The following is a 115343-nucleotide window of genomic DNA, read 5'->3' on the forward strand; positions in this document are numbered from 1 at the left end:
TCAGCCATCACCTGATGGAAGTCGGCCATCGTGGCGCGCTCGATCCGTATGCCCATGGCGACGATCCTGACATGCCCGGCGCCCCCGCCCTACCGTGGAACGACCATGATGGAGATGCTTTTCGACACCTCCGGGTTGCCCGCCCCCGACCGCGTCGACGCCTGGATGGAAACGGCCGCCACGGCGCTGGTGCCCACGCGGATCAGCCCTTTGACCCGGGACTCCTTCGCGGGGCGGATGCGGGCCCTGCACCTGGGGGCCGCGCAGGTGAATGCGATGGCGTATACGTCGCTCTGCTCCCGGAGGACACCCGCGCTGATCCGGCGGTCGGACCCCGAGCAGTATCAGATCGCGCTGATCCGCAGCGGATGTCAGGGGATCGAGCAGGCCGGATCCAACGCCCGGCTGCGGAAGGGAGATCTGGTTCTCTACGACAGTTCGCGTCCTTTCGAGGCCACCGCCGACGGCGGGCAGGGGACGGCGGACTCGGTGCTGTTGCAGTTCCCGAAGCGGCTCCTGGCGCTTCCCGGGGCGAAGGTGGCCGCCTTGCTCGCGGTGCCGTTGAAGGGGACGGAAGGCGTCGGGCGTTTGTTGGCGCAGTTCATGACCGCGCTCGCGGAAGAGGACGTACGGCACTCCCCCGGCGAGGCCGAACGGCTCGGTGTCGTGGCGCTCGACCTGGCCACCGCCGTGCTCGCGCATCATCTGGACGGCGGCGGGAGCGTCCCGCGACGGACTCCGCAGTACGTGCTGTTCCTGCGCGTCCAGCGTTTCGTGCGGCAGCACTTGGGGGATCCGGGGCTCTCCCCAGACGCGATCGCCGCCGCTCACGCGATCTCGACGCGCTATCTGCACCGGCTGTTCCAGCAGCAGCACCTCACCGTCGGTTCCTGGATCCGCGGCCAGCGCCTGGAGCAGTGCCGACGCGCCCTCGCGGATCCCGCGCAGCGGCACACCCCGGTGCATGAGATAGCGGCGCGTTGGGGTTTCGGCCACCCGGCTGCCTTCAGCCGGAACTTCCGTGCCGCGTACGGGATTTCGCCGACGGAATACCGCGAGGCGGCGACCGCGGCCCGCGTGAGTGAGTGAGTGAGTGCGCTCCGCGTCAACGAACTGTGCGCCCGCTGCCAACGACACGGCCCCAGCTGTCGGCACAGAATCAAATCCTGCACCATCGCGCAGTACCGATGGGCACCCGGCCCGGCCGCGCTCACGGGGGTGGCGCGGCCGGGCCCGGGATTCCTGTCGGAGGCAGTCGCGTTCAGTGGATCGCGGACGCCACCTTCCACGGAATGACGGTCTGCGGGCAGACGTACCCCGGGTTCGCGACGCAGCGCCGGTGCGCGGTGATCTCGGTCGTGCCCTTGCCGACCGCCCGGAAGCTCGCTTCGGCGTCGCCGGTCGGTGACGTGCTGCCGGAGGACTGGGACAGCACCTCGGGGGACGCGGCGGCCGGCACGTCCCACACCCAGGTCTCGTGCTCGCCCCGGATGGCGTCGAGGTGGACCCTGATCACGTCGTTGGTGTCGATGTTGACGGTCCGGTTGTCGTCCGCGTTGGTGAGCAGGAGGGTGCTGGAGACCGCGGGCCGGTGTTCGGGAGCGGCTGTGGCGGCGGGCGCCGGGGCCGTGGCCGCGCTCAGGGCCAGGCCGGCGGCGACGGGTACGGTCAGGATTCTCACGGTCTTCACGGGTGACTCCCGGAGTCGGACGGACGGTTGTCGGAGCTCTTGGCCCCGTCCCGTCTACACCTCCGCACCGTGCGGCAGCACCTCCCACTCGTCAATTCACGCCATTTCGTGAACCGTTGGGGCTTCCCGCACCGTGCGGCACGGCGGATTCACCGGTGTCACGTGAGGGTTCTACACCGGCTCCGGCAGCACCAGCAGCAGTGCCTCCAGCGCCGCCCCGAAGGCGTGCTCCGGCGGGGTGCAGGACTCTATCGGTTTGAGTGTGCATAAGTGCGCATGATCTTGCGGGAGTTGCGTTATGGTCTTCCCGTGAATCCGACTGAGTGGGCGCGAGCGCAGGGGATTTCTCCTCACACTGCGTATCGCTGGTTTCGTAACGGGACGCTTCGCGTGCCCGCTCAGCGTGTCGGCCCGCGCACGATCCTGGTGAACGTGGAGGCGAACGCCGCACCGGAAGCGGTCGGCGGACTGGGCCTGTATGCCCGTGTCTCCTCCCGCGATCAGAAAGCGGATCTTGAGCGCCAGGTTGCCCGCTTGTCTGCGTGGGCGGCGAAGGCAGGTCACCGGGTCGTACGCGTTGAGGCCGAGATCGGCTCGGGCATGAACGACTGCCGGTCCAAGGCCCGTCGCCTGCTGGCTGTTCCGGACGTGACCACGGTCGTGGCCGAGCACAAAGACCGCCTCGGGCGCATGAACACCGAACTTGTGGAAGCCCCCCTGCCCACGCACGGGCGGCGCCTGATCGTGCTCGATGACGGCGAAGCCGAAGGCGATTTGGTGCGCGATACGGTAGAGGTCCTGACGTCGTTCTGTGCCCGCCGGTACGAGCGCCGGTCGGCGAAGAACCGCGCCCGAAAGGCCCTTGAGGCGGCCGAGCATGGCTGAGAGCAAGAAGAAGCTGCGCACGATCGATGCGCCGTTCGTCGCCCTCGGGCCATCCGGTGTGGCGATCCGCACCAGCCTCAAGCACCTCACCGACGCGGACGACAAGGTGTTGCGCCAGGTCGGCGCCCACCTCGGCTCGCTGGCCTCGAAGGACCTCAAACGCAGGTGTGCTGACAGCCTGGAACACTCCACGGACACGTGGGCCGAACGCAAGCGTACGCTGACCGAGGAGTCATCCTCGCGCTGGGCCGGATCGATCACGAGGGCCAGCCACGACCAGTGGGCGCTCTCGCGACGAGCCCAGCTCGCCCACATCCAGACCCTTGAGACCGGTGTCAAGACGATCGCTCACCGGCTGTCCCTGCCGGTCGGCGAGAAGGGCACCAAACGCGCCCCGGGCGGATACCGCACCCGTCAGGAGTGGTTCGCCAAGACCCGCCGCCTGCACCTGCTGGAAGACCGTCTGGACGCCGAGCGAGCCGACCGTGAAGCCGGTGTCGTGCACGTCGTGCGCGGCGGCAGGAAACTGGCCCGCAACCGTCACAACCTTCACGCCGCGCAGCTCACCGAAGCCCAGTGGCGGCAGCGGTGGGAAGCAGAGCGCTGGTTCCTCGCCGCTGATGGCGAGTCCGGGAAGCGGTGGGGCAACGAGACGATCCGTGTCACCACCGACGGTGAGGTCTCGATCAAACTGCCCGCGCCGCTGGCGCACTTGGCGAACGCCAGGCACGGCCGGTACGTCCTCGCCGCGAAGGTGAACTTCCGGCACCGCGGGGACGAGTGGGCCGACCGCGTCAGCGCGAACCGGGCCGTGGCCTATCGCATCCACCAGGACGTGCAGCGGGACCGCTGGTACCTGACGGCATCGTGGACGATCCAGCCCGTCAGGACCGTGCCCCTGGCCCAGGCCCGTGCCGGCGGCCTGATCGGTGTCGACACGAACGCCGACCACCTTGCCGCCTGGCGCCTCGACCGGCACGGCAACCCGTGCGGCGAGCCACGCCGTTTCTCCTACGAACTGGACGGCCCCGCCGGATATCGCGACGCCCAAGTGCGGCATGCCCTCACCCGGCTCCTGCACTGGGCCCACCGGCGCGGCCTGTCGATCGCGATCGAAGACCTCGACTTCACCACCGAGAAGACCCGCGAGAAGCACGGACGGCGCAAGCGGTTCCGCAAGCTGATCTCCGGCATGCCCGTGGCCAGGCTGCGGGCACGGCTCGTCTCCATGGCTGCTGAGCTGGGCATCACCATCGTCGCCGTGGACCCGGCGTACACCTCGATGTGGGGGGCCGAGCACTGGCAGAAGCCCCTCACCAGCAAGAACCGTAAGACCACCCGTCACGACGCTGCGAGCGTCGCGATCGGGCGACGCGCCCTCGGGCACCCGATCCGGCGACGGACGGCACCGCCCCACGACGACCAGAGCGATCGTCGTGGGCATCGGACCGCCCAGGCCGGACCAGGTGCACGCGGGCGTGAGGGAACCCGCCCCCGCATTCCCGGACCACGGACACGATCCGTGCAGCCGGATGCGGAGCGAAAACGGGAACCCAGTGCATCCACAACCGTTCGGGATGCGCCAGATGTGCAGGTTTGGGTTTAAGACTCACCCCTGCTCACTGATGAGGAACGGTTGCCTCAGCCGTCACCGCACGTACCTCCTGCTCCTGTGCCCTGTCTTTCGCGGACTTGACGATCTCATACGTCCGTACGGCGCCGGCGGTGCCCTCCCCCGGCCGGGCCGGGGTCCCGCGCGGGCCGGCCCGTGACCCCGGCGGCCGTTCCCGGATGCACCATCGCTGTGCCGCCCCCACACTGGTCCCATGTCCCCCCGGGCGTCGTCGGACCGCTGCCGGGCAGCCCGGCTGCGTTCGTTCGCCGTGTCGTACTGGCCGGTGGTCGTGCCGGTGGTGGCGGCCGTGGCCCTGGCGTTGGTCTGGGGGCGGTCGTTGTCGGGGTGGCAAGTGGGGTTGGCGGGGTGTGCGCTGGCGGGGGCGGTGCTGGCGGCCGTGCATCACGCGGAGGTCATCGCGCACCGGGTCGGGGAGCCGTTCGGTTCGCTGGTGCTGGCGCTCGCGGTGACCGTCATCGAGGTGGCCCTGATCGTGACGCTCATGGCCGACGGCGGGGACAAGAGCGCCACGCTGGCCCGCGACACCGTCTTCGCCGCCCTGATGATCACCTGCAACGGGATCGTCGGCCTGTGTCTGCTGGTGGGCGCGCTGCGACGGCGGGTCGCGGTCTTCAACGCCGAGGGGACGGGTGCGGCGTTCGGGGCGGTGGCGACGCTGGCGGGCCTGAGTCTGGTCCTGCCGACGTTCACCACCACCGCCCCGGGGCCGCGCTTCTCCCCCGCGCAGTTGGTCTTCGCCGCGCTGGCCGCGCTGATCCTGTACGGGCTGTTCGTGGCGACGCAGACGGTCCGGCACCGGGACTACTTCCTGCCGGTGACGGCCGAGGGCGAGGTCATCGACACCGACGACCACGCGGAACCGCCCTCCGCACGGGCCGCCCTGAGCAGTCTGGGCCTGCTCTTCGTCGCGCTCGTCGCGGTGGTCGGCCTGGCCAAGAGCGTCTCACCGGCCATCGAGTCGGCGGTGGCGGCGGCGGGGCTGCCCGCGTCGGTCGTCGGTGTCGTCATCGCGCTGCTGGTACTGCTGCCCGAGTCGATCGCGGCGGTGCGCGCGGCGCGGGGCGACCGCGTGCAGACCAGCCTCAACCTGGGTCTGGGCTCGGCCATGGCCAGCATCGGGCTGACGATCCCGGCGGTGGCCGTGGCCTCACTGTGGCTGAACGGTCCGCTCGTCCTCGGCCTGGGCGCGACGCACATGGTGCTCCTGGCCCTGACGGTCGCCGTCGGCACCCTGACCGTGATCCCGGGCCGCGCGACCCCGCTGCAGGGCGGGGTGCACCTGTCGCTGCTGGCGGCCTACATCGTGCTCGCGGTCAGCCCATGAGGAGCGAAGCCGCCCGGAGTCACCACCAGGACGTGCCGTTGAACGTGATCAGTGTGTTGTGCCGTTCGATGACGTAGTGGTCGGTGCCGCTGACTCTGGTGACGTTGGACTGCGAGTGGCCGCCACTGTTGTTGGTCTGCACATAACTGTGGTCGTCGACGTCGTCAGCCTGCGCGGCGGCCGGCCCCGAGGCGGTCGGAACGGCGGCGGCGAGGGCGACGAGCAGGGTACGGAGGGATGTGTTCATGGCGTTCCTCCAGAAATCGGCGTTGTCCTTTTTGCCCAACGAGTCCGGCATTCAAGCGATACGCGGTGGCGTGCCGGATACGGAAAGCCGTAGCGCCGACGGCGCGTCATGGAGCTCCGTCTCGTCGGGGACTGATCCCGGGCAACTCAGCTGCTACACATGCCCCATGACCTCACGCCGCCGCTTCCTCCGCACCGCCGCCGTCACCGCGGCCGCCGCTCCCCTGCCGGTCTTGGCCGCTCCCGCCGTCGGCGCCGAGCGCTGGTCCGGTCACTGGCCGGACCGGCTGAAGGAGGCCGTCGTGCGGGCCGTGCCCGTGGCTGTCGAGTGGGCCCGGCCCGCGCGCTGGCCGTTCGGTGCTGTGCTGGTGGACGCCGACGGTGGGGAGGTCGTGGCCGGGGCCCGTAACACCTCCGAGCGGTCCGGGGATTCCACTGAGCACGCCGAACTCAACCTGCTGCGGCAGGCGGCCGCGGCCGGGTACGACCTCTCCGCGCACGTGGTGGTCTCCACGGCCGAGCCGTGCCCGATGTGCGCGGGAGCGCTGGTGTGGAGCGGGGTGCGGGGCGTCGCCTACGGGACGTCCGTGCGCGGGCTCATCGGATTCGGCGTCCCGCAGATCGATGTCTCCTGCGACCTGGTCGTGCGCCGCTCGCTGCTGCCGCACCCGCCGGCGCTGGGCCGCGGGATCCGTACGGACCTCACCGATCCCCTTTACCAGAACCTCGCGCGTCACACCCGATGAATTGCCGCACCCTGGTTGACGTGCGGAATCGCACCCCTGCCCGGCCGTCGCGCGGTTACTCTTCTGAGCTGTGGCTACAAGGGGAACTGAAGGCCAGCACGGGTTGGGGGAGGAGCTGGCCGAGTGCGCCCGTACCCAGGAACGGATGCGGGGGCTGCTCGGCTCGATACTCTCCATCAGCGGGGAGCTGGATCTGCCGGTGGTGCTGCGCCGTATCGTGACGACCGCCATGGAACTGGTGGGGGCGCGGTACGGGGCGCTGGGGGTGCTGGACGAAGAAGGGATCGAGCTCGCGGAGTTCATCCCGGTCGGGCTGAGTCAGGAGGAGCTGGGGGAGCTCGCGGCGGTGGAACTGCCGCGTGGCAAGGGGCTGCTGGGTCTGCTGATCAGCGATCCCCGGCCGCTGCGGGTCGACGCGATCGACACGCATCCGCGGGCCGCCGGTCTCCCGCCGGGGCATCCGGCGATGCGCTCGCTGCTGGGGGTGGCGATCACGGTGCGCGGCCGGGTGTACGGCAATCTGTATCTGACGGACCGTCAGGACGGGAAGTCCTTCGACGCGGACGACGAGGCGGTGGTGGTCGCGCTGGCCGGTGCGGCGGGCGTGGCCATCGACAACGCCCGGCTCTACGGCCAGGTCCGGGCGGGCGCCGAGCAGTTCCAGCGGCTGCTGCTGCCCCGGCTGCCGGATCTCGCGCCGTTCGCGTCGTGGGCGGTCTACCAGCCGGCGGCGGATCCGGCGCTGCTCGGCGGTGACTGGTACGACGCGATGGTGCTGCCGGACGGGGCGCGCGTGATGCTCGTGGGCGATGTGATCGGGCACGACGTGCGGGCGGCCGCGGCCATGGCGCAGGTGCGCAATATGCTGCGTGCCCTCGCCTACGACTCCTCCTCCCTGCCGAGCGAGCTGCTCAGCCGCCTCGACCGCACCCTGGAGGCCGTGGCCGAGCCGACGATGGCGACGGTGTCGCTGGCCCGGATCGAGCCGGACGGGGACGGCTGGTCGCTGCTGTGGAGCAGCGCGGGGCATCCGCCGCCGCTGGTGGTGACGGCCGACGGGCGGGCCGGTTACCTGGACGCCGCGTGCACCGGCGCCGAGTCGGATCTGCCGCTGGGGGTGGATCCGGCGGTGGCCCGCCGCGACCACCGGTGCGCGCTGCCCGCGGGGGCGACGGTGCTGATGTTCACGGACGGTCTCGTGGAGCATCCGCAGGGTGACCTGACGGAGGCGCTGCACACGGTCGCGGAGGTCGCGGCTGCGCATGCGCCCCGGCCGCTGGAGGAACTGGGCCGGGCGGTGGCCCGGGCCCGGCCCAGTGACGGCCACGACGACATGGCGGTGCTGGCGCTGCGGGCTCCGGGGGGTACGGGCGCCTGAGCGGGCCCGGCGGCGCGTGATCAGGCGCGTGATCAGGCGCGTGATCAGGCGCGTCCGGACCGTACCGCACACGGCCGCGGCGGCCGCCTCCCCTCCCCCGCGCCGCCCCGCCCGCGCGTGCGCACCCGCGTCGGGCGCATCATGGAAGGGTGCCGGCGCGGACGCGAAGAGGTGCGCTCCGCCCACCGCGCCGTACCACCGGCCCCACGGACCTCCGGCTTCTAGGAGCGACGATGCCGCACACAGTGGAGTGGAAGATCCGCCTCAAGCTCGTCGAGGGCGAGGGCGCAGGCGATGGAACGACCCGGGCCCAGGCGGTCCTCGATACCGGGACGGCCTCCTTCACCGGCCACGGCAGCGCCCGGCGTGCTCCCGGTGACCGGGAAATCACGGCGATCGGCGACGAGTTCGCGGCGGGCCGCGCCCTGCGCGACCTGGGGGACCAGCTGCTGCACACGGCCGAGAAGGACGTGGAGGCGGCGGGCGCGGCCCCCGAGCCGAGAACCTCGGCCAAGCACGCCTGGCCGCTGTAGACCGGCGGGCGGCCGATGCGGAAGGCGGAACGGCCGGGCCCCGTCGCGGGCGCCCCCGGCTGGCAGTTCTGGGTCGACCGGGGCGGTACGTTCACCGACGTCGTGGCCCGGCGTCCGGACGGCCGGCTGCTGACGCACAAGCTGCTGTCGCAGGACCCGGCACGCTACGAGGACGCGGCCGTCGCCGGCATCGAGGCGCTGCTCGCCACGGACGATGACATTCCAGAGCGGCGGATCGCCGCCGTCCGCATGGGGACGACCGTCGCCACCAACGCCCTGCTGGAGCGCACCGGCGAGCGCACCCTGCTCGTCATCACGCGTGGTTTCCGCGACGCCCTGCGCATCGGCTACCAGGACCGTCCGGAGATCTTCGCCCGTGAGATCGTGCTGCCGCAGGCGCTGTACGAGCGGGTCGTGGAGGTCGACGAGCGGATCACCGCCGACGGTACGGTGCTGCGTCCGCCCGATCTTGCCGCGCTGGAGGGCGAGTTGCGGCGCGCGTACGACGACGGTGTCCGGGCCGTGGCCGTGGTGTGTCTGCACAGCCATCTGCACCCCGGGCACGAGCGGGAGATCGGCGCGCTGGCCGAACGCGTCGGTTTTCCGCAGGTGTCGGTCTCCAGCGAGGTCAGTCCGCTGATGAAGCTGGTACCGCGCGGGGACACAGCGGCCGTCGACGCGTATCTCTCGCCGGGGCTGCGCCGTTACGTGCGGCACGTCGCCGAGCGGATGCGGGGCGTGCCGCTGATGTTCATGCAGTCGAACGGGGGGCTGGCCGAGGCGGGGCACTTCCGGGGGAAGGACGCGATTCTGTCCGGTCCGGCGGGCGGCATCGTCGGCATGGCCCGGATGTCGGGGCTCGCCGGTTTCGAGAGGGTCATCGGTTTCGACATGGGCGGAACGTCCACGGACGTCTCGCACTTCGCGGGCTCGTACGAGCGGGTGTCCAGTACGCGGATCGCGGGGGTGCGGTTGCAGGCGCCGATGCTGGACATCCGTACGGTGGCCGCCGGTGGCGGTTCGGTGCTGCACTTCGACGGCAGCCGCTACCGGGTCGGCCCGGACTCGGCGGGTGCCTGTCCGGGTCCGGCCTGTTACCGGGGCGGCGGCCCGCTGACGGTCACGGACGCGAACGTGATGCTGGGGCGCGTCCAGCCCGCGTACTTCCCGCACGTCTTCGGCCCGGACGGCGATCAGCCGCTCGACCGGGAGGTCGTCCGGCGGAAGTTCACCGAGCTGGCCGAGGAGGTGCACCGGGCGACCGGTGACCGGCGCTCCCCGGAGGAGGTCGCCGAGGGCTGTCTGCGGATCGCGGTCGCGAACATCGCGGCTGCGGTCAAGCGGATTTCGGTGCAGCAGGGCCACGACGTCACCCGGTACGTGCTGACGACGTTCGGGGGCGCGGGCGGGCAGCACGCGTGCGCGGTCGCGGACGCGCTGGGGATGCGGACGGTGCTCGTCCCGCCCATGGCCGGGGTGCTGTCCGCGCTCGGCATCGGGCTGGCCGACACGACCGCGATGCGCGAGCGGTCCGTCGAAGAGCCGCTGGAAGGAGGGGACTTCCCGCGTGTGCGGGCGGTCGCGGGCGAGCTCGCGGAGGAGGTCCGGACGGAGCTGCTGGACGAGGGAGTCCCCGGCGGGCGGATCGAGGTGGCGTGCCGGGCCCGGCTGCGCTACGACGGCACCGACACGGCCCTGACGGTGGAGCTGGCGGAACCCGCCGTGATGCGCGGGGCGTTCGAGGAGAGCCATCGCGGCGTGTACTCCTTCCTCCTGGACCGGCCGATCGTCATCGAGGCGCTGTCGGTCGAGGCGACGGGCCGCGCCGAGGACCTCGGGCCGCTCGGCCTCGGCGGGGCGGCGCGGGACGATCCTCCCGAAGTGCCGGGTGCCGCCGCGCTGTTCACGGGCGGGAACTGGCGCGAAGTGCCGCTGCACCGCCGCGATTGGCTGCGGCCCGGGGACACCGTGCCCGGCCCCGCGATCATCACCGAGGCGAACGCCACGACGGTCGTCGACCCCGGCTGGCGGGCCGCCATGAGGGCGGAGGGGCAGCTGCTGATGGAGCGGGTCGCGGACCGTACGGAGGAGGACGTGGGCACCCGGGCCGACCCGGTGCTGCTGGAGATCTTCAACAGCCTCTTCATGTCGATCGCCCAGCAGATGGGCGCGCGGCTGGAGTCGACCGCGCAGTCCGTCAACATCAAGGAGCGGCTGGACTTCTCGTGCGCCCTGTTCGACCCGGACGGGAACCTCGTCGCCAACGCCCCGCACATTCCGGTGCACCTGGGCTCGATGGGCACGACCGTCAAGGAGGTGATCCGCCGCCGGGCGGGCCGGATGCGGCCGGGCGACACGTACGCGGTCAACGACCCCTACCACGGCGGGACGCATCTGCCGGACATCACGGTCGTCACCCCGGTGCACGACGCCGACGGCGAGAACATCCTCTTCTTCGTCGCCTCACGAGGCCATCACGCGGAGATCGGCGGGCTCACGCCCGGTTCGATGCCGGCGAACAGCCGGCACATCGACGAGGAGGGCGTGCTCTTCGACAACTGGCTCCTGGTCGAGAACGGCCGCTTCCGCGAGGACGCGACGCGGGAGCTGCTGACCGGGGCGCCGTATCCGTCCCGCAACCCGGAGACGAACCTGGCCGATCTGCGCGCCCAGGTCGCCGCGAACCGCAAGGGCGTCGAGGAAGTCGGCCGGATGTTCGGCCACTTCGGGCTGGACGTGGTGCAGGCGTACATGCGGCACGTGCAGGACAACGCGGAGGAGGCCGTGCGGCGCGTGGTCGACGCGCTGGAGGACGGCGCCTACGACTACCCGACGGACTCCGGCGCCGTCATCCGCGTCAAGGTGACCGTCGACCGTGAACAGCGGTCCGCGACCGTGGACTTCACGGGGACGTCCCCGCAGCTGCCGACGAACCTCAACGCGCCGTCCTCCGTGGTGACGGCGGCCGTCCTGTACGTCTTCCGCACGCTCGTCGCCGACGACATCCCCCTCAACGACGGCTGTCTGCGCCCGCTGGACATCGTCGTGCCGGAGGGCTCCATGCTGGCGCCGCGCCATCCGGCGGCCGTCGTCGCCGGCAACGTCGAGACCTCGCAGGCGATCACGGGCGCGCTGTACGCGGCGATGGGCGTCCAGGCGGAGGGCTCGGGCACGATGAACAACGTCACCTTCGGCAACGCGCGCCACCAGTACTACGAGACCGTCGCCTCCGGCTCGGGCGCGGGCCCCGGCTTCGACGGCGCCTCCGTGGTGCAGACCCATATGACCAACTCGCGCCTCACCGACCCCGAGGTGCTGGAGTGGCGACTGCCCGTCCTGGTCGAGGAGTTCGCCGTCCGCCCCGGCAGCGGCGGCGCGGGCCGCCACCGGGGCGGCGACGGCGCGGTGCGCCGCATCCGCTTCCGCGAGCCGATGACCGTCAGCACCCTCGCGGGCCACCGCCGGGTGCCGCCGTACGGCATGGCGGGGGGCGCGCCGGGGGCGCTGGGCGCGGGGCGTGTGGAGCGCGCGGACGGCACGGTGGTGGAGCTGGCGGGGTGCGACTCGGTGGACGTGGGGGCGGGGGATGTGCTGGTGGTGGAGACGCCGGGGGGCGGGGGGTACGGGGAGCCGGCGTGACGGCGGGGGCGGGTCAGGTGGCGGGGAGGGCGATGAGGGACTTCTGCCTGTCCGCCGAGTCGCCGTCCCGCCGTTCGCCGACGAAGCCCGCCGAGAGGTAGAGCCTGCCGTGGTGGAGCAGGACGTAGGGGTCGGAGCCGATCCAGGCGTGCGCGCGGGCTGCCGACCGGTAGCGGCGGACGAGCGTGGTGTCGCCGCTGTCGGGGTCGAAGCGCACGAGCCGGGAGGGGTCGTGGACGTTCCCGGCCACGTAGGCCAGGACGTCGTCGGTGTCACTCGTGACGGCCCGGTAGCTCTGCAGATAGCCCGTGGACTTCCGTTCCCACAGCCGCTGTCCGGTGGTCAGTGACCAGGCGACCATCTTGTTGTGGTCGTCCTCGTCGGTCTTCTGGCCGGCCGCCACCACGAAGATCTTGTCGCCCTTGATCTGGACGTTGGCCGAGGGGCTGCCGTCGGCGGTCAGCAGGCCCCGGTCGGTCTCGGCTCCTTCGGCGAGCCGGGTACGGACCGTGCCGTTGTCGTCCAGGACCGTCAGCCGCATCCGCCTGTCGTCGCCGGTCGCGGGATCGTTGACGACGACGGGTGAGGTGGCCATCACCTTGGCCCAGCCGCCCTCCTTGCCGAGTTTGTGGGACCACTGGGCCCGCCCGGTGGCCGGGTCGACTCCGACGAGTTCGTTGACGGTCTTGAAGTCGGCGGTCCAGCAGGACTGGAGACGTACGAGCCGGTGGCCGCCGGTGTAGCCCTTGCTGACGTATTCCTTGTCGCAGCCCTTGCTCGCGAGGAGCTTGTCGGTCTCCTTCCACAGCCGGGTGCCGTCGCTGACGCGCAGGGCCTCGGTGGTGTGGCCGATGGCCGAGAGCACGACGGTGTCACCGGTGCGGGCGATGGCGTCTCCGGCGTCGGAGAAGTGTTTCTGGGTGTCGAGGGCGTGCTCCCACAGCGTCTTGCCGGAGTTCAGGTCGACGGCGGTGAAGGTCGAGCACTTGTCGCCGTCGCGCCGCACGGCCAGGACCGCGATGTCCCCGGTGGAGTCGGTGGACGCCTGGCACAGCGTGGCTCCGGCGGGGTGGGGCGTGGTCCACAACTCCTTGCCGTTGCCCGGGTCGTAGGCGTGAACGCCGTCCGGCAGGGCCTTGACCACGGCCTTGTCCGTGACCCACAGACCGCGGATCATCTTCGAGGGCCCGTCGCCGGCCGGCGTGTGGGGCACGCTCCAGGTGCCCTTGTCGGCCCGGCGGCCCGCCCCGTCACCGATCACCGGCCACAGCAGCCAGGTTCCCGTGCCCACGGCGGTGCCGAAGACGAGGACGGCGGTGCCGACGATGCCGACGAGCGTGCGCCGGGGCAGCTTCTTCCTGGGCTCCGGCCCGTAGCCGGGGTACGCGGGTGACTGGTGCGGCGGCCGGCCGGGTTGTTGCCAGGATCCGGGCTGCGGCCAGGGGCCCGGGTGGGGGCCGGACTCCGGCTGCGGGCCGGGAACGGGCACGGTGGCGCCGACGGACGCGGGCACGGTGCCCGACGGCCGCGTGGCCCGGTCGGCCGGGTGGGCCTCGGGGCCCGTAAGGTCATCGGGGGCCTGCGGCCGGCTGTCGTCGTGCGGCACGGCGTCGTTCACCGCGGGGTGCTCCTCATGTGGTCGGCCCACTCGGCCGCGAACGCCTTCCGGCACCCGGCGCGTGGTCGTCGGTCGGTCGTATTCCGACCGACATTTCTATCAAGAGCCGGTAAAGGCGCCGTGGGCGCCCCTCGCCCCCGGCCGGTGCGGGGCGTCCACGGCCACCGCTTCGGCTACTCCGCCGTGACCTCGACGATGCCCACCGGCGACGAGGTCCGGATCACCTTCGTCACGCGCAGCCCCGGCTGCGTGAGCAGCCGCCGGAACTCGGCCTCGCCGCGTTCCCTGCCGTTGAGCGAGGTGAGCATCAGCACGTCGAGGGTCTTGCCGGCCTGCGGCGCGTTGCCCTCCTCGATGACCGCGTCGAGGACGAGCAGCTTGCTGCCGGGTTTCATCGCGGTGCGGCACGCGCGCAGGATGCGGCGGCACTCCTCGTCGGTCCAGTCGTGGAAGATGCGCTTGAACATGTAGACGTCGGCGCCTTCGGGCACGGACGCGAAGAAGTCCCCGGACCGGGTCTCCCAACGTCCTTCGAGTTCCGGCCCGTCCAGGTGGTGGTCGCGGATCACCGACTCCTGGTCGTACAGCACGCCCGTGAGTCCCGGGTTGTGCAGCAGCACCTGGCGCAGCAGCCCGCCGCGGCCGCCGCCGACGTCGACGACCGTGCCGGTCGCGGGGAACGGGTAGGCGTCCGCGATGGTCGCGTTCTCGCCCTCGGAGAGGCTGGCCATGCCGACGTCGAAGGCGGCCCCGGCCTCCGGCTTCTGCCGGAAGTAGTCGAAGAACGCGCCGCCGAAGACGTCGTCGAAGACGGTACGCCCGTCGCGTACGGTCTCGTCCAGCCGCTCGGCCGGCTTCCAGAACAGCTCGCCGGTGACCATCAGGACGCCCTCGCGCATGGACGAGGGCACGTCGGAGCGCAGCAGTTCGGCCTTGGGCGTGAGGTGGAAGGAGCCGTTCCGGTCCTCGCGGAAGACGTCCCGGGTCGCCAACAGCCGCAGGACGCGCAGCAGATGGGGGGCGCTGACGCCGGTCGCGGTGGCTATCTCCTCGACGGTGCGGGGTCCGTCGGCGAGTTGGTCGGCCACGCGCAGCTGCGCGGCGGTGCGCAGGGCGGCGGAGTGCAGGAAGCTCATCGCGTGCTCGCTGATCTGGACGAAGGGCGATTCCTCGCGCGCTTCCTCACGGCTTCCCTCACGGCTTCCCTCGCGGCCTTCCCCGGCAGACGGATCGGTGGTGCTCATGGCGCCTCCTCGTGAACGGTTGGTCGGACCGTGTGTTGCGGTCTCAACCACCTTGACCCCGTGCCGGGTTCATTCGCCAGAGGGCGAAGTGACGGAAGTGGCCTTCTGTGGCCGGAATGTGTCAGGTACTCAGCCTCAAGAGGGAGGATCCGGAGGGTGGTTGACGCCCGGTTCGTATGCTTTCCCGTTAGCCGCTAAGGTCGTCGGTGACGACGCCCCAGCGCCTCCCGAGCGGCCCCGGAGCCAAGGCCGCAGCCGACGGAAGCGGAGCGCGAGGCGGCGTCGAGCCGGGCGAACGGCGTCCCGGAACCCTCCCGTCGGCTGGAGCGTTCCGGGTCGGTGCCCCGTTCGTCCGAGGGCCCCCACACCCGTCCCCATGGCCCGGCCGGGGTGGGGGCCACCCTGCGTCCGGCCCCGGCCGGGCATCGCGTACTCTCCCTGCTCAAGTGATCAATTGATCGATACCGAGGGGGAAGACACACGATGAAGCCGTCCCGTATCCGGCGCCGTCTCGCCGGGGCCGCCGCCGTCACGTGCCTGATCGGCGCCGGGGCCCTGGCCACCGCGCCGTCGGCGGCCGCGAAGGCCAATCTGCTGCACATAGAGAAGGTTTCGCTGCAGAACTCCGCGCTGCAGGTGAAGGTGACGTACTCCTGCGACACCGGCGTGAACCACCAGCTCGTCGCCAACGCGACCACGGTGCGCCCGGACGTCCACGGACAGGCCGTGGCCGCGGGCACGATCAAGGCCGAAAAGCTCTCCTGCGACTACAACGACCACACCGTGGTGCTGCCGCTGCGCACGGCCGTCGGCTCGGACTTCGCCAAGGGCGAGAAGGTGAAGGTCACCGTCTTCTACTTCGACAACGACGGCTTCAGCTACGCCCATGAGGAGGCCACGGCGGTCCTGTAACGCGGGTCCGGGGGCGGCCCGGGAAGCGGCCGCCCCCTCATTCCACCGTCGTCACCACCACGAACCGCAGGTCCGGGTGGTGTGCCGGCACCAGCACATGGCTGGTCACGAGCATCTCCGCGCCCCCGTGGCACGGCAGCCGCAGGCGCAGCCGGTGGCCGCCCGGGTGGTCGACGACGTCGTGCTGGTCGGCCCAGATGCGGCGGCAGATGCCGTCCTCGGCGGTGAGCACGTCCTGCACGATGGCGCGGATCTCGGTGTTGCGGGGCGCGCGGTGGCTCGCGACGCGGAGCATCGGCAGGAAGATACGGGCGCAGGCGTCCGTCCAGTCCGCGATCTGCTCGCGGGCCTCGGGGGCGGTCAGGGCCCAGCGCATGAGGTTGGGCCGGGGGCCGAGGGTGAAGGGGAACCACTCGGTCATGGGGGTGTTGGGGACGACGATGTTCCAGGCGGCGTCCGAGAGATAGGCCGGGTGCGGGGCCTGATGCTCCAGCAGGGCGGCGGTGCCCGGATCGACGACCACGGCCCGGTCGCGCTCGAACCGGTCCGAGCGGTCGACCGGGGGCCGGCGGCCGGAGACACCGAGGAAGAGCGTCAGGGTCTCCGTCTCGCTGAGCCGCAGCGCCGCCGCCACGCGCAGCAGGAACGCGTCGGAGAACTCGCGGTCCGCGCCCGTCTCCAGGGCGCGGTACCAGCCTTCGCTGACGCCCGTGAGGCGGGCGACGTCCGCCTGGGAGAGCCGTGCCGAGACACGGTGCCCCCGCATGCGCAACTCCGGTATGCGGCGCCGGTCGACGCGCTCGCGCCACGCGCGCAGCAGCCGGCTGACGGATTCACCGTCCCGTGACGGACGCTCCGGTATGTCCGTCACGAACTCGGGACTTTGGTCCTGTTTCCCCATGAGATCTGTGTCCCGCCGCTTTTCCGTCACTGCCATGCCAGTTTCTACCGGATCACGGCCGTGCTGACCAGCCCGGAGCAACTGGGCATTCTCGCGGCCGAGTTGAGAACCCGCGTATTCGGCTGCGGCATCCCGTCCCCGCGACTTGGTCCGTACCGATGCCGGAATCCGCGCACCGACACTGGAACTCACGACACTGCCAGTGATGGGTCTTCTGATGCACACTCTCCGATGAAGTCGACGCTGACTGCCGCTGTCCGGCGTGCTTCGCCATACCCGTACGGCATGCGTGCCGTACGGGCGGATAAGGAATCCTTGGGGGTGTTGGACAATGCGCTTTCACATTCTCGGGCCCTTGCGGCTGTCCGACGGCCCCGAAGTCGTCGTCCTACCGCCCGCCAAACCGACCGTCCTGCTGGCCGTATTACTTCTGCGCCCCGACTCCGTGGTGCCGACGGAATTCCTGCGGCGGGCGATCTGGGGGGACGAACAGCCCTCGTCCGCGAAGGCGGCACTGCACGCGTGCGTCCTGCGGCTGCGGAAGACGTTCGCGAAGTACGGCGTGGACAGCGCGCTCATCGAGTCGGTGCCCGGCGGCTACCGGATCTCTCTCGCGCCCGGCGCCCTGGACCTCGCCGACTTCCGGGAACTGCGCTCCCGTGCGACCCGGGAGACGGGCGCCGAGGACGAGTTGTGCGTCCTGAAGGAGGCACTGGCCCTGTGGCAGGGCCCGTTGCTGAGCAATGTCCCCTCGGACCTGCTGCGCCGTGACGAACTGCCGCGCCTGGTGGAGGAGCGGCTGCGCGTCGTGGAGCGCGCCTGCGACATCGAGCTCGCGCTGGGGCGGTGCGGGCAGGCCCTCGTGGAACTGTGGACGGCGGTACGGGCCCACCCCGGCCACGAACGCTTCCGGGAGCAGCTGATCGAGGCCCTGTACCGGACGGGCCGTCAGTCGGAGGCCCTGGCCGAGTACCGGGCGGTACGGACGTATCTGCGCGAGGAACTGGGCGTCGACCCCGGGCCGGGGCTGCGGCGGCTGGAGCTGGCGATCCTGCGCGGGGAGGAACTGGAAGGGCCGGTTCCGGCGGGGCGCGTGCCGTCCACGGGCGCCGCATCGGGGATCGCACCGGCACCTGCCACCGGACCGGCGGCTCCGGCAGACGCGGGGGTTCCGGTGGGGAGTGCGCTTCCCCCGGGTACGACGCGCGGTACGACGCCTGGTGCGGCGGCCGTGCTTGTCGGCGGGGCCGGTCCGGCCGACCTGGTCGGCGCGGGGGCTTCCGCGGGGACCGCGCTTCCCCCGGGCACAACGCCCGGCGAGACAGCAGTACTCGTCGGCAGCGCCGACACGGGCCCGGCCGACACGACCGGCGCGGGGACTTCCGCAGGGACCGTGCTTCCCTCGGGTACGACGCCTGGTGCGGCAACCGTGCTCGCCGACGGCGCCAACACGAGTCCGACCGACACGGCCGCCAGCGCGGGGGCTCCGGTGGGGACCGCGCTCCCCCCGGGTACAACGCACGGTACGGCAACCGTGCTCGCCGGCGGCGCCAACACGAGTCCGACCGACACGGCCGGGGCAGAGGCTCCCGCAGGGACCACGCTTCCCCCGGGTGCGACCCCCGGTGCGGCAGCCATGCCCGCCGGCCACGCCGACACAGGCCCGGCCGGCACGGCCCACGGTCCCGGAATCGTGCCCACCCCTCCCCCGCGTTCCGCTCTCCCCCTCGCGCCCGTCAACTGCTTCACCGGCCGCGACCACGAGACCGCCGAACTCACCGCCCGGCTCACCGGCGACACCCCCGCGCTCGTCGTCGTCTCCGGGGCGCCCGGCGTCGGCAAGAGCGCGCTCGCCCTGCACACCGCGCGAGCCGTCGCGGGCTCCTTCCCCCACGGGGTGTTCGTGGTGCGGCTGACGGACGCGGACGGCCGCCCCAGGCCCGTCGCCGAGGCCGTGGCCGAACTCCGCGCGCAGGCCGGGCCGTCGGGGCCCGGACCGGGGTCGCTGCTGGTGCTGGACGACGCGTACGGCGCACCGCAGGTACGGCCGCTGCTGGCCGCGAACGCCGGTGCGGCCGTGCTCGTCACCGCGCGTCCGGCCCTCTCCGGGCTGGTCGCGGCGCACGGCGGCTGGGCGCTGCGCCTGGAACCGCTCGGCGCCGACGCCTCGTGCAGGCTGCTGACGGCCGTGCTCGGCGAGGCCCGTACCGGGCCGGAGCCGGGGGCGCTGCGCGAACTGGCGGAAGCCTGCGGGCACTTCCCGCTCGCGCTGCGGATCGCCGTCGCGCGGCTGCTGACCCGGCCGCGGCTGAGCATGGCCGGTTACGTGGCGTGGCTCGGCGCGGCCCCGGTCACCCGCCTCGCGCTGCCGGACGATCCCCGGATGTCGGTGCCGCGCGTGTTCCAGGAGGCGCTGGACCGGATCGATCCGGTTTTGGCGGAAGCCTTTTCCCGTTTCGCGCTCTCCTCGCACGTACGCATTTCCCCGGCCGTGGCCGCGCGGTCGTGGGGAACGGTGCCGGCGGCCGCCGAGGAGATTCTGGAACGGCTGGCGGAGGCGGGGCTGCTCGACGAGGGTCCGGCGGGCGTGTATCAAGCGCCCGGATTACTCCGGGACTTCGTGCGCGCGACATCCGGGGCGCGGTTCCCGGATCGCGCTCCGGCGGTACCGGAACACCATTCCCCCGCCGCCCTGCCGTCCGGCTCCCGCTGACCTTTGCGGTTGGAGATCAGCAGCCTCTCCGCTGCATCCCCCCGCGTTTCCCCCCGTTCCCCGTACCCGACGTATCGACGTACCGCGCAATCAGGGTGTGTGAAAAGACATGACCGAAGCCTACGCAGCCGTCGCCGAGACCAGGCCCCGGATCCGCCGGGACGTACTCTTCACCGAGACCCCGGACGGTGTGCTGTTCCACAACGCGCACGGCGGATTCCATCTCCATTCCGCCTCGGCCTACCGTTTCGCGACCCTGATCGTCCCGCATCTCAACGGCGAGAACCGGGTCGCCGAGCTGTGCGAGGGGCTCGGGGACAAGCAGCGGTCGATGGTCGGCAGGCTCGTGCGGACGCTGTACGAGCGGGACTTCGCCCGTGACGTGCCGGAGCCCACCGGCGAGCGGACCGCACTGCCCCCGGAGGTGGCGCGGCGGTTCGCCCAGCAGCTCGCGTACGTCGACCACTACGCGGACGACGCCGAGGGCCGCTTCCACCGCTTCCGGCACACGAAGGTCGCCGTGGTCGGCGACGACGCGCTCGCCCGCTGGTGCGTGCTCGCTCTGGTGCGCAACGGAAGTGCGTCGGTGGGCTGTTGCCCGGATACGGATATACGGGCCGAGGCCGCGAGCCTGATCGCCGACGGCTGCCCGGTCACGCTCGCCCCGCTGCCCTCCCCCGGCCCCTCGGGGCTGCTGGGCTGGGCGGATCTGGAGGGGTACGAGGTCGTCGTGGTGACGGGCGGCCGGGCGGGGGCCCGGCAGCTGTTCCACCTGCTGTCGAGCGGCGTGCCGGAGGGCAGGGCGCTGCTGCCCGCGTCGATGTTCGGCTCGCAAGCGCTCGTCGGTCCCCTCATGGAGGGGAACGCTGCGGAGCGTACGGCCTGTTGGGCGTGCGCCGTGCTGCGGCTGGGCGCGCACGACAGCGCCGCCGCCGCTGACCTGTGGAGCGGGATCGCGCTGCCCGCCGGCGCGGAGCCGACGGAGGACGGGCCGGGGCGCGGCCTCGCCGCGATGATCGGGAACCTGCTCGGCTACGAGGTGTTCCGGCTGACCACGGGCGCGCTGCCGGCGGAGACCCGGGGACAGGTCATCGTCCAGGACACCGAGTCCTTCGACACGGCGGCGGAACCGCTGCTCGCCCACCCCCGCTGCCCGTACTGCGCCGGCGGCGGAGCGCACCCCGAGGCCGAGGAACCGCTCCCCCTGCCGGAGCCGGAGCCGAGGCCGCGCGCCGCCGGGACTCCGCAGCCGGACACGGACGCGCTGCTCGCGGAGCTCAACAGCCGTCAGCCGCTGGTGCGTCCGTACACGGGAGTCGTGCGACGGTTCACGGACGAGCCGTGGACACAGACCCCCCTCAAGGTGGGCTCCGTGGAACTGCCCGTCGGGCACGGCCGGGTGCGGCAGATCGCCGCGTTCGACGTCCACACGGTCGCCGGGGCGCGGCTCGCGGCGCTCGACGCGGCGGCCCGGGTGTACGCGGAGCGGGTCGTGCCCGCGTACGGGGTGCTCACCGGCGAGGAGTTGCGGGCGGCCCGCGCCCGTACCCGTACCGTCGCCCCGGACGCCCTGGTCGCGGCCAGTGGTCTTCCGGTGCCGTCCGGCGGGGTCGCGGCGTACGTGCCGGCCGTCTCGCTGCTCGACAAGGAACCGGTGCTGGTACCGGCGGGGGCGGTGCGGCCGTTCGGGCCGTACAACCGCGACCGCCTGTTCACGCCGACGAGCGCGGGCTCCGGCGCGGGCCGTACCGCCGCCTCGGCGGCGGGCCGCGGCCTGCTGTCGGCGCTGTGCCACGACGCGCTGGAGCGGGCCGTGCGCGGTACGGCGGGGACGACGCGGGTCGCGCTCGACGGCTCGGACGACCCCGAACTCGCCTTCCTGGTCGCCTCCGCGCGCAATCTCGGTGTCGCCTACGAACTGCTCGACCTCGGCGAGGCGGGGCGTTCCGGCGCGCACGTCCTGCTCGCGCGGGCCCAAGAGCCGGACGGGGACCGGGACGGCGTGCCGCTGTGGGCGGCGGCCGGCGAGTGCGACTGGCAGCGGGCGGGGGCGTCCGCCCTGCGCGACCTCCTCGGCCAGGTCCAGCTCGGCCGCGAACTCGCGAAGGCGGCCGGCGATCCGGGCCCGGTGGACCAGGGCGACCCCCTGCTGCCCGACCTGGATCCGGCGGCCGTCGCCGTGACCGTCGAGAGCGCGGCCCGGCCGGGCGAGGCGGCCGCGTCCGTGACGTATGCCGAACTCCTGGACCGGCTGCGCCAGTCGGGCCGCGACGCCCTGGCCGCGGGCACGGGCTCGGCCGACCTGCGGGCGGGCGGCATCAGCACGGTGCGGGTCCTGCTGACGCGGGAGGCGGGCGCGGATGCGTACTGATTTCTGGCGGGGGGTGCGCACCGAGCCGGCGGCACGGGCAGCCGGGGAACTTCACGTGCGGGAGGCGACGGCGCGGGACGAGTCGGCCCCGATGCCCGCGGAACTCCGGCCGGAAGCGCACGCGGAACCCACAGCGCTCCTGCGGGGACAGCCGTCGCAGACGCCGGTCACGAGCCCGGCCGTCCGCAACACTCCGACGCACAGCGAGCCGTCTGCGGCGCGGAAGGCGGGTACCCATGCGCACTGATATCTGGCACGAGGTGTGCGCGGAGCTCACCGCGCTGTTGCGGGAGCGATCGGTGGAGGCGCGGGTCGTGGCGCTGGGGGTGCGGGATCTGCTGGCGGACGGGGTCGGCTCATGTCCGGCCACTGCCGGGGCACTTGATCCCGGAACGCGGCCGCACGAGGGCCGCGTCCCCGACCGGCGCACGCGGCAGAGCCAGGGCCCGGATACCCGGGTGAAGGCGAAGCCGGAGTCCGGCGAACGGCCCGCGACGACCTCCGCTCCGGCCCACACGCCGATACCCCACGGGCCCCGCCCCACGCGACAGAGCCAAGGCCCGCAGGACACCCATACCCCCGACACCCCGGTGAAGCCGGGCCCCGACAGCCGGCCCGCAACGACGTCCGCCCTGGAACCCCACACGTCCCGACCTGGCCAAGGTCGCCTCCCCGGCCGACGCACCTGGCAGGGCCAGGGCCCGCAGAACACCCATACCCCGGACACCCCGGTGAAGCCGGACCCCGACAGCCGGCCCGCAGCGACCTCCGCCCCGGAACCCCACACACCGACACCCCACACACCCCGCCCCCTCCGGGCTCTCGTTCCCGGTCAGCGCACCGGGCCGGCCAGCACACCGTTCACACCCGCCTCCCACAGCCCGGCCCGGCGTACCCCCGTCCCCGTCCACCTCTACGGCCACCACGCCCTCGTCGGCCCCCTCCCCGACCCCGTCAACGGCCCCACCCCACAACGCCCCTGCCCCACCTGTCTCGCCCGGCGCTGGCAGTCCGTGCGGCGGCCCGCGCTGCGGGACGCGTTGGAGCTGGGGTCCGGGACGCGGGCGGCCGGGCGGGCGCCGTACGCGACGGCGTTCGCGGCCGATGCCGTCGCCGCGCTCGTCGCCGCGCACCGGGAGCGGGCAACTCCCGGCTCGGAGCGGCCGTTTCCCGCCGTCTACCTGCTCGATCTGGAGACGCTGCGAGTCAGCCGGCACCGGCTCGTCGCGGACCCCGGATGTCCGCGCTGCGGCGACCCGGTGCCCGACGGGCCGGAGGTGGCGGCGATCACGCTGGGGCCGGCGCCCAAGAAGGCGCCCGGATCGTTCCGGGTGCGGGACATCACCGCGTACCCGCTGCCCGCCGACGCGTTCGCGAACCCCGTGTGCGGGGCGCTCGGGCCGGAGGTGGTGCACGATGTGACGTCGCCGTCGACGGCGGCCACGGTGGGCGCGTTCACGTTGCGGTCGGGTGCGTACTTGCGGGAGACCTTCTGGGGCGGGCACGCGGACTCGTACGCGGACAGCGAGCGCATCGGCATCCTGGAAGGGCTGGAGCGCACGGCCGGACTGCGGCCGCACGGCAAGCGCACGACGGTCGTCGCCCCGCTCGACGAGCTCGGGGAGCAGGCCGTGGATCCGCGCCGATGCGGGCTGTACGGCGAGGAGTTCCACCGGGAGAACCCGGGCGTCCCGCCGTTCTCCCCGGACCGGCCGATCCCCTGGGTGTGGGGCTGGTCCCTGCGCGACCAGCGTCCGCTGCTCGTCCCGGAGGCCCTCGCCCACTACGGCACCCCGGCCCTGGCGAACCGTTTCGTCCAGGAGAGCTCCAACGGGTGCGCCTCCGGCGGTTCCCTCGAAGAGGCCGTCTACTTCGGTCTGATGGAGGCCGTCGAGCGCGACGCGTTCCTGCTCGCCTGGTACGGCCGCGCGGCCCTGCCGGAGATCGACCCCCGTACCAGTACGCACCCGCGCACGCGGCAGATGGTCGACCGGCTGGCGCTGTACGGCTACGAGGCCCGGTTCTTCGACACCCGGATCACCTTCCCGATCCCGGTGGTGACGGCGGTGGCCGTGCGCCGTGACGGCGGCCTGGGCGCGCTGTGCTTCGGCGCGGGCGCGAGCCTGGACCCGGAGGCCGCGCTGCGCGGCGGGCTGTGCGAGATCGCGACGGACGCCATGAACATCCGGGCCCGCACGCTGCGCGACGAGCGGCGACTGCGGGCGATGGCCGCCGACTTCGACAAGGTGCTGTCCCTGCACGACCACCCACTCGTCTACGGGCTGCCGGAGATGGCGCCGCACGCGGCCTTCCTGCTCGGACAGCGCGCGGAGAAACAGCCGTTGGACGCGCTCGCCGGGCCCCTGCCCGTCTCGGACGACCTCGGGGACGACGTGGAGGCGTGCGTGGCGGCCGTCACGGCGGCGGGCTTCGACGTGGTCGTCGTCGACCAGACGCTGCCCGAGCAGCGCGCGCTGGGCCTGTACACGGTGAGCGTGCTCGTACCGGGTCTGCTGCCCATCGACTTCGGGTGGCGGCGGCAGCGCGCCCTGCGCATGCCCCGGACGCGGACCGCGCTGCGCGAGGCGGGCCTGCGCGAACGCGACCTCGCACCGGGGGAGCTCAACCCGGCCCCGCATCCCTTCCCTTGACCCTGCCCGGCTTCCCCCGGACTTCCCCTGCTTCCCCCCTCACCTTCCCTGACTCCCGAAGGAGATCCTGTGGGTCACGCCCATGACTACGCTGCCGCGATCATGCGGCGCGGCCGGGTTCCCATGGAGCCCGTGGACTTCGTGCCCGACTGGCCGGACGGGCCGCGCAAGGGCAAGTTCTACCCGGGGGCGGAGTCCTTCCCGCTGCCGCCGGGGGACGTACCGCCGGACGCGACCGTCGAGGCGGCCCTGTCCGGCGGGCAACGGCCCGGCACCGCCGTCCCGTTCACGCTGCCGCTGCTCGGCGGCATGCTGCTGGACTCGTACGGGCGCACCGGCCGCCGGCTCGGCGTGCAGGCGAACTCGGACCTGGGGTCGCTGCCGTCGTACGCGGACGCGAACTGGTCGCGGGGCAGTGCCTCCGGCGGCGGGCTGTACCCGGTGAGCGTGTACTGGGTGTGCGGCCCGTCGGGTCCGCTCACCCCCGGGGTGTACCACTACGCGACCACGCACCACGCGATGCGGCGGCTGCTCGCGGGCGATGTCTCCGGCGAGGTGCGGGCGGCACTGGCCGGGCACGAACAGGCGGCGCGGACCGACCAGTTCCTCGTCCTGGGGGTGAAGTTCTGGCAGAACGCCTTCAAGTACAACAGCTTCTGCATGCACGCGGTGAGCATGGACGTGGGGGCCGCGCTGCAGACCTGGCGGTTGTGGGCACGGGCGCGGGGCGCGGTGGCCGAACCGGCGCTGTGGTTCGACGAGGAGCGGCTGGGGCGGCTGCTGGGCGTGGACATCCTGGAGGAGGGTGTCTTCGCGGTGGTCCCCCTGACATGGGAGGGCCCGACGTCGGCCGCCGGCGCGCCGGACGCACCTGTCCCGCCGGTCGCGGCCCCGGCGGGCCCGCCTTCCCGCCGGCCCCCGGCGCCTCGTGTCCGCCGCCGTGAACAAGAACGCTCCCGCCGCGTCATCGCCTTCGACGCCGTGCGCCGCGTCCAGGCCGCGATGGTCGCGGGGGCCGCGCAACGTCCCGGCCCCGGTGCCCTCGCGGAGGCCGCACCGCACCCCGCCCCCGACAGCGGCGGCGCCGTCCCCCTCCCCGCACCGCTGCCGCTCCCCATGACCGTCCGTGCCGCCCTGCGGCGCCGCCGCAGCAGCTTCGGCCGTTTCGACGCGCAACGTGCCATGACGGCCGCCCAGTTGGGCACCCTCCTCGCCGCGTCGGCGGACTGCCCGCTGGGGGAGCCGACCGTCGACGCCCCACCCCTGGCGAAGCTGTACGTCTTCGTCAACCACGTCGACGGCATCGCGCCGGGCGCGTACGCGTACATACCAGCAGCCCACGCGCTGCGCCCGGTGACGTCCGGCCCGCCCGGCCGCTTCCTCCAGGACAGCTACTTCCTGTCCAACTACAACCTGGAGCAGGCCGGGGCGGTCGTCGTCCCGGCGGTCCGTACCACGGCGGTGCTCGACGCGCTCGGCGACCGGGGCTACCGCGTGGTGAACGCGGGCGTGGGTGCCACGGCGCAGACCTTCTACACGACGGCGGCCGCGCTCGGCCTCGGCAGCGGTGTGGCGCTCGGCTTCGACAACGTCGTCTACGTCGAGGAGCTGGGCCTGGAGGGCAGTGACGAGGCCCCGCTGCTGATCATGCTGGTCGGCCACGAACGGCCGGATCCCGCCGACTTCCGCTACGAGCTCGTCTGAGATCTGAGAGGGGGACCGCCGTGACGGCGTCCTGGGTGCTCAACCCGCTGTTCATGCTCCGTGTCGCGGGGCTGCCCGTCGAGTCCGTGCGCGGGCTGCGCTGCCCGGCGACCAGCCAGTGGGCGCACCGTGTGCTGCGCGCGGAGTCCCGGTCGCGGGCGAAGGGCGCGGAACTGAGCGAACTGCTGCATCCGCTGGTGGCGGCGGCGGGCGACGAGGCCACGCGCCGCAGGCTGCTGCGGCTGCGCCGGCAGGTGTACAACGCCGTGCTGCCCGGGGACGAGGACGCCGAGGCGGTCCTCGGCGCGCTCGCGGGCACGGACGCGGCGGCCGCGCTGGCCGCGTGGCTCGCGGACCGCCGGCAGGTGGAGGAACTGCGGTCCGAGGGCGCCGGGTTGCTGGCCGTCGAGGCCGCCCGTACGCGCGCGGAGCTGCGCGGACTGCTGGGTGAGGAGCGGCTGCGGCAGGGGCTGCTGCTGGCGTCGCCGACGCTGGAGGGGCGACTGGAGGACTATCTGCGGGCGGGGGCGGGCGCGGCCCGTCCGGGCAGACGGCTGCGGAAGATCGAGCGGTCGGCGCTCGCGTATCTGTACCGGACGGCGTGCAAGACGAGTCCGTTCAGTACGTTCACGGCGGTGGCGCTGGGCCGTTTCCAGGCCTGCGGCGGCGGGCCGGTGACGCACGTGCCCGAGGCGTGGTCGAGCCATCCGCGGCTCAATGTGGTGGTGCTGGCCCGGCTCGCGGAGCTGATCCGCTCCGATCCGGGGCGGCGTGGCGATCTGCCGGTGGCGCCGGTCCCCGGCTGGGGGCGCGAGGGCGGCGGGGGCCGTCAGGGCGAGCGGATCCGCTTCGTGCGGCGTTCGGTCTCGGCGGGCGACGACTCGGCGGCGGTCACTTTCGACTCGGCCAGAGACCGGGTGTTCTTCCTGCGGCGCGGCGGCACGCTGGAGCGGCTGCTGGAGCTGTTCGCGCGCAGGCCCGCGATCCGGTACGCGGACCTGGCGCACTGGCTGGGCACGGAGCGCGACACCCGGCCCGAGGAGTGCGCCCGTTATCTGGACGCGCTGCTGGAGCTGGGCATGCTGCACTTCCCGTCACCGGCGACGGACGTGCACGCGGCCGATCCGCTGCGGGCGTTCCGCGACGCGCTCCTGGAGCTGCGCCGGCCGTGGGCGCGCAGCCTGGCGCGGTCGCTGGAGTGGCCGATCGCGTGCGTGGACCGCTACGCGGCGGCCGGTACGGCGCTGCGCCGGCAGCTGCTGGCCGAGCTGCGCACCGCACTGGCCGACATCCAGCGGGAGTTGGGGGCGGCCGAGCCGTCGCTGCCGCGGACGCTGCTGTACGAGGACGTGCGCGCGGGCGGGCCCGGGGAGCCGGCGGTGGAGTGCGATCTGCGCAGCTGGGCGGGGACGGAGGACGGCGGTCCGCTGGGGTCGCTGCGCTCCCTCGAACGGGTCCTTCCGGCCTTCGATGTGACGCTGCCGCAGCGGCTGACGCTCAAGGGCTTCTTCCTGGCCCGCTATGGGCGGGGCGGGCGCTGCGAGGACCTGCTGAAGCTGGTGCACGACTTCCACGAGGACTTCTACGACCAGTACGTGACGTTCGCGGCACGCCGCAAGCCCTTCGACGAGCAGGGCGCATACGTGCCGGAGACCGACTGGCTGGGGCTGGCGGAGCTGCGGGCGGTGGACGCGGCCCGTGTCGCGTGGGTGTCCGCGATGCGCCGGCTCACCGAGGCGGCCGGTCCGGGAGCGCAGGAGATATCCCTGCCCGACTGGGCCGTGGACGCGGTCGCGGACGAACTGGCGCCCGTGGTGCCGGACTTCGTGCCGCAGTCCCACTTCCTGCAGCTGGTGCGCCGCGAGGGGGCGGGCCCGCTGGCGGTGCTCAACCAGTCGTACGGCGGCCTGGCCTTCCCGTTCAGCCGCTTCACCCACTGCTGGGACGGCTCCGACGGTGAGAGTCTGAGCGAACGGCTGCGGCGGTCGCTGGCGGAGGCGCGGCCGCCGGGCACGGTGTTCGCCGAGCTGACCGGTGGCGCGGCCACCAGCAACCTCAATCTGCACGGCCGGCTGACCGGGCACGTGATCGTGTGCCCGGGCGAGACGAGCCCGCTGCCCGAGGAGCGGCAACTGCGCCTGGACGACCTGTCCGTGGAGCACGACGAGGCCGCCGACCGGCTGGTGCTGCGCTCGCGGCGGCTCGGCCGCGAGGTCGTGCCCGTCTACTTCGGCTATCTGGTGCCGCTCGCGCTGCCGGAGGTCCCGCGCACCCTGCTGCTGCTCTCCCCCACGTCGATGGCGCCGCTGGACGTGTGGGGCGGGGTGCCGGAGGGGCCGGCGCGGGACGGGGTGACGACGCGTCCCCGGGTCCGCCACCGCAGTCTCGTGATCAGCCGCCGCAGCTGGAGCGCCGACCCGGCCGTGCTGCCCGCGCAGCCGGCGCGGTCCACGCAGGACGGTGACGTGCGCTGGTTCCTCGCCTGGCAGGAGTGGCGGGAGCGGCACGGCGTACCGCGCCGGGTCTTCGCGACCGTCACGGCCGCCGATGGGTCCAACGGGCCCGCCCGGCCGGGTGGTTCGAAGCCGCAGTACGTCGACTTCGACAGCTTCCTGTCGCTGACCGCGCTCGACGGGCTGCTGCGGGACGCGAGCGGCCGGGTGGTGCTGCGGGAGGCACTGCCGGACGAGAACGAACTGCACGCGCTCTCCTCGCGCGGCGGCCACGTCGCCGAGCTGGCCGTCGAGACCTGGCGCGGCACCCCGCCCGCGACCGCGACCCCGACCCGTACCGGAAAGGACCTCGGTGCCCTGACATGACCCCGGCCACCGCTCCCGGCTCCTGGCAGGCCCTGCACATCCACTACGCCGCCAACCCTCGGCCGCTGATGAACGAGTGCGTCACACCGCTCGTCGAGCGGCTGACGGCCGACGGGCTGCTGGAGAACCACTTCTTCATCAACTACTGGCTGGAGGGCCCGCATGTGCGGCTGCGCCTGAAGCCGTCCTCCCAGCAGGCCGCGCCGGAGGTGCTGCACCGGGCCGAGACGGCGGTCGCGGCGTTCCTGCGGGAGCGTCCGGCGCTGTACGAGGTCGACTCCTCCGGCTTCCTCAACGACTTCTACAACACCCTCTTCGACCTGGAGTTCCCCGAGGAGGAGCGGGCCGCGTACCTCGGCCCGGACGGCCGGATGAAACTGCGGCCCAACAACAGCTTCTTCCGCATGCCGTACGAGCCGGAGTACGGCAAGTACGGCGGCCCCGCCGGGGTCGGGCTCGCCGAGTGGCACTTCCGTCACTCCAGCGAGCTCGTCATGGCGGCCGTGCGCGGCATGAACCTGCATCTGCGCACGGTGCGCCTGGGCACGGCGGCGCAGCTGATGATGGTGATGGCCGGCTGCTTCCTGCCGGACCGGGAGCGGCTCGCGCAGTACCTGGACCGCTATCACGCCTTCTGGCACCGGGCGTTCTCCGGCACCGGCCTGATCGGCACCGACGAGTACGAGCGCGCGTGTGCGAGCACGGGCACGGGCCCGGCCCTGTCCCGGCGCTTCGCGGCGGTGCTGGACGCCCTGGCGGCCGGCGAGCACGAGCGGCTGCCGGGGTTCCTGCGCGGCTGGGCCGGGCACTGCACACAGCTGCGGGAGCGGGCCGCCGGCCTGGCCGTGCGCGGTGAGCTGGTGTTCCGCTCGTGGGACGGCGCGCGCGACGAGACGGTGACGGATCCGGCCGAGGCCCTGCCGCTGCTGCTGTCGCCCTATATGCACATGACCAACAACCGGCTGCACGTGACGATCCGGGACGAGGCCTATCTGTCGTACGCCCTGGGGCGTGCCCTGCGCGCACCGGATGCCGCCGCGCCCGGGGACGAGCCGTGACGGCCGGGAAGAGCGTCCTGCTGGAGCAGCGTCCGGCCCTGCGTGCCGAGGTGCTGCTCAGTGCGGCGCTCCGGCGCGGAACGGCAATGGTTCACCTGGTGAAAGATCCAGGCAGTGGACAGTCCTTCGAGGTGGGGGTCAAGGAGCACTTCCTGATGTCCCGGCTCGACGGGAGCCGCACGCTGGCCGGGATCGGCGAGGAGTACGCGCGGCACTTCGGCCGCCGGCTCGGCGAGGCCAACTGGCGGCAGCTGCTCGGGCTGTTGGGGGAGCGCGGTCTGCTCGAAGGTGCCGATCCGCCGACCCGCGAGCCGGAACAGCGGCCGCGTGCCACGTTCGTCCGGGGCACGCTGCGGCTGTCGGCGGACCCCGCGCGGACCGTGGACCGGCTCCACCGTGCCGTGGGTTTCGTGTTCTCCGCGCCGTGCGCGGTGCCGCTCGTGCTGCTGACGCTGGCCATGGAGGCGACGGTCGCGCTGCGGCCGGCCGAGTTCGCCTCCGGTGCGGGCGAGTTGCTGCGGCAGCCGGTGCTGCTGCTGGGCGCGCTGACGCTGCTGTGGGTCAGTACGGCCCTGCACGAGCTGGCGCACGGGGTGGTCGCGCGCCGCTTCGGCGGGAGCGTCACGGAGATCGGGCTGCACTGGCGGCTGCCGGTGGTGTTCATGTACTGCAAGGTCGACAATTACCCGTATCTGCCGACGCGGTGGGCCAAGGTGGCGACGGCCGGTGCGGGCATGTTCGCGAACCTGGTGTTCCTGCTGCCGTTCGCGCTCGCCCGGTCGCTGCTGCCCGACGGCGCGCAGGCGCGCGGCCCGCTGGCCGGGCTGCTGCTCCTCGGCTCCGTCCTGGCGCTCACGAACCTGGTGCCGGTGCCGCCGCTGGACGGCTACAAGGCGCTCTCCCACGCCCTGGGCATGACCGACTACGCCGCCCAGAGCCGCCGTTTCCTGCGGCTGCTGTGCGCGCGGGCGGTGGGGCACGGCCCGGGAGCGGCCGGGTATCCGCGCGGGGCGCGGATCGCGTACGCGGCGTACGGGCTGGGCGTGACCGCGCTGGCCTGCGGTGCCGTGGTCGGACTCGCGGTTCTGGCCCACCACTTGCTCACCCGCGGCTGACCGCTGTCCGTCATCCGTCTGTCATCCACCGCCTATCGAGTTCACCACACGTCGAGTTCACCAGTTGTCGAGCAGAGTTGAGGAAGCATGACCGACACGACGCCACCCGCCCTCGTCCTGGAGGGGGTGCGCAAACGCTACGGCGACGTCCAGGCCGTGGCGGGGATCTCGCTCACGGTCGGGCGCGGCGAGTTCTTCGGGGTGCTCGGGCCGAACGGCGCGGGCAAGACCACGCTGATCGAGATCATGGAGGGGCTGCGGGAGGCGGACGCCGGCTCGGTGTCGGTCCTCGGGCAGTCGCCCTGGCCGCGCCGGATCTCCCTGCTGCCGCGCATCGGCGTGCAGACGCAGAGTTCCGCGTTCTTCACGCGGCTCACGGCACGCGAGCACCTGGAGACGGTCGCGGCGCTGTACGGGGCCGGACACGGCGGTGCGGCGCGCGCGTTGGCGCTCGTCGGTCTGGAGGGGCAGGGGGACGTCCGCGTGGACGTGCTCTCCGGCGGGCAGCGGCAGCGGCTGGCGATCGCCTCGGCGCTCGTCCACGGACCGGAGCTGATCTTCCTGGACGAGCCGACGGCGGCGCTCGACCCGCAGGCGCGGCGTGCCCTGTGGGAGGTGCTGCGCGCGCTCAAGGGCGAGGGCCGCACCATCGTGTACACCACGCACCACCTGGACGAGGCGGAGGCGCTGTGCGACCGGGTCGCGATCGTCGTCGCCGGTGAGGTCGTCGCCCTGGACAGCCCGGCCCGTCTGGTGGACGCGGCGGGGGCGCCCTCGCGGCTGATGGTGCCGGAGGAACGCATCTCCCCCGAGCGCGCGCGGGAGTTCGCGGGCGTGGACCGGGTCGTCGTGGAGGGCGGCGCGGTCGTGCTGGAGACCCGGGAGCCGGGCCCGGTGCTCGCGGCGGTCGGCGCGGCCGTCGGCCTGGACGGGGTGCGTACGCACTCCGCGACCCTGGAGGACGTCTACCTGGAACTCACGGAGGGCACCTGATGAGCTCCTTCTCCGCTCTGACGACGGCCGGTTACCGGGCCTCGGTCCGCGACCGGACCACGGTCTTCTTCACCTTCGCCTTCCCGCTGCTCTTCCTCGTCGTCTTCGGACTGATCTTCCGGGGCAAGACGGTGGAGGCCAGCGGCCGGGGCTACATCGACTACATCGCGCCGGGCGTGCTGTCCTGGGGGGTGGGCAACGCCGCCGTGTTCGGGGTGGCGTTCACGCTGATGCAGTGGCGCCGGGACGATCTGCTGCGGCTGATCCGGCTGACGCCGACGCCGCTGGTGTCCGTACTGGCCTCCCGGTACGTCATCGCGCTCGTGATCGGCGCGGTGCAGACGGCGCTGTTCCTGGGGGTGGCGCTGCTGCCGGTGTTCGGGCTGCGGATGGCCGGCACGTGGCCGCTGGCCGTGCCGGTGCTGGTGTGCGGCATCACCGCGTTCCTCGCGATCGGCCTGGTGATCGGCTCCCGCGCGGACACCCCGGAGGCGGTCGCGGCGGTCGCCAACTGCGTGATGGTGCCGATGGCGTTCCTGTCCGGCTCGTTCTATCCGATCGACGCGATGCCGTCGTGGCTCCAGGCCGTCTCGAAGGCGCTGCCGCTGCGCTATCTCAACGACGGGATCTCGCAGGCGGTCTCGGGCAGCGCGAGCCTGGCAGGCATCGGGATCGCGTGCGGCGGGCTCGCCGTGTTCGCCGCCGTCTTCGGCGTGCTGGCGCTGCGGACGTTCCGGTGGAGCAACACCTCATGAGCGGCCCGCTGATCACCCGTCCCATGGCGGCCGCCCGGGACACGCTGCAGCGGGCCCTCGACGAGCGTTTCCGCGCCGCCGGCCACGGCCCCGACGCCGTGGCACCGCTCGTGGTGCCGGTCGGCGCGGCCGACGCGTTCCGGCCCGGGCACGACCCGTACGCGGAGGACCGCCCGCGCGCGACCGTGCACCTGACCGCGCAGGCGGCCCTCGTCGGCCCCTGGGGTGCCACCGGGAACGCCCCTGCGGCGTGCGGGAGTTGTCTGGCGCGCCGCTGGCAGCGGCTGCGGTCGCGTTCCGAGCGCGACGCGCTGGAGGTCGGGGCGCGCGGGACGGGCGCGGGCGTGTGGCCCGTGGTGACGGACTTCACGGCTACGGCAGTGTGGGCCGTGTACGAGGCGGTACTGCTCTCGGGCCGCCCGGCGGGCGCGGGCCGGCCCGACGGCCGGTGGCACTCCCCGCACGACCTGCCGCTGCCGCAGGTGACCCGGGTGGATCTGGCCACGCTCGGGGTGAGCACGCTGCCGCTGCTGGCGGAGCCGCTGTGCCCGGGGTGCGGGACCCTGGCGCCGGGCGGCACACCGGAGGCGGTGCGGCTGGAGTCGCGGCCCAAGCCCGCCCCCGACGCCGGCCGTCTGCGCGACGCGCGCGACTACCCGCTGCCCCACGGTGCCCTCGCCAACCCGGTGTGCGGGGCGCTCGGCGAGGACACCTGGATCAACGTGGCCTCGCCGACGACCTCGCCCGTCGCGGGCAGCGTGTTCGTGCGCACCTACGCGGGCCTGTCGGACGTCACCTGGAGCGGGCAGGCCAACTCGTTCGCCGACAGCCGCACCCTGGCCTACCTGGAAGGGCTCGAACGCTACGCGGGCATCCACCGCCGCCGCGCCGACGGCCCCCTCGTGGAGTCCTACGACAGCCTCGTCGCGCGCGGCGCGGCGGCCGTCGACCCGCGCGCGTGCGGGACGTACGCCGCGCGGACCTACCGCGACGACCCGATGGTCGCCCCCTTCGACCCGGCCCGCCCCATTCCGTGGGTGCGCGGCCACTCGCTGCGCGACGACCGTACGGTCCTGGTGCCGGCGCGCATGGTGCACTACGGGGCGGGCCGGGACTGCGACAACTTCGTCTTCGAGAGCTCCAACGGCTGTGCCACCGGCAGCTGTCCGGAGGAGGCGGTGCTCTACGGTCTGCTGGAGCTGATCGAGCGGGACGCGTTCCTGCTCGGCTGGTACGGCCGCGCCCGGCTCACCGGCATCGACCTGGCGTCCTGCGCCTCGGGCGCGGTGCGGGCGATGGCCGACCGGGCGGCCCTGCAGGGCTATGACGTGCGTGCCTTCGACAACCGCGTCGATCTGGCCGTCCCCGTGGTCACCGCCGTCGCCGTGCGCCGCGACGGCGGTCCGGGCACCCTCTCCTTCGCGGCGGGGGCCCGGCTCGACCCGGAGGAGGCGGTGGAGGCGGCACTCGCGGAGGTCCTGACGTATCTGCCGCATCTGGACCGGCAGGTGCGCGAGCACCGCGAGGAACTGGAGGCCATGGCCGACGACTTCTCCCGGGTGCGCGAACTCACCCACCACGCCCGGCTGTACGGGCTGCCGCGCATGGCCGGGTACGCGCGCGAGTACCTGGAGCCGGAGTCGGTGCGCACGATGGACGAACTGTACGCGCAGTGGCAGCACCGCCGCCCGCGCACCGGCGATCTGCGCGACGACGTGCGATGGTGCGTGGCGGAGCTCACGGACGCCGGGTTCGATGTGATCGTGGTGGACCAGACGGCGCCGGAGCAGGAGCGCATGGGGCTGCGGACGGTCGCCACGCTCGTCCCCGGGCTGCTGCCGATCGACTTCGGCTGGGACCGGCAGCGGGCGCTGGGCATGCCCCGGCTGCGCACGGCGTTCCTGCGCGCGGGCCGGCGGACGACAGCTCTGCGGGAGGACGAACTGCGGCTGGTGCCGCACCCGTTCCCCTGAGAACGGGTGCGGCACAGGCCGGGTACACACTGACGGGCTCTGCCGGTGCGCGACGCCTCGCACCGGCAGAGCCCTGTCCTCCGGCGCTCCGGTCAGGCGGAGCAGCTGGTGGTGCTCGTGGTGCTGGAGCAGGTCGAGGTGGAGCTGGAGCTGGTGGAGCCGGCGAGCACGACCTCGCTGGCGTCCGAGTAGTCCGAGATCTCGAAGGTCTCCGACTCCAGCTCCAGGATCTCCTGGGCGAGGGAGGCGAGTTCGGTCTTCTGCGTCATCGCGCTTCTCCTTGGCGTGCGAGTGCGAGTGTTCGTTGCCGGGCCAGTCCACACCCGCCCGCTGACATGTCGCTCGCACCTCGCTGACAGCGGATGTCAGCGGGCCGGGACAGTCGGCCGTCCGGACGGCCCGGACCGTCCGGCGAACGGACGTTGATCGGCTGTTTAGCGGGCCTTCCTAGCCTCGTCGAAACCGATCGACCGGGCCGTTCGAGAGCCCGGGACTCCGAACCGAGAAGAAGGACGGGCGTCATGCAGAAGTCGCTGAAGAAGCCGGTGAAGAAGTCGCACATACTGGGCGCTTTCGCCCTGGCGGCGATAGCCGTCACCGCCGTGCCCGCGACGGCACAGGCGGCACAGCTCTCCGGCCAGGTGACCGGCCTCGGTGGCAAGTGCCTGGACGTGCGGAGCGGCAGTACGGGCAACGGGACGCCCGTGCAGCTGTACTCCTGCAACGGCACGGACTCCCAGAAGTGGACCTACACCGAGCAGCCCGGTGAGGTCGGCGCCACGGTGACCGCGTTCGGCAAGTGCCTGGACGTCGCCTCCAGCGGCACCACCGACGGCACCAAGGTCCAGCTGTGGGACTGCAACGGCTCCGGCGCCCAGAAGTGGGTGCGTTACCTGGGCGACACCCTGGTCAACCCGCAGTCGGGCAAGTGCCTCGACGTCCCCGGCGGCAACACCGTCGACGGCAACGCGCTCCAGATCTACACCTGCAACGGCACGGACTCCCAGAAGTGGACGTTCGGGGGCACCTCCACCCCGCAGCCGGGCGACCGCGTCGAGCAGTTCAAGCGCGAGGTCTTCGACCGCGTCAACGCCTACCGCCAGCAGAACGGCAAGCAGCCGCTGCAGTGGGACAACGTTCTCGCGCGCACCGCGCAGGACGAGGCCGACGAGCAGGCCCGCCGGCAGCGGCAGGGCCACTACACCTTCGAGAACATCTACGACCGGATGCGGCAGTACGGCTACTCGCACCCGCTCGGTGGCGTCTGGGAGAACGCGGCGGGCGCGCGCGGCTTCTGGAAGGACCCGCAGTCGGTGGTCCAGGCGTGGATCGACGAGCCGGGCCACCGCGCCAACATCCTCACCGACTCCAAGTGGAGCGGTGTCGGCCTGACCGTCGACGGCAACGGCAACTACTGGTGGGCGCAGGACTTCGCGGGCTGACGCCGGACCGTGTGAAGGGCCGGGCGGATGACGGGGCTGCCCGGCCCCGTCATCCGCCCGGCGGGCGGGTGTCCGCTCAACCCGCCCGCGACTCCGGCTCCATGGGCGGCTCCGTCGGCGCCGCCGGCTCCGGGCCGAACAGCACGGCACGGGCGACGGCCGGCGCGAACAGGGCGCTCGCCGGGGTGTTGAGGTGGAGCACGCTGCGGAAGACCCGGCCGATCTCCGGGTTGCCGCAGGCGCGCCGCTGCAGCCGCTCCATGTACCAGTCGACGGGTTTGTCGAGGGTGCGCGGCCGCATCACGTTGCCCAGGGCGCCGGGCACGTTCTTGTCGGCTCCGGCGGAGATGTCCCAGGCCGGGCGCGCGGCCTCGGACAGGGCCCGCTGCACGCGGCGTGTGGTGGGCACCCGCCGCGGGTCGGCGAGGGCGTCGCGCAGCGCGAGCGCCGAGAGCGCGGACACCGCGAGCCCCTGCCCGTAGACGGGGTTGAAGGCGCACAGGGCCTCGCCGGTCGCGAGGAAGCCGGCCGGGCGGCGGCCCGGACGGTCGTAGCGGCGGCGGGTGTTGGCGGTCTTGCGGAAGCCGTGGATCGGGCCGGCCGGTTCGGCCTCGCGCAGCCAGTCGTGCACCAGCGGGTGCGGCAGGGTGGCGGCGAAGTCGCGGAAACCGGCCTCGTCCGTGGGCGGTTCGCTGCCGCGCAGCCCGGAGAGGATCAGCGACCAGCGGTCGCCCTCCAGCGGCATGAGCACCGCGCCGCTCTGCTGCCGCGCGTTGGACACGATGTAGACGCCGCGGAAGCCGAGCGCGGCGTCGGCGGGGCGGGCGTGGTAGAAGCGGGACGCGTAGGCGAGGCCGGTCTCCAGGTACTCCTCGTGCGGGGGTTCGGCGCCGATCGCGGCGAGCCAGGCGGGGGCGCGGGAGCCGCGCCCGGTGGCGTCGACGACGAGGCCGGCGTCGAGGACGTACTCGCCCTGGCCGACGGGGTGGGTGCCGCGCTCGCGCAGACGCACGCCGCGCACCCGGCGGGCGTCCCCGGCGAGCCCGGTCGCCTCGGTGTTCTCGACCGTCTCGATCCGCGGGTTCTTCAGCACCCGCTCGCGCACCGCCCAGTCCGTGAGCGGGCGGGATCCGGTGAGGATGTAGCCGGTGGAGGGGGTGCGCCGGATCCAGCGGCCGTTCTGCCACTGCACGATGTCCTCGGGCATGCCGACGCGGGGCGAGCCCTGGGCCGCGAGCTCGTCGAGGATGCCGGGCAGCAGTTCCTCCAGGGCGCGCTGGCCGCTGTCGAGGAGGACGTGCGTGTGCCGGTCCTGCGGCACGCCGCGGCGGTGCTCGGGGCCCGCGGGGAAGCGGTCGCGCTCGACGAGGGTGACCTTGTCGGCGTGCGCGCTCAGCACGTGCGCGGCGAGCAGCCCGGCGGGACTGCCGCCGACGACGACCGCGTGCCGTGTGGATGCCGTTGTCATGATGCCCACCCCTGTCGCGTGTGTGGTTCCGCTGTCGTGTGTGTGGTTCCGCGTTGTCGACGATCACCGTAACGGGCACGGCGGACAAGCGTGCGTACGGCCCCCTGGCCTGACCGAAAAGGGTTTTGACGGTGCGTTACACGCTCTTGAAGGTTCCCGGGCCCCGGGCTACAGTCCCCGTTCCCGCCGGTGGGCCCGCCACCGGCGCGGCGGAAACCGACCGAGAGAGCCCATGAAACCCTCACCCCTCACCTCCGGCTGCCCGTACGCGCTCGACCCGACGGGCTCCGACCTGCACGGCGAGGCGGCCCGGCTGCGCGCGCTCGGCCCGGCGGTGCCGGTGGAGCTGCCCGGCGGGATACGCGCCTGGTCGGTGACCGACACGGCCCTGGCCAAGCGGCTGCTCACCGACCCGCGGGTGTCGAAGGACGCCTACCAGCACTGGCCCGCCTATGTGGCGGGCGAGGTCCCCGAGCAGTGGCCGCTGCGGATCTGGGTCGACGTGCGCAACGCGCTGACCGCGTACGGCGCCGAGCACACCCGGCTGCGGCGGCTCATCGGCTCCGCGTTCAGCGCCCGCCGCGTGCGCGCGCTCGCGCCCGCCATCGAGGACATCACGGCGGAGCTCCTGGACGAGTTGGAGGGACACGGCGAGGGCCCGGTCGACGTGCGCGCGCTGTTCGCGTGGATGCTGCCGCTGCGGGTCGTCAACACGCTGCTGGGAGTGCCGGAGCCGATGCACGACGCGTTCCGCGCCGTCGTCGGCGGCTTCTTCGCCACCGACTTCACCGAGGAGGAGGCGATGGAGAACGGGCGGGCCGCCTACGAGCTGCTGGCCGCCCTGATCGCCGCCAAGCGCGAGACGCCCGGTGACGATGTGACCAGCGGGCTCATCGAGGCGCACGACGACGAGACCGGGACCTCGCTGAGCGAGCAGGAACTGCTCGACAGCATGCTGCTGCTGATCGGTGCCGGGCACGAGACGACCGTCAGCCTCCTCGACCACGCGATCGTCAACCTCCTGTCGCACCCGGAGCAACTGGCCCTGGTGCGCGAGGGCCGCGCCGAGTGGACCGACGTGATCGAGGAGTCCCTGCGGCACAACTCGCCGGTCGCCCATGTGCCGTTGCGCTTCGCCGTCGAGGACATCGAGGACGCGGAGACCGGTGCCGTCTTCCGGCGGGGCGAGCCCATCCTCGTCAACTTCGCGGCGGCGGGCCGCGACCCCGCCATCCACGGCGCGGACGCCGGCCGCTTCGACCTCACCCGCCCCGCGCGCCGCGAGCACCTGGCCTTCGGCCACGGCACGCACTTCTGCCTGGGTTCGGAACTGGCCCGGCTGGAGGCCCGGATCGCGCTGCCCGCGCTCTTCGGCCGCTTCCCCGGCCTGGCCCTCGCCGTACCGGCCGAGGAGCTGCGCCCGCAGGAGTCCTTCATCACCAACGGCCACCGCGAGGTCCCGGTCTCCTTGTCCGGGGGCTCCCGGCCATCGAACAACAGCGCAAAGCGGCGCACAAAAACCTTGTGATCACGGACCGGCGCACAGCAGTCTGCACACATGTCTGACATCCCCGAACACTGCTCCCGCTGCTGTCCCGTCGAGGTCACGGAGCCGGAGCCGGTCGAACCACCGCCCCCCACGGTCTGGCTGTTCGCGGCCGTCGGGGTCGCGGTGCTGGTCGGGGCATGGGCCGGGGTGATGTGGATCGCGGCCCAGCTGTTCTGAACACCGCGCGGTCCGCCCGGGGGCACCCCGTGCCCCGTTCGCCGTGCTCCGGGATGCGTCCTGCCCCTGCCCGTGCCAGCGTGGGCGGGGGCAGGGTGCGTACGCGGCCGTAAGGAGCTCCCGTGACCGGCACGAAGAGCTGGGACATCCACATCAGCATCACCGAGCACGACCACACGGTCACCGCCGAGGCCCGGCTCCTCGGCCGCGAGCCCGGCGGCGGCATGGTCGGCGAGGGCACCGCCCGCTGCAACCCCGGCGACGAGAACGTTCCCGCCATCGGCGACGAGCTGTCGGTGGCCAGAGCCCTCAACCGGCTCGCGGACCAGCTGATCGACTGCACCATCAAGGACATCGAGACGCACACCCACGAGAAGGTGCACGGGCTGGAAAGCCGCTGAAGCAGCACGGCCGAGCAGGGTGCACAGGGGGTGCGTAAGCTCGACGGATGATCCCGCCCCGCCGCCGCCCGTCCCTCCTGTGCGCCGCCCTGGCGCTGACCACGGCCGCCGGCTGCGCGTCCGCCGAGGAGACCGCGGCCCGCCCGGCGCCGCACCCGACGGGACGGCAGGCGCAGTACTGCCGGGCACTGGCGAAGGAACTGCCGGACAGCGTCGGCGGGTTACCGCGCCGTACGCCCTCGCGGGAGGCGTCGGAGTTCACCGCCGCGTGGGGCAGACCCGGGAAGGCGACGATCGTGCTGCGGTGCGGCGGGGACAAACCGGCGGTTCTGACGCCGGACGACGCGCGCTACGACCCGTACGGGCCCCGCTGGGAGGTCGCCGGCATCGACTGGATGCCCGAGCAGCAGCCGGATGGCGGCGTCCGCTGCACGGCCACGCGCCGGGAGGCGTGGGTGGAGGTGACCGTGCCCCGGGAGTACACCGGGGAGGGCGGGGGCCTCGACATGCTCACGGGCGTCTCCGAGGCGATCAGGAACACGGTGCCGTTCGGACAGCTGTGAGTGCCGGCTGCGAGTCTCAGCGGAGCGGTTCGCCGAGGACACGGGCGTAGGACTCCCTGAGCCGGTCGAGCACGGGCGCGGCCTCGTCGGCGTCGAACCGGACGTCGTCGACAGCGGCCACGCCCCGCACCCCGACGGCGGCGTTGGTGGCGAAGGCCCCGCGCATCGTACGGACGTCTTCGACGGTGACCGGGGCAACAACATGCTCGTTCCCCTTCTGCCCTTCCCGCCCTTCCCGCCCTTCCCGCCCTTCCCGCAACAGGGCCATGGTCACTCCGGGCAGCACCTCGGCCTCGGGCCACACGACGGCGCCGTCCCCGCGGACGAAGCCGACGTTCCACGTCCCGCCCTCCGAGACGAGCCCTCCGGGCCCGGTGAACAACGCGTCGTCGAACCCGGCGAGTTGAGCGGCCCGGCGCGCCCGCAGCGTCCCGAACAGCCCGACGTGCTTGACGGCGGGCGCGTCCCGCACGTACGGCACGGTCTTGACCCGCAGCGGCGGCAGCCCGTCACCGCCGGCCGCCGCCCTGACGGTCACGAGCACGTGCGGAGTCGCGTGCGCGGCGGGCCGCCCCAGATCGATCCCGGGATCGAACACGGTCACCCGCACCACACAGCTCCCCTCCCCCGGCACCACCCGCGCCACGAGCCCCCGCACCCACTCCGGGTCCAACTGCGCCCCGAACACCTCCCGGCAGTCCCGCCCCAGCCGCTCCATATGCAGCCCCAGCCCCCGCACCCGTCCGTCGTCGACCCGCATCGTGGTGAAGTGCCCGTAGTTCGTGAGCGCGAGCGCCCGCAGGGCCTCGGGAGCGGCGGGCTGTCCGTTGAGTTCCATCACGGGCTCAGTGTGACAGCCGGGAGGGGATCGGCGGGGTTGCGCTCGGGCCGCGCCCGCGGGGGCCGGACCTCCTCCCCCGCGGGGCCACCGTGTTCAGCCGCGTTCCGGCTCCACCGGCAGCCACAGCTCGGCATCCGCCTCCGTCTTGTCCGCCGACAGCCGGGTGCGCAGGATCTCGGGGCCGGAGCGGCTGCGGTACGGGTTCGACGGGAACCACTCGGTGAACACGTCCCGCCACAGCTCCTGAATGGCCCGCGGCGCCGGGCCGGAGGTCGTGAAGACCGCCCAGGTGCCGGCCGGGACGGCGAGAGTACTCATGTCCTCGGGGGCCGGAGCGGCCGTGAGCACCCCTTGCCAGTAGTCGAGTTCGGTGCCCTCGGCGCGGCTGGGGTCCAGGTCGTCGCAGACCGCGACGATGCCGTGCGGCTCCTGGTCCGACAGCTTCTCCAGGCGTCCCAGGGTCTCCCGGTCGATCCCCCGGACGAAGTCCACGATCGCCTGGTTGGGCCCTGAATGCACCAGGGGTATCCGGGCCTTGAGCCCGACGACAGTGAAATCCGGCTTGTCCACAACCCGGTAACGCATACTGCTGCTCCCTTCGACAACGAGACGGAAGGCCATCCGGGGCTGGGAGCTGAGCACGGCGCCCGTGCGCCGCGCCTCGCCCGGGCCGACGCCGTGCACGGCACGGAACGCCCGCGCGAACGCCTCCCCCGAGCCGTAGCCGTACCGCACCGCGATCTCCAGCAACGTCTCACGCCCCGCGAGCACCTCGGCCCCCGCGACGGTGAGCCGGCGGCGCCGCACGTACTCCGACAACGGCATGCCCGCCAGCGCGGAGAACATCCGGCGCAGGTGGTACTCCGAGGTGGCCGCGGTACGCGCCAGCTCGGCCACGTCGATCTGCCCGTCGAGACGGCACTCGATGTGTTCCATCGCCTGGTTCAACCGCTCCAGCACGCCCGGTGCCCCTTCCTCTTCCTCTTGACGACCACCACGCTAGGCGGCGCCCGCGACGCGGGACCCGACATTCTGTGCCCGATGGAGTCGGGTACGTACGGTGGGTGGCCTGCCCGTCGCTGTCAGTACGGAGCTCAGGGACCTCCGGAGGGCACGGACCTCCTCGCCACCGCACAAGAGCGGGCAGATTTGCACGGGGCCGGGGGCGATGTGCAACAGTGGGACCTCCGGTTCGCCGGCCGCTTCGCCATGCGCACAGCGGCCACCGGAATTCCCCACATCTCCCAACCCCGAACAACGGTTCCGGCCCTGCCCTGCGCGGATCCGGACCGTCCGCCCGCCCGTCCGTCCTTCCCCACAGAGGAATCCTTCCCCGGAGAACGATGCAGGCGACGACCTTTCCTCCCCAGACCGTGGACCTGTTCACCCAGGGCCTGGAGCAGCAAACCGGCGCGGCCCTGCTGCGCTTCGGCGCCGCGCGGCCACGCCCCGCCGACCGGATCGGCTGGTCCGGCGACGGCGCGGTGGCCTGGCTCGACGAGCCGCGCGGCCACCTGTGGAGCGTCGGCGAACCGACCGCCGCAGCCGGCCTCACCCTCCGCGCGGCCCACCAACTCCCCGGAACGGTCGAGGAGTTCACCGGACCACGGGGCACCGACGTGCTGCTCGGCCGCCATCTCCCGGTGACCGACCCGGTCGCCTGGCTCTTCCGCTGGACGCTCGACGAGCCGCCGCTCCACCCGGCGGAGAAGCGGGTGACCGAGCTGGACGGGACGCACCACGACGAACTGCTCGCCTTCCTCAGCGAGCACAGCCCGGCCCACTCGACCGGGCCCGGCTCCCCGGACGTCAGCTTCTGGGCGGGAATCCGCGACGCGGACGGCCGGCTCGTGGCATGCGGTGCCATGAGCAGTCTGCGGGACAGCGGCGCGCCACTGATGGCATCCGTCGCGACCGACGCGGCCCAGCGCGGCCAGGGCCTCGGCGCGGCACTCACCTCGTGGCTGACCCGGTACGCCGTCCGCCGGTACGGCTTCTGCACACTGTGGCAACTCGCCGACAACCCCCCTGCGGACCGGCTCTACACCCGCCTCGGCTACCGCAACGAGGACCCCTGCGTGGCCGCGCGGATCAGCACGCGCTGAGCGGCGGCTACGGACCGGACCGCGCTCGATGGCCTGTCCCAGCCCGTTACAGCTCGGCGCAGAACACGAAATTCTGGTGGGCGACGGGCCTGTCGGCAGTCCCTCCGGGCTCCTCGTAGCGTGAGAAGGCCCCGGCCAGCGCTCGGGAAGGAACACCGGCCAGGGCCGTTGGACGGAGCGGCTATGCGCTCGGGCGGGGTACCGGATTGTCCGGGGAATCGAGCCAGACCCGTTCGCCGTGCTCGTCCACCGTGAGTCCGAAGCGATCGAAGCCGGGTCGGTGGGTCTCCTCCCACCAGCGATACGCCGCTTCCGTCTCGTCCCACAGTTTGCGCGGACCGGACTGGACGACCACGTATTCGTTCGCCCCTGGCTCGTAGTCAGCCGAAGCCCACGACTGGGTGTCGGTACTGTACGTCCACAGCGTGTAAGAGCCGTCGTCGTACCGCTCGGCCCGCCAGAACGCCCCGGGCACGTGCAACCCGATCACAAACTGTTCGAGCCACCCGCCGATGTCAGCGGGGGAGAGCGCGGTCGCGCTCTTGGTACCGTCCGCGGGCCAGTCCTGCCCCTTGAGGTAGGCAACGAACGGAGGGCGCTCCGTGCGCTGCTGTCGCAGGCGCATGAAGGCACTGGAACGGGTGAAGGGGCCACTCGCCGTGCCGTCGCCGCCGACGACCAGACGCACGATGCACTCACCGCCGTAGTCCGTCCCCCACGGGGCGACGACGACCCCGCCGGGGCGAGTCTGCTCGATCCATGCCCGGGGCACTTCCCCGATTGAGCACGTGGCAATGATCCGGTCGAACGGGGCACTGCTGGCGTGCCCCAGGCGGCCGTCTCCCACAAGCACCAGGGGTGCCAGGCCGGCACGCCGAAGGTTTTCCACGGCGCCTTCGGACACGTCCTCGTCATACTCGATGCTGATCACGTTCGCGCCGCCCAGCCGATGACACAGAAGTCCCGCGTTCCAGCCCGTACCGGTGCCAATCTCCAGTACACGCTGGCCTTCCCGCACGTCCAGGTCAGCGAGCATCGAGAAGACCATGCGCGGCATCGAGCTGGAACTTGTCGGCGTAGTGCCCAGGCCGTCCCCGATGTGCTCTCCGTCATCCCACTGCGTGGTGAGAGGTATGTCGGAGTACACCGCCTTGAACCATGCCTCGGGGTCTTTGGCGCGGTCCACCAACGCCGTCTGCCGCGTGCCGTCCGCGATGCCCGGCCAGATGCGGTCAGGCACGAACAGCTCACGGGGGACCGCTTCGAACGCCGGCAGCCAGTCGGACGTCAGAGCGCCCGCTTCAACGAGCGCAGAGGCGAGCCCCGAAGGACCCGCCTCCTGTGTGCGTGTCGTCACGTGCGCCTACTCACCCGTCGCGGGGCCGGAACCGTCAGAGGTGTTGCCGCCCTCGTCCGAGCCACCACCACCGTGCTTGGCACCGCTGCTGCTGTCGTCCTGCTGGCTTCCGCCCTGCCCGTCTCCGGACCCTCCACCATGCTTGCCCATGGACTGCTCCCTCGTAGTCGGGTTGATGATCCGTGCAACCTGTCAGCGGGTAGACCGTTCGCGTCGAGCGAGTCGGCCCGCCAGGACCGACCCCGGCGGGGGCGTGACAACCGTGGGGCACCGGGAGACTTCCAGGAAGAACCGGTGTCCGCTGCCCTCCGCGTGGGCCTTCTGCTGCTTGTCGGCCTCGTCCTTGTCGTCCAGGACACTGAACGACCACCCGCACGGCTCCGGGTGCTCTTCGTGGTCTTCGTCGGCACCGTTCAGGTTGTCCCGGCAGACGACCACGTACTCAGCGGACGCCTTCGGGTCCGGGGCCGTCGTCCAGTCGGCGAACAGGAACGTCTGTCGACTCACGCGGTCACCGCCGGGTAGGCCCTGCGCCGCTTGCCCCTGCTCTCGGCGACCCTGAGCGCGTCGCCGAGCGCCTCGTACAGACGGGCCACCAGGTAACGCAGTTCCCCGTCCGACAGCTTCGGTACGCCCAAGGTCGCGTTGACGTGCTGCAACAGCTCAGCGCCCACAGCGAGTTGTACGGCCTCCTTGTCGTCGGCGAGCGCCGACAACCACCCCCCGCCATCGGTCACGAGGTAGCAGGGTCGGCCGTCATCCGCCGCCCAAGGGAGTAAGCGTGCGACCCCCGCCGCACCGTCGGCAAGATCCCGCCTGCGCTGGTGATCGGCTTCCGTTCTGTGCACCATCTTGGCCCCTGCCCTGCTCGACTCCGGGATACCGCGAAGCTATGGCCACAGAACCTCTCAATCCAGCGCTGTAGCGCGGTAGTTGGAACCGCGATCGCTCGGATCTACCGCGCTACACAGCAGCTAGCCCAGCACACCCAGGTGGGTGGCCATGGCTCGCATCTCGGCGGTGAGCCTGCGCTTACGGCGCTGGACGATCGCCACCATCACGTCCTGCGCCATGCGCTGGTGCCGGATCCACTGCGGGTTGGCGTAGTCCACGGCCGTCAGCCGGTCGAGTGCCTTGTCGTGCTCGCCCACCTTGACGAATGCCGTCGCCACGGTGAGCCGGTGCCGGTTCCATTCCTTGTCCGTCTCGGCAATGCGGGCCGCCTTCATGGTGTGATCCGAGAACCGGGCCTTTCCGGTGGATTCGTCAATCACTCTGTACGGGTCGCCGTTCTCCGAGATCAACTCGTCCTCCAGCCCCTTCATTCCGGCAACTGCGGTATCGAACCGCCCGAACCGGTGCCGGGTATCGGGGTGCCTGCCCAGGGCAGCAGCGGCGGACTCGGCGATCCGGCGGGCTTCCGCGCTGTCGTCGGGGCGGTTGTTGCGGACAGCAGCGGCAGCCGCTTGCAGGGCGAGCCAGCCCCACACTGCGAGCCTTTCCGGGGGCGCCTTCGAGATACGCGGCTCCAGGTGGTCCGCCGTCTCGACAGCCGCTCGCTCCGCGTCGTCGAAGCGCCCTTGCCTCAGCAGAAGCCACGACATAATGACCACGGCATAGCCGGCGGTATCCATGTCATGTACCTCTTGCGCGTCGTGAATCGCTCCGGACAGCGCGTGATAGGCGAGGTCATATTGCCGAACCTGTGTGAGGTACCGGCCACCCAACAAGTACGCCTCTGCACGGGCGGACAGCGCCTTTGTATGCTCCTCCCCGTTGTCGAAGTAAGCGACAGCGGAATTGGCGTCCCGGATGATCTGAGGCATCTTACCGGCCACAGAACCGAAGTTGTCCGAGTCGTACGCCGCCGACCCGGTGCGGATCACATCCAGCAGCGCAGAGAGGTCGGGTTCCTCATCGGGCCTTTCGGTTCCGCCGTGGGTGATTCCCAGAGGCGGGGTGAGGGCGCTCCGCAAATCGGCGAGCCCGACGCGCGTCGGGTCTTCGCCCCGTACGGGCTCCGGTGTGTCCGAGGCCATGAGTTGAGAGGTCTTCACATGCAGTGCGCGAGCCAGAACGTGAAGGGTTTCGATGCGGACGCTTCCGCCCTGCTCCAGCTTGGCGACAGTGGAGGGAGCGAGGCCGGCGGCGTAGGCCAACTGCTCCTGAGTCAGCCCCCGTAGCCGCCGGTGCTTCCTGACGTTCTCCCCTAGAGCGCTCATGATCCCCGCCTGGTGCGTGTGGTGACGTGCTCTTGTCCGCCCAGCGTACGCCCGGCCGGCATCCTGGACACACGGAAGGCCTCCGCACCAACCCTGACAACGGCAGCCACGGGGCCAGGAGTTGCGACCGGTTTCAACCTCCGCCAAGTGCTTTACGCTGGCGGTCAGAATCGGGGCTCCAGCTTCTCGTACGGGCCTGATCGCCATGCTCCTGCTCGCAGGTGACTACGATGACTACGAGTTGAGCATCGACCGGGTGCCCACTGTCCACGCCACCGCAGGCAGAGAGGACGACACACGGGGGTACGGGCCGCGCGCCCGTACGGCACAGGACGACGGCCTCGGTGCGCTGTGCGGGGCTCCGGGCACAGTGCTGCGTGGGATGCCGGGGAACTCCTGGCGGGAAAGGAAAGCCGCATGAGAACCCCTCCCACCGACCCTCCCCCCGCGCCACAGGACGTGGGCCGCAGCGCCACCGATGTGCGCCAGGCTCTCCCGGAGGGCATGCGCCCCCGGTTCGACGAGGCTCTCGCGGATGCCACCCCCGGTGAACGCGCCCACGTTCTGGCCCTCTGGCGCGGCATCGCCATCGGTGCTCAAGACCCCACCCTCGACGAACAGATCCGACGTATCCGTCAGGGCACCGAACCGACCCACACCTGGGAAGAGGTCCAGCGGATGCGCCCCCGCCAAACCGGCACCCCCTGAGTGGGAAAACCGGATTGCGGATACAGCGACCGATATCCCGACCGATCCCCCACCGCCCGGCACCCCCTAGCGTCATCGCCCACGACCCGGCGCGGCGTCCGGCAGGCCGGCCACCGGTCCGTACGCGCCGACCGGGCCGCCACGCCCCCACCCCCAGGATCAGGTTCACGATGACGCATGCGCTGGAGTTCTCGATTCTGGGCCGCCCCCGTGCCTGGCTCGACGGTGAGGCCGTCCCGCTGGGGCGGCCCCAGCAGCAGGCGACGCTCGCGATGCTGCTGATGCATCGCGGGACGGCGGTGTCGATGGGGCAGATGGTCGACGGGGTGTGCGGGGAAGCGCCGCCGTCGCGGGCGCCGCACATGATCCGCACCTATGTCTGGCGGCTGCGGCGGGCGTTGAGAGGAACCGCCGGTACGGCGTCCGGTACGGCGGACCCCGCGTCGGCCCCGGACCGCGACCAAGTGATCGTCACGGCCGGGAACGGCTATCTGATCCGCGTCGACGAGGACCGTCTGGACGCGGCCCGCGCCGAGCGGCTGGAGCGGCAGGCAGCCGCGTGCCGGGCGCAGGATCCGGGCAGGGCACAGCGGTTGCTGGCGGAGGCCCTGGCCCTGTGGCAGGGGGAACCGCTGGCCGGGGTGCCGGGCGCGTTCGCCGCGCGGCAGCGGTTGCGGCTGGAGGAGCAGCGGCTGCTGCTCCTGCACCGCCGGCTGGAGGCCGAACTCGCGCTCGGCCGGCACAAGGACGCCGTGCCCGAGCTGCTGCACCTGACCGAGACGTATCCGCTGCGCGAGGGCTTCCGCGCCCAGCTGATGCTCGCGCTGTACCGGGCGGGGCGGCAGGCGGAGGCGTTACGGGTGTACACCGACACCCGCGAACTGCTGGACACGGAACTCGGCATAGCCCCCGGGCCGGAGCTGCGGGATCTGCATCTGCGGATCCTGGGCGCCGATCCCGCGCTGGCCACCCCGTCCCACGGGGCCCGGCCCCCGGTACGGGCCGCCTCCCGCCCTCCCGTCCCCGCGCAACTCCCCTGCCCGCCCGCCGACTTCGTCGGCCGCGCCGGCCAGCTGGAGCGGCTCCTGTCCCTCCCGGACGAGGAGGGGCGTACGGGCGCCGCCGTCGCCGTGGTCTGCGGCATGCCCGGAATGGGCACCTCCGCGTTCGCGCTGCACGCCGCGCACCGGCTGCGCCCGCACTACCCGGACGGCCAGCTGTACGCGGACCTGCGGGAGTCGGCCGAACCGGCGCTCGTACTGCGCTCGTTCCTCACCGCGCTCGGGGTGGCACCGCTCCCCGCCGACCCCGAGGAGCTCGCCGCCCTGTTCCGCTCGGCCCTCGCCGACCGCCGTCTCCTCGTCCTCCTCGACAACGCCCCCTGCACGGCCGAGCTGAGACCCCTGCTGCCCGCCGGACCCGGCTGCGCCGTGGTGATCGCCGGACGCGGACCGCTGCCGGGCCTCGCGGGCGCGACGCGCGTGCACCTCCCGCTGTTCGGCGAGGAGGAGGCACTGCGCCTGCTCTCCCGCGTGGCCGGGCCCGACCGCGTCGCCGCCGAACCCGACGCCGCGCGCCGCCTGGTGACCGCGGCGGCCGGGCTGCCGCTCGCGGTGCGCTCCCTGGCCGCCCGCCTCGCGGCCCGCCCCGCCTGGACGCCGGCGTCGCTCGCGGCCCGTACGGGCGACGAACGACGCCGGCTCGCGGAACTGCGCGTCGGCGATCTGGACGTACCGTCCGCGTTCGCCGCCGACTACACCCGGCTGGACGCCGAACACGCCCGCGCCTTCCGCCTCTTCGCCCTGGCGGCCCGCCCCCACCTCCCCGCCGACGCGGGCGCCGCGCTCCTCGCCCGTACCACGGAGCGGGCGGAAGCCCTGCTGGAAGCCCTCGTCGACGCGGGCCTGCTGACCTCCCCGGCCCCGGGAGCCTACGACTGCCACCCGCTGCTGCGCCTGTACGGGCAGGAGCGCTGCCGCGCCGAGGAGACCGGTTTCCAACGGGAGGCGGCGTTGCGGAGGTTGCGGGAGTACGAGGCGCGGTCGCCGCTGGCGGCGGTAGTGGCGCTTTCGGCGTAGGTACTGTCGGCCTAGGGGTTTACGGACACGCCCCGGTTCAGCCGTTCCGGGTCGCCCACACCTCCACGAACACGCCCCGCTCCACCTCCTCGACCGCGAATCCGGCCGCGCCGACGGCCTCGGCGAACGCCTCGGGCTCCCAGACGGTGTACCAGCGACGGCCGTCCGGCTCGTCGAGCCAGCCGGTGCTGCCGGTCGACTTGAGGCAGGCGTACAGCTTGCCGCCGGGCCGCAGGAGCCGGGCGAACTGCCCGAGGACATCGACGGTTTCGTGGTCCTGGAGGTGGACGAGCGACGCGGCGGCCCAGATGCCGTCGAAGGTCGCGGCCGGGAAGCGCGCCGCGAGGGAGCGCAGGTCGCACCGGGAGGTGGGGGCGTGTGCGGAGGCCATCTCCACGAAGACGGGGTTGAGGTCGACGCCCCGGGCGAGGTGGCCGTGCGCGGTGAACCGGGCAAGGTCACGGCCCGGGCCGCAGCCGGCGTCGAGGATGAGCGACGGCACGGGCAGGGACTCGGCGAACCGTCCTGTCTTCTCCGCCATCTTGGCGGCGTGGGCGGCCTCGTAGGCGGCCGCATGCTCGCTGTAGACGGCGACGGAGGCGGCGGCCGGGTCGAAGGACGGGGCGGCGGGTGTGCGGTGGTCGTGCATGGTGGCTCCTCACCAGGACGGCAGGGCGAGCCGCCGCACGGGAAAGCCCCGGGGCACTCGCCCCGGGGCTTTCGACGAAGTCAGCTGTCAGCGCGCCGGGACGGTCTCCGGCGTCGTCGTCAGGTGCATCGCAAGGTGCATCGCAGCGCGCTTCATAGCGACCAAGCTAGCAGAGGTCCCCTACCGCCCTCCCGGCAGCCGTGCTCGTTCCCTGCGTGCCGCGCGGTAGGCCGCGACCGGGTCCGGGTCGGCGCCCGGGGCCGGGCGCCAGGTGCCGAGCCAGTCCGTGAAGGGGTGCCAGCGGCCGTCGGGGCCGAGGCGGAGCTGGACGGAGGCGGCGGGGTCGGTGAGGCGGTTGTGGTCGCGTTCCAGGGTGGAGAGTTGGGCGGGGCGTACGGGCTGGATCGCGGCTTCGGCGGCGGCGAGGGTGTCGGGGTCGGCGGGGGTGCGGTGGGCGGTGACGTGGACTCCGGCGGCGCCGCCGTACCCGTGGGCGGCGATCAGGTGGCGGAGCCGGCCGGGGGGCAGGTCGAGGCGTTCGGCGGCGGCTTCGGTGTACGGCTTGCCGGTGGGGCCGGCCAGGAGGCGGACGGCGTCGGTGAGCCGGTCGTGCGGCAGGGGCGCGCCCTCGCCGGCGAGGAGGGCGGCGGCACGCCGGGCCGCGTCCTCGACGAGAGCGCGCAGGGCCCCCAACGGCGGTGTGGGGGTGGGGGGTTCGTCCCGGAGCGTGTCGAGGGCGGGGGCGACCGCCGCGGTGCCGAGGTCGGCCGGGAGGGGTGGCGGGGGGCCGGGGTCGTGGGGGTGGCGGGCGTACGCCTCCGTGGCGGCGAGGGTGCCGTCCGTGAAGTCGGCCTCGTCACGGGCCTCGTCACAGGCCGCGGTGTCCGTCCCCGTACGGGCCGTGCTGCCGGAACCGTTGCCGTTGCCGGGGGACGTCAACGTCCGTACGTGGGCCTTGAGATGCCGGTGCGCCCTTCCCCGCAGCGACAGCAGGACCGGCGGAGTCGCGCGCAGCCGGTCGGCGAAGGCGTGGCCGACCGCTGCCGTGTGCGCGCACAGTGCGTCCCCGGCCGGGCAGTTGCAGCTGAAGCCGATCTCGTCCGGGCGGGGGACGACGGGGACGCCCCCGGTGCGCGCCGGATCCGTCAGGGCGTCGGTGAGGCGCTCCGTGCGCAGGGAGAGGACGAGTTCGGGGTCCTGGGTGACGGCGGCGTAGACGCGGTCCCACTCCTCGTCGGTGAGGACCGGAACGGTCAGGCGCGGGCGGATCTTGGGGACGTTGTCGGGGGCCGGGAGTTTGGCGGTGACGACGCCCGCGCTGACGCCGAGGGGGCCGAGGCATCCGGTCAGGGCGCGCCCGGCGGCGAGGAGGGCCGTGTCACCGGCGGCGGTCTCGAAGGCGCTGCTCCAGGCGGCGTCCCAGGGCCGGTGCGTGCCCTCGGCCGGGGTGGGGGCGTTCATCGGGTGCTCCCGAGGGTGACGAGGGCGGCGAGTTCGCGGTCGGACAGTTCGCCGAGGCCGCGTTCGCCGCTGGTGAGGACGGCGTCGTGGAGGGCGCGTTTGCTCTGGAGCAGGGCGGCGATGCGGTCTTCCACGGTGCCTTCGCTGATGAGGTGGTGGACGTGGACGGTGTGCTGCTGGCCGATGCGGTGGGCGCGGTCGGTGGCCTGGTCCTCGACGGCCGGGTTCCAGGTGCGGTCGTAGTGGACGACGTGTCCGGCGCGGGTGAGGTTGAGTCCGGTGCCGGCGGCGCGCACGGACAGGATCAGGACGGGGTGGCGGCCGGCCTGGAAGGCGTCGACCATTTCCTGGCGGCGGGTGACGGGTGTACTGCCGTGCAGGAACAGCGGGTCGAGGCCGAGTCCGGCGAGATGGGTGCGCAGGAGTTCGCCCATGACGACGAAGCCGGTGAAGACGAGGGCGGACTCGCCTCCTTCGACGATGGTGGTGAGGAGGTCCTCCAGGGCCTTGAGTTTCGCGGAGCGTTCGGCGAAGGGACGGTCCGCGGGCTCGGGTCCGGCGTCGCGGTTGTGCAGGTAGTGCGCGGGGTGGTTGCAGATCTGCTTGAGCGCGGTGAGGAGTTTGAGGACGATGTTGGCGCGGTCCGGTCCGCTGGTGCCCTCGACGGCGGCCATGGCCTCGCGGACATTGGCCTCGTAGAGGGCGACTTGTTCGGGGGTGAGCTGGACGACGCGCTCCTGGTGGACCTTGGGGGGCAGTTCGGGGGCGATCCCGGGGTCGGTCTTCTTGCGCCGCAGCAGGAACGGGGCGATGAGCCGGGTGAGGCGTCGCGCGGTGGCGGAGCCGGTGTCGCGTTCGACGTCGCGCGCGTACTGCTCGCGGAAGCGGCGGAGGGTGCCGAAGAGGCCGGGGTTGGTCCAGTCGAGGATGGCCCACAGTTCGTCGAGGGTGTTCTCCACGGGGGTGCCGGTGAGGGCGATGCGGGTGGCGGGGCGCAGCTCGCGCAGGCAGCGGGCGGTCTGGGTGCGGTGGTTCTTGACGTTCTGGGCCTCGTCGGCCAGGGCCAGGCCCCAGTGGACGGCGGCGAGTTCGCGGTGGTCGCGGCGGAGCACGCCGTAGGTGGTGACGACGACGGTCGCGTCGGTGAGGCCGTCGAGGCTGCGGTCGGGGCCGTGGTAGCGCAGGACGGGGGTGCCGGGGGCGAACCGGGCGATTTCCCGGGCCCAGTTGGTGACGAGGGAGGAGGGGCACAGGACGAGGGTGGGGCCGGGGTCGCCGGTCTCCTTGCGGTGCAGGTGGTAGGCGATGCCGGTGAGGGTCTTGCCGAGGCCCATGTCGTCGGCGAGGCAGGCGCCGAAGCCGAGGGCGGTGGTGCGGGCGAGCCAGGTGAGGGCCCGGTGCTGGTAGTCGCGCAAGTGGGCGTTCAGGGCGCGGGGTACGGGGACGGGCTCGGGCTGCCGTTCGCCGCCGCGCAGGGTGGTGACGACGTCGGCGAGGGCTCCGGCGGCCTCGCAGACGTAGTCGTGTCCGTCGACGGTGACGGAGCCGGAGAGGGCGGCGGTCAGGGCGGCGACGCCGGTGAGGGGGGCGAGGCGGAGGTGGCGGGCGCGGTGGGCGGTCTCGGCGTCGACGAGGACCCAGGTGTCGCGCAGCCGCACGAGCGGGCGGGCCGCTTCGACGAGGGCGTCCATCTCGGCCTCGCTGAGGGGCTCGCCGTCGAGGGCCAGCTGCCAGCGGAAGTCGAGGAGTTCGGTGAGCCCGAAGCGGCCGCGGCCGGCGCTGCCAGGGCCTGCGGCGGTGCCGTAGCCCGTAGTGGTGTCGGTGCCGACGACAGTGCGGGTGGTGAGCGCGCCCCGCAGATGCGCGGGCCAGTGGACGTCGATGCCGCGCGTGGCGAGTGACTGCCCCTCGGGGCCGAGGAGTTGCAGGATCTCGGTGCTGTCGATGGTGAGGGTACGCGGCGGCTGTTGCGCGGCGAGGCGGGCGAGAGGGGGCCAGTCCTGGGCGGCGCGGCGCAGGGCGCGGGTGACGCGGGGCCGGTCGGCGGGTGAGAGTCCGGGGCGGCGGACGGTGCCGGTGAGGACCGGGCCGGCCTCGGCAGGCTCCGCGCCCTCGGTGTCCGGTGGGCTCAGCAGCAGGGTCACGCGCAGCCGTTCGGCCTGTGCGTCGGTGTCGGAGGGGGATTCGACGCGCAGGGCGAGGCGGGGTGGCGGGCCGACCTCGCAGCGGTCCTCCACGGCGTCGGCCCACAGCCGCAGCTGGGGGGCGGGGCGGGGAGGCCGGGCGAGGTACGGGAGTTCGCCGAGGAGGACGGGTGCGCCGGGGGTGCGCACGAGGGTGTCGGCGAGCCCGTCGAGGAACGCGGCCAGCGCCCGGTCGGCGGGCCACATCCGGCCCGCGGCGGTGGCGCAGTGGGCGTGCGGAGGCAGCCAGGCGGCGAGGGCGTCGAGAGCCCGGCGGGCGGCGGGCGGGACGGGGCCGATCCGCCAGACGTCGAGGCCGGTGTCGGTCAGCGCGGGGTGGACGAGGCGGGCGGCGATCAGGTGCAGGCCGATCCGGGCGGCCCGTTCCCAGGCGTGCACGGAGGGGTGGGCGGTGCGCAGGTCGGTCCGGGGCAGGAAGACGGCGGCCTCGGGCAGCGGCAGGGCCCAGCCGTCGACGCCGGCGGTCCGTACGCCCTCGGGTCCGGCGAGGGCGAGCTCGTACCGGCCGCGGGCGAGGGGCGCGGGCAGGGCGGTGGCGGGCATGGGGGTGCCGTCGGCGCGGTGGAACAGCAGCCGGGCGTCGCGCGGCGTCGTACCGGGGACGTAGGTCAACGCGCAGCCGGCGGCGGTCGCTTCGCGGACGAACGCGCCGACGGCGTGCGCGTCGACGAAGGCGGGCCGCTGCGGGGCGGGGGGCGGGGCCGGGGCCGGCACGCGCGGGGAGAGGGCGTGCTGCCGGGGCCGGGGGATGTCCTGCTGCGGGGTGCCGCCGGTGCTCGCGCGGTGCAGTTCGCCGATGAGGGCGCGGGCGGCGGCGATCCGGGCCTCGGCCTTGGTGCGCGCCGAACCGCCGGCCTGCACGCCGACGCGGCGCCCCCGGTAGTCGCAGCTGACGGTGCAGGTGAACACGGGCCGTCTGCCGTGCGTGTGCTGGTCGAAGGCGTAGGCGGGGCGGCTGATGACTTCGAGCTGGGTGTACTTGTTGAGCAGCCGCATGGGGTCCTCGCCGGCCTTGAGGGGGGCGACGGTCCGCTCGCCCTCGGGCCGGTCGGTGACGTTCACGCGCGGTTCGGCGAGCCCGGTCATCCGGGCGAGCAGGCTGACGGCGGCGTAATGCCGGGCGGTCTTGCGGCTCTTGGCGGGCCGGGGGTCGCCGCTGGTGCTGCTGCCGTCCCCTTCCTCGAAGTGCGCGGTGACGGTGTAGGTGCGTCCCGGGCCCTCTCCCTCGGTCTGTTCCGTGTAGCCGATCAGGGGTCGGCCCGTCTGCTCGGCGTGCCAGCAGATCAGGGTGGCGGCTGTCGGCGGCATGCGGGCGGCGAGTCCGAGGGCGGCCTCGCGGGCCGGCTGCCAGGCGTCGCCGCAGGTGCCGAACAGCAGGAGTTCCAGGTCGCGGTGGCGCAGCCGGCTGGCGGCGGCCCGGCCCAGGATCTCGGTCAGCAGGTCGTCCCCGGGGGGCTTCCCGGCGGCCGCGCGGCGGCGCAGCAGGGCCTCGAACGCGTCGACGCCCATGCCGGATCCGTCGGACCGCGCGGCGCGGGGGACACGGCCGGCGCCGCCGTCCTCCTCGCCCGGAGCACCCGGAGCACCCGGAGCGTTCGGGGCGCTCGGGTCGGCGACCCCGGCGAGGCGGGCGAGGAGGCCGATCAGGGCGCGGCGCCGGGCCTCCTTCTGGCTGTGGGCGCGGCGGGGCGGGCCCTCGACCTCGTGGCCGGGGGGGCCGATGCGGGCGCGGGACTCGTGGGCGCCGCCGCCCCCGCCCTGGGCGGGATGCCGCTGTTCGTCGGTGAAGGCGGGCGGCGGCCACATCTCGATCTGGGCGTGCATCAGCAGCAGTTGCCGGGCTATGTCGCCGCCGGCGGAGGCGACCTGGAGGGCGGCGGCGTCGCGGGCGGGCTGCCAGCCGGGGTCGTCGTCGGCGACGAACAGCAGCAGGCGAAGGTCGCGCAGGGACAGCAGGCCGTCGCGGGCCCTGCGGGTGGCCTCTTCGGCGATGGAGGGGCTGAACTGCTCGCCGACGCAGGCCGCTGCGAGGGCGGTGTGCCAGCTGTCACCGTCCGGGTCCGCGAGAGCGGGAGCGGGGCGGAGGTCGCGGGGGCCGGGGACCGCGCGGTGACCGCTGTCGCCGGGGTGGTGCCTGGCGGGCCGGGTCGCGACGGCGAGGCCGCCGGACCGCTGCGGGGACCGGCCGGCGTCCGGCCGTGGACGGCCTCCTGTCCCACTGCTTCCGTGGTCACCAAGGGTCCCGTTTTCCCGGGCCACCGCTGGGTGGCCGTGGTGCTCGGACGTCAAGAACAGCTCCTCGCGGCACTTCGGTCATGGCAGGGTCGACGTGCCCGCCGGGCCGGGGACGACGCCTGCGCGCTCGCCCGCGCCGGGCCCGCGTGCCCGGGGCCGTCCCGTACGAGTCTGGGGCGCGCCCGCGCGCGGGGGGCGCACTTGGCACAAGTGGGCTGATACACGCGCGGGATGTGGTATGCGGGCCTTCGCAGGGCCGGGAGGGCGGCCGCAGGCCCGTGCTCGCGGGCCCGGACCGGGCACGATCGCGCCGGATCCGTGCCGTCGGGGCGAACTTCCCGCTGCTGCGGCGTCATTCGGGCGCCCCTGCGCATCACTCGTACGTGCCATGCGGCACGCCCCGTCGGGAAACCCACCCTTTCGCGCTACTTGCCGCGCCCGCCGGGGAGCCCTCCCCCGAACCCGGTGCGCGTCTCCCTACGATCCGGATTCCACGAGCGCCGGACCGCAGGACCGCAAGGCCGGCGCCCAGCCGGTCGGTCCGGCCGACTCTCCGTCTCACCAAGCCATCACAGCAAGTCGTCACAACAAGCCATCACAGCAAGTCGTCACAACAAGCCGTCTCACCAAGTCGTCTCACGAAGGAATCCCCGTGACTGTTCCCCGCTCCGCCGCCCCCTCGGCCGCCCCCCTCGTCACGTCCCTGCGCTCCCGTCTCCTCGTCGCCTCCGCCGCGACGGCCGCCGCGATGCTCGGCTGCCTCGCCCCGAGCGGCTACGCGCAGCCGGAGCCGGGGCTCCGCGGGGCGTCCGTACGGCCCGCGCAGGAGCCGTCGCGCGCGCATCTGGTGTGCCAGGTGCACACCATCCCGGGCGATCCGCTGACGCTGGTGCCGCCGCTGACGGGTGTGACGCGCCCGGTGCAGGTCGGCGGGACGCTGGAGCTGGACCACTGCTCCTCGCCGGACAAGTCACTGGGTCATCTGTCGTCCGGGAGACTGGAGTTCAGGGGCCGGGGCGTGGCCAGTTGTGCCGTCGCCAACGACCTGCGCGGCACGGGCGCGCTCACCTGGTACGCGTCGCCGGGCCGGCGCGGCCGTACGGTCTCGACGTCCGTCCTGCACCCCGCGTCCCGCACGGTGGGCGCGAAACTGCCGGACGCGCTGCTGACGGGCACGGTCGCCTCCGGTCCGCTGACGGGCCGGCACTACCAGGCGAGCGTGACCAAGCCCGGTGACACACACCGCTGTCTGACACAGGGTCTGGCCAGGATCGTGGCCGACGGCCGGATGTCGTTCAGTTGACGGCCGTATACGAGGGCGCGAGGAAGGCAGGCAGGCCGTGAGCAGCATGTACGAACGCGTCGCCGAGGCGCTGGCCACTCAGTTCAACGTCCCCCGGGAGGCGTTGACGCCGCGGGCGACGGTCGGCGAGCTGGAGTTGGACTCGCTGTCGCTGCTGGAGCTGGTGGTGCGTTTCGAGGACGAGTACGACCTGGACCTGGGCAGCGGCGGGGACACCGGGATCGGGCCGGGGTCGACGCTGGGCGAGGTCGCGGCCCTCCTCGACGACGCGGTGCGGGCGCGCGAGGCGGCGGCCGCGGGGGCCCGTCCGTGACCGGCGGCACCCCCGCCGTCGCCGTCACCGGTCTGGGTCTGGTCACGCCGTGCGGGATCGGCTGGGAGGCGACCTGGGCCGGCCTGTGCGCGGGCCTGCCGACCGCGGACCGCGATCCGGCGCTGTCCGGGATGCCGGTGGACTTCTCCTGCCGGGTCCCGGACTTCGACCCCATCGCGCTGGCGGGGCGGGCGAGTTGGCGCATGGACCGGTTCGTGCAGCTGGCCGTCGCGGCGGCGCGGCTGGCGGTGACGGACGCGGGCCTGGACGTCCGCGGCTGGGAGGGGCACCGGGTGGGGGTGGTGCTCGGGGTGGGCTCGACGAGCCTGGACACCTGGCAGGGCGAGTACGCGAAGGTGGCGGCGGGGAGGCTGAAGCGGGTCTCGCCGCTGACGCTGCCGCGCAGCATCCCCAACATGGCGGCCGGGGAGGTGTGCATCGACCTGGGCGCGCGCGGGCCGAGTCTGACGGTGTCCACGGCGTGCGCGTCGGGGGCCACCGCGCTGGGGGTCGCCCGCGATCTGCTCAACGCGGGCCGCTGCGACATCGTGCTGGCGGGCGGGGCGGAGGCGCCGCGCGCGGCGGCGATGACGTCGCTGTGCTTCTCGCAGTTGTCCGCGCTCTCCACGCGCTGTCACGATCCGGAGGGCGCTTCCCGGCCGTTCGACGCGGACCGGGACGGTTTCGTCCTCGGGGAGGGCGCGGCCGTGCTGGTGCTGGAGCGGCCGCGGCAGGCGCGGGAGCGGGGTGCGCGGGTGCGGGCGCGGCTGGTGGGTTTCGGGGCGTCGGGGGACGCGTACGGGCCGACGGCGCCGGACCCGGAGGGCGAGGGCGTGGCGCTGGCGGTGGACGCGGCGCTGGCGGACGCGGGGCTGTCCCCGGCGGACGTGGACCACGTCAACGCGCACGGCACGGGGACCGAGGTGAACGACTACGTCGAGGCCCGGGCCCTGTGCCGGGCCTTCGGCACGCCGCCGCCGGTGACGGCCGTCAAGAGCGTGATCGGGCACGGCATCGGCGCGGCCGGGGCGATCGAGGCGGCGTGCGGGGTGTTGTCGCTGGAGCGGCAACTGGTGCCGCCCACCGCGAATCTGGACCGGCTCGATCCGCGGATCGATCTGGACGTGGTCACGAAGGTGCCGCGTCAGGTGCGGATGGAGACGGTGATGAGCAACTCCTTCGGTTTCGGCGGGCACAACGCGGTGCTCGTGCTGGCCCGGCCCTGAGGCCCCCGTGCCGACCCCCTCGCCCCTCCGTTCCCTTTCGCTCCGTTTGGTCGGTTGATGTCTGCTCGCCCGTCCTCCCCCCCGGCCGTCCGCGCGTGGCCGGTCCTGCTCGTCGTGTCGAGCGCCATCTTCATGGTGATGCTCGACAACCTGGCCGTGAACAACGCCCTTCCGCAGCTGGGCGATCAGCTGGCGGTCGGCTTCGGCGGGCTGCAGTGGGTCGTGGCGACCTATACGGCGGCGCTGGCCGCGCTGCTGCTGTCGGGCAGTGTGGTGGGGGAACGCCTGGGCCGCCGCCGGGTGTTCCTCGCCGGGCTCGTCGTCTTCGCGGCCGGGTCCGCGCTGTGCGCGCTCGCGGGCGGCTGGGCGGCGCTGGTGGCGGGGCGGGCGGTGCAGGCGGCGGGGGGCGCGGTGCTGCTGCCGACGAGCACGGCCCTGGTGCGGCAGGTGTTCACGGAGGAGCGGCGCCGGGCCCGCGCGATCGGGGTGCGGGGGGCGGCGTCGGGGCTGGGGCTGGCTCTGGGGCCGGTGGTCGGGGGGCCGCTGGTCGAGGGGTTCGGCTGGCGCGGCGTCTTCTGGATCAACGTGCCGGTGGCGCTGGCCGCCTTCCTCGTGGGCCTGCGGACGCTGCCGGAGGCGCCGGGGCGGGAGGTGCGCTGGGACCCGTGGGGCCAGGCGCTCGCGGCGCTCGGGCTGGGCGGGCTGGTGTACGGGCTGGTGCAGGGTCCGGTCGAGGGCTGGACGGGCGGCCGGGTGCCGTTCGCGTTCGTGGTGGCGGCGTGCGCGCTGCCCGCGCTGGTGGTGGTCGAACTGCGCGGCGCGGCCCCGATGCTTCAGGTGCGGTTCTTCCGTGACCCGGTCTGCGCTGCGGCTGCGCTGGCGTGTTTCGCGACGGCGGCGGGCCTGTTCGGGGCGATCTTCTTCGCGTCGCTGTATCTGCAGTACGTGCTGGGCTGGTCGCCGGCCGGGGCGGGGCTGGTGTTCCTGCTGGCGTCGGTGTGCATCGTGGTGTCGGCGCCGGTGGCGGGGCTGGTCTCGGGCCGGCGCGGCCCGCGCGGTCCCCTGCTGGCGGGGCTCGCGCTGTGCCCGGTGGCGCTGCTGGGGCTGTCCTGGTACGGCACGCAGGCCCGCTACGGGCAGTACTGGTGGCTGCTGCCGCTGATCGGCGGCTGTGTGGGGCTGACGTTCGTGCCGGTGACGGTCACGGTGGTGCAGCGGGTGCGGGCCGAGCGCGCGGCGATGGCCTCGGCGGTCGTCGACATGCTGCGGGAACTCGGCGGTGTGGTGGGGGTCGCCGGGCTGGGCGCGGTCCTCAACTCGGGGCTGCGGTCCTCGCTTTCGCGTCAGGCGACGGACGCCGGGCTGCCGTCCGCGCTCACGCGCCGCCTGGTGGGCGTCGTCTCGGACGGGGGGCCGGCCGCCGGGCTGCGGGTGGCGGGCGACGGCGCGGAGGTGGTGCGCGTGTGGGTCGCGGACGCCTTCGTGGAGGGCCTGCACGCGGCGTTGCGCACGGGGGCCGCGGCGACGGCGCTCGCCGCGCTGGCGGTGGCGCTGCTGCTGCGCGCGGAGCCCGTGGTGCGTCCGCCGCGGCAGGCGACGGCGGACGGCGCGTACGCGCCGCCGCCGGTGTGGGCGGGCCTGGGCGTCCTCGCGGAGGTGTGCGGCCCGGACGGGGCGCGCTTCGTGCTGCGCGCGCTGCGGCAGGCCGAAGCGGCGGCCCCCGTGGTCGTGCTGCTGCCGGCGATGGGCACTCCGGCGCGCTTCTACCTGCCGTTCGTCCGGCAGTTGCACGAGCGGGGGCTGACGGTCGTCACGGCCGATCTGCGGGGGCACGGCGAGAGCACTCCGGCCGTACGGCGCGGGGTGTGCTTCGGCTACCGGGAGATGGCGGAGTGGGACGTGACCGCCGTGCTCTCGGCCGTACGGTCCGCACTGCCGCGCGCGCCCCTGGTGGTCCTCGGGCACAGCCTGGGCGGCCATCTCGCGCTGCTGCACGCGGCCGCGCACGGCCCGCGCCCGGACGGGCTCGTGCTCGTCGGCACCGGCTCCAGCTGGTACCGGGGGTGCGGCGGGCTGTCGGGGCTGCGCAATCTCGTCCTGCTGCAACTGTGCGCCCTGGGGGCGCGGGCGCTGGGCTACTGGCCCGGGCGGCGCTTCGGTTTCGGCGGCACCGAGGCGGCGGGCGTGCTGCGGGACTGCGCGCGGCAGGCGCGCCGGGACGGCTTCCGGCTGCTGGGCAGTACGGTCGACTACGAACGGGCGCTGCGCGAGCTGGACTTGCCGGTGCTGGCGGTGAGCGTCGAGGGCGACCGGATGTTCCCGCGGCGCGCGTCCGAGCATCTGCTGGGCAAGATCCCGCGCGCGGCGCTGACGCGCCGGCACTACGCGCGGGCGGACGCCGAGGGCCGGCGGCTGGACCACTTCCGGTGGGTGCACAGCGGCGCGGTCCTGGCGGAGTGGGTGGCGCAGTGGGCGTACGGGCCGCAGGTGCGCCCGCGCGAAGCGGCGGCGGGCGAGGCGGACAGCCGGACGGCCGGTGAAACCGGCGAGAAGCCGCATTGACCGGGGTGGTGCGCGTGCGGTCCTGTGGGATACCGGCCCGGGCCCCCGGGCCGGTATCCCGTACCGACTCCGGAGGGGATCATGCGCACAGCCGAGCGCGTTCGCGCGCGTACCTCCTTGCGTACAACGGCGGTTGCCGCACTGTTCGCCGCTCTGACCGCGACCGTGCTGCCCGCCCCGTCGGCATCGGCGGACGCGCCGCCCGCCGGCCGCGTGCTGCGGGTGAGCACCGCCGGTGACGGCAGACAGGCGGACGGGCCGTCCGACCGGGCGACGGTCACGCCGGACGGCCGCTCCGTCGGCTTCTCGTCCCAGGCGGGCAATCTGCTCCCGGACGGCCAGGCCCGGCCGCCGCTCACGGAAGCCTATGTACGCGACCTCCGCACGGGCCGGCTGTCCTGGATCACGGGAGGGCTGGGCAGTCCGGTGCTGAGCGCCGACGGCCGGTACGCCGCGTACATCGCCTTCGGCCCGCATGCCGTCAACGTCTTCCGCGCCGATCTGCGGACCGGGGAGCAACAGCCCGTCGACAGCGGCTTCGACGGCAGCTGGGATCCCTCGGTCAGCGCGGACGGCCGCTTCGTCGCCTACCGCGTGGCACCCGCACATCCGGCCCTGCCGTACTGGATCGAGGTACGGGACATGCGCACGGGCACCGTCGAGCAGGTGGGCCGGGGTCCCGTCCGGGAGGGGCTGCGCGGCATGAGCCGGCCGTTCCTGAGCGCCGACGCCCGCTACGTCGCCTACCAGGACGACGACCTGCGCCAGGTCTTCGTCCGCGACCGCGCGACGGGACGGACGGCCGTTGCCGCCCCGGGCCGTGCTCCGGTGTCGCTGGTGCAGCTGAGTGCGGACGGCGGCACCGTCGTGCTGACGTCGGGCAGCGACACCTATGTGCGTAACTGGCGTTCCGGCATCACGCGCCGGGTGCCGGGCGTGCGTGGCGAGGCCGTGAGCCCTGACGGCCGGTATCTGCTGTGCGCGGACGGCAGTTCACGGCTGTCCCTGTGGGACCTGCGCACCGGGGCCCGCCGTACGGTCTCCGACCGGCCCGCAGCGGCGGTCCCGGGGGCGGTCGCCGAGGGCGGACGGGCGGTGGTGTTCAGTTCACCGGTGAGGGACGGCTCGCAGCCGGACCAGGTGTCGGACGTGTACGTGTGGTACCCGCGCTGAAACGGTCCTGCGCAACTTCCGTCCCGCTGCGGGGATTTCGGTGATCGCTCCCCGTTACCATCCTCGCCGATGGGTCGTTGACCGATCGTCAGTCCGAAATCCGTGCACAGGGGGGATGCGGGTGCGTTCACGTACGGCCGCCGACGGCACTCCTCCCCGTGTCCGTCCTCGCTGGGGGTGCGCCATGACCTCGTCCGACGCCGTCTCGTCGCTCGGCACCGTTCCCGAGTCCGGGAGCGGGTGCGCGAGCGAGCCCGTCGACGCGGATCTCGCCGCGTATCTGCGGCAGCATCCGGCCCCGGTGATCGCGGTGGACGCGCTGGTGCGCGACGAGGAGGGCCGCATGCTCGTCGTCGAGCCGACCTACAAGGACGGCTGGGACATCGTCGGCGGCCTGGTCGAGGACGAGGAACTGCTCGTCGCGCTCGGCCGGGAGGCGAAGGAGGAGATCGGCCTCGACCTGCGCATGGGACGGCTGCTGGCCGTCGACAATGTGCCCAAGGAGGTCTTCGGCCGGTCCCTGGTCGCCTTCATCTACGCGGCGCGCACCGCGCATCCCGTCCCGGCCCGGGACCTGGTGCTGCAGCACGACGAGATCCGGGCGGCCGAGTTCGTCCCCGACGAGGTGGCGCTCACGCGCTTCCCCGAGGGGCTGCGCCGCCGGGTCGCCGCCGCCATCGAGGCCGAACGCGGCGCGCACACCGCGCACTTGCGGGACGGCCGCCCGGTGCCCGCCGGCCGCCGCGACCACTACGCGCTGCTGCCCTCCCCCATGGTCGCGGCCGCCGCCCTGGTCACCGACGGGCAGGGCCGGGTGCTGGTGCTGGAGCACTCCTACGACCACGGCGACGGCAACCGCTTCTGGCTGCCCGGCGGGATGGTCGCCGCCGACGAGAGCGCGGCGCAGGGGGCGGCCCGGGAGATCGGTGAGGAAGTGGGGCTGGGGGACGTGCCGGTGGGGCGGCTGCTGGCCGTCGACAGCACGCCCGCCGAGGTGCACGGAAGGGCGCTGGCGTCGTACGTGTTCGCCGTCGGCCCGCTGACGGACGATCAGGTCGCGGGGATCCGGTGCGGGGACGGCGAGGTCGTCGCCACTCACTGGCTCTCCCCCGACGAGGCCGCGCAGCGGCTCTCGCCACGGGGGCGGCAGCGCCTGTCGGCGGCCCTGCAGGCCCTGGCCTCGGGCGGCATCGCGCACCTGGACCACGCGGTGCCGTGCGCCGGCTCCCCGGTCGGGGTCGGTCCGGCCCGGCGGGCGGAGCTGGAGGCGGCCGGAGCGGTGGGCGCGGCCGAGCATCTGGCCATGCGGCCCAAGGCCGTTGTCGGCACCGTCGTACTGTTCACGGACACGGCCGGCCGTGTCCTGCTCGTCGAACCGGCCTACCGTACGGACGGCCGCTGGATCCTGCCGGGCGGCGGCGTCGACAGCGACGCGGGCGAGTCCCCGCGCGGGGCCGCCCGCCGCGAGGTCCGCGAGGAGCTGGGCCTGGACCGGGCCCCGGGCGCGCTCCTGGCCACGGACTGGGTGCGCCGTCACCCCTGCTCGCCGGAGGTGTCCCACGTCTACGACGGCGGCGTGCTCACCGAGTCCGACCTGGCGGCGGTCCGCCTCCCGGCGCACGAGCTGTCCGCCTGGCGGCTGTCCGCCCCGGACGAGCTCGACGCGTGGCTCCCGGCACGCATGGCGTCCCGGGTCCGGGCGGCACTGGCGGCCCGGGAGGCCGGGAGCGGGACGGTGGAGCTGGAGGACGGACGTCCCGTGCCGCAATGAGTATCCGTACCCATGCGCGAAGCGGTCGCCGGCGGGCACGCTGCGGGCATGAGTGAGGTGCGTGAACGCGACCGGGCGGCACACCACTCCGTACGAACGCCGTGTCCGGGCACCGCCAGTGGCGTGCCCGGACACGGCGTTCCCGCCTCACGCGCCCCGCAGGGTCACCGCAGCCCCGGCAGTGCCCGCAGCTCCCCGATCCGCAGGGCCCGGGCCAGCAGCAGGAACAGCAGGCCCATCGTGGCGCCGCCCGCGGCCAGTTCGAGGGCGGGGGACCACAGGGCGGAGGCCACGGCGTTGGAGCAGCCGCGGGCCACCGTCCAGCCCAGGGCCCCGGCGGCCACGGCGCACACCGTGAGCTTGCCGTACGTACGGCACAGCCGCTTGCCGTCGAGGCGCCCCTCCAGGCGGCGGCGCAGACGGCGCGCGGTCAGGAACAGCCCGATCCCGTAGGACAGGGCGTAGGCGGCGGCCATGCCGGTGACCGACCAGCGGGCGGGCAGCAGCAGATGACAGCCCGTGGCCAGGGCGATGTTCGCGGCGGAGATCCACACGGCCATCCAGAAGGGGGTCCGGGTGTCCTCGAAGGCGTAGAAGCCACGCAGCAGCAAGTACTGGGCGGAGAAGGGGATCAGGCCGAGTCCCAGGGCCTGGAGCATGTGGCCCAGCGGGCGGACGGAGGCCGCGTCGGCGGTGCCGTGGGCGAACAGCAGCTGCGCGAGCTGCGGTCCGAAGGCGAGGAAGAAGAACGCGGCGGGCACGATGGCGACCCCGCTGGCGCGCAGGGCGCGCGAGAGGTCGCCGCGCACGTCGTCCAGGCGGCGCTCGGCGACGGCCCGGCTCATGCGGGGCAGCAGGGCGGTGACGAGCGAGACGGTGACGATGGCCTGGGGCAGCATCCAGATGGTCTGCGCGTTCGAGTAGGCGGTGAAGCCCACACCGTCCCGGGGCAGGGCCTGGTCGGCGGCCGACGCGTAGCGGGTGACGACCGTGGTGGCCGTCACATTGGCGAGGACGAACAGCAGCGTCCAACGGGCCGCGCCGAGGCTCTTGCGCAGCCCCGTGCCGCGCCAGTCGAAGCGCGGCCGGAACCGGAAGCCGGCGGCCCGCGCGAAGGGGATCAGCGACAGGGCCTGCACGGCGAGCGCGAGCGTGGTGCCGGCGCCGAGCCACGTCACCTGGCCGGGGGTGATGTCCTGGACACGGTCCGGGACGGTCATCAGGCCCAGGTAGACACCGAACACGGCGATCAGGACGAGGTTGTTGAGCACCGGCGTCCACATCACGGCCCCGAACCGGTCCCGGGCGTTGAGGACTTGGCCCAGTATGCCGATGACACCGTAGAAGAAGATCTGCGGCAGCAGGAACCGCGCGAAGGTCACGGTGAGCGCGAACGCCGTGTGGTTGTCGGGCGTGTCGCTCTGGTACAGGCCGACGATCTGCGGGGCGGCCCAGACCGCCAGCGCGGTGCCGGTGCCGAGCACGCACAGGACGAGGGTGACGAGCCGCTGCTCGAAGGCGAGCCCGCCGTCGGGGTGTTCGACCCGGGCGCGTACCAGCTGCGGCACCAGCACGGCGTTCAGGGCCCCGCCGATGATCAGGAAGTACAGGCTCGCGGGCACGACGTTGGCCTGGTTGTAGGTGGTGGCGAGCAGCCCGGTGCCGAGCGCGGCGGCCTGGAGCACCTGCCGGATCAGGCCCGTGGCACGGGAGACCATCGTGCCCGAGGCCATCAGCAGGGACGAGCGCATCAAGCCGCCCTTGGCCGGGGCGGGTTCGGCGGCGGCGTGCCGGCGGCGTGCCCGGTCCGTTCTGGTGCCGGTGGCGGCGTGCCGCCCGCCGCGCTGTTTTGGTTTTCGGTGCGACCGCGTGGTCGTCGCGGCCGTTTTCCCCTCGATCATGAATCCAAACCTATGTCACGGGACGGTCACACCCTGTCCGAGCTCACCGTGGACCGACCCGGGGCGGGGCGGGGGCACATGGAGGGCCGCCCCTGAACGGGGGACCGTCCAACTGCCCCTGGGTGACGTTCCGTCCGCCGGACGGGCGTCGGACGGACGCCGAACGGAAGGTCAGCATCCGCTCCTTGTGACGGTTCGCACCGTCGGACATCACATGATTGCCGTCGGCGCTGGTAACCTCGTGTGGGTCGTCTACGAGCCGGGGGGCGGGGACGTGGGCCAGCCGCCCCGCGATGACCGAGGAGCCGTCCCGATGACCACTTCTTCCAGGCCGCGCCGCATGGTCGACGTCTCCGGCGCCGAGGCCCTGTACCTGCTCGGCGGCTCCTCGCACGGCCGGCTGATGTACGAGCAGCGGGACACCCTGGCGGTGGGGCCCGCCTCCCACGCCGTGGAGCAGGGCCGCCTCGTGGTCCGTACGCCGGCGCTGAGCTGGCGCTTCTCCGGCCGGGTCAGCGTCACGTACCACGCCGAGCACATCCACCGGGACTCCGGCGCGGGCTGGGCGGTGACGGTGTCCGGCCGTGCCGAGCCCATCACCGACGCCGAGGAGGACGCCCACTACCGGCGGGTCCTCTCCGGCTGGGCGCCGGGCCCGCACGACACGCTGCTGCGCATCCATCCGCAGAGCGTCAACGGCTACCGCTTCGCGCAGTCCGTCGACATGCCCTGACATCCAAGTGATCTCTTGGGCAATCCTGGCAATACTCCAGGATTGACTGGGGTCTGCCCCGTTGCGAGGATCTCCATGTGGCGACGGCCCGCCGCCCTCGCCAACCCCGTTGCCCCGCAACGGACTTCGCTCTCCTCACCCCCCACTCCCCCGGACTGGAGTCCTGTCATGTCTGCCACAAGCTCCGCTCCCTCCGCCGAAGCGACTGCCCTGTACGGCAGCCGGAAGAAGGGCCGGATCACTGTCCGCGACATCGCGGACGCCAAGCGCCGGGGCGAGAAGTGGGCCATGCTCACGTCCTACGACGCCATGACCGCCCACCTCTTCGACGAGGCCGGCATCCCGGTCCTGCTGGTCGGTGACTCGGCGTCGATGGTCGTGCACGGGCACGAGTCGACGCTTCCCATCACCATCGACGAGCTGATCCCGATGACCTCGGCGGTGGTACGCGGTACGCGCCGCGCGATGGTCGTCGCCGACCTGTCCTTCGGCTCGTACCAGACCGGCGTCGAGGAGGCGCTGCGCAACGCGGCGCGGTTCTTGAAGGAGAGCGGCGCGCACGCGGTCAAACTGGAGGGCGGGCGCCGGGTGATCCGGCAGGCGACGGCTCTGGTGGAGGCCGGTATCCCCGTCATGGGCCACCTCGGGCTGACCCCGCAGTCCGTCAACACCATGGGCGGCTACCGGGTCCAGGGCCGCGGCGACGCCGGTGCGGAACTGCTGGTCGACGCCAAGGCCCTGGAGGCGGCCGGGGCGTTCGCCGTGGTGCTGGAGTGCGTACCGGCGGAGCTCGCGGAGCGGGTGACGGCCTCGCTGTCGATCCCCACGATCGGCATCGGCGCGGGCGCCGGCTGTGACGCGCAGGTGCTGGTCTGGCAGGACATGGCCGGGCTCAACGAGACGCCCGCGAAGTTCGTCAAGAAGTACGCGGACCTCGCGTCCGTACTGGCCACCGCCACACGGGAGTTCGCCCGGGACGTGGCCTCGGGGGCGTTCCCGGCGCCGGAGCACGCGTACCGCTGACGCGCTCTGACCGAAAGCCGACCGGCATGGTCGCGGCGCGGCGGGCGCTCTGCCAGAGTCTGGGGCGTCCGCTCGCCGATCATGAAGGAGTGCCGTGAACGACACCGTTCGTACCCGAATACCCCGTACGCGACTGCGCGCCGCGCTGGCCGCCGGCGCGGCCGGGGCCGTGGCCGCCGGGCTGCTGTGGACGGCCCCCGCCCACGCGGCGGAGCCGCCGCAGCAGTCCGGGGCGCCGCTGATCGACGCCGGGTCGGCGGCCGGTCAGAAGTTCCGCTCCTCGGGCCGGCTCGTCGGCGGCGGCGGTACGACCTGCACCGCCACGGTCGTGGCCGCCTCGGCGAAGCCGGACCCCGCCCAGAAGGCGCTGGTCATCAGCAACGGCCACTGCGTCAACGACAACCTGAGAACCAACGAGGTCCTCGTCGACCAGCCCGTGCCCGAGGACTGGCAGAAGTGGACGTTCACCCCGGCGTACTTCCACGACAACACCGCCGAACAGAAGACCTTCGACGTCGAGCGCATCGCGTACGCGACGATGAAGGACATCGACGTCTCCGTCCTCCGGCTCTCCGCCACCTACGGCGACCTGGCGAAGCTCGACGTCACCCCGCGCACGCTCGCCGACACCGCCTCCGTGGCCACCGGCACCCGCCTGGCGGCGGCCCACGCCCCGACGGACGGCGTCCCCGAGGGCGAGCGCTACCTGCGTCTGTCCGACTGCAAGGTCACCGGTTCGGGCATCGCCCTCACCGAGCACACGTGGCTGTGGAAGGGCTTCTCCCGCACCGACTGCCGTGGCATCAGCGGTGGTTCGTCCGGCGGCACGGTCACCACCGCTTCCGGCAGCCGGCTGATCGGCATGCTCAACACGGTGACGACACCCGGCTATCTGGGCTGCGGCCTCGGCCGCCCCTGCGAAGGCAGCACCCACGGTCTCGTCGTCCCCGCCGACGACACCGTCTACTTCACGCCCGTCGACGCGGTCGCCTCGTGCCTGGACGAGACAGGCCTGCGCCCGTACAAGCGCGGCTGCCGCCTGGACCTCGGCACCCAGGTCAAGGTCGACTTCACCGGCAAGCAGACGCAGAGCGTCACCCCTGAGGGCCCGGCCCGCTGGGACGCGCACGTGACCCCGGGCCCCGACGGCCGTCACTCCTACGTCGCCTTCAAGACCGGCCCGTTCGGTACGACCGACTGCACGAAGCCGCAGGGATACGGCCGCCCGCAGCCGCTCGGCGCCTCCGGCGCCGACTACCGTGAACTCCTCCCGCGCGAGGACAACCTGTACGTGCTGTGCGCGGCGGGCGGCCCGGACGCGACCTTCCGGGGCACGGACTGGACGGCTTCGCTCGCGCACCCCTCGTACGCGTACGCGCGCGTCGACAACACCCCGCCGAGCGTGGAACCGTCCCTGAACATCCAGAAGTTCGGCGAGGGGGCCGAGGAAATGTACTGGGTCTCCCCCGTCTACAAGCCCTGGGAGATCACCTCGTACAAGGTCAAGTACGGCCGCCAGGGCTCGGTCGACTGCGCCGACCCGCAGGGCTACCGCCACTACCTCAACATCCCCACCTCGCTGAAGGCGTCCGAGGGGCCGTGGACGTACTGCGCGATCGGCTACGACAACGCGGACAATGCGACGGCGCCGAAGGCGTTCGACATCGGGTGAGTTCGCGGGTCGCGCGCGGGCCGCGTACCGGACGGGGAATCCGGGGCGCGGCCCGTTCACCGTCCGGTACCCGGCACAGCACAGCACCGGTTCACGTACACGGCCCAGGCATCTGTCGCGGGTGTCCACAAGCGCAGGCACACCGCAGCCGCTCGATCGGTGGCTCATGCGCCGGGGCACCAACACGTCGGATGTCGACGTTGCCGTGACAGAGGTTGTGTTGCCCAATCCGGCACTCCGGCCCGACGTAGACGCCGGCAGGGCGGATGACGGTCATCGCCCCACCCTCGATCGCTGCTGCAGCGCGATGCCGAGGGCCTTGCGCAAGTCGTCCGTGCTCGTGAGCCTCTTCGACAGCTCGCCGTCGTGGTCCCGCACGCCGGGCAGCAACCAGACTCGATCACCGCTGTAAGCGTAGGGAGCTGGGGCGAGGAGCTGCTGACCTGTCTCCTGGACCGCAACGCGTTCGAGACCGGTGAGCCGGTGCGCCGTGCCGAGGGGCAGCAGCACCCAGATGCTCCGGTCGACGCCCCCGACGAGGTGGGGGCCAATGTGACAGCGCTGCTCCTTCAGGATTCCCAAAGCCCGGCAGGCAAAGGCGAATTCGACCCTGACGGCATCCCAGGAAGTACCGACCGTCAGAGAGGCGCACGCACCCCGCCGCCAGCATTCGAAAACGGCCTGCGGCTGCTGCGCAGCGCTGGCGAGCCAGACGGCCAGAGTGCGCAGACGCTTGTCCTGCTCCCCGGCGCCTTCGCCCCCGGCTCGTGTGTGTCCCATGGCGGCCCCTGTACTCGTCGTCGATCGGACGGGAACCACCATGGCCTTGCACGGAACGGCCAACTGTCACTCCTGGGTGACACTCTGCTGAGCGGTGGCAGTGCTCTACCTCCCGATCCAGGAAGCCAGGCTGTCGAGTGTGTCGGGGGTCTTCCTTCGAGCGCGGACGAGTGCCTTGATGGTCTCCCGAGCACCGGAGTGGTAACGGGTCTGCTGAGGTGCCACCCTTCGAGCTTGGAGGAGGCTGGCGAGCGCGGCGTCGTGGCGCCCTGTCTCCATCTCGGCGCGGCCACGGTCGACGTAGAAGTGCGCCCTTCTGCTGGTAGCCCAAGAGTCCAGGAGATGAATGTTCGCAGCGTTCTCGACGGCTCGTCCGTACTCGTGCATCTCCACGTTCGCCGACATCTCGTGGGCGCAGACGTTCGTCGGCCCGAAGGACAGCCAGTGAACACGCCCTTGTTCTCCCGTCCGTTCAGCGACCTCACGGGCATGGGCAAGGTGCTTTCCTACAGTGTCCTCGTCCTGTGCACGAGCGGCGATGACCGTTGCCCCGAGGTGCAACTGGCCGGCGACTGCGAGTGACTCGATACTCTGCGGGGCCTGGTGGAGAACGGCAAGCCCGGTGGCAATCAGACGGAGCCCGATGGTGTGCTCCCCCTCCCGGAAGTAGACCAGCGCTCTCATGTACTGGCGGACTGCGCTCAGCACCGGGTCAGAGGCCCGTTGAGCTGCCCAGTCCATGCGGTCGAGGGCGATCCCGGACAGGTCGTAGAAGCCGAGTTTCACGGTGATGTCGTGGGCGGTTCGGTAGGCGGAGGCCAGAGCCCGCCACAACTCGGTGGAGGGGGTGCGATGGGCGGCTGTCGTGAGCTCGGCGATCACCAAGGGCAGGGCAGCAGCAGCCTTGTTGAGCTGGGTGGCACGAACTTGGCTGCACAGCTCTTCTGCGGCGACCATGAGTTGCTCGACACCTCGGGGGGCCAGAGCCGGGTCGGCCCCGAGATCGTACAGGTCGAGGGCTTCACGAATGGGGCGAATGAGACCGGCCAACTTGTCCTGCTGGAGTTCGGTCATATAGGGCTGCCCCGTCAGGGCCGTGACGTCTACATGGAGAGCCTTGGCCACAGCGGACACGAGGTCGGGGGAAGCGTTCTTGTGTCCCGCTTCGACCTGGTGCAACAAGCTGTAGGAGTAGGGGATGCGCTGGGCCAGGCCCCGCTGTGTGAGTCCGGCGAGCTTCCGGTGGTGGGCGATCCGTGCCCCCGTGTGGTCGTCGTCCAGCCAGTCCCTGGGCATCCCGGCCTCCGTTCCTCGCGTCCTTCTTGCACGTTACCCGCACTTTCGTACGTGGGAAGGGCCTCCGCTTCCAACACTGTTGGCGCTCTTTGAATTTCCCCACCCAGTGCTCAAGGGGTCACTAGACCTGCTCGCCCTGGCTCCCCACCTGTTGTGCGGGCTGGACTCGTATCTTGGGACACCAGTCGAAGGTAGCTGTGCGTGGCGTTCACGTGTGCCGTCGGCGGCGCTGCCCTTGGCGACTGTGTGGCTGACGGTGGCAACCGGGGACGCTGCCTTGTTCTTGCTCAAGGTGGTGATGAGCTTGCGCCCGCCCCGCCTGCTGGAGCAGAAGGTGTTCCGCCCCATGAACTACGTGAGGTGGGGCGGCGGCGCGAAGAGGTCGTCACGCGTGGATCTGGAGCGGCTGTGCGCGGGCGGGTGAGGCGGGCTGACGGGGTTCAGTCGTGGGGTAGGAGAAGGCGGGAGAGGGTGGCGGTGGCGAGGAGGAGAGTTGCGACGGCAAGGAGGCAGAGGCGCATTCCTGGGAGGGAGAAGCCGCTGCCGGGGCCGGAGAGCAGGCTGCCGAAGAGGGCGACGGCGAGCGCACCACCGGTCTGGCGGAGGGAGTTGAGCAGCCCTGATGCGGTGCCCGCACGCTCCCCTGGAACGGCGTCGATCAGCAGCGCGGTCAGCGCGGGTACCGCGAGTGCCCCGCCGATGCTCAGTGGCAGCAGCAGGAGCAGCACCAGCCACACCGGGGTGCGTGCGGTCAGTGGCAGCATGGCCAGCATGGCCGCGGTGAAGACCAGCTGGCCTGCGACGATCACTGGCCGTCGTCCGATCCGTTCCGACAGGCGTGGTGAGAGAAGGTTGGTCGCTGTCACTACCGCCGATATCGGGACGAACATCAGCCCGGCCGCTATCCCCGACATCCCGCGCAGCTGCTGGTAGTACAGCCCGAGGAGGAAGATCCCGCCGTAGAAGGCGGCGTTGACGGCGAAGCCGACCGCAAGCGGGACGGACACCTGGCGTTCCCTCAGCATGGCCAGGGGGACAATGGGCTGGTGGTGGCGGGACTCCACCACGCGGAAGGCGAACCCGGAGGCGATGGCGAGCACGGCGGCGATCAGCACGGGGAGGCTGTTCCAGCCCAGGTGGCCGCTTTCGATCACCGCGAACGTCAGCCCGGCCAGGGCCAGTACGGCGGTGAGCTGGCCGCCGCTGTCCAGCGTGGCGGGGCGGCGCGGGGAGCGCGGCACGCGGACCAGCAGGCCGAGAATCACCGCGCCGACTGGGAGGTTGAGCAGGAAGACCGCCCGCCAGCCGGCCGCCTCGGTCAGGAGCCCGCCCAGCACCGGACCTGCGGCCATCGCCACCGAGCCGCCGACCGTCCACAGCGCGATGGCGCGTGCACGCTTCTGGGTGTCCTCATATGCGTGCCGGATCAGAGCCAGCGAGGCCGGCATCACGACCGCGGCTGCGCCGCCCTGCGCCAGGCGCGCGGCGACCAGCACACCGATACCGGGCGCGAGTGCGCAGCCGAGGGAGGTGAGGGTGAACAGGGCCACGCCCCAGGCGTAGGCGCGGCGGGCGCCTGCGCGGTCGGCGATGGCGCCGGCGGAGAGCATCAAGGCCGCGAACATGAGGGTGTACGCGTCCACCACCCACTGCTGCCCGGCCATCCCGCCGTTGAGAGAGTCCCGGATCGCGGGCAGTGCGATGTTCACGGCCGACACGTCGATGGTGGTCACTGTGAACCCGAGGAGCGAAGCAACCAACGCGACGCCTGCCCGCCGCGGCGGAGCAGGGGCGCTGGCGGGCGGCGCGGTTGGTCGGGCTCGGTTCGGCTGGCGTCGCCGCAGCCGGGGAGCCGACAACTCGGGGCCGTGCCCATGGACGGGGGCGGTGGATGGTGAGGGGGAAGGGGTGCCCGGCATAGTGAATCTCCAGGACGAGGCAGGCTGGGTGACGGTGTCTATCAGGGGCGACCGGACGGGCGGCCGCAGGCCGTCGGGGCCGCGGTCCGGTGTCTTGCACCCCCTGGGCCCCGGCGGCCGGGCCGCCCGCTCCGGGATCAACTCTCCGCCCGCGTGTGATCGCCCGGCAGACCGCGCTGTACCCGGGGTGCAGCGTTCCAGGCCCTGATACGGCCCCCCCACGGCCCCCGCCTGCCTGCCACAATGGGACGAATGGCAGCAGCAACGGACGTGCGGGGCACCGAACTCGGCAGATATTTGAAAGCCCGCAGGGCACAGGTACGCCCGGAGGACGTCGGCCTCCCGGCCGGCGTGGGCCTGCGCCGCACTCCCGGACTGCGCCGGGAGGAGCTGGCCGCGCTGGCTGGGGTGAGTGTGGACTACTACATCCGCCTGGAGCGCGGCCGGGAGACCAACCCCTCGCCCGCTGTTGTGGACGCCCTCGGCCGAGCCCTGCGACTACGCGGCGACGCTTACGAACGCCTTCACGAACTCGCGGAGCTGGCCTCCGGCCGGGTCTCCGAGCTGCCGGCCTGCTCGGACCACACCGTCCGCGACTCGATACTGCGGATGCTTGAGTCGGTACGCCCGCTGCCCGCTTATGTGGTGAGCCGATACAACCGCGTACTTGCCGCGAACCCACCAGGCCGACGGCTGCTGCCCGGACTGTGGGACTGGCCGGAGCACCAGCGCAACGTGACCCGCTATCTCTTTCTCCACCCGGTCGGGCGGACGCTCTACGAGCCGTGGGAGGACACCGTCGCGCTCTCGGTTGCGCATCTACGGGCGGTTGCCGGCGCCGACCCGGACGACCCTGAGTTGACCACGCTCGTCGGCGAACTGGTGCTGAAGTCACCGCAGTTCGCACGACTCTGGGAGCGGTACGATGTCTGCGAGCGTGGCGGGGGACAGAAGTTCTTCCGGCATCCGAACGTCGGACCGATGACCCTGACCTACGAGGTCATGCGACTGGCCCGGACAGGCGACCAGCGGATGGTCGTCTACCAGGCAGTCCCCGGCACCCTGGACGAGCAAGCCATGCTCCGCCTGGAGTCCGCGGATCCCCGACCGGAGCCGACGCTCGTGAGCCACCCGGATCCGGCCCCCGAGCCCCGCCCCGCTCGATTGCCGTCCCCAGCCCCCGCAAGCTGATACCCGCGCCGCCGTCCTCACACCTCTGGTCGCCTCAGCCCCAGCGACCACGCAGTGACAGTGACTCCTGCATGAGCGGCGCGATCGTGGTGGGCACGGTCTACTTCACCTCGTCCGGCCACATCAGACATAGCCAATGTGCGGCTGGCGAACGAAATAGGAGCCCGAGGCACACGACGGGGCCCGGACCCTGAGTTGAAAGGCGAATCCGCCCTCCCCTGTTGAGCGGGCAACCAAGTAAGGAACGCGAGCAGCCCTGGGGATTTTCAGAGATCCCCATCAACACCCGCCTGTGCTGGGGACGGTTCCGTGTGATGGGATCCGCCCATGACGAATCGTGTCCTGTATCTCCTGGGCTGCGCCGCACCACCGGTCTTGGACATGGCGGACATCATCCGCACCGCTCAAGGCGAAGGCTGGGAGGTCTGCCTGGGGTTGACGCCCACGGCGGCACGCTGGCTGGAGGCGCGGCTGCCCGAGCTGGAGGAGTTGACCGGCCGACCGGTGCGGTCGCAGCACCGGTTGCCCGGTGAGGTGGATCCCTGGCCTTTCGCCGACGTGGCCGTGGTCGCCCCGGCGACGTTCAACGTGATCAATCAGTGGGCGCTCGGCATCACGGACAAGTTCATCGTCGGATTCGCGGCGGAGGCCATCGGCAAGGGCATCCCTTTGGTAGCGATGCCGTGCGTGAATCGGGCACTGGCTTCGCACCCGCAGTTCGAGCAGTCGGTGGCCACACTGCGCGGTGCCGGGGTCCGAGTGCTGTACGGGGAAGGCGGCTTCGTCCCGAACGAGCCGGGTATGGGGCGCCCCGCTGCGTACCCGTGGAAAGCCGCTCTGTCGGAAGCGGACCGCATTGTCAGTAGCCGTTCGTAAGTCGGGCCGCGCCCCGCAACCAAGTCGCCGATCCACCCCCCATCACCGCTCCGAGTCGGCCTCCTCGATCAGAAAGGACAGCGCCTCATCCACCGTGCCGACGTGGAACAGGAGGGTCGAGCACGGGCACCTTGCGGCCCTCGTACGCTTCCGGGACGACCGTGGCGACAAGCCCGGCCGCACCCCACTCCGGCAGGTAGTCGGCAGGTGGAGCGGGCCTCATCCGAGGTACGGAGTACCACGGCGCTCCAGAGAGTGCCGTACTCGCAGTCGCTGCGTGTGGTGCATGGGCAAGGAGTCGAGCAACTCGGGTTCCACGAAGCGAACTTCTGAACTCTCCTCCGAAACGGCCAGGGTGCCGCCGGTCATCCGGGCCGTGAAACACACGTTGAACTGCCGTCTCACTTCGCCGTCGCTGTACGCGATGATGTGCCTGGGATCGGTGTACGTACCGACGAGCCCGCTGATCTCGACGTCCAGCCCTGTCTCCTCCTTGACCTCCCGTACAGCCGCGCCGGGCAACGAATCCCCCATCTCCATCCCACCGCCCGGCAGCGCCCACAGGCCATTGTCGCGCCGCCGCTGCAACAGGATGCGACCCTCGTCGTCGGTGACTACTGCGGAAGCGGCCACGACCAGGCTGTTGGGCTCGGGTGCATTCGGGTCGTCGTAGTACTCGGTGCGTGTCACGGTCACCCTTTCACGGGACGCGCGGTCTCCCACACGGCTTCGAAGCTCTCCGCGTACGTGTTGAACATGCCTCCACCGGCGTTGCGGCGGAGCGCAAGACGACAGGGCCGTTCCGAATGCGGCTGGTCCACCCTCTCCGGTCAGGAGGACCGTCGCCCGTAGCCGGGTGCGGTTCCGTGAGTTCGCCCAACATGTCGGCGGCGTGTCGCGCTCGGGCCGCGTGCCGGGTGGGAATCCGTGGCGCGGCCCGCCGCTCACTCAGCGATTGAGGTCGAGCACGGGCACCTTACGGCCGTCGTACGCTTCCGGGACGACCGTGGCGACAAGCCCGGCCGCGCCCCACTCCGGCAGGTGGAGCACGGCATGCATCGCGGCAGCGATCCCGGGCGGAACCCCGTCCCGGCACAGTCGCGCGACCGCCAGCACGGCTGGATAGTCCAGGTCCGCCGTGTGGATCACGTCGAGCTGGCCGACGTGCTCGGCGATCCCGGCATACTCCAGATCGGCCTGGAGTATCGAGAGGACAGGCGCCCAGAGCCTGGTCCCGGGCTCGAAGTTCGCGCGGTGGATCAGCGCGGAGACCTGCCGGTTCCCGGACAATGCCAACAGCGTGGGCGTATCCAGGATCAGATGGTGCTGGATCACGCGGCCGCCCCCGGCTCCTGCCGGGAGAACGCCTCACGGAGTTTGCGCCCCATGGCCGCACTCTCCTCGTCGGTGACCTCGACACCGAAGTGCTCGGCCAGGTAGGCGCGGGTCCGCTCGGCCCGCTCGCGCCGTTCCTCGTCGGTGAGCGTGGTCTCCGCGAACTCCTGGACCAGGGAGCGGATCGAAGTGCCACGGGACTCGGCGATGACGGCCAGGCGATCGCGCACCTCGGCCGGGACTCGGATCATGGCATCGGACATACCGCGAGTATACATCGACGTATACAGGTTCGGAGCCGGTGAACGCCGGGCAAGGCCCGGGAGGGTCATAGCGGGGCGCCGTGTGCGGCAGCCAGGATCCGATCGCCAACGGTCGGCGACGGTGATCCGCAGTCCGCCGAACTTCACGGCGAAGGACTCGATGCGGTAGTCGGGGTCGAGGGCGAGCAGATCGCGGTGGAGCTGGTCGAGCAGGGCCGTCCAGCCAGGCCCGACGGTGCCGGCCCGGTCGGGAATCTACCGGTTGCTGGGGGGAACGCTGCGAGGGTCGTCCATGCCCTCATCTTGGCGGTGGGGTCTGACAACGGGCCGTGCTGCTAGTGCAGTTGGCCCGGAGGTCGGCAGCGGGCCGGGCGCCCCTGCGGGGGCGCCCGGCTTCAGCCTGGTCAGGCGGTGGTCTGCTGGAGGAAGTCGGTGTTGGCCTTCACGTCGTGCCCGAGCACCACCGTGTGGCGGGAAAGCTCGCCGAGGAGTTCGAGCAGTGGCTCGGTGTCGGGCAGGTCGGCCGGGAGAAGGCCGAAGACGTCGGGGTAGCGGTCTTCGGTACCGGCGGTGAAGAAGTCACCGGCCGCCACGGTGCGGTTCTCGTCGCGGAGGGTGGGCTCGGCCCCGGGGGTGATCTGGGGGAAGAGGATGCGAGCGGCGTGGCCTTCGGTGGCCAGGGTCAGGCCGAGCCAGCTCGCGAGCTGGTCGGGGAAGAACTGGGGCTTGAGTTCTTTGCCGGACTCCTTCCACAGGGGTGCGCGGATGCCGGAGTGGAGGGCGTCGGTGACCTTCTGGTGCTGGGTGGGGTGGAGCTGTTCGCCGCGCTGGACGCGTGCGCGGACCTGGTCGTACCAGCCGAGGGCGTCCAGAAGGCCGAGGCCGATGGCGGCGGCGGATGGCCAGGGCAGGACCCGCAGCCGGTCGTTCTCGCGGCGGATGAAGACGCGGTCGTTGGCCAGCAGTTGCCAGCCGGCACGGGCCAGCAGCAGGGCGGTGGTGGTCTTTCCAGCGCCCTTGTCGCCCAGGGTCAGCACGGTCTGGCCGTCGCGGACGACGGCGGAGGCGTGGAGGATCGACCAGCCGTCGGCCACCAGCTGTCCGCGGACGACTTCCCGGGCGAGGCGGGCGGCGGCCAGGGCCACGGGGACATCCTCGCCGCCGTAGATGTGCAGGGGGCCGCCGGGCTCGGCCTGGTAGGCGAGCTTGTCGTCGGGCTGGGAGGCGAGGACAGTGCCGTCGTCGTCCCGGTCGACGAGCATGCTCGTGTTCGCGTAGACGGTCTCCTCGTACGCGCGGTCGGCCACGCGCTGGGCGATCTCGGTGACGCGGTCGGGATTGACGTCGGCGGTCACCTGCGGGCCGTCGGCAGCGGTGGTGCTGGTGGCGTTCCACCAGGGGCCGAAGTAGCGGATGGCCCAGTCGGTGACCACCGGCGTGTTGCTGGTGACGGTCACGGCCTGGGTGGCCGTGGCGATACGGGTAGCGGTCCTGGTCACTGCGGTCTTCTCCTTTCATGAGGGAGGTGCGGGAACGTGCAGGCGAGCCAGCGGCTCGTAGGCGTCGCGGAGTTCGACGTCCGCGGCCACCAGCTGGCGGGCCTCGGCCGTATCGAGCCGGGGGAGGCACACGGTTGGCTTTCCGGCGGTGAAGCGCAACGGGATTCCCATCCACCACCGCTCGTGTTTGACGGACAGTTCCACCACGCGGTCCTCCAGGCCCAGGCCCGCGCGGAGGGCGGCGATGACAGCGCCGGCCGGGCCGCAGCGGGTGCGGCCGAGACCGGCACAGCGATTCGTCACGTCGTGGACTCCGGCAGTCCAGATGATCCGCCCGGCTCCCGGCGCCGCCGCCAATGGGCGAACTGCCGCGCCAGATTGGAGTGCGCCGTGATCACCAACGGCACCCCCAACCGCCGCGCGACCCGCTTCCCGAGCGCCCCGACCGTGAACTCCGACTGACAGTGCACCACGCCGACAGCACCACGGACCGCGAGCCTCTCCGCCAGCCTCCCGGACGATCCCTGTGTCGGCTCGGCGGACTCAAGGCTCCGGGCTGGCCTTCGGGGTGACTCGTCGGGGCGGTCGGTTGTGCCGGAAGCCACCAGGACGATCCTTCAGGAGCGCCGATTATTGCGACTCCCGGTACTGGAGTTGGCCGTCCCTGTCATCGACAAGAACGAGGCCAAGCAGCATCCGGCAGTATCGGGCCGATTCCTGGGCCCATACCAGGGCCGTGGCCGGGCACACACGGGCATCCGGCGGGGCATGCCGCTGTCGACGGTCGAGGTAGCCCAGGCCTTGTGTGAGCGCCGGGTCTCGCTGCCAGGCAAGGGTGGCCTGGTGGACGGCCTTGGCCCTCGACAGCAGTAGTGCCAAGTGACCGGCCAAGTCAGTCACGATCGCGGCGATCGGTTCTGGGACCAGGCCCTCGGCGGGGATGTCGACGAGGGCCGCTCTGACACTTGCACGGACCGCGTCCGCGTCGAGCTGGGGCCGCTCCCCCGCCGGGCCGGCGTTTCGGTGCACCGGGCTGTCGGCACGCGACGTCACCGGACCTCCCCAGGGCCGAGGTCCGGGAGAGGCAGCGCCCATGCGAGGACCCCGTAGTCGTGGAAGCCGCGTCCGCTCCACTCGTTCGATTCCCCGTCGGTGTCCTGGTGGCAGGTGACCATGCAAGACTCGGCGGAGCGCTTACCAGGGCGTGTGTCATTTCTCGGCGCGGCAGCGCCGTTGCGGCTGTTCTCTTCGCTCCGGACCGGGTGTCGGTCGGCAGCGCCCATCTCTCCTCCAGGATCGGGCAGCAAGCGCAAGCGGCTGCCGTGGCGTAGAAGAACCGACCCAGAACCCCTGAGAATCAAGGTCGTTGGGCCGTGTACCCGAGGCACGGATACTGCGCTGTGTCCGGCCTCCGGAGGTAGATCCGGATGCGTACAGCTCGCAGGTGTACGCATCAGCAGCGCAGGCAACTCGCAGGAGACATCCATGCCGCAGCCACCGAAGGAACTGAACCCGACCGGGTCGCTCCGGGAACGCTTCGGTGCTCACGTGCGCCACTGGCGCGGCGTCCGAAAGCTGAGCCAGTCGGAATTGGGCGCGATGGTGCACATCAGCGGCAACCTGATCGGAAAGATCGAAAAAGGCGAGCGACTGTGCAGACTACCGCTCGCGCGGCTGCTCGACGCTGCCCTCCGCACGGGCGGGATTCTTGAGTGGATGTGCCCGTTCGTCGAGGCCGAAGCGGACAAACAGCGGCGCGATGCGTACAACAAGGAGTCCACGACGCTGGATCACACAGGTCTTCCAGAAGCGGCCATGCTCTCCTTGGACGATGCCTCGCTCTGCGACAACTGGGCTGATGCAGAGAACCGTGCGTTCTTGACCACTGAGGGTGCGGCCGCGAGGGAAACGCCTTCCCCCTTCTCCCGCCTGCTGGCGCCTGTCGAACCGGCGCGCCTCCCGGCCACGGTGCGCCTGCAGGACATCGAGCAGATCCTGGACGCTGCGCGAGTTGTCTCCGGCTGGGACAACGCCTACGGCGGAGGCGGCATCGTGCGTCAAATCGCCACGGCGCAGCTGAAGTGGGCCGCTGCTCTCCTGGAGTGCCGGTGCCCGGAGAGGATCCGCCCCGAGTTGTTCGCCGCGGCCGCTCGTTTGGGCATGGTGGTCGGTGCCATCGACTTCGACGCCTACGCTCACGACGACGCCCGCCGCGTGTTCGCCTTCGCCGCCGCCTGCGCCGAAGAGGCCGGCGAATGGCACCTGCGCGCAAAGATCTACAGTTTCCGGGCCCGCCAAGCCATCTGGCTCGGTGACGCGGACACCGGACTGACCCACGCTGAACTCGGTCTTGTCCGACCGGAACGGCTCACAGCCACCGAACACGCGATGCTCCACACCGCTCGCGCCCGCGCCTACGCCAAGCTCGGGGACATCAAGGCCATGTTCGCGTCCATCGACGAGGCCGACGCCGCGTTCGCCCGCCGCGACCCGGCCCTGGACCCCGCGTGGATGGCCTACTACGACGAAGCCCAGCATCAGGGCGACACCGGACACGCCCTGTACGACGTGGCGTTGACCGGTCGCTGCCAACCGGCAGCCTTGGAACGCTTCCGTGCAGCGGTGGACCTGCACACCGATGCGTATGTACGCTCGCGGGCCATGTCCCGTACCAAACTCGCGGCCCTGACCATGGCGGTCGGCGATCCGTACGAGGCCGTGACTGTAGGGAACCTCGCACTGACCGACGTGGGTCAGATGCGGTCACGGCGCGCAGCCGCTGGTTTGCGCGAACTCGCCGTGCTCGGAGCACGTTACCGTGCCGTGCGGGAGGTCGCAGAGCTGCGTTCACGCATCCAAGAGGCGGTCGACGCGTGAGCGCCATCGTCCTGGAGTCGCGCCGTGTCCTGGAAGACGCCTGCAGGCAAATCGGTATTCCGACCGATGGCGCCGAACCGATCCGCATCGCCGGGAACGCCATGTGGCGACTTGCCGACGGAATCGTCGCCCGAATCGGCCGTCCGGGCAATGGGGCCATAGCCGAGCGTGAACTGGCCGTGGCGCGCTGGCTCGTCGACAACGGGGTAAAGGCGGTAACGCCCAGGATCACGGACAAGCCCGTCCTCGTCGCGCAGCGCCCCGTGACCTTCTGGGCCGAACTCCCGCCCCACCGACCGGGATCCAGCACCGACATGGCCAAGCTGCTGTGGCAGATGCATCAACTCTCCCCGCCGCGCTCCCTCGGGCTTCCGCGACTGGATCCACTCAGCAAGGCGCGGCGCCGCATCGCCGAAGTCCGCTGCCTCGCACCGGATGACCGCAGCTGGCTGCACGACCAGGCGGACCGTCTGGCTGTGGACTTCGTCGGCCTCCCACCGGGGCTTCCGTATTGCGCCCTCCACGGCGACGCGTGGAACGGGAATGTCGCCACCACGGCCGACGGCACTGCCTACCTCCTCGACCTGGAGAACGCCTGCTACGGGCCGCCGGAATGGGATCTGGTCTCCACTGCGGTGAAGCACGTCACGACAGCGACGGTCAGTGCGGTCGACTACGAGGCCTTCTGCAGGGCGTACGGGATGGATGTCACCCGTTGGGCCGGATATCCCGTGCTGCGCGGTATCCGCGAACTGCGCATGGTGACCTTCGCCTTGCAGATCGCGGACGAGCACCCTCACGCCCGTGCGGAAGCGCAGCATCGTGTCGACTGTTTGCGCGGCCTCAAGGGTGACCGGCCGTGGACGTGGACTGCCGTTCCCTGAGGGACAGTTCCGTGTGATGGGATCCGCCCATGACGAACCGTGTCCTGTATCTGCTGGGCTCCGCCGCACCACCGGTCTTGGACTGGCGGACATCATCCGCACCGCTCAAGGCGAAGGCTGGGCCCCCAGAAAGGACAGCGCCTCATCCACCGTGCCGACGTGGAACAGGAGGGGGTAGAGCAGTCCGGCCAGGCGTTGGGCCTCCTCCGGGGCCGTGGGTCGGGCGATCCAGTTCACGACCTGGGCCAGCAGGAGGTCTCGGGTACGGACGTCGGCGCCGGGGCGGCCCGTACGGTCGATCAGGACCCCCACAACCGGGGCCGGCGCCGGCCGGCCGCTCAGGAGGACGCTCCAGTCCGGGCCGGGCCGGAGACGCGTGAAGGGGTCCGGGCACACCTCCCAGCCCGCACGTTCCAGTCGTGAGGCGTGCTTGACCAGGTGCGTCATCCAGTGACGCGGGAACAGCAAGGCCCCCGCGGCAGCGGGGCGCACGACCGCCCCGCACAGCACCCGTACCTCCGCACCCGCTCCGGACGGAGAGGACGCGAAGCCCGCCAGGACGCGCCTCAGCATCTCACCGGCATGCTCGGCACTCCGTAGCCGACCGATCAACTCGCCACCTCGGTAGAGCAGATACAGCCGCTCCGGCCGTTCAAGGAGCAGCGTGATCGGCGCGTAGACGGTGGCCCCGGCGGCAGGTTCCGTGCACCGGGCGACGACCGCCATCGCGTCCTGACCTCGTGCCGCGACCCCCACGACGCGGCCCCCGGACCGTGCGGTCACCAGCGCGTCCACCGGCTCGCTGCTGACCTTGACCGAGCAGGAGGACGGCGTCTCGCACACCACCTGGCCGGGTGCGGCGCCGCTCAGCTCGGCCAGTGCGGCTGTGACACGGTCGTAGCCCCGGAACAGAGCGGGCTCGGCTCCGGGGCGCGCACGGACCGCCGTCGGTGTCCCGAGGGGTTTCATGTCGGCGCGGGCACGGGCCAGTTCGGACATCAGGATCCGGTCCAGGGGCTTTCCGAATGCGGCTGTTCCGCCGTCCCCGGTCAGGAGGACCGTCGCCCGTAGCCGTTTCATGGCCGTGTGATTGGCTGCGACGTCGGCTCGCAGCCGGTGGCAGAACGAGCAGTTCTCCGCCATGGCGACAGCCAGGACCGGATGCGGCACGTCCACGCGCCGCACCCGGGCAAGGACAGCCTCGCTCGGACCCTGCAGCGAGGTCTCTCGTTCTCCGGGTGAGCGCAGGAGCCCGGCGGCACGCCAGGATTCGGCGCACCGGTGCCGCGTCTGCGTCTGCCCGGGCCGGGCGGGTGCGCCCCGTACCCAGCGCAGTGCGGTGGGCGAAAGAAAGGCCGCTGTGGGGGTGTCGCACCGCAACAGCATTCCGGCGCCGCCGAATTCGAGCAGAGCCGTGCCAGGGTGCAATTCGGCAAGTTCGCCCACCATGTCGGCGACCCCGTCGTCACTCCTTACTGGCTCCCGGGATCGGCTGGCAGATTCCGAGGTCGCACTCGGCCAGTCCGCAGCAGTCGATGGAGGTTTCGCAGTGCTGGCCGATCTCCTGGCAGGCAGTGGGCGCGATGAAGATATCGGTGAGGAGCTCCTCAAGCGCGTCGATGTCCTGACGTTCGTAGGTGGCGACCGTGTCCATGAAGAACACCTTCTCTCGTGACGGGTGGCGCAGTTCCTTCCTGCGATCGGGTCTCCCGTCAACTCGCAGCGTGCGCTTCCTTCCTGCCTTTGTTAATTGCCGTACCCGAATACCACTCGTTCGGAGCAGTGCCCAGGTGTTGTGGCTTTCAGGGCCGTGCCCGACCAGGTGTAGGCGCCGGCCTCGAAGGAATGCAGGCGTCGTACGAGCCTGCGCGTCGACCACGGCCAGCAGAAGGTGTTCACGCCGGGCACGCCGAAGTAGTAGCTGGAGTTGTCGGCCGAGTTGTAGACCGTGGTGCGCAGGGCGCGCTGCACAGCCGTGTGGTGGGCTTCTTCGGCTTCGGGGCGTACGTCCATCGCCGTGTGTCCCCGGGTCCGCAGGTGGGTGAGGGCCGCGGTGATGTACCGGAGTTGGGCTTCCAGGACTGTGGGGACAGCCGTTGTGCCGCTGAGCAGGTTGGGGCCGACGAGCAGGAAGAGGTTCGGGTAGCCGCTGACGCTGGTGCCCAGGTAGGCGCGGCGGTTGTCGGACCAGGTGTGCGCCAGCGTGGCGCCCTCCGCGCCGTGCAGGTGCGGGGCCAGGGGCAGATCACCGATGTGGTAGCCGGTGGCGAGGATGATGACATCGGCGGGGGCCCGGGTGCCGTCGGCGCCGATGACGTCGTGGCCGTGTACGGCAGTTACCCGCGTGGGGTGCAGGTGCACATTGGGCCGCGTGAGGGCCGGATAGTAGGTGTCGGACGCGATCAGGCGTCGGGCGCCGAGCCGGTAGCGCGGGGTGAGTGTCTCGCGCAGGGCCGGGTCCGGTACGGACGTGCGCAGATGGCGGCGGGCCGCTGCCTCCAGGGGCGGCAGCAGCCGGGGGTGGCGCATCAGTGCGCCGATGGCTTCCTGTGTCCAGTAGTGCACACCGCGCAGCGCGCCGCGTGCCGACGGGTGGCGGCCGAGGAATCGGTGGAGGGCGGGCGGCAGGGCGTAGTCCGGTTTCGGGAGCACCCATTGCGGGGTGCTCTGGAAGACGTCGATGCGGGCGGCCCGGGGTTGGATCTCCGGAAGGAACTGGACCGTTGACGCCCCCGTGCCCACGACGGCGACGCGGCGTCCCGCCAGATCCACGTCGTGGTTCCAGCGGGCGGAGTGGAAGACGGTGCCGGGGAAGGCGTCCAGGCCCGGGATGTCGGGGTGACGCGGCCGGTGCCAGGGGCCGGTGGCCAGGATGACTGTCCGGGCCGTGCGCGGTCCCGCCGAGGTACGCAGGTACCAGCGGTGGGTGTCGGGGTCCCAGCGGCCGGCCTCGACCTCCGTGTCGTATCGGATCAGCTTGTTCACGCCGTGGGTTGCCGCGGTGCTCTCGACGTAGTCCAGGATCTCGGGCTGGGGGGCGAAGCCCCTGCTCCAGGGGTGGGGTGCGAAGGAGTACTCGTACAGCAGGGACGGGACGTCACAGCCGCACCCCGGGTAGGTGTTGTCACGCCATGTCCCGCCTGGGCGGGAGGACTTCTCCAGCACGACGACGTCGTCGAATCCGGCTCCGCGCAGGGAGATCGCGGCGGCCACTCCGGACATACCGGCCCCGATAACGATGACCTCCGCATCGTCACCCGGGTCCACAACCGACTCTTCGGCCACTGCGTCGCCCCCTGGTCACGCCAAGGCCACAAACCTTAGGCAACAGGCGAGATCGGGTAACAGGGTACGACGGGAATATAACTCATACGAGTGACTTGCCCGATAGATGGCGCATGGGTGGTATGGCCTCTGGTTGACTACAGGACATGACGGAAGGGGCGAATCCGGCAGGACCCGAACTGCCCTACCCCAACGGCTGGTTCTTCCTTGCCCGCTCTCGCGAACTGCGTCCCGGCCGCGTCCTGACCCGGCGGCTCGCGGGCGAGGACGTGGTCGTCTACCGCACCGTCGACGGGCGGCCGTACGCGGTGCGCCCCTACTGCCCGCACCTCGGAGCCCACCTCGGCGTCGGCGGCATGGTCGAGGGAGAGAACCTGGTGTGCCCCTTCCACCGCTTCGCCTTCGCCCCCGACGGCACCTGTGTCGGCACACCCGACGGTCCGCCGCCCCGCGCCCGCCTGCACCACCACACCCTCGCCGAGCGCAATGGCTTCGTCCTCGTCTGGTACGGGCACGACGACTCCCCGCCCACGTGGGAGGTGCCCGACACCTCACCACCGGGGCTGTGCCCAACGGGCAGTTGGAGCACCGAGGTTCACGCCCATGTCCAGGACCTCACCGAGAACACGACCGACCTCCGGCACCTTCCAGTCGTCCACCACGTGACGATCCGTGAGGCCGACCCGCCGCGCGTTCAAGGACCCTGCCTGCGCTCACGGCTGCGCCTTGGGCCGGCCGGCCCTTCCTGGCTGAGGAGGATCGAGTTCGACAACTCGTTCCTGCTGGCGGGCATGGGCTGTTTGCGCATCGAGTTCCCTGTACCGGCGCTCGGTTGCGTCATCTTCCTGTGGGTCATGCACACTCCCACCGGGCCCCGGCGTACGCGCCTGGTGCTCGCGACCGCCTGCGCGGATATCCGGCAGCTACGGTCCGGCGCGATATCGCTCCTCCGCCGGCCCGTGCACCGTGCCCTCGCCCAAGGGTTGCTGTGGACCGCGGTCGTCAAGGTCCAGGACGACGTGAAGATCTGGAACGCAAAACGCTACGAGCCTCGCCCCCGCCTCGCAGCAGGCGACGAGGGCATCGGCCTCTACCGCCACTGGGCCAGACAGTTCTATCCAACCCCGTGAGGAAACACGAGGAAAGACGAGGAAACACGAGGAATCCCGATGGTGCTCGTGATCCCCCTGATGCTGGCCCTGTTCATCGCGAACCTCGACTACACGATCGTGGCCACGGCCCTGCCCGCCATCGCCAGGGATCTCCACGCCGACACCGGCATCTCCTGGACCGCCACCGCCTATTTCCTCACCAGTTCGGTGACCACCCTCTTCTTCGGGAAGCTCGGCGACCTCTACGGCCGGAAGAAGATCCTCCAGTTCTCCGTGGCGGTCTTCCTGGTGGGTTCGCTGATCAGCGGCCTGGCCCGGACGCTGCCCGAGCTGTCCGTGTCCCGCGCACTGCAGGGTGTCGGCGGCGGAGGAATCACCTCACTGGTCATGGCCGTCACCGGTGATCTCGCCGCACCGCGCCAACGGGCCAAGCAGCAGGCGGCACTCGGCGCCGTCGCGGCCATCGCGCTCATCGCCGGTCCGCTGTGCGGGGGCGCGTTCGCGGACGGCCTGTCCTGGCGCTGGATCTTCTACGTCAACCTGCCGATCGGCCTCGCCGCTCTCCTCACCGTCGCCGTGAAACTGCGCCTTCCCGTCCCTCCACGCCACGGCTCCGTGGACTTCCCTGGCGCCGTGACCGCCACCGTTTTCACGACGGCCGTCGCTCTGCTCACCGCGTGGGGCGGCCACGACCACCCTTGGGCCTCGCCCGTCATCCTCGGTCTGGCCGCCCTCGCCGCCGCCTCCCTGACGGTCTACATCGTCGTCGAACGCAGGGCGGTCGATCCCATCACCCCGCTGCACCTGTTCCGTTCCGCCAACTTCAGCCTGGCGGCGGCCCAGTTCCTGCTCGCGTCGCTGGTACTGATCGCGGCCATGCTGTACGTGCCGATGTTCTTGCAGAACGTCCAGCGCAAGTCCGCCTTCGCCGCCGGGCTGTACGTCATCCCGCTGCTTCTCGGCCTGGTGGCCGCCGCCGCGCTCTCCGGCCTGCTGATCTCCCGCACCGGCCGCTACAAGCTGTACCCCGTCGTCGGCGCGGTCCTGGTCGCGGCCGCCATGGCGGTCCTCAGCCGCGCCGACCGGAACACCGGCCCGCTCGCCCTCGCCGTCCCGCTGGCTGTGGCGGGCATCGGCATCGGCTTCTTCGTGCAGGTGTGTCTGCTGGCAGGCCAGTACGCCGTGGGCCACGACCACATCGGCACGGCGACGGGCGTGCTGAACTTCTTCAGGGCCCTCGGCGACGCCTTCGGCGCGGCCCTCTTCGGAGCGGTCCTCGCCGCCGGCATGGGTTCCGCCCGGCCGCTGCCCGAGGCGGACGGTGCGCCGTTCCGGGCCGTCTTCGCCTGGACCATCCCCGTCATGGGGCTCGCTCTCGCGCTCGCCCTCGCGGTCAGGGAACAGCCCCTGCCCGACGGCCCGGAGACCGCCGAGACCAGCCCGGCGTCCGCCTGATCCGTCAAGTACGGCCCGTACGGCCCTACACCGGCGGCACCGTGTCCGCCCCCAGCACCGGCGTCTCGTCCTCGTGGTCCCCCGCGCAGCGGGTGGCGGCCTTGCAGTAGAAGCCGCGGCCCCGGCAGGCCCCGCACTCGTGGGCCGAGGTGGCCTCCACGCCACGCCGGTAGTGGCTCACGTACAGCGCCAGCGAGTGGTACTGCCCGTTGCCCCGGCAGCATTTGCACAAGTGGTGCGGGCCGGGGCACGGGGGCGGCGCGGGGCTGTCGTCCTCGGTCATGCTCGGGATGATGCTCCCGGGAGGGGACGGCGGCGGGGGCGTCCTCCGGGAATCCCCCGATCCGCGTACGGGGCCGCTCCCGGTCAACAGGGCGGTCAGCGCACCACCTTGATGTTGAACAGCGGTGTCCCCATCCGTCTCATCAGCGTGAACCACAGCCGGAAGTACATCTCCGTGCCGCGCGCCGCCGCGAGTTCGCCCAGGTCACTGATGTCGCGCCAGCCGAAGTCGCGCAGCAGCCCGCTGACCGTCGCCTTCGCGTCGGCGTCGTCCCCGGCGACGAACACCGTGTGGTCGCCGTCCCCGAGACGTGACGGAGCGGTCATGACGGCCGCGTTCATGGTGTTCAGCGACTTGACGACGCGCGCCTCGGGGAAGGCGCGCTGGATGCGTTCGGCGAGGCTGTCGGTCTCGACGGGGTCGATGCGCAGACCGTCGGTGAAGTCCAGCGGGTTGGCGACGTCCAGCAGGACCCTGCCGGCGAGGTTCGCGGCGCCCGTCAGCTCCAGGGCGTTGAGGGAGACGGCGCCCTGCGTCGCGTTGACGACCAGGTCGGCGTCGGCGGCCGCAGCGGAGAAGGCGACCAGCGGCAGGTCCGCGTGCCCGGCCTGCCACTCCGCGAAGGGCGGGGTGCCCATCGCGTCGGGGGTGGTACGGGCGAGGGTCGCGCCCGGGTCGCGGGTGCCGATGGTGACCGTGTGCCCGGCCGCCGCGCAGCCCGCGGCGAGGGTACGGCCGACGATGCCGGTGCCCAGCACCGCGACCTTCATTTGCCTCATCTTGCTCTCCTCACCCCTCCCCCACGTCGGTACTCTCCGCGCCACGGTACGTGCTCCGTGTCGTCGGGGAGGGGTTTGATGGCGCAGGTTCGGCTGGGCGGGGGTGTCCGTGCGCGCGGCGACGGGGAGAGGGTGCCCGCGCGCGTCCACCTCGTCGCCGTGCTCGGCGGGCTGTCCGGAATCCTGTACGGCTACGACTCCGGTGCGATCTCGGGTGCGCTGAAGCCGTTGAGCGAGCGCTTCGGGCTCGGTTCCACCGGTCAGGGCCTGGTGACGAGTCTGCTGCTGCTCGGCGCGCTGCCCGCGATCGTGGCCGGTTCGGTGGCCGCGCGGCGCTGGGACCGGCGGCATCTGCTGATCCTGGCCGGCGCGATCTTCGTGGTCGGGTCGGTGGGGTGCGGGCTGGCGGGGCTGGCGCCGAACGCCGCGGTGCTGATGGTGTCCCGGTTCGTGCTCGGCTTCGCGGTCGGTCTGGCGAACATGTTCGGGCTGATTCACTTGAGTGAGCTCGCGCCGAAACGGGTGCGGGGGCGGATCACCGCGCTGTATCAGCTGTCGGTCAACGTCGGGATTCTGCTGGCTTACACGGTGGGCGACGCGCTGTCGGGGGCGGGCGCCTGGGAGTGGATGCTGGGGCTGGGCGCGGTGCCGGCGCTCGTGTTCCTGGTGGGGATGGTGGCGAGTCCGCCGGGGCCCCGGTGGCTGATGCTGCGCGAGCGGGAGCGCGAGGCGGAGACGGTACTGCGCGGGCTCCGGGCCGATGCGACCGCCGCGGCGGCGGAGGTCGCGGAAATCCGGGCGAGTCTGGCCCAGCAGCCGCTGGGCTTGCGGGAGTTGCTGGTACGGAACCGGGCCGCGCTGCGGGTCGTGCTCACCCTGACCTTCTTCCAGGTCTTCACCGGGATCAACGCGGTCGTGTACTACGCGCCGGTCATTTTCGAGCGGGTCGCGGGTGGCGGTGACAAGGCGGAGGCCGGAACGCTGGCGAATTACGGGGTGGGGGCGGCGCTCGTCCTGTCGACGGCGGTGTCATTGCCGTTCGTGGAACGGCTGGGACGGGTGCGGCTGTTGACGCTCTCACTGGCCGCGCAGGCGCCGCCGATGGTGGTGCTGGCGGTGTTTCCGGATGTCACGGTGGTGGCGGTGGCGTGCGTTTTCGTCTACACGTTTGCGTTCGGGTTCGGGCTGGGGCCGGTGTTCTGGCTGTACTGCCCGGAGGTGCTGCCGTTGCGGGCGCGGGCGGTGGGGATGGGGGTGGTGACGTTCACGCAGTATCTGGCGAACTTTGTGTTCTCGCTGGCGTTTCCGGATGTGCTGCGGGGGATGGGGAGTTCGGTGTTCGGGGTGTTCGCGGGGTTGTCGGGGGTGGCGGCGTGGTGGGTGGTGCGGTTTGTTCCGGAGACGGCGGGGAGGTCGTTGGAGGAGATTGAGGGAGGGTGGAGGGGACGGTGAGCGGGTTCCCTCATGGCTTCCGGGCCCCGCGCCCCGGGCCGGGCTCAGCGGACCGTCCCTTACGGGACACACCGTGTGGGGCTGGGATGCTCGGGGAAGCGAGCTGCAGCCCCGAGCATCCCGGTGCGGAGTGTGATCAGGCGGAGGGAGCGTCCGCCGAGCCCGGCTGAGAGGCGTCGGCACCGCCGGCGGTCTCCTCGGCCTCGTCCAGCGCCTTGAGGGCTTGGCCGGTGGAGTCGCGCGACACCTGCCACTCGTCGGAATTCACACGGTTTCCAGGCTTCCACCTGAACACGCGGGCCCGGTCACCGTCGTAGTCGAAGTAGTTGTTGGCCGCGTAGAGCCAGCCCGGATATGTCGTGTTCTTCAAGCCGATCTTGTCGTCGTGGCAGATCGCGCCCTTTCCATTGCGCCGAATGTCACTCGACGCGGACAGCGTCGACGCGGAGACCGTGCTCTGAACCGAGAGACTTCCGGTGACCTGACCGTTGACCTGCATGTCCTCGCCCACGATGAGCTTGCTGGGCGTGTACACCGTGACGTTGTGGTAGAAGACCGATTCGCCGTCTGAGCCCGTCTTGAACGTCTTGTTGACCTGGACGTCCCCGTCTGCCGTGAGTTGCTGCGTGACCTTGAACGTCCCCTCGACCTCTGCATTCGCTGTGACCTTCAGTGCCCCCGCTGTGACCTTCTCCGTCACATCAACAGTCTTCTCAGCCGTCACCGCGCCCTTCGCAGTCAGCGCCCCGCCCACCGTCAGACTGGCCAGCGTCTGATCCGTGACGCACACCACCAGGTGATCCCACCGCGTCACAAACCCCCCGTCCGGCGTCGGCGTCACCGTCTTCAGCGCGAACGCGGTGTCCCGCAGCACCTTCCCCGCCGGAACCGGATACACGCTCCCGCCCGCGATCGACGGGTCCGTGACCCGCTCCCCGTCCATGTACAACTCGTGGTTGTCGCCCCGCACATGGTTCCACTCCAACCGGACCGGATCCCCGGCAGCGATCCGCGTCGCCGGCGGCCCGCCCTGCCGCGTGACCGCCACCAGCGCCCGCCCGATCCCCGGCGACGGGTCCGCCCCGCTCCGGAACGGGAACTTCGCGACCTCCAGCGTCCCCGTGTTCGGTACGTCCGGGATCGTGGAACCCGTCGTCGCCCACTCCTCGATCCCGATCCGGGAGACGCCCGTCTTGTTGCTGATCGCGATGTTCTTCAACGTGATGTACAGCCCGTCGACGGTGACCTCGCTCTCCCCTCCCCTCGGCTCCACGCTGAACCGCACCTTCGACGAGTCCCCGGTCGTGTCACCCGCCGCCGGGAACACCGCCGTCTCCGCCGTCGGCACGGCGACCAGCACATCGGGCTGCGGCCCGACGATCGTCCACCCGGATTCGGGCTCGACGTACGGCGCGATGCCCTCACCCGTCAGGGCCAGGTCCTGGGCGAGGGAGCCGACCGGCAGCACGATGGCGATGCGGCTGCAACGCACCGGCGTGCTGCCGCTGTTGGAGATGACGAGGTCGATGGCCCCGTAGGCGAGTTCGTCCTCGTTGCCGGGGCCGACCTTGGGCGGGCTGACGGTCAGCGGATTGGGGACGGTCGTCAGGGCGTAGCTGAGCACGCAGTCGCTCATCGGCGGTCTCCTTCGGTCTGGTCGGCCTGCTCATCGGCGTGGATCGGACGGAGCGTCAAGCGACCCGTGCGCAGGGTGGGGGCGGGGTGGGGGTGGTGGGCTTCGCCGTCGGAGGCGTACGTGGTGGCCGCGCTCCACGTGTCGGTCGTCTCGTTCTGCACCCAGGTCCACGTGCCGTACCGGTCGGACGGGCGGGGCAGGACGAGCGCGGTCGGCTGCTCCCCGGTTCGTACGCCCGCCGGGTCCGGTACGTACTCGCTCACCGGCAGCGGCCCCAGCCGGAAGGACACCGGGAGTTCGGCCAGCGGCGGTTCGACGAGCCGTGCGGGCAGCCGGACCTCGGCGGCCGGCAGGACGTCCGTGGTGGCGTGCACGGTGCCGCGCGGGTCGGCGATCAGCGTCAGGAACGCGGCGTTCCGGTTGTCGGGGTCACTGCCCGGTGGCCGGGCCGGGAGCGTCAGCGAGGCGCCGGTGCCGATCGGGTCGAAGTACTCCCGTGCCTCGTCGGGGAGTTCGGCCTCGCTCAGCACCGTGTGCAGGACGCGGTAGTCCGTGTCGCGGTGCTCGCCGTGGAAGTAGCCCACGAGCCCGTCCGTCAGCTCGTTGCGTTCGCCGAGGCGGACCGGCCAGCGGTAGCCGGGGTACGCGGGCGCTTCCGCTTCGCGCAGGTTCTTCCACGAGGGGTCTGCGTACGGCGGTCCGTCGAGGTCGATGTCGAAGCGTACGCGCATCAGCGCGAGCGGTCGGCCGACGAGCACGCTCGGGGTGTACGGGGGTGCGGCGTCCCCGATGGGAGCGGTGGTGGACAGGGTGCGGTCGATGACGGTGAGGAGGGAGCGCAGGGCGGCCGGGCCCCGGTCCGAGGCAACCAGCGCGTTCAGGAAGCCGTGCAGGATCGGGTAGTTGTCGTGCAGCTCGTCGATCGTGCGGTACTGCGAGTACGGCAGCGCGTGCCAGGTCACCTGCGGGATCCCGCTGGGCGGAAGGGTCGTACGGAGCTCACCGAGCGGGGCGCCGTCGGGCCCGTACGCGTACAGCGCGCGGTCGAGATAGCCGGGGACGAGCCAGGCCGATACCGGACTCGTGTCCGGGTCGCTCGCCGTGGTGAGCGGGTTGAGGTCGTCACGGGCGTCAAGGAGAGTGAAACCGGCCCGCGCGGGCTGGGTCAGACGCGGCGTGAGCTGGGTGAAGCGGTACCAGGTGGGCGGGTTGATGGTCCAGTGGCCCTCGCTCGGGTTCTGGGGGTCCTTCCAGGAGGGAGTGAGCTCCTCGGGCAGCTCGGGCGCGAAGCGGCGCGCGGGCACGCCGACGCCGATGACGTCACCGGGCTCGTTGCCGGGGGCGAACCGCAGGGCGATCGGGTCCGGGAAGATCGCGGGCAGCGCGTGTCCGAAGCGGTCGATGACCGCGAGCCGCGCGAAGGCGAACTGTCCGGCCCGCAGGGGCTGGTAGAGGCTGTCGTTCCAGCCGATGAACGGGCGCGGGAGGGCACCCGGGTTGGGCGGCAGGGTGCGGCCCGACGCTTCGGTGAGCGCGGTGCGCAGGTCGTCCGGCAGCTCGGAGTGGGGGTTGAGGGTCGCGGGGCCGGCGGCCCGTGCGGCGAGTTGTTCGGTGAAGCCGACGAGGGGCTGGGAGAACCAGTCGGCGTCGTCCTCGACCTGCCGGGCGAGTGCCCGCAGCGCGGCGGCTCCCGGTCCCGGGTGGGTACGGGCGTATTGCCGCAGCGCGGCGGCCGCCGTTTCCGAGGGTGTCGGGGTGAGGAACTGCCGGCCGCTGAGGCTGAGCGGGACGGAGTGGGCACCGGTGCCGAGCCAGTGGTAACTGGTGCCGTCGAAGGTCCAGTTGTCGCGGCCGACCTGGCTGCCGTCCGGGTCGCCCTGCCACTCGATGGGGAAGTAGTCGACCTTCCACTCGAAGAACAGGGGCTGCCAGGGCTGTCGCCACTGCGTGGTGTACTCCCCCGGTGTGCCGACGGCGTTGGCGTACGGGTCGCGCATGGCCTCGGCGAGCGCCGCCACGTCTCCGGAGTAGCCGGTGGCCGTCGCGAGCGTCCGGGCGTTGGACGAGGCCAGGTGGAACAGCTCGCGCAGCAGGGCCGGCAGAACGCCGGAAAGGCCCTCGGGGGACGGGAGATTCGGCGGCTCGGGGGTCTGCGCCTCGGTCGCCGAGACCGGATTCCCCGCGACCTTCACGCCGGTGACGAGCACGTCCGGCCAGCGGCAGTCGAGCGGCGGGTCCTCGTCCTCCTCGGAGTCGTCGTACGCGCCCGCGCGCACCGCGTACGGGTCGGCGTCGGTCGGGTGCTCGGGGTCGGGCGGGACAGGCCGGTCCTTGGTCCCCCGGATGACGACGACGGGGTCGTTGGGCCGGTGGTGGTCGGGCAGGACGGCGCGTTTGAGGACGACCTCGTCCTGCGGGAGGCCGTGGTCGCGCTGGTACTGGCCGATGGCGGCGGCGAGTTGCTCGGGGGTGTCGCCCCAGGGGATCGCGCGGCGCAGCAGCTCCACCCGGTCGCGCTGGTCCTTGGCCGCCTTGGTGGCGGTCCGTACGCGCTCGTCGAGATCCTTGCGGTATTTGCCGGCCGGCTCCCCCGGTGCGTCGGGCACCTTCGGCAGGTTCGCCGCCCACCACAGGTCGTACAGCCGGCGCTGCGTGGCGATGAGGTCCTGGACGGCGGCGTCGTGCGCGGCCTGGTCCTTGTTGAGCTGGGCGAGGGCCTGGGCGTACGCGGCGCGTACGGCCCGGGTGCGGCGGGGCCTGCGCTCCGGGGCGTCGGGTTTCTCGGCGTCCTCCAGCACCCAGGTGTATCCGCCGGGCTCGGGGGTGAACCACGAGGCGTGCAGGGCGCGTTCGGCCTGGAACTGGCCGTCGGGTTCTTCGAGCAGGTCGAGGACGCCGGAGTGTACGGCCGACAGCAGAGCGGCGAGCTCGGGCGGGGATCCGGCGCGCCGGGCCGCGTGCTCCTTGATGGCCTTGGTGGCGTGCTCGGTGTTGTTGCCGACGGCGACGGTGACGTAGTCGGGCCGGTCGGAGGCGGGCATGCCGCTGCCCCGGCGCTGCCACCGCACGTCGAGGGCGGTGCCGTGGCAGACCGTACGGGCGGTGTCGGGTGCCGTGCCCTTGGCCTTCCAGTTGAGCGCGGCCAGCCGCTCTGCGAGGTCCCCGGCCAGCGGGTCGGCGGCCGGGTCGCTGTACCAGCCGGTGACCAGGTAGTTCAGCTGGTAGGCGGTGTCGGGGTCGAGGTCGTCCGTGCGGTCGTGCACGGAGAACACGTCGGTGTTGTAGGGCTGGTAGGCGGCGAAGGTCGGCAGTCCGGGGCCGACGGCGGTCAGGAACAGCCCGCCGGGCGTGCCGGGTTCGCTCCACGCGCCGTCGGCGAGGGCGATACGGCGTCCGATGCGGGTGAGGCGGCCGTCCTTGTCCATGTAGGTGCTGGAGCCGAGGGCCGGGTCCAGGTAGTCGCTCTCGACGATCCAGCCGGTGTCGGTGCGGGTGCCGGCCACGGTGGCGACGGCCTGGCGGACGACGAGCCAGCGGTTGGGGACGAGCGGGAAGACGGGAACGCCGTCGCCTTCTTCGTCCACGCCGTGGGTGAGGGCTTGGGGCAACTGCCAGTGCAGGTAGACGCCTTCGCGTTCGGGGTCGGCGTTGAAGGCCGTGTCGGTGTTGGAGAACGCGGGCGGTTCCGGGGACAGGTTGAGCCGGGTCAGGGCGTAGTTGGCCTGCCAGCGCTGGAAGACCTCGGCGTAGCGGACGCGTTCGTTGACGGTGAGGGCTTCGATCTGCATCGGCACGACGAGCGGCTGGGGGCCCGATGCTGCGGAGGGTGGCGTCACGGCGCTGTTCTGCCCTTCCTTCGGATGGTCGGCGGTCATCGGGCCGTCGCGCGCTTGATGAGCTGGCGGCGGGGCGCGTTGACGAGCTGGACGGCGAGTCCGGCGGGGCCGAAGTCGGCCGCGGCCTGCTGGCCGAGTTCGGTGAGCCTCGTGGCGAGTTTCCGCAGCAGTCCGTCCGTGGCGGCGGGCCGCAGGTCGAGGACGGCGCGGCGGCCGCCGGGGTCGGGGCGCAGGTGGGCGTCGAGCCCGTCGGGGCCGGCGGGATGCGGGAAGGCCTCTCCGTCGATCTGCCGGGCCACGTCGGGCGTGTCCACACGCCGCAGGTAGATCGCCCTCTTCGCGTCGTCGATATCGATGCCGAAGGACAGCCCCTCGGGCGGTTCGGCCAGTTCGACCTCGTCGGGTACCTGCTCGAAGAGAACGAGGAGGACGTCCGGGCCGAGGGCGTCCTGCCGGAGTACGGCGATGGGTTGACGGTCGTCACCGTGGCCCCGGTACGGGCGGACGAGCAGCCCCGGGCACTCCCGCACGAGCGCGGAACGGATGATCACGCCCGCGCGGGGTGTGGGCCCCTCGTCATCGCCGCGTGCCCAGGGTGCGGCGATCCGGGCGAGGGCGGCGTCGCTCTCGCCGGTGATGGCGATGCCGGCCGCGCCGGAGACGAGCGCGGTGAGCCAGCCCGGGTCGACGTAGAAGACCCGCAGCGACTCGGCGGGCAGGGCGCGCTCGTCGGGGACGAGGTCGGTGAAGGGGAGGTTGTGCAGGAGCCGCAGCCGTCGCAGCCACTCGCTGATCGGGGCGGCGGCGTCGGCGAGTTGGGCGGCGAGAGCGGTACGGAGCGGGGCCGGGGGGTCGGCGAGCAGTGCGGCGGTCCGCGCGGCCCGCCCGGCCCCGCGCCGCCCGGCGACGGGGGTGCGGTGGAAGGGCTCGGGAGGGGGCGCGTGCCGGGTCTCGGCGGGGTGCGTGCCGGCGCGCAGGAGACGGGCGGCGGCCCCGTTGGCGGCGAACTCTTCGAGGAGGGTGCCGAAGGGGCGGGGGGAGAGGGCTCGGAGGGCGCGCGGATCGTCTTGCGGGACGGGCGCGTTGGGGCCGGGCGCGGCATCCGGTCCCATGCCCGGGGCCCCGGCCGACGCGGAGGCGTCCCGCACCGGCGTGGCCGGTGAGCCCGTGTCGCCCGCGGCCGGGCGGGCCGCCGCGTCACCGCCCGAAGCCCCAGGCCTGCCGGACGACGCATCCGGGGCCGGCGAGGCCCCCCGCGCGGTCGGCTGCCCTGTCGCGTCGCCGCCCGGTCCCCCGGGCGTGCCCGGCTGCGGTCCGGCCGGCCCAGACGCACGCGGGCCCCCCGCGCCCGTACCGCCGGGGCCCGGCACGTCCAGCCCCGCCGCCGCCAGCCGCTGCGCCAGCATCGCCGCCCGGGTGCGGGCCTTCGCGTGCCACGCCGTCAGCATCGCCGCGAAGTCCGCGTCCGCGAGGGCCAGGGCGCGGCCCAGGGTCCAGGCCGCGCCCCAGCCCGCGTCGAACAGGCCCCACGCCTTCTCGTACGCCATCAGCTGCGCGGCGCTCGTCCAGCCGGCGGCGGGCGGTGTCGGCAGCGGCTGCGCGGGCTCGGCCGTGAGCGGGCCCCGGTACCACGCGTAGCTGCGCTCGCCGGTCTCCAGGCCGTGGGCCAGCGGCACCCGGCCCGAGACCAGCCGGGCGCGGGCCGTGGTGTACGCGTCGGGATCGCTGCCCGTCGGCGGCGCGGCCGGTGGCGTGGGGACGCGCAGCAGCAGTTCGCGTTCCTTGCGGTCCGCGTCGAAGAGGAAGTGCCGTACCCGGCCCGGGAAGCCGCCGCCGGGTGCCGGGTTGCTGGTGAAGGACCAACTGCGCAGCGCGGCGAGGCGGATGCGCACGTCGGCGGTCAGCCGCCCGGCGTCGGCGTCGGCGAGGATGGAGCGGCAGCCCTCCAGGGCGACGAGGTGCGCGGCGTAGCGGACCTCGCGCTCGCGGTCGGGCAGCCGGTTGGCGAGGACGACCGCGTAGGCGCCCTCGGCGAGCTGTTCGCCGCGCAGCCCGGTGTCCGTGTGTACGTCGCGGACGTGGATCAGGTGCCGCAGCTCGTCGGTGCGGGGCGCGACCGTGGCGAAGACGTCGCCGGGGATCTCGACGGTGTGGCAGATCGCGGTCGGGTCGCCCTCGATCTGGGAGGGGTCGATGCAGGGGTGGCGTGCGCCGTCGGCGGTGACGAGCTGTTCCGCCGTCATGGGCACGGTCAGGGCCACGGCCTCGGGGTCGCCGGGCAGCTCGCCCTCCGCGAACAACAGCAGGGCCAGCCACGGCTCTTCGGGTGCTTCGGCGAGGGCGGCGCCGGACTCGTCCAGGCGGCGCATCCAGGGCAGGAGCGGGTCGGGGAGGGTGAGGTGGGCGAGGGTCGTGGAGTAGTCGGAGCGGGCCTCGGGTGCCGGGTTGACCGCGTGCACCTGTTCGTCGGCGAGCGCGAACTGGGGGGCGCGGACCTCGAACTCCGTATCCGGGAGGGGCACGAGGTAGTCATCGGCGCCTTCCACGCCAGGAAGGGTCTGCGTGGCCCCCACAAGGTAGCGCCCCGCGTTGATCGCGGGTTCGCGGTTGTCCTGGAAGCGCAGGACGAAGCTGGGGTCGGTGGCCGGTGCGGGGGCGCGGCGCTGGTCCGTCATCGGGCGGCCCCTTCCGAGGCGGTGGCGGCGAACACGGTGTAGAGGGCGGCGGAGGCCCGGGTGCCGGGCGGCAGTTGCCAGTGCCCGGCGGCGACCGGCTCGTTGTCGTGGATCTCGACGACGGAGACGGTCGCGTCGTCGCAGGCGACGAACGCGCGGGCGGCGTCGGGTGCGAAGGTGACGGACAACGGCGCGGCGTCGAGGGAGAGTTCACCCAGGAGGCTGCCGCCGCTGACGACGGAGACGGCGGACGCGTGCAGGACCCAGGCGCGGTCGGCGGGGTCGAGGGCGAGGGAGCGGGGTTCGGCGCCGATGGGTACGTAGGATTCCGCGATGGTGTCGTTCGTGGAGCCGCGCCGCTCGTACAGGGTCACCACCTCGCCTCCGTCCCCGGCCCCGCGCAGCATCACGCCGCGCCGGGCCTTGTTGGTGAGCAGCGCCAGTCCCCTGCCACGGCCGGGGAAGTTGTACGGCTGGTACCAGTCACCGGGCGTGGGCACGGTGACCAGCTGCACCTGTCCGTTGCTGGCCTCGGCCCCGTAGACGTACACCCGGCCCGGTTCCCCCGGGGTGACGAACGTGGGCGTCGCCGGCCCGAAGACCACGCCGAGTTTGCTGCCCGTCGAGGTGTCGTACGTGACGGTTTTGCTGCCGTCGTTGGCGTTGACGTACAGGCGCCCCGCTTCGACGTCGACGGCGATGCCGCCGAAGGCCTGCACGTCCTGCCGGTCGACGTCCGTGCGGACGGGCTCGGTACCACCGGCGAGATCGACGGACGCGGCCGCGATGTACGCCGGACGGGCCACGACCGCCCGGGAGTTGTCGCGGGTGACCGCGAGCACCGTCGGCGGCCCGGCGAGCTGGATTCCGGTGCGTGGCGGCCGCACCTGCTGGGCCACGACGTCGATGACCGCGAGCTGCTTCGGGTCCGTACCGATCGCGTAGAGCGTCGCCCCGTCCGACGAGGTCGCCGCCAGGTAAGGCCCCGGCTGTCCGACCGGTACCCGTCCGACGACGGCCTTCGTGTCCGGGTCGACGGACAGGATGCTCCCCGTGGTGTCGTCGAGTACGAGGACGACGGGGCCGGGTGCCGGCGGCACGGGGTCTTCCGTGAGCAGCAGCGGGTCCGCGTCGAGTCCGGCGGTACGGGCCTGCTCGGCGTAGTCGGCGACCGTGCCGTTGGGCAACGGGATGTCGGGGCAGAGGCCGGCGAGGACGCCGTGCATGCGGGTTCGGGCCGAGCCCGCGGCCAGGTTGGCGATCTGCCCGGCGATGACGCCCACGCCCGCGCCGAGCGGTTCGGCGAGCTCGACGGGCGAGCCGGTGGGGCCGGCGTCCGGGTCGAGCGGGAGCGTGGCGTCGGGGTCGAGCGTCTCCCAGGCGAGGTCGCGTTCGGCGATGGGGCCGAGGTCCTGGCCGTTGACCTTGGGGGCGGGGACGGTGACGCGCAGGCCGGTGAGGTGGTCGAGCAGCGGGTCCTGTTCGATGGTCTTGTCCTGGGGGACGTCGGGGTCGCCCCACAGCGCGAAGGGCACGTTGCCGTGCTCGGCCTTGATCTGCCACTTGTCGTCGTTGGGCAGGGACTGCCAGGAAGCGGCCTGCCGGCGGCGGGTGTCGCTGTACTTGACGGTGACGTGGAGCAGTCCGTCGATGTCCTTCTTCTTCATCGGCCGGATGTCGACGGTGCTCCCGCCCTCCGGGGCACGGTCGTTGAACTGCGTCTGTGCCGTGGGCACGACGGTGGAGACCGCGAAGGAGAATCCCGCCGGGTCGGCGAGCCAAGGTTCCTCACCGGCCTTGATGCGGGCGGCCCGCAGCGCCGGGTCGGCGTCGGGGTCGGTGAGGAGTCCGGTGAGCGGGTGGGCGGTGAGCGGGGCCTCGGGCGGCAGGAGTTGCTTACGGAACTCGCCCCAGGTCATCGCGCGCGGGTCGGACAGTGAGGCACCGAACTTGACGGTGACCTTGATGAAGACGAACTTCGCGGTGACCGTGCCGCCGGTGGGCGGCCCCCACAGGTCGAGGGAGGCGCCGATCTCGCCGCTGACGGTGAACAGCAGCTTGACGCGGGCGCCGACGCGGACGGAGATCCCGACGCGGAAGTGCAGGGGCGCCCACTGGATGAGCAGGTTGGCCTGCGCGGTCAGCCAGGCCTCGACGTTTCCGGCCTTGTAGCGTACGTCCAGCGAACCGCCGGCCATCACGGCGTTCGGGGTGAGCGCGAAGTAGGCGCCGCCGCTGACGGTGACGGCCGAGCCGACGGACCAGGTGAAACCGAGGCGGGGGACGACCGGGTAGTGCGCCGGGACCGGCTTGTACATGGGGTGGTAGCCGCCGACGGTCAGGACGAAGTCCCCGGCGTGAGCGCTGGGCCCGAACCAGGAGTAGAAGGCGAAGCCTCCGGTGAGGACGCAGGACGGGTCGATGACGTAGGAGTCCACGAGCTGGGCGGTGGCGGCGAGTTCACCGCGCGCGGACTGGTAGACGACGCGCAGGTCGACGCCGATGCGCGCGTACTTCGTCTCGCCCTTCTGCGGGAAGCTCGCGCTGGCGCGGCCGATGAGCGCGAGGGTGAGGGAGCTGCCGACTTCGAGGAGCAGCAGGACGCGTGCCTGGATGAACTCGAAGGAGGTGAAGTCGATGCCGCCGGCGAGCCAGATCTGCCCTTCGGCGGGGCTGACCCAGGGGTTGGCTCCGCCGGTGAGCAGGGGCAGCGTCTGGAGCGGGTCGTCGGGCAGACCGCCGTCCAGACCCGACACCAGCGGGAATTCGGCGATCTCCGTCTGCTCGGGGACGCGGACACTGCTGTTGTAGCCGAAGCCGAGGGCGAATCCGGTGACGCGGAACGGCGGCGGTCCGCCGAACGCCCCGGTGAGCCGGCCGAAGGCGAAGAACGACGTCATGCCGTCGCCGCGCCGCTGGTACGCGCCGAGCGCGAGCGCCCCGAACTTCGGCATCTCGACGACGAGCATGCCTTCGACGAGGACCTTGTAATCCTCGGGCGGGGGCTGCCGGTTGACGAGTGCGCCCGCGATGTGCAGCGGGTTGCGGCGCAGGTCGAGGGCGAGCCCCTGGAGGCGGGGTTCGGCGCTCATGGTGTCGAGGTCGAGGGCGATCCCGAGGCCGATGACGCCCAGGGTGAACCCGGCAGCGCCCATGCTGGCGTCGAACATCACCAGCACCTTGCCGGAGTCGAAGCCGGCGCCGATGCGTTGCAGGTGCAGGGGGCCGAAGGAGCGGCCGATGTCGACCCAGGCGGCGGACTCCGGGGCGCCGCCGCCGGCGTCCCGTACCGCGAGCTGTTGCTGTCCTCCGCCGCCGAAGGAGACGGCCAGCGGGTCCTGAGCCTCGCCCGCGATCTCGTACGGGAGGGTGAGTACCACGCCCTTGGGCAGTCCCGTCCCGGAGTCGGGCAGCTTGCCGCCGGTCCAGCCGGTGGCGTCGAGGTCGGCGTTGACCTGCTGGACCTGGGCGGTGGTCAACACGTTGCTGGTGGCCAGGAATTGGATGCCGGTGACGCCGACGTCCACGCTCGGCGGGATCTGGTCGCCGACGAGCGGGAGCTGGGACAGTTTGGTGGGCCTGAGGTCGGAGATGTTCGCGGCGACAAGCAGCACGAGGGCGCGCGGGGTGCCGGGCACGGAGGCGACGACGATGCCGCCGCCGGCCTCGGTGGTGGCGGACAGCAGCAGCCGCCCGGCTGTCGTGTCGTAGCGGAGGCCGACGGAGGTGAGGGTGGGCAGGAGCCCGGCGGGGACTCCGGCGGGGATGGACAGCCCGACGGCTCCGGCGAGTTCGCGGGAGGTGATGCCGGGGGTGCCGGTCCAGCGGGCGGTGAGGGTACGGCCGGTGGGGTCGCCGGTGTAGTCGACAGCGAACTCCAGGACGCGTTCGGTCTCGTCGGCGAGGGGGACGGTCAGCCGCAGGATCCCGGAGACCTGGGTCTGGCCGGTGGTGCGGTCGGCGACGACAGTCACGGTGAGGGAGACGGGGGTCTCGTCGACGGTGAGGGTGGTGGTGCAGGCGAAGGTGAAGTGGCCGTGGGTGTCGAAGGCGACGGAGAGTTCTTCGATGGTCAGGTCGGCGAGCTGTGGAGGCACGGTGATGCCCAAGCGGCCCATGATGACGGCCGGTTGCAGGCCGACCGCGTGCGCGGTGAAGGCCCACCCGTCGGTGGAGGACCACGTCCCGGCGACGTCCAGGACACCTTCGTCGAGCTGCCAGCGCGCGGCGAGCCCGGCGAGGGTGACCCCGGCCTGGTGCGAGACGGTGAGGACGACCTGGCTGAGCTCGATGCCGGGGACGGGCTGCCAGACCTCGGTGAGAGCGAGGTCGAGTCCGTAGCCGCGGTTCCCGGCGTCGGAGGCGAGTTCGGCCCAGAGGGTGAGTTCGCTGACGGTGAGGGTGGTGGGGAGGGGGATGCCGGGGAAGCGGTCGTGGAGGAGTTGGCCGGCGTTGACGGGGGCGCTGAGGGTGCCGGTCACGGCACGGTCGGGGAGGCGGATCTCGACGTCGACGCCGATGTCGTCGGCGAGTTGGACGTGGCCGCCGAGGGTGGCCCGGAGCCGGGGGCCGGCAAAGGGACGCTGCACGGCGAAGTCGGCGTACAGGCCGCCGACCGTGAGCCCGTCCAGGGGTTCCCAGGAGCGTCCCAGGTCGACGCTCAGCCAAAGCGACAGCAGGCCGTCCGCGTCGCCCTTCTGCGCGGAGCCGTTGCCGGCGGCGTAGGCGATCGCGAGCCCGGTCAGGGCCAGGCCGCTGCCCGGCGCGAGGTCCGGTGGCAGGTCGAAGCCGCCCGTGCCGACTGCCGCGAAGGACCCCAGCTCGTCCAGCGAGGTGAGCGGTACGGGCGCGAAGCGCGCTCCGAGCCGCCAGATGGTGCCCGCCTTCGGCGGATATCCCCACACGTACGGCTTGAGGGCGGCTTGCGCGTCGGGGAAGTCGAGTTCGGCCCCCACTCCGGCCAGGGCCTCGGACTCGTCGTTCGGCGCGGGTTCGACGCCGATTACCAGGTGGAGCGTGCCGAGGCCGAAGCGCTCCACCGGGACCAGCGCGTCCCGCAGTTCTTTGGGCAGGTCATGGGCCCCCGGTGGCAGGGCGGCGTCGATCCGTACGCCGACGACGGTGGTCCCGGTGTCGTCGGCGAGGAACTGTACGGTCGCATGGGTGTCCGTGCCGCTCGCCAGCGCGACCGTGCCGGCGGCGGTGAGCCGGACGATGTCGATGTCGGCCTCGCGTACGTGCAGTACGCCGTCGGCCAGGTACTCGGTGAACAGCCCGGCGGCGGGTTCGAGTTCGAGGAATTCCGGTGGGACGGTGAGCTCCCGCTGCTCCTTCGCGGCCTGAAGGGTCGCGCGCAGCGTCTCGACGGACAGCGCCATCGCAGGTCTCCTACTCGTACCAGAGGTCGTAAGTGCCGGCGCCCGCACGGTCGATCCACAGGTGCCAGTCGACCCCGGTCCACTCGCCGCCGGTGGCGGGGGCCGGTTCCCCGGCGAAGGTGCTGAAGATGCCGCGCCCGCTGGCGTCGTGGAAGCGGAACGGCCAGGGCAGCGCGTTGGGGGGCACGTCGTCCTGGTAGCCGTAGCCCCACTGCTTCCGGCCGGTGACCTTGGGTGCGGGGATGCCCTGAGCGGTGCGCACGGCCTCCCACTCGACGAGCATGCGCCGGTTGACGTTGCTCTCGGTGCAGGTGGCGGACTTGCCGCCGAAGGCCAGGGGGCCGGTGCTGATGAACAGGCCGTCGGGGGTGGTGTGCTCCAGCCACTTCTTGGAGGTCGAGGTCTTGCTGCCGTGGTGGCCGACCTTGAGCCAGAGGTTTTTCTCGCGGCGGCACCAGCGGTCCGGGTACGTGGGGTTGTCGTCGATGTCGATGAGTACCTCCTCGTTGTCCTGGAGGGCGTCGGCCATCAACAGCACCTTCTGCCGCAGTCCCTTGCTGTCACGCACACCGACCAGGGCGAACACGAGGCTGCTCAGGTTGGCGATCGTTTCCTTGGGGGCGCTCTGGTAGTTGGCGGCGTTGGGGCCGGAGAGCAGGAACGCGCCGCCGTCGAGCAGATAGAGGTTCGGGGCCGCCGGATCCTCGGGGAAGAGGGGTTCCGGGTCCGGCTGGCTCGGCTTCACCTGGGGGGCGTTGACGACACGGTGGCCGCCGGCGCTGGTCAGCGAGGCCCAGTTGGTGAGCAGGGTCTCCATGAACGGGTCTTTCTTCTGCCCTTCCTTGTAGTCGAGCGGCATCAGCGCGTACCAGACGTTGTTCAGCGTGTAGCGCAGTTTCCTGGTGATGGGGTCGATCAGCACGTCCTTCAGCAGGTTGAAGTGGTCCTGGTCGGGGTGGCTGATCAGCACGTAGTCCAGAACCCCGGGGGTCTCCAGGTTCTGGAGGTAGTCGTCGATCTTCTGTTTGAGGTGCGCGACCATGCGGTCCTTGGCCGTGCCCGTCGGCAGCGCGCCGGCCGCCGGCCGGGGGGCGACCGCCTTGGTCGAACCGCAGTCCAGCAGCACTGCCGCGTGCGCCTTGGCCGCCCCTGGACGGAAAAAGGTCATCAGGGTGCAGTCACCCTGCCCCACATTGAAGAACACCACCTTGACCGGCATGTCGTCATCCCCTCGATGGCGTCGGTCCGTCACGGACCGCGCATCGCCGGACGACAGTCCGCAATCGCGCGGCCCCCGGGCCATCCCACCGCACACGGGAGGACTTACCGCCAAGAACCTCCACTAATGGCGCGTTCTGGAGCACATCTGGCTTGATGCCCGCCGACCGGGCCTTGCACAGTTCCGACGTGTCATCAACTACCGTGCGCGGCAAGCGGATTGCAAGAGCACACCCGGCAACCGCCACCCTCAGCGACCGGAACCGGCCCCGCCGCCGACCCCGGCGCCGGCCTCGCCCCCCGCCGCCCGGACGAGCTCCCGCAGCGCCCCGTAGAACACCTCGTGGTCGACGACGGCGTCCAGGATCACGTCCTGATGCGCCGTCAGCACGGGGAACTCCTCGGCGTCCAGCCCGGCAAGGGCGACCCGGCTCGCCGTCACCGCCGCCTTCGGGTCGGCGTGGTCCACGAACGACGCGTGACCGAGCGTCGCCAGATACATGCCGCGGTAGACGGCGATGGCCCGCCGCGGGCTCATCCCGGCGGCCAGGTTGTCCGCGAGCTGTGGTTCCACGAGGCGGGCGAGGATGTGCCGGCCGAGCCAGGGGCGGTTGCCGCGCAGGGCCATCAGCCCGGGGTGTGCGGTGAGTACCCGGTACAGCGCGGTGAAGCGGGCCTCCGTGGCGGCTGCCCAGTCCATGCTCCCGGCAGGGATGTCCGGGAGCCGGGAAGCGAGGTGGTCGGCGCACAGGTTGAGCAGTCCGGCGGAGTCGGTGACGCGGCGTTGCAGCGTGGCGTGCGGGACGCCGAGCCGGGCGGCGACCGCGCGGAAGGTGACGGCCGCCGGGCCCTGTTCGTCGGCGAGGGCGATGGCGGCCTCGGCGATCCGCTCGGGGGTGGCGCGGTCCGCTGCCGGGGACTTCCTGCTCATACGAGACAGTGTACGATACAGCGTATCGATACGCTGTATCGCGGGGGTGCCGCAGCGCGTCGCGCCAGTGCCGCCCGGCGCCCCCGTACCGCTCTCCAGGGACAGGAGCACCCGTGCACGACGAGACCGTCCAGCCCCTCGCCTACGGCGACGTCCAGACCGCCGCACTCCGTATCGCGGGCCGCGTACGCCCCCTGGCCGTAGCCTCCGCCGACCCCATCGGCAACGGCGCCCGCGTCCGGCTCGCCCTCGAATTCCTCCAGCACACCGGCACGTTCAAGGCGCGCGGCGCCCAGAACTTCCTCCAAGCCCACCGTGAGGCAGGCAGCCTCCCCTCGGCAGGGGTGACGATCGCCTCCGGCGGCAACGCGGGGCTCGCGTGCGCGTGGGCGGCCCGGCAGCAGGGGGTGCCCGCGACCGTGTTCCTGCCGGAGACCGCTCCGCCGGTCAAGGTCGCCAAGCTGCGCGCGTACGGCGCGGACGTACGCCTGGTCGGCTCCGCGTACAGCGAAGCGGCCCGCGCCTGCGAGGAGTTCGCGGCCCGCAGCGGCGCGCTGCCCTCGCACGCCTACGACCACCCGTTGATCGCGGCGGGGGCCGGCACCCTGGTCGACGAACTCCTCGCGCGGGTCCCGGACCTCGACACGGTGGTCGTCGCGGTCGGCGGCGGGGGGCTGTTCGCGGGAGTCGCCACGGCCGCGCACCACCACGGTGTGCGCGTGGTCGCGGTCGAGCCGGAGGGCTGTCCGACGCTGCACGCCGCGCTCGCGGCGGGCGAGGTCGTCGACGTCGCGGTCGACTCGGTCGCCTCCGACTCGCTGGGCGCGCGGCGGATTTCGCCGCTGGCGCTGCACGCGGCCCGGAAGGGGAAGGTGAGTTCCCTGCTCGTTCCCGACACCGCCATCGTGCGGGCGCGGCAAGCACTGTGGGACGAGTACCGCGTCGCCGTCGAGCACGGCACGGCCACGGCCTTCGCCGCGCTGTCCGGCCCGTACGCGCCCGGGCCCGGGGAGTCGGTCGCGGTGGTGCTGTGCGGGGCGAACACGGATCCCTCGGATCTTGTGGCAGGTTCCGCCCGATAGCCCTGATAGGCCAGATAGGCCAGATAGGCCAGATAGGCCTGCATAGCCCTGATAACCCCCGTTTCGCTACACTCCCGGCACACCCACTAAGGTAAGGCTTACCTTTGTGAGTGATCGGAGTCGTTGTGCGTGCGTTGGGCTTGAAGGCCGTCCTGGCCGTGACCGTCGTCGGTGGCCTGCTGGCCGGATGCTCGTCCGGGACGGGAGGCGACAGCGGCACCAGCGGCACCGCGAAGAGCGAACGCCCCGCCACCGGCTCCAAGAACCGCGTGGCGGGCGCCTCCGAGGGCCCGACGTCCGCGCCGGCCGCCCTCGCCGACGGGATGGGTTCCGACACCGCGCAGGACGGGCGGTTCCCGCGCACCGTCACCCACTACCGGGGCAAGACGAAGCTCGACGCCGCGCCGCAGCGGATCGCCGTGCTCAGCACCGGCCAGCTGGACGACCTGCTGTCGCTCGGCGTCGTCCCCACCGTCTCCACCCGCGCCCAGAACGCCGGGCTCGTCCCCGACTATCTGCGCGACGCCTTCCCGCAGTACAAGGACCAGCTCGGCGCGATGACTGACGCCGGCACGCGCACCGCGCCCAACCTGGAGTCCCTGGCCGCCGCCAAGCCGGACCTGATCCTCGCCAACGACACACTCGGCGAGCTCTACCCGAAGCTGTCGCAGATCGCGCCCACCGTCGTCACCAAGGGCCAGGGCATCAACTGGAAGCGGGACCTGCTCATGGTCGGCGCCGCCGTCGGCAAGGGCGAGCAGGCGCAGAAGCTTCTCGACGACATCACGGGTGACGCCGTGGCACGCGGCAAGAAGCTCGCGGGCGCGGGGACGGTGTCCATGGTGCGCTTCACGCCCGACCGTACGCGGATGTTCGGGGTCTCGTCGTTCACCGGGTCCATCGCCGCCGACATGGGGCTCGCACGCCCCAAGTCTCAGCAGTTCACGGCGATTTCGCAGGACATCGGGGCAGAGAGCATCGATGTCGCCGACGGCGACTGGATCTTCTACTCGGTGCAGGGCAAGGAGGAGAAGACCAAGGCCGGCAGCGTGCTCGCGGGGCCGCTGTGGCAGTCGATGAAGGCGGTCAAGGCCGGGCACGCAGTGCGGGTGGACGACGATCCGTGGTACCTCAACGCGGGGCCGGCGGCGGCGCGTCTGGTGATCGGCGAGCTCTCCGAGAAGCTCAGCAAGTGACGGACCGGAGAACACCGTTCCGCGACCCGGGGGCTGTGGCGCCCCGCGCCGCCGGGAGAGTACGGCGCCGGGCCGGCGCCCGGGCCGTCCCACCCCGGGAGACCGGGAGCGTGCCGGACCACAGCACTGAGGACGCCGACCGGGCCTCAGCACCCCCGGGCGGCCGCCCGGTGGCCACCACCGCCCGGCGTACGACCGGCCGCACCCTCGTGTGGACCGCCGCCGCCCTCGGCCTGGTGGCCGTGGCCGCCGCCCTCAGCCTCACCGTCGGCACCCGTCCCGTCCCCCTGCCCGCCGTCGTCGACGCCCTGCTGCACGGCGGGAGTTCGACGGACCCGGACGCGCTGGTCGTACGGTCGCTGCGCGTGCCGCGTACGGAGACGGCCGTCGCCGCCGGAGCCGCACTCGGGATCGCCGGGGCCGCCCTGCAGGCCGTCAGCCGCAACCCGCTCGCCGACCCGGGCATCCTCGGACTGAGCCAGGGCGCGGCGGCCGGAGTCGTGCTCGCCATCGCCCTCGGCCTCGCGAACGGTTTCGGCGGTTACGTCTGGTACGCCTTCGCCGGGGCGTGCGCGGCCGCGTGCGTCGTGTACGCGATCGCCTCGCGCGGCCGGGGCGGGGCCACACCCGTCAAACTCGCGCTGGCCGGGACCGCGTTCGCGGCGATGACGACCGGGGCCACCACCGTGGTGCTGACGTCGAGCTCGGCGGCCCTCGACCAGTTCCGGTTCTGGCAGGTGGGCTCGCTCAGCGGGCGCGACGCGCAGACCGTGCTGCGGATGCTGCCGTTCCTCGCCGGGGGCGCGCTGCTGGTGTTCGCGTGCGCGCGCGGCCTGGACGCGCTCGCCCTCGGCGACGACACCGCCCGCGCGCTCGGCCACCGGGTCGCGCGCGTACGGGCCTGCGCGGCGCTCGGCGCGACCGTGCTCACGGCCGCCGCGGTCGCCGCCGCCGGACCGATCGCCTTCGTCGGCCTGGCCGTTCCGCACCTGGCCCGCCGCCTCGCCGGCGGCGCCCACCGCCGGCTGCTGCCCCTGGCCGCGCTCCTCGGCGCGGCGCTGCTGCTCGCGGCGGACGTGGCGGGGCGGGTCGTACGGGCTCCGGGCGAGGTACCGGCCGGGGTGATGACGGCGCTCGTGGGGGCGCCGGTACTGATCGTGCTGGTGCGTCGCAAGGGGATGCCGACGTGAGCGTGGCGAAGTCGGCGAATTCGGCGAAGTCGGCGAAGACCTATCCGCGTTCGGCGGGCCTGTTCGTACTCCGCCTGCGTGCCACTTCCCTTCTGCTGCACCGGCGTTCGGCGGTGGCCGCGGGCGTTCTGTCCGTCCTGCTCGCGGTGGCGATGCTGGCCTCCGCGTGTCTCGGGCAGACGGTCGTGACGCCGGCGGAGGTGTGGCACGTGCTGCGGGGCGGCAGCGGCCCGTACACGCTGGTGGTCGGTGAACTGCGCGTACCGCGCATCGCCCTCGGGGCGCTGGTCGGCGCGGCGCTCGGCACCGCCGGGGCGCTCGTGCAGAGCGTGACGCGCAATCCGCTCGCCAGCCCGGACGTGATCGGCGTCGGGCACGGCGCGGCGGCCGCGACGGTACTGGCCCTCGCCACCGGCACCGTCGCCTCGCCCGGCGCGCTGCCCGTCGTGTCCGTGGCGGGCGGCCTGGCCGCGGCGGCCCTGGTGTACGTACTGGCGTGGCGGCGCGGCATGCAGCCGAGCCGGTTCGTGCTGTCCGGGGTGGGCATCGGTGTGGCGCTCTCGGCGGTCGTCCACCTCTACCTCACCGACTCCGAACTCGACGCCGCCGAGCAGGTCAAACTCTGGCTCACAGGCAGTCTCAACGGCCGGGGCTGGGCCCAGGCGGGCCCTTTGGCATGCGTGCTGCTGCTGTGCCTGCCGGGCCTGGTGTGGGCGAGCCGCGCGCTGCGGCCGCTGTCCCTCGACCCGGACACCGCGGCGGCCCTCGGTGTCCGGGTCGCGCGGACCCAGCTGGTACTGACCGTCCTGGGCGTCGTCCTCGCCGCGAGCGCCACGGGCGCGGCGGGCCCCCTGGGCTTCGTCGCCCTCACCAGCCCCCAACTCGCCAAGCGGGCCGCACGCACTCCGCAACTGCCGCTGCTGTGCTCGGCGTTGACCGGCGCGGTCGTGGTGGTCGCGGCCGACCTGGCCGCCCGTACGCTGCTCACTCCGCTGGAGATCCCGGTGGGGGCCGTGACGGCGCTCGTCGGGGGACCGTATCTGCTGTGGCTGCTGGGGCGGGCGTCAGGCGCCGTCCGCTGACCCGCCCGCGGCCGCCGCTCTGAAGGCGGCGGCCGTCCGCGCGGCGTCGTAGTCCGGGCCGACGCCCTCGACGAAGAGGAGGCTCCCCGGAATGTGCCGCGTGCGCAGCGGCAGAAGCTCCTGGTAGGCGGGCGACCTGTACCACGCGCGCGCCCGCGCGAGATCCGGGAACTCCACGACAACCACGAACCCGAGCGCCTCCCCCTCGATCCACTCCCCCGGCTCCCCGTGCACGAGGAAACGGCCGCCGTAGGGCTCGAAGGTGGCCTGGACGCGCTCGACGTAGGTGAGGGCGTCCTCGTGGAGGGGGAAGGTGGGGCGCAGGACGGCTATGGAATAGGCGGGCATGAGGTCTCCCTGTCATCGGGCCGACGCAACTCCCTTATGGTGCACGGGAGGTGGAGATTCCGTCGACGGACTGAGAGCGAGGTCACGACCCGCCACCCTCGCCCAGGGTCGCTCGCGGTCTGTTCCCCTGCACTCCGGTCCGGCACTCACCCGGCCGGGCTCCGGCGCGCTGCCTGTCGGCTCCCCTGTCCGTCCATCGGCTTTCGTCCTACGCTGGCGCCGTCCGGGCAGAAAGGCGGAAGATGTCTGAGCAGCACGTCGGCCAGCGCATTCGCGAGTTGCGCAAGATCCGTCAGATGAGCGTGCGACAGCTCGCGAACGCCGTCGCCGTCTCGGTCAGCGCCCTGGAGAAATACGAGCGCGGCGACCGCACGGTGTCACCCGCGACGCTGGCGCGCCTCGCACAAGCCCTCAAGGTCGGCCCGACGAGCCTGACAGGGCAGCCGTATCTGAACGGAGCGGAGGCCGAGGTCCAGGCACAGGCCGTCATCCCGGAACTGCGCCGGATCCTGCTCACCCACGACAACCCGGACGACCTCACCGTCCGGCCGCGCCCCCTGCGTGTTCTGGCACAGGAGATGGCCGAGGTCTCACGTCTGCGTCAGGACGGGGCGTACATCCCCATGGGGCCCCTGCTTCCCGGGCTGCTCACGGAGCTCACCCACGTTGCGCTCTCGACTCAGGACAGCGCAGCGTACTGGTGGCTCGCACGCGGCTACCGTGCGGTGAACTCGCTGGCTCACAAAATGGGTTACCACGACCTGAGCTTCACCGCGATCGAACGGGTGCACTGGGCAGCCGACCGCTCCGGGGACCCGCTGATGCAGGTGACCGCCGCGTACCTCAAGGCCGGCGCGATGATCCGGATGGGTACGTTCACGTCGGCGCGGCGCGTACTGGAGGGCCTTGCCGACCAGGTCTCACGGATGGCACCGGAAGGCTGCTTGCGCCCGCAGGACCTCGCCGTCCTTGGCGGGGTACAGCTGAAGCTTGCTGTCCTGGAAGCACGCGACGGCAACTCGGCCCCGTCACGGGCACGCCTCGAAGAGGCCGGCCGAATCGCGCGGTTGCTGGGGCGGGATTCCGATCACTACGAGATGTCGTTCGGGCCGACGAACCTGCGCATCCACGAGGTCGCCGCGCTCATCGACATGGGGAACGAAGGCGTGCGGGAGGCGCTCGCGCGACTGCGGGAGTGGGGCGAGGAGCAGGAGCGCGACGAGTGGGCGCCCTCGGAGTCGGTCCCGGCCGAGCGCAGAAGCCACCATCACATCGACGTTGCCGCAGCCAAGCTCGCGGTAGGCGACCGGAACGGCGCACACCAGGAGCACTTGGCGGCCCGTCGCATCAGTCCGGTGCACGCGCGATACCACCCGACTCTGCGGGCCACGGCTGCCACGCTGGTCCGCCTGGGGCGGAACCAGGACGATTCCGTTGCGGCGATGGCGCGTTGGGCCGGTGCAAGCACGGCCGTCAAGGGCTGAACCGGGAAACCACCCGCACAAAGGTGTGCGGAGCGGACGGCGTCCTGCGCGGGACGATCCCCTCGCTCACCACACCGAGGGGATCATCTCGTGTCTCAGCCCACTACTGCCTCCGACGGTCACCTGGCCGACGCCGAACCCGTCGACGCGGCCGCCGTCAGGGACGACATCGAAGCTGCCGCCGGACAGCGCCGGTCACGACTACCGGAACGGCCGTTGGAGCAGGCCCTGATGACGCTCTCACTGGACTACCGGGCCGCTCAATGGCTCACCGACCAAGCCGACGATCCCGCCGAGGCGGGCAGCCACTGGAGGCGAGGCGAACCGGCCCTGCTGCGCCTGGGCCATCGCATGGAAGCTGTCCGGCTTCCGCGGGCCGTGGTCGACCGGGCTGCCGGGTTCCGCGAGCACGACCGTATCGAGGAGGCACTGGCCGGATGCGGTGTCACCCATGCGGTATTCGCCGATGCCGGACCACGGTGGTACTACGCCCTGGTCCCGGTCGGCACACGTGCTCACTGGGACGTGCGCGGCATTGACTGTCTCGGTGAAGACAGTTACCTCGGCGTACCCGCTCCTTTCCAGGGCGAACCACCGGGCGCTCACTGGCTCCTGACACCGCCCCATGCCACGGACATGCTGTGCCGTCCACAACAGCTCAAAGCCCTGATCAGCATGGATCCTGAAGCGGCAGGAGCATGAACGGGCTGTGTCACTCCTGGCGCCCGAGGCGGTGGGGCAGCCCGTTCAGTCCAGCATCTGCCGCAGCCAAGCGCGCTCCGCACGGCTGGTGGCCCGGGCGATGTGGAGCATGCCCCGGCGATAGGGGTCCTGGGTGTCCTCGGCGCGCAGCGGCCGGTCCCCTTCGGAGAAGAAACTGACCGGCTGCTCCAGGAACTCCAGGCGGCGGCGGAGCACCGCGTGCCGTTCGGCAGGGTCGGGGAGGCGGGAGAGGAAGGCCAGGATCGCGAAGAAGCGCGTGCTGTCGCTGATGTCGAGGTCTCCGGGCTCGCGCAGCCGCCGCTGGAGTTCCTCGTGGCCGGAGGGAGTCAGGCTCAGGGTCTGCCGCGCAGCGGCTGCCGCCCCCGGCTCGGATCGCCGCTCCAACAGCCCTGCCCCGACGAGCCGGTTGATGGCGGGGTAGAGGCTGCCGTCGCTGACCGGGCGGGCGTGGCCCGACAACTGCGCGATGCGGCGGCGCAGTTGGTAACCGTGCAGTGGCCCTTCGGCCAGCCGACCGTTCGGCGCTGCTCGTCATCGATATGCAGGACGAGTTCGTACGGCCCGGCTGGAGCCCCTACTGGGTGCCCGCGGCGACCCGCATGGCGCCACCGACTGGCGTCGCCCGGGCCCCGCCGAGGTGTGGCGGCCCATGGGTCACCGCCCCGACGAGGTCCTGATCCGCAAGCCGTCCTACGGCGCGTTCTACGACACGCCGCTCGACACGATGTTGCGCAACCTCGGCCGCGACACGGTCATCGTGACCGGCACGCTCACGAACTACTGCTGCGGCACGACCGCCCGCCAGGCGTACGAGCGCGGCTACAAGGTCGTCTTCGGCTCGGACGTGACGGCCACGGACGACGAGAGCAGGCAGGAGCCAGAACTGGCCGTGTTGCGGAAGGGGTTCGCGCTGGTGTTGGGCGCGGAGGAGATCGGGTAGCGGCTGGCCGTTCCCTCTTGTCCGTCTTGTGAGTGATGGACGGGTCAGCCCGGCGGCAGGACGATTGCAAGCCAATGGGCATGTGAATCCTGATGTTTCAGGATGTAGCGGAAAGGGGGGAGTTGGGTGAGCAGCACTCAGTCAGGGGGCGGTCCCCCGGCGGTGGCCCCCGCCGGCCAGGACGAGCCGGCCGTGCCGGCCGCGGTCCCGCTCCGGGCGCAGGCGGCCAATGACGAGCCGGCCGTACGCGGCGGGGAGGCGGCGGCACCGCGGGTGCTCGAAGCCATGGACGACGAG

The 115343-nt window shown here is 72.2% G+C and carries 93 protein-coding genes (2 of these 93 only partly in view); 52 read left to right on the top strand and 41 right to left on the bottom strand.

Annotated features, from left to right (window positions below; all coding sequences use genetic code 11):
• A protein-coding gene (locus tag ACFP1Z_RS10090; protein ID WP_390315658.1) for a GNAT family N-acetyltransferase crosses the window boundary here: on the bottom strand, positions 1–56 show its start. It extends 406 nt beyond the left edge of the window; the window shows 56 of its 462 coding nt (coding positions 1–56); its start codon is at positions 54–56; its stop codon lies beyond the left edge, outside the window.
• 49 nt (positions 57–105) lie between these two features.
• Between ACFP1Z_RS10090 and ACFP1Z_RS10095 the strand changes: the two genes are divergently transcribed.
• Positions 106–1089 carry an AraC-like ligand-binding domain-containing protein gene (locus ACFP1Z_RS10095; RefSeq protein WP_390315659.1) on the top strand — a complete coding sequence of 328 codons (984 nt, stop codon included), beginning with the start codon at positions 106–108 and terminating at the stop codon, positions 1087–1089.
• Between the two features lie 172 nt (positions 1090–1261).
• Here ACFP1Z_RS10095 and ACFP1Z_RS10100 read toward each other — a convergent pair whose 3' ends face one another.
• A complete protein-coding gene (locus tag ACFP1Z_RS10100; RefSeq protein WP_390315660.1) occupies positions 1262–1690 on the bottom strand; it encodes a hypothetical protein in 429 nt (142 codons plus the stop codon).
• Positions 1691–1966: 276 nt separating this feature from the next.
• Between ACFP1Z_RS10100 and ACFP1Z_RS10105 the strand changes: the two genes are divergently transcribed.
• From ACFP1Z_RS10105 to ACFP1Z_RS10115, 3 genes are all read left to right on the top strand, one after another.
• Positions 1967–2575, top strand: a complete 609-nt coding sequence (locus ACFP1Z_RS10105; RefSeq protein ID WP_390315905.1) for an IS607 family transposase — start codon at positions 1967–1969, stop codon at positions 2573–2575.
• The gene (locus tag ACFP1Z_RS10110) at positions 2568–4181 is read left to right on the top strand and encodes an IS200/IS605 family accessory protein TnpB-related protein (RefSeq protein ID WP_390315661.1); all 1614 of its coding nucleotides are present in this window, start codon (positions 2568–2570) and stop codon (positions 4179–4181) included. Before ACFP1Z_RS10105 ends, ACFP1Z_RS10110 begins: the two co-directional genes overlap by 8 nt.
• 220 nt (positions 4182–4401) lie before the next feature.
• Positions 4402–5535, top strand: a complete 1134-nt coding sequence (locus tag ACFP1Z_RS10115; RefSeq protein WP_390315662.1) for a calcium:cation antiporter — start codon at positions 4402–4404, stop codon at positions 5533–5535.
• Positions 5536–5554: 19 nt separating this feature from the next.
• Here the strand turns inward: ACFP1Z_RS10115 and ACFP1Z_RS10120 are convergent, their stop codons facing one another.
• On the bottom strand, positions 5555–5782 hold the full coding sequence (locus ACFP1Z_RS10120) for a hypothetical protein (protein ID WP_390315663.1): 228 nt from the start codon (positions 5780–5782) through the stop codon (positions 5555–5557).
• A gap of 166 nt (positions 5783–5948) precedes the next feature.
• Here ACFP1Z_RS10120 and ACFP1Z_RS10125 point away from each other — a divergent pair, with 166 nt between their 5' ends.
• From ACFP1Z_RS10125 to ACFP1Z_RS10140, 4 genes are all read left to right on the top strand, one after another.
• Complete coding sequence (locus tag ACFP1Z_RS10125) at positions 5949–6527, top strand: nucleoside deaminase (protein ID WP_390315664.1); 579 nt, start codon at positions 5949–5951, stop codon at positions 6525–6527.
• Positions 6528–6597: 70 nt separating this feature from the next.
• Positions 6598–7905, top strand: coding sequence for a PP2C family protein-serine/threonine phosphatase (locus ACFP1Z_RS10130; RefSeq protein ID WP_390315665.1), 1308 nt, complete (start codon positions 6598–6600; stop codon positions 7903–7905).
• 233 nt (positions 7906–8138) lie between these two features.
• On the top strand, positions 8139–8438 hold the full coding sequence (locus ACFP1Z_RS10135) for a dsRBD fold-containing protein (protein ID WP_390315666.1): 300 nt from the start codon (positions 8139–8141) through the stop codon (positions 8436–8438).
• A 15-nt stretch (positions 8439–8453) separates the two neighbouring features.
• Positions 8454–12077, top strand: coding sequence for a hydantoinase B/oxoprolinase family protein (locus ACFP1Z_RS10140; protein WP_390315667.1), 3624 nt, complete (start codon positions 8454–8456; stop codon positions 12075–12077).
• 13 nt (positions 12078–12090) lie between these two features.
• Here ACFP1Z_RS10140 and ACFP1Z_RS10145 read toward each other — a convergent pair whose 3' ends face one another.
• Positions 12091–13695: an outer membrane protein assembly factor BamB family protein gene (locus ACFP1Z_RS10145; RefSeq protein ID WP_390315668.1), complete on the bottom strand. Its 1605-nt coding sequence runs from the start codon at positions 13693–13695 to the stop codon at positions 12091–12093.
• 173 nt (positions 13696–13868) lie between these two features.
• The gene (locus ACFP1Z_RS10150) at positions 13869–14939 is read right to left on the bottom strand and encodes a methyltransferase (RefSeq protein WP_390315669.1); all 1071 of its coding nucleotides are present in this window, start codon (positions 14937–14939) and stop codon (positions 13869–13871) included.
• Between the two features lie 483 nt (positions 14940–15422).
• Between ACFP1Z_RS10150 and ACFP1Z_RS10155 the strand changes: the two genes are divergently transcribed.
• Positions 15423–15851, top strand: coding sequence for a hypothetical protein (locus ACFP1Z_RS10155; RefSeq protein WP_390315670.1), 429 nt, complete (start codon positions 15423–15425; stop codon positions 15849–15851).
• A 37-nt stretch (positions 15852–15888) separates the two neighbouring features.
• On the opposite strand, the gene ACFP1Z_RS10160 is transcribed toward ACFP1Z_RS10155, so the two are convergent.
• The gene (locus ACFP1Z_RS10160) at positions 15889–16722 is read right to left on the bottom strand and encodes a helix-turn-helix transcriptional regulator (RefSeq protein ID WP_390315671.1); all 834 of its coding nucleotides are present in this window, start codon (positions 16720–16722) and stop codon (positions 15889–15891) included.
• Positions 16723–17107: 385 nt separating this feature from the next.
• On the opposite strand from ACFP1Z_RS10160, the gene ACFP1Z_RS33715 reads away from it, so the two are divergent.
• The 10 genes from ACFP1Z_RS33715 to ACFP1Z_RS10210 all read left to right on the top strand — a co-directional run bounded on the left by ACFP1Z_RS33715 (position 17108) and on the right by ACFP1Z_RS10210 (position 34904).
• Complete coding sequence (locus tag ACFP1Z_RS33715; RefSeq protein WP_417801279.1) at positions 17108–19465, top strand: BTAD domain-containing putative transcriptional regulator; 2358 nt, start codon at positions 17108–17110, stop codon at positions 19463–19465.
• A 109-nt stretch (positions 19466–19574) separates the two neighbouring features.
• Positions 19575–21836: a TOMM precursor leader peptide-binding protein gene (locus ACFP1Z_RS10170; RefSeq protein ID WP_390315672.1), complete on the top strand. Its 2262-nt coding sequence runs from the start codon at positions 19575–19577 to the stop codon at positions 21834–21836.
• Between the two features lie 236 nt (positions 21837–22072).
• Positions 22073–24487 (top strand): TOMM precursor leader peptide-binding protein, encoded by a 2415-nt coding sequence (locus tag ACFP1Z_RS10175; protein WP_390315673.1) that lies wholly within the window; start codon positions 22073–22075, stop codon positions 24485–24487.
• A gap of 69 nt (positions 24488–24556) precedes the next feature.
• Positions 24557–26191 (top strand): nitroreductase family protein, encoded by a 1635-nt coding sequence (locus tag ACFP1Z_RS10180; RefSeq protein ID WP_390315674.1) that lies wholly within the window; start codon positions 24557–24559, stop codon positions 26189–26191.
• Positions 26192–26244: 53 nt separating this feature from the next.
• Positions 26245–29010 (top strand): lantibiotic dehydratase, encoded by a 2766-nt coding sequence (locus ACFP1Z_RS10185; RefSeq protein ID WP_417801280.1) that lies wholly within the window; start codon positions 26245–26247, stop codon positions 29008–29010.
• Positions 29007–30068: a lantibiotic dehydratase C-terminal domain-containing protein gene (locus tag ACFP1Z_RS10190; protein WP_390315676.1), complete on the top strand. Its 1062-nt coding sequence runs from the start codon at positions 29007–29009 to the stop codon at positions 30066–30068. The genes ACFP1Z_RS10185 and ACFP1Z_RS10190 overlap by 4 nt, the downstream gene beginning before the upstream one ends.
• The gene (locus ACFP1Z_RS10195; RefSeq protein WP_390315677.1) at positions 30065–31183 is read left to right on the top strand and encodes a peptidase M50; all 1119 of its coding nucleotides are present in this window, start codon (positions 30065–30067) and stop codon (positions 31181–31183) included. Before ACFP1Z_RS10190 ends, ACFP1Z_RS10195 begins: the two co-directional genes overlap by 4 nt.
• A gap of 87 nt (positions 31184–31270) precedes the next feature.
• Positions 31271–32176 carry an ABC transporter ATP-binding protein gene (locus ACFP1Z_RS10200; protein WP_390315679.1) on the top strand — a complete coding sequence of 302 codons (906 nt, stop codon included), beginning with the start codon at positions 31271–31273 and terminating at the stop codon, positions 32174–32176.
• The gene (locus tag ACFP1Z_RS10205) at positions 32176–32931 is read left to right on the top strand and encodes an ABC transporter permease (RefSeq protein WP_390315680.1); all 756 of its coding nucleotides are present in this window, start codon (positions 32176–32178) and stop codon (positions 32929–32931) included. Before ACFP1Z_RS10200 ends, ACFP1Z_RS10205 begins: the two co-directional genes overlap by 1 nt.
• Positions 32928–34904 (top strand): TOMM precursor leader peptide-binding protein, encoded by a 1977-nt coding sequence (locus tag ACFP1Z_RS10210; protein ID WP_390315681.1) that lies wholly within the window; start codon positions 32928–32930, stop codon positions 34902–34904. The genes ACFP1Z_RS10205 and ACFP1Z_RS10210 overlap by 4 nt, the downstream gene beginning before the upstream one ends.
• A gap of 92 nt (positions 34905–34996) precedes the next feature.
• Here ACFP1Z_RS10210 and ACFP1Z_RS10215 read toward each other — a convergent pair whose 3' ends face one another.
• Positions 34997–35173, bottom strand: a complete 177-nt coding sequence (locus ACFP1Z_RS10215) for a thiazolylpeptide-type bacteriocin (RefSeq protein WP_390315682.1) — start codon at positions 35171–35173, stop codon at positions 34997–34999.
• A 252-nt stretch (positions 35174–35425) separates the two neighbouring features.
• Between ACFP1Z_RS10215 and ACFP1Z_RS10220 the strand changes: the two genes are divergently transcribed.
• Complete coding sequence (locus tag ACFP1Z_RS10220) at positions 35426–36346, top strand: CAP domain-containing protein (protein ID WP_390315684.1); 921 nt, start codon at positions 35426–35428, stop codon at positions 36344–36346.
• Positions 36347–36422: 76 nt separating this feature from the next.
• Here the strand turns inward: ACFP1Z_RS10220 and ACFP1Z_RS10225 are convergent, their stop codons facing one another.
• Positions 36423–37814 carry an FAD-dependent oxidoreductase gene (locus ACFP1Z_RS10225; protein ID WP_390315685.1) on the bottom strand — a complete coding sequence of 464 codons (1392 nt, stop codon included), beginning with the start codon at positions 37812–37814 and terminating at the stop codon, positions 36423–36425.
• Positions 37815–38046: 232 nt separating this feature from the next.
• On the opposite strand from ACFP1Z_RS10225, the gene ACFP1Z_RS10230 reads away from it, so the two are divergent.
• The 4 genes from ACFP1Z_RS10230 (at position 38047) to ACFP1Z_RS10245 (ending at position 40504) form a co-directional block, all read left to right on the top strand.
• Complete coding sequence (locus tag ACFP1Z_RS10230; protein WP_390315686.1) at positions 38047–39342, top strand: cytochrome P450 family protein; 1296 nt, start codon at positions 38047–38049, stop codon at positions 39340–39342.
• 30 nt (positions 39343–39372) lie between these two features.
• Positions 39373–39540 carry a hypothetical protein gene (locus ACFP1Z_RS10235; protein WP_390315687.1) on the top strand — a complete coding sequence of 56 codons (168 nt, stop codon included), beginning with the start codon at positions 39373–39375 and terminating at the stop codon, positions 39538–39540.
• 122 nt (positions 39541–39662) lie between these two features.
• Positions 39663–39941 carry a DUF1876 domain-containing protein gene (locus tag ACFP1Z_RS10240; protein WP_390315688.1) on the top strand — a complete coding sequence of 93 codons (279 nt, stop codon included), beginning with the start codon at positions 39663–39665 and terminating at the stop codon, positions 39939–39941.
• Between the two features lie 47 nt (positions 39942–39988).
• Positions 39989–40504 carry a DUF3515 domain-containing protein gene (locus tag ACFP1Z_RS10245; RefSeq protein ID WP_390315689.1) on the top strand — a complete coding sequence of 172 codons (516 nt, stop codon included), beginning with the start codon at positions 39989–39991 and terminating at the stop codon, positions 40502–40504.
• 16 nt (positions 40505–40520) lie between these two features.
• Here ACFP1Z_RS10245 and ACFP1Z_RS10250 read toward each other — a convergent pair whose 3' ends face one another.
• Positions 40521–41342, bottom strand: coding sequence for an aminotransferase class IV (locus ACFP1Z_RS10250; protein WP_390315906.1), 822 nt, complete (start codon positions 41340–41342; stop codon positions 40521–40523).
• A 96-nt stretch (positions 41343–41438) separates the two neighbouring features.
• Entirely contained in the window at positions 41439–42305 is an 867-nt protein-coding gene (locus ACFP1Z_RS10255; RefSeq protein WP_390315690.1) for an AraC family transcriptional regulator, read from the bottom strand.
• A gap of 383 nt (positions 42306–42688) precedes the next feature.
• On the opposite strand from ACFP1Z_RS10255, the gene ACFP1Z_RS10260 reads away from it, so the two are divergent.
• Positions 42689–43450: a GNAT family N-acetyltransferase gene (locus ACFP1Z_RS10260; protein WP_390315692.1), complete on the top strand. Its 762-nt coding sequence runs from the start codon at positions 42689–42691 to the stop codon at positions 43448–43450.
• Positions 43451–43631: 181 nt separating this feature from the next.
• On the opposite strand, the gene ACFP1Z_RS10265 is transcribed toward ACFP1Z_RS10260, so the two are convergent.
• From ACFP1Z_RS10265 to ACFP1Z_RS10285, 5 genes are all read right to left on the bottom strand, one after another.
• Positions 43632–44807 (bottom strand): methyltransferase domain-containing protein, encoded by a 1176-nt coding sequence (locus ACFP1Z_RS10265; protein ID WP_390315693.1) that lies wholly within the window; start codon positions 44805–44807, stop codon positions 43632–43634.
• 6 nt (positions 44808–44813) lie between these two features.
• The gene (locus ACFP1Z_RS10270; RefSeq protein ID WP_390315694.1) at positions 44814–44957 is read right to left on the bottom strand and encodes a hypothetical protein; all 144 of its coding nucleotides are present in this window, start codon (positions 44955–44957) and stop codon (positions 44814–44816) included.
• Between the two features lie 42 nt (positions 44958–44999).
• Positions 45000–45314, bottom strand: a complete 315-nt coding sequence (locus ACFP1Z_RS10275) for a hypothetical protein (RefSeq protein WP_390315695.1) — start codon at positions 45312–45314, stop codon at positions 45000–45002.
• Positions 45311–45544: a hypothetical protein gene (locus tag ACFP1Z_RS10280; RefSeq protein ID WP_390315696.1), complete on the bottom strand. Its 234-nt coding sequence runs from the start codon at positions 45542–45544 to the stop codon at positions 45311–45313. The genes ACFP1Z_RS10275 and ACFP1Z_RS10280 overlap by 4 nt, the downstream gene beginning before the upstream one ends.
• A 237-nt stretch (positions 45545–45781) precedes the next feature.
• The gene (locus tag ACFP1Z_RS10285) at positions 45782–47029 is read right to left on the bottom strand and encodes a helix-turn-helix domain-containing protein (protein WP_390315697.1); all 1248 of its coding nucleotides are present in this window, start codon (positions 47027–47029) and stop codon (positions 45782–45784) included.
• Positions 47030–47446: 417 nt separating this feature from the next.
• Here ACFP1Z_RS10285 and ACFP1Z_RS10290 point away from each other — a divergent pair, with 417 nt between their 5' ends.
• Both ACFP1Z_RS10290 and ACFP1Z_RS10295 read left to right on the top strand, forming a co-directional pair.
• Entirely contained in the window at positions 47447–47737 is a 291-nt protein-coding gene (locus ACFP1Z_RS10290) for a hypothetical protein (RefSeq protein ID WP_390315698.1), read from the top strand.
• A gap of 170 nt (positions 47738–47907) precedes the next feature.
• Positions 47908–49815, top strand: coding sequence for an AfsR/SARP family transcriptional regulator (locus ACFP1Z_RS10295; protein WP_390315699.1), 1908 nt, complete (start codon positions 47908–47910; stop codon positions 49813–49815).
• A gap of 37 nt (positions 49816–49852) precedes the next feature.
• On the opposite strand, the gene ACFP1Z_RS10300 is transcribed toward ACFP1Z_RS10295, so the two are convergent.
• The 3 genes from ACFP1Z_RS10300 to ACFP1Z_RS10310 all read right to left on the bottom strand — a co-directional run bounded on the left by ACFP1Z_RS10300 (position 49853) and on the right by ACFP1Z_RS10310 (position 56418).
• Complete coding sequence (locus ACFP1Z_RS10300; protein ID WP_390315701.1) at positions 49853–50464, bottom strand: class I SAM-dependent methyltransferase; 612 nt, start codon at positions 50462–50464, stop codon at positions 49853–49855.
• Between the two features lie 180 nt (positions 50465–50644).
• Positions 50645–51925 (bottom strand): hypothetical protein, encoded by a 1281-nt coding sequence (locus ACFP1Z_RS10305; protein ID WP_390315702.1) that lies wholly within the window; start codon positions 51923–51925, stop codon positions 50645–50647.
• On the bottom strand, positions 51922–56418 hold the full coding sequence (locus ACFP1Z_RS10310) for an SNF2-related protein (protein WP_390315703.1): 4497 nt from the start codon (positions 56416–56418) through the stop codon (positions 51922–51924). Before ACFP1Z_RS10310 ends, ACFP1Z_RS10305 begins: the two co-directional genes overlap by 4 nt.
• A 598-nt stretch (positions 56419–57016) precedes the next feature.
• On the opposite strand from ACFP1Z_RS10310, the gene ACFP1Z_RS10315 reads away from it, so the two are divergent.
• The 6 genes from ACFP1Z_RS10315 to ACFP1Z_RS10340 all read left to right on the top strand — a co-directional run bounded on the left by ACFP1Z_RS10315 (position 57017) and on the right by ACFP1Z_RS10340 (position 64712).
• Positions 57017–57667, top strand: coding sequence for a hypothetical protein (locus tag ACFP1Z_RS10315; RefSeq protein ID WP_390315704.1), 651 nt, complete (start codon positions 57017–57019; stop codon positions 57665–57667).
• A gap of 46 nt (positions 57668–57713) precedes the next feature.
• Complete coding sequence (locus ACFP1Z_RS10320) at positions 57714–57980, top strand: phosphopantetheine-binding protein (RefSeq protein ID WP_390315907.1); 267 nt, start codon at positions 57714–57716, stop codon at positions 57978–57980.
• Positions 57977–59206, top strand: coding sequence for a beta-ketoacyl-[acyl-carrier-protein] synthase family protein (locus tag ACFP1Z_RS10325; RefSeq protein WP_390315705.1), 1230 nt, complete (start codon positions 57977–57979; stop codon positions 59204–59206). Before ACFP1Z_RS10320 ends, ACFP1Z_RS10325 begins: the two co-directional genes overlap by 4 nt.
• Positions 59207–59263: 57 nt before the next feature.
• Complete coding sequence (locus ACFP1Z_RS10330; protein WP_390315706.1) at positions 59264–61768, top strand: MFS transporter; 2505 nt, start codon at positions 59264–59266, stop codon at positions 61766–61768.
• A gap of 81 nt (positions 61769–61849) precedes the next feature.
• Complete coding sequence (locus ACFP1Z_RS10335; protein WP_390315707.1) at positions 61850–62941, top strand: TolB family protein; 1092 nt, start codon at positions 61850–61852, stop codon at positions 62939–62941.
• Between the two features lie 184 nt (positions 62942–63125).
• The gene (locus ACFP1Z_RS10340) at positions 63126–64712 is read left to right on the top strand and encodes an NUDIX hydrolase (RefSeq protein ID WP_390315708.1); all 1587 of its coding nucleotides are present in this window, start codon (positions 63126–63128) and stop codon (positions 64710–64712) included.
• Positions 64713–64876: 164 nt separating this feature from the next.
• On the opposite strand, the gene murJ is transcribed toward ACFP1Z_RS10340, so the two are convergent.
• The gene (murJ, locus tag ACFP1Z_RS10345) at positions 64877–66463 is read right to left on the bottom strand and encodes a murein biosynthesis integral membrane protein MurJ (RefSeq protein WP_390315908.1); all 1587 of its coding nucleotides are present in this window, start codon (positions 66461–66463) and stop codon (positions 64877–64879) included.
• 463 nt (positions 66464–66926) lie between these two features.
• On the opposite strand from murJ, the gene ACFP1Z_RS10350 reads away from it, so the two are divergent.
• From ACFP1Z_RS10350 to ACFP1Z_RS10360, 3 genes are all read left to right on the top strand, one after another.
• Positions 66927–67346: a pyridoxamine 5'-phosphate oxidase family protein gene (locus tag ACFP1Z_RS10350; RefSeq protein WP_390315710.1), complete on the top strand. Its 420-nt coding sequence runs from the start codon at positions 66927–66929 to the stop codon at positions 67344–67346.
• A 168-nt stretch (positions 67347–67514) separates the two neighbouring features.
• Positions 67515–68369: a 3-methyl-2-oxobutanoate hydroxymethyltransferase gene (gene panB / locus ACFP1Z_RS10355; RefSeq protein WP_390315712.1), complete on the top strand. Its 855-nt coding sequence runs from the start codon at positions 67515–67517 to the stop codon at positions 68367–68369.
• Positions 68370–68463: 94 nt separating this feature from the next.
• Complete coding sequence (locus ACFP1Z_RS10360; RefSeq protein ID WP_390315713.1) at positions 68464–70041, top strand: trypsin-like peptidase domain-containing protein; 1578 nt, start codon at positions 68464–68466, stop codon at positions 70039–70041.
• A gap of 273 nt (positions 70042–70314) precedes the next feature.
• Here the strand turns inward: ACFP1Z_RS10360 and ACFP1Z_RS10365 are convergent, their stop codons facing one another.
• A complete protein-coding gene (locus ACFP1Z_RS10365) occupies positions 70315–70821 on the bottom strand; it encodes a hypothetical protein (protein ID WP_390315714.1) in 507 nt (168 codons plus the stop codon).
• A gap of 105 nt (positions 70822–70926) precedes the next feature.
• Positions 70927–72117, bottom strand: a complete 1191-nt coding sequence (locus ACFP1Z_RS10370) for a helix-turn-helix domain-containing protein (protein WP_390315715.1) — start codon at positions 72115–72117, stop codon at positions 70927–70929.
• A gap of 298 nt (positions 72118–72415) precedes the next feature.
• On the opposite strand from ACFP1Z_RS10370, the gene ACFP1Z_RS10375 reads away from it, so the two are divergent.
• Positions 72416–72541, top strand: coding sequence for a hypothetical protein (locus tag ACFP1Z_RS10375; protein WP_390315716.1), 126 nt, complete (start codon positions 72416–72418; stop codon positions 72539–72541).
• 16 nt (positions 72542–72557) lie between these two features.
• Here ACFP1Z_RS10375 and ACFP1Z_RS10380 read toward each other — a convergent pair whose 3' ends face one another.
• Positions 72558–73850 carry an MFS transporter gene (locus tag ACFP1Z_RS10380; RefSeq protein ID WP_390315717.1) on the bottom strand — a complete coding sequence of 431 codons (1293 nt, stop codon included), beginning with the start codon at positions 73848–73850 and terminating at the stop codon, positions 72558–72560.
• 438 nt (positions 73851–74288) lie between these two features.
• Here ACFP1Z_RS10380 and ACFP1Z_RS10385 point away from each other — a divergent pair, with 438 nt between their 5' ends.
• Together ACFP1Z_RS10385 and ACFP1Z_RS10390 are read left to right on the top strand one after the other, a co-directional pair.
• Complete coding sequence (locus ACFP1Z_RS10385; RefSeq protein ID WP_390315718.1) at positions 74289–75227, top strand: helix-turn-helix domain-containing protein; 939 nt, start codon at positions 74289–74291, stop codon at positions 75225–75227.
• Between the two features lie 327 nt (positions 75228–75554).
• The gene (locus tag ACFP1Z_RS10390; RefSeq protein WP_390315719.1) at positions 75555–76103 is read left to right on the top strand and encodes a flavoprotein; all 549 of its coding nucleotides are present in this window, start codon (positions 75555–75557) and stop codon (positions 76101–76103) included.
• Between the two features lie 219 nt (positions 76104–76322).
• Here the strand turns inward: ACFP1Z_RS10390 and ACFP1Z_RS10395 are convergent, their stop codons facing one another.
• The 6 genes from ACFP1Z_RS10395 to ACFP1Z_RS10420 all read right to left on the bottom strand — a co-directional run bounded on the left by ACFP1Z_RS10395 (position 76323) and on the right by ACFP1Z_RS10420 (position 79805).
• Positions 76323–76793 carry an NUDIX domain-containing protein gene (locus tag ACFP1Z_RS10395; protein WP_390315720.1) on the bottom strand — a complete coding sequence of 157 codons (471 nt, stop codon included), beginning with the start codon at positions 76791–76793 and terminating at the stop codon, positions 76323–76325.
• Between the two features lie 258 nt (positions 76794–77051).
• A complete protein-coding gene (locus ACFP1Z_RS10400; protein ID WP_390315721.1) occupies positions 77052–77438 on the bottom strand; it encodes a PIN domain-containing protein in 387 nt (128 codons plus the stop codon).
• A complete protein-coding gene (locus ACFP1Z_RS10405; RefSeq protein ID WP_390315722.1) occupies positions 77435–77701 on the bottom strand; it encodes a hypothetical protein in 267 nt (88 codons plus the stop codon). The genes ACFP1Z_RS10400 and ACFP1Z_RS10405 overlap by 4 nt, the downstream gene beginning before the upstream one ends.
• 404 nt (positions 77702–78105) lie before the next feature.
• Positions 78106–79200 carry a phosphoenolpyruvate carboxykinase (ATP) gene (locus tag ACFP1Z_RS10410; protein WP_390315723.1) on the bottom strand — a complete coding sequence of 365 codons (1095 nt, stop codon included), beginning with the start codon at positions 79198–79200 and terminating at the stop codon, positions 78106–78108.
• A gap of 15 nt (positions 79201–79215) precedes the next feature.
• The gene (locus ACFP1Z_RS10415; RefSeq protein WP_390315724.1) at positions 79216–79503 is read right to left on the bottom strand and encodes a Rossmann-fold NAD(P)-binding domain-containing protein; all 288 of its coding nucleotides are present in this window, start codon (positions 79501–79503) and stop codon (positions 79216–79218) included.
• Positions 79500–79805: a glycosyltransferase gene (locus ACFP1Z_RS10420; RefSeq protein ID WP_390315725.1), complete on the bottom strand. Its 306-nt coding sequence runs from the start codon at positions 79803–79805 to the stop codon at positions 79500–79502. The genes ACFP1Z_RS10415 and ACFP1Z_RS10420 overlap by 4 nt, the downstream gene beginning before the upstream one ends.
• Positions 79806–80685: 880 nt before the next feature.
• Between ACFP1Z_RS10420 and ACFP1Z_RS10425 the strand changes: the two genes are divergently transcribed.
• Positions 80686–82077 carry a helix-turn-helix domain-containing protein gene (locus ACFP1Z_RS10425; RefSeq protein ID WP_390315726.1) on the top strand — a complete coding sequence of 464 codons (1392 nt, stop codon included), beginning with the start codon at positions 80686–80688 and terminating at the stop codon, positions 82075–82077.
• Positions 82074–82961 (top strand): phosphotransferase family protein, encoded by an 888-nt coding sequence (locus ACFP1Z_RS10430; RefSeq protein ID WP_390315727.1) that lies wholly within the window; start codon positions 82074–82076, stop codon positions 82959–82961. Before ACFP1Z_RS10425 ends, ACFP1Z_RS10430 begins: the two co-directional genes overlap by 4 nt.
• A gap of 105 nt (positions 82962–83066) precedes the next feature.
• On the opposite strand, the gene ACFP1Z_RS10435 is transcribed toward ACFP1Z_RS10430, so the two are convergent.
• From ACFP1Z_RS10435 to ACFP1Z_RS10445, 3 genes are all read right to left on the bottom strand, one after another.
• Positions 83067–84137 carry a hypothetical protein gene (locus ACFP1Z_RS10435; protein ID WP_390315728.1) on the bottom strand — a complete coding sequence of 357 codons (1071 nt, stop codon included), beginning with the start codon at positions 84135–84137 and terminating at the stop codon, positions 83067–83069.
• Positions 84138–84426: 289 nt separating this feature from the next.
• Positions 84427–84615, bottom strand: coding sequence for a hypothetical protein (locus ACFP1Z_RS10440; RefSeq protein WP_390315729.1), 189 nt, complete (start codon positions 84613–84615; stop codon positions 84427–84429).
• A 92-nt stretch (positions 84616–84707) separates the two neighbouring features.
• Complete coding sequence (locus ACFP1Z_RS10445) at positions 84708–86246, bottom strand: flavin-containing monooxygenase (RefSeq protein WP_390315730.1); 1539 nt, start codon at positions 86244–86246, stop codon at positions 84708–84710.
• 146 nt (positions 86247–86392) lie between these two features.
• Here ACFP1Z_RS10445 and ACFP1Z_RS10450 point away from each other — a divergent pair, with 146 nt between their 5' ends.
• Positions 86393–87376 (top strand): Rieske 2Fe-2S domain-containing protein, encoded by a 984-nt coding sequence (locus tag ACFP1Z_RS10450; protein WP_390315732.1) that lies wholly within the window; start codon positions 86393–86395, stop codon positions 87374–87376.
• 39 nt (positions 87377–87415) lie between these two features.
• On the top strand, positions 87416–88813 hold the full coding sequence (locus ACFP1Z_RS10455; RefSeq protein WP_390315733.1) for an MFS transporter: 1398 nt from the start codon (positions 87416–87418) through the stop codon (positions 88811–88813).
• 25 nt (positions 88814–88838) lie between these two features.
• Here ACFP1Z_RS10455 and ACFP1Z_RS10460 read toward each other — a convergent pair whose 3' ends face one another.
• Together ACFP1Z_RS10460 and ACFP1Z_RS10465 are read right to left on the bottom strand one after the other, a co-directional pair.
• On the bottom strand, positions 88839–89096 hold the full coding sequence (locus ACFP1Z_RS10460; protein ID WP_390315734.1) for a hypothetical protein: 258 nt from the start codon (positions 89094–89096) through the stop codon (positions 88839–88841).
• Positions 89097–89191: 95 nt separating this feature from the next.
• On the bottom strand, positions 89192–89875 hold the full coding sequence (locus tag ACFP1Z_RS10465) for an NADPH-dependent F420 reductase (RefSeq protein ID WP_390315735.1): 684 nt from the start codon (positions 89873–89875) through the stop codon (positions 89192–89194).
• Positions 89876–89953: 78 nt separating this feature from the next.
• Between ACFP1Z_RS10465 and ACFP1Z_RS10470 the strand changes: the two genes are divergently transcribed.
• On the top strand, positions 89954–91327 hold the full coding sequence (locus ACFP1Z_RS10470; protein ID WP_390315736.1) for a sugar porter family MFS transporter: 1374 nt from the start codon (positions 89954–89956) through the stop codon (positions 91325–91327).
• Between the two features lie 136 nt (positions 91328–91463).
• On the opposite strand, the gene ACFP1Z_RS10475 is transcribed toward ACFP1Z_RS10470, so the two are convergent.
• The 6 genes from ACFP1Z_RS10475 to ACFP1Z_RS10500 form a co-directional block, all read right to left on the bottom strand.
• Positions 91464–92963, bottom strand: a complete 1500-nt coding sequence (locus ACFP1Z_RS10475) for a hypothetical protein (RefSeq protein WP_390315737.1) — start codon at positions 92961–92963, stop codon at positions 91464–91466.
• Positions 92960–96838, bottom strand: coding sequence for a hypothetical protein (locus ACFP1Z_RS10480; protein WP_390315738.1), 3879 nt, complete (start codon positions 96836–96838; stop codon positions 92960–92962). Before ACFP1Z_RS10480 ends, ACFP1Z_RS10475 begins: the two co-directional genes overlap by 4 nt.
• Positions 96835–99474 (bottom strand): hypothetical protein, encoded by a 2640-nt coding sequence (locus ACFP1Z_RS10485; RefSeq protein WP_390315739.1) that lies wholly within the window; start codon positions 99472–99474, stop codon positions 96835–96837. Before ACFP1Z_RS10485 ends, ACFP1Z_RS10480 begins: the two co-directional genes overlap by 4 nt.
• Complete coding sequence (locus ACFP1Z_RS10490) at positions 99471–104852, bottom strand: DUF6603 domain-containing protein (RefSeq protein WP_390315740.1); 5382 nt, start codon at positions 104850–104852, stop codon at positions 99471–99473. The genes ACFP1Z_RS10485 and ACFP1Z_RS10490 overlap by 4 nt, the downstream gene beginning before the upstream one ends.
• 10 nt (positions 104853–104862) lie before the next feature.
• On the bottom strand, positions 104863–106071 hold the full coding sequence (locus ACFP1Z_RS10495) for a ComEC/Rec2 family competence protein (RefSeq protein ID WP_390315741.1): 1209 nt from the start codon (positions 106069–106071) through the stop codon (positions 104863–104865).
• Positions 106072–106320: 249 nt separating this feature from the next.
• The gene (locus ACFP1Z_RS10500) at positions 106321–107001 is read right to left on the bottom strand and encodes a TetR/AcrR family transcriptional regulator (RefSeq protein WP_390315743.1); all 681 of its coding nucleotides are present in this window, start codon (positions 106999–107001) and stop codon (positions 106321–106323) included.
• A gap of 113 nt (positions 107002–107114) precedes the next feature.
• Between ACFP1Z_RS10500 and ACFP1Z_RS10505 the strand changes: the two genes are divergently transcribed.
• The 4 genes from ACFP1Z_RS10505 to ACFP1Z_RS10520 all read left to right on the top strand — a co-directional run bounded on the left by ACFP1Z_RS10505 (position 107115) and on the right by ACFP1Z_RS10520 (position 111551).
• Positions 107115–108083, top strand: a complete 969-nt coding sequence (locus ACFP1Z_RS10505; protein ID WP_390315745.1) for a serine/threonine dehydratase — start codon at positions 107115–107117, stop codon at positions 108081–108083.
• 125 nt (positions 108084–108208) lie between these two features.
• Entirely contained in the window at positions 108209–109279 is a 1071-nt protein-coding gene (locus tag ACFP1Z_RS10510; protein WP_390315909.1) for an iron-siderophore ABC transporter substrate-binding protein, read from the top strand.
• Between the two features lie 170 nt (positions 109280–109449).
• On the top strand, positions 109450–110469 hold the full coding sequence (locus ACFP1Z_RS10515; protein WP_390315910.1) for a FecCD family ABC transporter permease: 1020 nt from the start codon (positions 109450–109452) through the stop codon (positions 110467–110469).
• Positions 110466–111551, top strand: coding sequence for a FecCD family ABC transporter permease (locus ACFP1Z_RS10520; RefSeq protein ID WP_390315746.1), 1086 nt, complete (start codon positions 110466–110468; stop codon positions 111549–111551). The genes ACFP1Z_RS10515 and ACFP1Z_RS10520 overlap by 4 nt, the downstream gene beginning before the upstream one ends.
• Here the strand turns inward: ACFP1Z_RS10520 and ACFP1Z_RS10525 are convergent.
• Positions 111534–111899, bottom strand: coding sequence for a DUF1330 domain-containing protein (locus tag ACFP1Z_RS10525; protein ID WP_390315748.1), 366 nt, complete (start codon positions 111897–111899; stop codon positions 111534–111536). The genes ACFP1Z_RS10520 and ACFP1Z_RS10525 overlap by 18 nt on opposite strands.
• Positions 111900–112141: 242 nt before the next feature.
• Here ACFP1Z_RS10525 and ACFP1Z_RS10530 point away from each other — a divergent pair, with 242 nt between their 5' ends.
• On the top strand, positions 112142–113383 hold the full coding sequence (locus ACFP1Z_RS10530) for a helix-turn-helix domain-containing protein (RefSeq protein WP_390315749.1): 1242 nt from the start codon (positions 112142–112144) through the stop codon (positions 113381–113383).
• A 90-nt stretch (positions 113384–113473) separates the two neighbouring features.
• Positions 113474–114085, top strand: a complete 612-nt coding sequence (locus tag ACFP1Z_RS10535) for a hypothetical protein (protein WP_390315751.1) — start codon at positions 113474–113476, stop codon at positions 114083–114085.
• A gap of 45 nt (positions 114086–114130) precedes the next feature.
• On the opposite strand, the gene ACFP1Z_RS10540 is transcribed toward ACFP1Z_RS10535, so the two are convergent.
• On the bottom strand, positions 114131–114616 hold the full coding sequence (locus ACFP1Z_RS10540; protein WP_390315911.1) for a PadR family transcriptional regulator: 486 nt from the start codon (positions 114614–114616) through the stop codon (positions 114131–114133).
• 139 nt (positions 114617–114755) lie between these two features.
• On the opposite strand from ACFP1Z_RS10540, the gene ACFP1Z_RS10545 reads away from it, so the two are divergent.
• The gene (locus ACFP1Z_RS10545) at positions 114756–115046 is read left to right on the top strand and encodes a cysteine hydrolase family protein (protein WP_390315752.1); all 291 of its coding nucleotides are present in this window, start codon (positions 114756–114758) and stop codon (positions 115044–115046) included.
• 126 nt (positions 115047–115172) lie between these two features.
• Positions 115173–115343: the 5' portion of a hypothetical protein gene (locus ACFP1Z_RS10550; RefSeq protein ID WP_390315753.1), read on the top strand. Its footprint extends 9 nt past the window's final position; only the first 171 of its 180 coding nucleotides appear in the window; it begins with the start codon at positions 115173–115175; its stop codon lies beyond the right edge, outside the window.

Source organism: Streptomyces gamaensis (genome assembly GCF_042656465.1).
GTDB classification, from domain to species: domain Bacteria; phylum Actinomycetota; class Actinomycetes; order Streptomycetales; family Streptomycetaceae; genus Streptomyces; species Streptomyces gamaensis.

Excerpts from the sequence above, each read along its gene's own strand:
- ACFP1Z_RS10095 (WP_390315659.1), top strand. The coding sequence starts at position 106 with ATGATGGAGATGCTTTTCGACACCTCCGGGTTGCCCGCCCCCGACCGC.
- ACFP1Z_RS10105 (WP_390315905.1), top strand. The coding sequence starts at position 1,967 with ATGATCTTGCGGGAGTTGCGTTATGGTCTTCCCGTGAATCCGACTGAG.
- ACFP1Z_RS10110 (WP_390315661.1), top strand. The coding sequence starts at position 2,568 with ATGGCTGAGAGCAAGAAGAAGCTGCGCACGATCGATGCGCCGTTCGTC.
- ACFP1Z_RS10115 (WP_390315662.1), top strand. The coding sequence starts at position 4,402 with ATGTCCCCCCGGGCGTCGTCGGACCGCTGCCGGGCAGCCCGGCTGCGT.
- ACFP1Z_RS10120 (WP_390315663.1), bottom strand. The coding sequence starts at position 5,782 with ATGAACACATCCCTCCGTACCCTGCTCGTCGCCCTCGCCGCCGCCGTT.
- ACFP1Z_RS10125 (WP_390315664.1), top strand. The coding sequence starts at position 5,949 with ATGACCTCACGCCGCCGCTTCCTCCGCACCGCCGCCGTCACCGCGGCC.
- ACFP1Z_RS10135 (WP_390315666.1), top strand. The coding sequence starts at position 8,139 with ATGCCGCACACAGTGGAGTGGAAGATCCGCCTCAAGCTCGTCGAGGGC.
- ACFP1Z_RS10140 (WP_390315667.1), top strand. The coding sequence starts at position 8,454 with ATGCGGAAGGCGGAACGGCCGGGCCCCGTCGCGGGCGCCCCCGGCTGG.
- ACFP1Z_RS10150 (WP_390315669.1), bottom strand. The coding sequence starts at position 14,939 with ATGAGCACCACCGATCCGTCTGCCGGGGAAGGCCGCGAGGGAAGCCGT.
- ACFP1Z_RS10155 (WP_390315670.1), top strand. The coding sequence starts at position 15,423 with ATGAAGCCGTCCCGTATCCGGCGCCGTCTCGCCGGGGCCGCCGCCGTC.
- ACFP1Z_RS10170 (WP_390315672.1), top strand. The coding sequence starts at position 19,575 with ATGACCGAAGCCTACGCAGCCGTCGCCGAGACCAGGCCCCGGATCCGC.
- ACFP1Z_RS10175 (WP_390315673.1), top strand. The coding sequence starts at position 22,073 with ATGCGCACTGATATCTGGCACGAGGTGTGCGCGGAGCTCACCGCGCTG.
- ACFP1Z_RS10185 (WP_417801280.1), top strand. The coding sequence starts at position 26,245 with ATGCTCCGTGTCGCGGGGCTGCCCGTCGAGTCCGTGCGCGGGCTGCGC.
- ACFP1Z_RS10190 (WP_390315676.1), top strand. The coding sequence starts at position 29,007 with ATGACCCCGGCCACCGCTCCCGGCTCCTGGCAGGCCCTGCACATCCAC.
- ACFP1Z_RS10200 (WP_390315679.1), top strand. The coding sequence starts at position 31,271 with ATGACCGACACGACGCCACCCGCCCTCGTCCTGGAGGGGGTGCGCAAA.
- ACFP1Z_RS10205 (WP_390315680.1), top strand. The coding sequence starts at position 32,176 with ATGAGCTCCTTCTCCGCTCTGACGACGGCCGGTTACCGGGCCTCGGTC.
- ACFP1Z_RS10210 (WP_390315681.1), top strand. The coding sequence starts at position 32,928 with ATGAGCGGCCCGCTGATCACCCGTCCCATGGCGGCCGCCCGGGACACG.
- ACFP1Z_RS10215 (WP_390315682.1), bottom strand. The coding sequence starts at position 35,173 with ATGACGCAGAAGACCGAACTCGCCTCCCTCGCCCAGGAGATCCTGGAG.
- ACFP1Z_RS10220 (WP_390315684.1), top strand. The coding sequence starts at position 35,426 with ATGCAGAAGTCGCTGAAGAAGCCGGTGAAGAAGTCGCACATACTGGGC.
- ACFP1Z_RS10225 (WP_390315685.1), bottom strand. The coding sequence starts at position 37,814 with ATGACAACGGCATCCACACGGCACGCGGTCGTCGTCGGCGGCAGTCCC.
- ACFP1Z_RS10230 (WP_390315686.1), top strand. The coding sequence starts at position 38,047 with ATGAAACCCTCACCCCTCACCTCCGGCTGCCCGTACGCGCTCGACCCG.
- ACFP1Z_RS10235 (WP_390315687.1), top strand. The coding sequence starts at position 39,373 with ATGTCTGACATCCCCGAACACTGCTCCCGCTGCTGTCCCGTCGAGGTC.
- ACFP1Z_RS10245 (WP_390315689.1), top strand. The coding sequence starts at position 39,989 with ATGATCCCGCCCCGCCGCCGCCCGTCCCTCCTGTGCGCCGCCCTGGCG.
- ACFP1Z_RS10250 (WP_390315906.1), bottom strand. The coding sequence starts at position 41,342 with ATGGAACTCAACGGACAGCCCGCCGCTCCCGAGGCCCTGCGGGCGCTC.
- ACFP1Z_RS10260 (WP_390315692.1), top strand. The coding sequence starts at position 42,689 with ATGCAGGCGACGACCTTTCCTCCCCAGACCGTGGACCTGTTCACCCAG.
- ACFP1Z_RS10270 (WP_390315694.1), bottom strand. The coding sequence starts at position 44,957 with ATGGGCAAGCATGGTGGAGGGTCCGGAGACGGGCAGGGCGGAAGCCAG.
- ACFP1Z_RS10285 (WP_390315697.1), bottom strand. The coding sequence starts at position 47,029 with ATGAGCGCTCTAGGGGAGAACGTCAGGAAGCACCGGCGGCTACGGGGG.
- ACFP1Z_RS10290 (WP_390315698.1), top strand. The coding sequence starts at position 47,447 with ATGAGAACCCCTCCCACCGACCCTCCCCCCGCGCCACAGGACGTGGGC.
- ACFP1Z_RS10295 (WP_390315699.1), top strand. The coding sequence starts at position 47,908 with ATGACGCATGCGCTGGAGTTCTCGATTCTGGGCCGCCCCCGTGCCTGG.
- ACFP1Z_RS10300 (WP_390315701.1), bottom strand. The coding sequence starts at position 50,464 with ATGCACGACCACCGCACACCCGCCGCCCCGTCCTTCGACCCGGCCGCC.
- ACFP1Z_RS10305 (WP_390315702.1), bottom strand. The coding sequence starts at position 51,925 with ATGAACGCCCCCACCCCGGCCGAGGGCACGCACCGGCCCTGGGACGCC.
- ACFP1Z_RS10320 (WP_390315907.1), top strand. The coding sequence starts at position 57,714 with ATGTACGAACGCGTCGCCGAGGCGCTGGCCACTCAGTTCAACGTCCCC.
- ACFP1Z_RS10330 (WP_390315706.1), top strand. The coding sequence starts at position 59,264 with ATGTCTGCTCGCCCGTCCTCCCCCCCGGCCGTCCGCGCGTGGCCGGTC.
- ACFP1Z_RS10335 (WP_390315707.1), top strand. The coding sequence starts at position 61,850 with ATGCGCACAGCCGAGCGCGTTCGCGCGCGTACCTCCTTGCGTACAACG.
- ACFP1Z_RS10340 (WP_390315708.1), top strand. The coding sequence starts at position 63,126 with ATGACCTCGTCCGACGCCGTCTCGTCGCTCGGCACCGTTCCCGAGTCC.
- murJ (WP_390315908.1), bottom strand. The coding sequence starts at position 66,463 with ATGCGCTCGTCCCTGCTGATGGCCTCGGGCACGATGGTCTCCCGTGCC.
- ACFP1Z_RS10350 (WP_390315710.1), top strand. The coding sequence starts at position 66,927 with ATGACCACTTCTTCCAGGCCGCGCCGCATGGTCGACGTCTCCGGCGCC.
- panB (WP_390315712.1), top strand. The coding sequence starts at position 67,515 with ATGTCTGCCACAAGCTCCGCTCCCTCCGCCGAAGCGACTGCCCTGTAC.
- ACFP1Z_RS10365 (WP_390315714.1), bottom strand. The coding sequence starts at position 70,821 with ATGGGACACACACGAGCCGGGGGCGAAGGCGCCGGGGAGCAGGACAAG.
- ACFP1Z_RS10370 (WP_390315715.1), bottom strand. The coding sequence starts at position 72,117 with ATGCCCAGGGACTGGCTGGACGACGACCACACGGGGGCACGGATCGCC.
- ACFP1Z_RS10375 (WP_390315716.1), top strand. The coding sequence starts at position 72,416 with ATGAGCTTGCGCCCGCCCCGCCTGCTGGAGCAGAAGGTGTTCCGCCCC.
- ACFP1Z_RS10385 (WP_390315718.1), top strand. The coding sequence starts at position 74,289 with ATGGCAGCAGCAACGGACGTGCGGGGCACCGAACTCGGCAGATATTTG.
- ACFP1Z_RS10390 (WP_390315719.1), top strand. The coding sequence starts at position 75,555 with ATGACGAATCGTGTCCTGTATCTCCTGGGCTGCGCCGCACCACCGGTC.
- ACFP1Z_RS10405 (WP_390315722.1), bottom strand. The coding sequence starts at position 77,701 with ATGTCCGATGCCATGATCCGAGTCCCGGCCGAGGTGCGCGATCGCCTG.
- ACFP1Z_RS10425 (WP_390315726.1), top strand. The coding sequence starts at position 80,686 with ATGCCGCAGCCACCGAAGGAACTGAACCCGACCGGGTCGCTCCGGGAA.
- ACFP1Z_RS10440 (WP_390315729.1), bottom strand. The coding sequence starts at position 84,615 with ATGGACACGGTCGCCACCTACGAACGTCAGGACATCGACGCGCTTGAG.
- ACFP1Z_RS10450 (WP_390315732.1), top strand. The coding sequence starts at position 86,393 with ATGACGGAAGGGGCGAATCCGGCAGGACCCGAACTGCCCTACCCCAAC.
- ACFP1Z_RS10455 (WP_390315733.1), top strand. The coding sequence starts at position 87,416 with ATGGTGCTCGTGATCCCCCTGATGCTGGCCCTGTTCATCGCGAACCTC.
- ACFP1Z_RS10460 (WP_390315734.1), bottom strand. The coding sequence starts at position 89,096 with ATGACCGAGGACGACAGCCCCGCGCCGCCCCCGTGCCCCGGCCCGCAC.
- ACFP1Z_RS10465 (WP_390315735.1), bottom strand. The coding sequence starts at position 89,875 with ATGAGGCAAATGAAGGTCGCGGTGCTGGGCACCGGCATCGTCGGCCGT.
- ACFP1Z_RS10470 (WP_390315736.1), top strand. The coding sequence starts at position 89,954 with ATGGCGCAGGTTCGGCTGGGCGGGGGTGTCCGTGCGCGCGGCGACGGG.
- ACFP1Z_RS10475 (WP_390315737.1), bottom strand. The coding sequence starts at position 92,963 with ATGAGCGACTGCGTGCTCAGCTACGCCCTGACGACCGTCCCCAATCCG.
- ACFP1Z_RS10480 (WP_390315738.1), bottom strand. The coding sequence starts at position 96,838 with ATGACCGCCGACCATCCGAAGGAAGGGCAGAACAGCGCCGTGACGCCA.
- ACFP1Z_RS10485 (WP_390315739.1), bottom strand. The coding sequence starts at position 99,474 with ATGACGGACCAGCGCCGCGCCCCCGCACCGGCCACCGACCCCAGCTTC.
- ACFP1Z_RS10490 (WP_390315740.1), bottom strand. The coding sequence starts at position 104,852 with ATGGCGCTGTCCGTCGAGACGCTGCGCGCGACCCTTCAGGCCGCGAAG.
- ACFP1Z_RS10495 (WP_390315741.1), bottom strand. The coding sequence starts at position 106,071 with ATGCCGGTCAAGGTGGTGTTCTTCAATGTGGGGCAGGGTGACTGCACC.
- ACFP1Z_RS10500 (WP_390315743.1), bottom strand. The coding sequence starts at position 107,001 with ATGAGCAGGAAGTCCCCGGCAGCGGACCGCGCCACCCCCGAGCGGATC.
- ACFP1Z_RS10525 (WP_390315748.1), bottom strand. The coding sequence starts at position 111,899 with ATGCCCGCCTATTCCATAGCCGTCCTGCGCCCCACCTTCCCCCTCCAC.
- ACFP1Z_RS10530 (WP_390315749.1), top strand. The coding sequence starts at position 112,142 with ATGTCTGAGCAGCACGTCGGCCAGCGCATTCGCGAGTTGCGCAAGATC.
- ACFP1Z_RS10545 (WP_390315752.1), top strand. The coding sequence starts at position 114,756 with ATGGGTCACCGCCCCGACGAGGTCCTGATCCGCAAGCCGTCCTACGGC.